This is a genomic window from Burkholderiaceae bacterium DAT-1, assembly GCA_019084025.1.
In the GTDB taxonomy this organism is placed as follows: Bacteria; Pseudomonadota; Gammaproteobacteria; order Burkholderiales; family Chitinimonadaceae; genus DAT-1.
Genome location: JAHRBI010000002.1, coordinates 1 through 115343, shown reverse-complemented (window position 1 = coordinate 115343; position 115343 = coordinate 1). Strand labels below are relative to the sequence as shown.

Below are 115343 nucleotides of genomic sequence, written 5' to 3'. Positions count from 1 at the left end.
GAGGCTTCCATCAAACGTCTGGGGCTGATCGAGGAAGAAATCGGCAAGCTGGAACGCGAATACGCCGATCTGGAAGAAATCTGGAAGTCGGAAAAGGCCGTGGTGTTAGGTTCGCAAGCCATCAAGGAAGAAATCGACAAGCTCAAAATCGCTATGGAAGACGCCCGTCGCAAGGGCGACTGGCAGCGCATGAGCGAGCTGCAATATGGCAAATTGCCGGAACTGGAATCCAAGCTGAAAGCAGCCGAATCCAAGGAGGGTACTGCCACGCAGAACAAGCTGGTGCGCACGCAGGTGGGTGCCGAAGAGATTGCCGAAGTAGTTTCACGCGCCACCGGCATTCCGGTGAGCAAGATGATGGAAGGCGAGCGCGACAAACTCCTGCACATGGAAGATGCGCTGCATCAGCGCGTCGTTGGCCAGCATGAAGCCGTACAACTGGTGTCCGATGCGATTCGCCGTTCACGCTCGGGTCTGGCTGATCCGAACAAGCCCTATGGCTCATTCCTGTTCCTCGGGCCGACGGGCGTGGGCAAAACAGAGCTGTGCAAGGCGCTGGCTGGATTCATGTTCGATGCCGAAGATCATCTGGTGCGCATCGACATGAGCGAGTTCATGGAGAAGCATTCTGTTTCACGTCTGATCGGTGCGCCTCCGGGCTATGTGGGCTACGAAGAAGGCGGCACGCTGACCGAAGCCGTGCGCCGCAAGCCGTATTCGGTGATTCTGCTGGATGAAGTTGAAAAAGCGCATCCGGATGTATTCAATGTGCTGCTACAGGTGCTGGACGATGGTCGCCTCACCGACGGACAGGGTCGTACGGTCGACTTCCGCAATACCGTGATCGTGATGACCTCGAATCTAGGCAGCCACCATATCCAGAATATGGTCGATCAGGAGTATCAGGTGGTGAAGCTGGCAGTAATGGCTGAAGTAAAAACCCACTTCCGTCCGGAATTCATCAACCGGATCGACGAAGTCGTGGTCTTCCATGCACTGGGCAATGAACAGATTACCGGCATCGCCAAGATTCAGCTGAGACGACTGGCAAGCCGTCTGGCGGCACTGAATATGGGCATGGATGTGACCGATGCGGCACTGGCGCAGATTGCCGAAGCGGGGTTTGACCCGATTTACGGCGCGCGTCCGCTGAAGCGGGCGATTCAGTCGGAGATTGAAAATCCGCTGTCAAAGGCCATTCTGGCCGGGCAGTTTGCAGCAGGAGATACCATCCGGGTGGATGCGGAAGGCATGAAGCTGACATTCGCCAAGGTCTGATCAGTCTGTGAATAGCAGCCGGACGACCAAAGGGTTGTCCGGCCCCCACTTCAATGTTTAACCGAGGTGAGCAACCGCCGCACCACATAGACCACACGCGCCTCTGCATCGTCCCTTAATACCAGATAGGCATCTTCGCCCTGCAGGCGGATCCGGATTTCGCTGCCCAGATTGGATTGTTCTCCCTGACAGCGCGCAATCGTCGACGCTTCATGGCCGATGAACTGTTCTTCTGGGATCAGACCACATTGGTCGAAATACACGAACCACGCGCCATCTCTGGCCAGCTTGTCCGGCAAAGTATGCAAGGTGTCGCCAATGCTCCAGGGCGCCTGTGTGCCGCCACGTTTGATCCACTTTCGCGCCCATTTGTCTGACTGCACCAGTGCAACAAAATCCTTACTCATCCAGCTCAGCAGATTTGGCCAAGGCTGATCGCCGCGCAACGCAGAAAAACTCGAGAGCGGCTGCAGCGCTTGGCGAATCTGATCGTAATCACCCTGCACATCAGCAATGCCTTCCTTCTTGAGCACCGCGATCAAATCCCGAGCAAGAATCCAATGGAAGGTATTGATCCCCGAGGTCATGTTAGCCAGTGTGGTGCGAACCCGGCCGATACCCGGCACGGTCTTAAGGTCTGAGGGGTAGGCTAACTGCAAGGTCTGCGAGAGACGATCCAGCTGGTCGCGCAGCCCCCGTGTGAGCAATTGATTGGTTTCATCCGGGCGGGGGCCGGAAACATAGAGTGCAACAATCTGATAAGCCTGTGCATCCGCATTCCACAGCAGCAAGGGGCCGCCCGAATTCCCGGCAAAAGCCGTACACACTTCATCCTCATCCCGACCGCTGACAAACTGGAAGCCCACCTCGGTTCGCACCATACTGTGGGTACCCGTTCGGCACCGATCAAGATCGGGTAGATCGATTGTCCCCGCAGTCGCCTGTTTGACCCCGTATAAATCGCCGGAATATCCGGCTGTCAGCAATTCGAGTCGAGGCATCGTCAGCCAGCTTCCGGGCGAAGCCAGCTGCAAGGGTGTGATTGACGCGTCCACCGGACGACCCAGCCACAAAATCGCCCAATCGCCTTCTTCGTGATCACTAAAACGCGAGCGTGCCACCGAAAACAGCTTCACCTCGCCCCGCTCACGAATAAATACCTCAATCTTGATTGCCTCATCATTGACCAGTGTCTCCCCTGCCTTACGCCGGATAAACTGGCGATCAATACAATGCCCGGCGGTCAGCACAATATCGCGGCGCAGCGCCAGCGCACCGCTGCAATATTGCATGACGTCCCACTTGCTCCCATGCAATAAACTCACTTCAATGCGAACAATATTGCTAAAAGGCGGTTGCTCAGGATGGACAGGCACAAATCGCGTCTCGCGCACCCCGAGTGACTGCCACACAGATGGCAATGGCACCAGCTCATCCGCGGCCAGCGGCAGGTTCGCCACGCCATCGCCAGGCATCACACTCGATGCAGGGATGTAACCCTCCATGGGCGTCTGCACTTTGCGTCCCCACTGACGCCTTGGCTTACCCCCATCCGGAATCTGACTCGCTTCTCCATCCTTCAATGTGACATCAGGTATCCGCTCATAGCGAGTTACGCTCGACAAACGCATCCATCCGGGACGACTACTGTCTCGAACGATTACCGAGGTACGAGGAAAGAGATCCGTCACAATCGGGGCATCGGCATCCGGACGTATCCTCACCGGCGTGCCATTCAACACGACCCCTGCACGTTCAGGCCCATTCTCCCGCAATCGCGTAGCGTCGATTGGCGCAGCGAGCGCAATATTCATGAACACGGCAAGCGTATACACCAGCCGCCCAAACCAACTCACTGTATGCACCACAATTCCTCTTGCTCCGCCGACTCATCACATTGTCATGCATCGTATGCACAGACAGTGCCGTAAGTCCTGCACTCGCGCTGCACGCCGGACTAAATGAGTGTTTTCTGCTACAATCCGCCGATTCAGGTGCCCGCGTCGCTATCAACTGCCACGCGGGATAATCGGGAAACAGGTGAAATACCTGTGCTGCCCCTGCAACGGTAAGCAAGTGAGGATGGGCCCATCACGCCACTGTGACGATCATCACGGGAAGGCGGTTCATCAAGTCTTGCCAGCCCGGAGACCGGCCTGAGCCCCGCCACATGTGGCGGGAGATTACGCGCGGCAGGGTGTTCGCGGCGGGTTGTCCGGCTGCGCACGCGCCGGCCTGTCTGCATCACCGTGCCGTCCCCACACGGCCTTCAGGGTTGAAGGCCTGCACCGGAGACAGCCCCTTGCAATTCGCCCCCTTATCCCTTTTCGTGTCGGCCGCCTTGTCGACGATTCCGTTTGCCGCCGCAGCGGATGCCAATACTGCCGGAACCATCGTCATTACCGGCGCACGCCTGCCGGTTGCCCTGTCGCAATCGGTCAACGACGTCACCGTACTGACCCGCACCGAGCTGGATGCCTATACCGGCCAGATGCTGACCGACGTGCTGTCGACGCAGCCCGACATCATCGTGAACAACAGTGGTGGGCCGGGTAAAGCTACTTCGGTTTATATTCGTGGCGCCACCGCCCAGCATACGCTGGTGCTGATCGATGGCATCCGCTATAGCTCGGCCACCCTGGGTTCGGCTTCGCTGCAGTTTCTGCCTGTCGACCAGATCGAACGTGTGGAAATCCTGCGCGGCCCGGGTGCCAGCCTGTATGGTGCCGATGCGATTGGCGGCGTGATCCAGATTTTCACCCGTCAGGGCAAAGCTTCTACCGTGACCGCCGGCCTTGGCAATGATGGTCAGCGCCAGATCAGCCTGTCGCATGGCGGACAATCTGGTGATACCCGCTACACACTGAGCTTGGCCAGCAGCCGCACCGATGGCGTCAGTGCCATTGCCAATCCCAAAAACAGCAACTACAACCCTGACAAAGACGGCTACCGGAATGACAGCCTCAGCGCTACCGTCGAGCAACGCGTCGATACCGACCTGGTCTTGGGTGCTCGCGCCCTCTATGCGCGCGAATACAATCAGTTTGACGGTTCGATTTCGGATGCCAACTGGAACCCGGTTGCCCAGTCCTTCAACTATCGCGACGAAGGCACTCAGGGCGGCGCACACGCCTGGGCACGCTACCAGTTCAACGAGGTATGGAAAACCAGCCTGAAGGCAGGAACCAGCATTGATCAGGGCATCACTTTCAGTCCAGTCTCACCAACCAATCTGAGCGACCACAAAGCGAGCATCAACACCCATCAGTACCAGACCACCTGGCAGAACGAGCTGAGCATGCTGGGCGGTACGGTGACCCTGGGCGCCGAGCGACTGAAGCAGGATGTAGATGGCTCCACGACCTACGAGGTATCCAGCCGTCGTATCAATAGTGAATTCCTGGGTTATCTGGCTACCTTTGGCAGCTTCAATGTGCAGGGCAATCTGCGTCACGATGACAACTCGCAGTTCGGCAGCTTTACCAGCCGCGCATTGGGCGTGAACTGGGCGGTGACGAATCAAGTCCGCATCGGCACCACGTATTCGACCGGCTTCCGTGCACCGACGTTTAATGAGCTGTACTACCCGGGATATGCCAACCCGACACTGAAACCGGAAATGGCCCGCAATCGCAGCCATTTCATCCGCTATGCCGAGGGCAATACCGAAGTCAGCCTGACGCGCTTCAGCAATGATCTGACCGATATGCTGCAATACAATCCAGCTGCCGGAACAACCGGAAATGTGGGGTTGGTAGATATTAGCGGCACCACGCTGACAGTGGCGCAAAAGTGCGGTGCACTGCAGCTGGGCGGACATCTGGACTGGCTTGACGCGCATGATTCGAAAACCGGTCGCCAGCTGGCCTGGCGTGCGCGTCGCAGCGGTGCACTGTTTGCAAGCTGGCATGAGGGTGACTGGGCTGCACGTGTGGAACTGCAGGGGCAGGGCAAACGATTCAACGATGACTTTATGACAGGTCGTACCGAGCTGAGCGGATACGCCCTCACCCACGCCAGGGTGGACTGGACGTTTGACAAGCAGTGGAAATTTGGCCTGCGCGTGAACAATGTGTTCGACCGTGGCTATACACTGGTAGGCGATTACGGCACGCTGGGCCGTACCTGGCTAGTCACCGCCACCTGGCAGGATCGCTGATCCCGCCAGTTTTCCGGGCGAATTAGCTGAATGAAGGTGCTTGATCGCCTACCCTGGCGGTCAGGTACCAGTCGTTCAACTGACGTGCGGCATCTGATTCTGAAGCCGGTGCCCACGATGCCACATCCTGCGGCGCCAGCGGCTGATAGGCGCCCTGCTTCACTTCAAAGATCACACCGCCCGCATCCAGCGAGCGCACGGCATGCCACTGGCCAGCCGGATTCTCGATGACCTGCGTACCTTCACCCAGCACAGTCCGTGCCGTCACCACACCGGCATCATCGAAATACAGCACAATGAAGCGGCCGCGCAGCGGGGTCAGCAGTTCGAAGGTGTGAGGATGGCGATGCGGAAACACCAGCGTATCCGGCTCCATGGCAATCGCCAGTCGCTGAACCGGATCGTCGAGATGCGGGTGCAGATTATGGTGCGCACGCAGGCGCGGAGAGGCTTTGGCAGACTCGACCATCTGATCCAGTCTGGCCGTATCGATCAATTTCATGGGGGCATCCTTTACGGTGATGCCCCCATTGTACTGCAGACCACTATCCGGTTACGCGAACCGGTTCGGGCAATGGCATGGTCAGTGGCTCTGGCGCCATACCCGGCTGTACATCCGGTTGCCAGGTGTCGCGCTCAAGCTTGTACATCGCTTCGTGGATCAGACTCATCAGTCGCTCGGCATCCGCCACCTGATTACGGTCGGCAAATACACTCATCTGCACTTGTCCCGCATAGGTAATCACCGCGAATCCCGTCCCCAGTGTCCCCGATTGCGGCACCCAGCAGATCACATCACTCATACGCGATCCAGCCAGATATCTGACTTTATCCGGACCTTCGACATTGGTGACCACTACCGATGCCTTCATCGTGAAAATCTTGAGCACCAGACTTTGCAGCATGCGCGGCAGACAGCCCATCAACGACAGGAAAAACATGGTCGCATGGGGCTGGTGCGATGCCTTGATCGCAGCCATACGCTGATTGACTTCACGCAGGCGCTGGCGCGGTGTCTGGCGGTTGGTGGGCAAATCCACGGCTACCAGCCCGAAGTGATTACCCAACAAAAAGGCGTCTGCTTTGTTGCGCAGATTGAAGGTGACTGCGCCACGCAGCGCCTTGCCATCCACCGGCATGCCTTGCTCGCTCATCCAGGTGCGCAGCGCACAGGTCACTGCAGCCACCCAGACATCATTAATGGTCACCCCCATGCGCCGGGAAATTGTTCGGACAAATTCGATATCCATTGGCGGTAGCCAGACCATGGCCTTGTCACCACTCAACGAACGTTTGAGCGGCGAAACCTTGTCCGGCAGCAGCGCTGTCAGCTTGCCCAGCTGCCCGAGAATGCGCGACCAGAACATAAAGGTACCGGCGGGCGTCGTCTTGCTCGGCTGGGTATACATCGGGTGCCACTCCAGCGAGGGCTCGTGGCCGTGATCCTGACGATCATCGGTGAGGTGCTTGAGCACATGCACCAGTCCGGCACCATCGGTAATGCAGTGATGCAGACGGAACACGATGGCGTAACCTTGCCCGGCACGCGGAAATACGCGCATATGCCAGAGCGGACGATCTGCGGGCAGCGCATCCATCGCCACCTGCTCCATCCAGGCCTCCAGACGACGGCGGTCGTGGTGGCTATCGTCGTCATGCATCACCACATGCTGATCGATATCGAACGACTCCGCTGCGACCCATTGCGGACGCCCCCAGCGAGTCTGAATACGCTGGATGAAGCGTGGATAGTTCGGCAGCCGCTTACGTATCGTGGCCTTCAGGCGTGCAAAATCCAGCTCGCCCTCAAACATCAGGATACTGTTGATCACCATCAGATTGCGCTGTTCATCCATACGGAACCAGGCAAAGTCACGGCGGGACATATTCGATTCGATGGTCATCCTGTTCACCTCAACACTCAGGACAAAAGTACTGTAAGGATTAGAACCGAGTACGTAGCAAGCGCTCAACAGTTAACTGTGGCGCAATGCAACAATCTGTGTGCACATAGACGGGATTGAGGCAGGACGGGGTGTGTAGCACCCCTTCCAGGTTGCTGGATTACAACAAAATTACTGAAATATCAGTCAGATATGCAACACTTACTGTCCGGCTACTGCCGCACGCATCAGTTCGCCCACCTTCTGATTGAATGCGTCCATCTTTGGCTGAATCACGGGCTTATCCACTTCGGCCAGCTTGGTACCAAGGGCGCGTTGCAGATCAGGCGCAATTGCTTCGAATTTCTTCTTGATCGGCGATTGCAGCAAGGCAATCACCTGCTTCAATTCTTCTTCGTTGAACTTCTCATTGAGGATGGGGGCGACAGTCGTAGCCATTAGCTTCTCGCTATCTGCGCGAACCCTGGGTGCATTTTCTTCAAGGAACTTGCGGGCTTCCTCATCAATCTGCTTCATAACCGCAATTTTTTTCTCTTCAGATACGCGCCCCTGCAACAAGCTATTAGACTGTCTACGGATTTCGCTCACCGGATCAATCAACATCTTCACCCCGATAAAATCCAGCGGCCATAGCTTCATGACCTGATCGATCAATGCCTTTTTGGCAGGTGGAATATCGGCAGCCTGAACCTGTGCGGCGACTAGCAGGCTGGCAATCAGAACAAAGAGACGTTTCATGGTGCGACCTCAGGGTAAAACCGGTTAAAGCGGCTTGGTGTATTTGATCCCCGCGTAACGGATGGCGATATCGCCCTTCACGTCCATGGCGGCATAAGGGTTGTAAATGACGTTGGTGAAGTGATCGCAATTCAGATTGCAGTCGGTACGTGCGGGCACGTTGTACTTGCCGTACATATAGCTGGCACCGAAGTCGATCTGACCGCCATTACTCAGTTTGTAAGTAAAACCGACACTTTTGAGCTTGGTATCCGGCAACGGAGCAAGCAACGAGAGTACATTCTGCGGCTCAGAGCTCTTGCGAGGCTCGTACCCGAAGCGCAGAGCGAACTTCTCGGTAATCTGCGATTTCACGCCAAAGCTATAGTTGACCACGTCCTTCATGCCCAGTGGCAGGGTCAGTTGGGTACTATTTGGCACGCCAAACAGATGCGCCATGTTCAGCAGTTTGATGTCCTGATCAAACTTCAGTGTCAGCGAATCCCATTTCGACCAATTGGCGTAGCTGATATCGGTATTAAACTGGAAGTAACGGGATGGCTTGAATTTGAAGCCAAACTGCACGTGATAAGGCATGGGAATGGTGGTGACCATATTGCCTTTTTGTACGGGCGGAATGTAGGGGGGCATGCCGGTAATAGCCGCCACAATCGGCCCCATCAGACTGCTATACATACCTTTCACGAAGGCGGGCAGCATCGGCTCGGCTTTAAATTCGTAGGTGCCATGCAAAATGGTCGCCGCACCGCTCTGGTACACGCCACCCAGTGCAAACCAGTCTTTGGGCTCCCACAGGAAACCGACATTCACGGTCGGATCCATCGGTGCCGTAATATCCATGCTGAAGCTGGCAGCTTTCTTGAATGGATTCAGCCAGCCTTCCTGACCTCCCGCGCACAGGCCTGCAGTCAGTTCGTCAATGACATTCGGGCCGTTGGCACACAGGCTTTTCTGGATGGTACCAATCTGCGCCAGGAAAGGATTAGGGAAGCGCATATCCGTGTTCATGGCCATTGCCACATAGGCAATCGGCACCGACATACCAATCTTCAGCTTGTCGGATACTTTGAAGGCCACGGCAGGCGATAGATACACCAGGCGCTGCAAGTCCACCATCTTGCCATCATATGCAGCCGGATCACCCGGATCGGTATGATCGACCGTATAGGCCATGGCCACGTAATTACTGGTACCAAACGTAAAGCGGGAGCCGGGCTCATGATAGGTAAAGCCAATGCCCGGCACAATGGCGGCGGGCAATTTCCATTTGGTCAGACCAATAATCGGCAGATACATCCGCTGTTTGACCGTACCGCTGGAGGTACCGTCCAGAGGATCTTTGGTCCAGCCGCCGATATCCATATCCTTGGCCGAATTGAAGCTTGTCCGCACCCGGATAGACGCCCCCATCAGAGCATCCATCTTCGAGGTTTCCATGCCAACCAATCCAGCCGGATTAAAGTGGATGGAATTAATCCCCGGCGGATCAGCAGTGACGGCGTTACCCATGGCCATGGCTTCCGGGTCCACGGCAATATTGTCGGTCAGCGAGGCCCAGGCAGAAGTAGACAATCCGAGCCCAATCGCCATCGGCAGTACGGAACGCCTGAACTGCCCACCCTTGCTGCCTGCATATCTGTCAGCTACACGCATGCCTGTAGCCTCACCACGAGAACGGGACAGATACGTCGATTGAAATATTCGGAGAGCTGGTGGTCAGGCCAATGCCAACAGACGTATTAACTGTGGTTTTGGACGAGACGCGATAGCCGATCCCCAGATTTAAAATGCCGGAGGTCTGATTGGCTGTCTTCACGCTCTTTTTGTCGGCAAATGTCAGCTTCGAGCCGTCCGCAATGCTTTCCTGGAACGATACGGATGTCGTAATCGTGTAGGACAGTGCGTACGCAAAACCGGCGCCGAACCCCAGTTGCGGCCCCGGCTCAACGCGGGTGATGGTGGTCTGGCTACCGCCGCCGGCATTCACGGTCTGACTCAGATGGTTTGCGGCACGGGACAAAGTCAGATTCAGCGAACCGAACAGCGCGACAGGATCCACAATGTGATTGAAGTTAATCCCGCCAGAGAAGGCAAAGACGCCATTCCCTGTCGCCAGACCACTGCCAGATACCACCTTGAACGGGCTGGTACCTGTTGGCAGCGTCAGGCCGCCCGTGAATGTGATGGCCGGCTCGCCGCGCACCACGCCAAATGGCTGGTATCGCGCGCTCAGACGAATATCGCCGATGGTATTGGACACGCCCGTCTGGGTCGCATTTTCGGTGTACTTGCTGACAATCGGCAGGGTCACGCTACCCGTCAGGTTGTTGCGCAGACCGTAATCCACTGCGACGGTATTGGTCACGGTGTGCGAGTTCTGATTTTCGATACTGAACAGGGTGGCCTGCCCCGAAGTCACATCCGTGACAATCTGCTGCTCGCCGATATAGCTATAGTTCAGATCGTAGGTCAGGTTGATTTTGCCCTTGGGCAGCAAGGAGTATTGCTTATCGACCGATGTCAGTGTTTCTTTCAGCAGCGTGGTGTTATCAACGTCCGTTTCTTTCTTTGCCAGCGCATCTTTCACCGCCTCGTTACCTTGAGCGGGTGTATCAGCGGCATATGCTGCAAGGGGCAGGCAGGCTGCCAGACTCATCATCCCCAGAAAGCGGTGCAGTTTCATTCTTGTTGATCCCTTGTCGTGACGGCAGTAGCGAGGCATTAATTCCGCAATATGTGGATATTGCCTACACCGTTGTACATTTTGCTGTTCACCACCGATCCGTCGATGGGGCGCAGCTCTCCTCGGTTCAGTACCAGATCCATGTCAATCACCCCCAGCTCGTACTCATTCAGCGCAAGCTGTTTGATCGCAGGGCGATCCTTGGCGGGGTAAACGATGAACAGGGTATTTTTATCCCACAGACCGGCAAATTGTTTTTCGGTAAACACGATGTTGCCGGCTGATGGATCGGCAATGTACACGAGTCCTTCGCGAATGCCACGGTACACCACGAAATGCTTTGAGCCGCCGAAATCAATTGGAATCACGGCGGGTTGATCTAGTTTGCGCAAATCATCTATCGTGGCGCGGAATCCTGCGCTATCAAAGCCTAGTGAGGCGACATACCGCTTCATATCGAGTAGCGAAAAGCCACGACGGGCGATGATTTTTTCCTTCTCGCCCTTATCCATCATGCCTTCCATCGCACCCTGCTCGCTCACTTCCACGCCCAGGTGAAACTTGAGGATGGTGGTCAGCGCAGCCGAGCCGCAGCTGTAGTCGAATGCCTGATGGACGATGTTCTTGAATTTGAGCTCTGATGCTGGCTTGATTGATACCGTATCCACGACTGGCCCGGCACCCACCATGCTTTCCTGAAGATCAAAACGCTGACCAGCCCGATCGGCTGGCGTGTGATGCGTAAACAAGGCACCACCGCCAATCAGGACGGCGATTAGAATAAAGAGATTTGCAATCACGTTTAAGCAGCCTGTGACAACTTGAGTTCTATATTGGCCGCTCAGAATCTTTGCTTCACGGCACAGCGAGGCATTCCGGTCAATGTGCCCAGAAACGAACCGCCCCCTGCATGGTGATGGTGCTATTGATGGTCACACTACCCAGATTGTTGGTCAGATTACCCGACGGTTCGTTGGAAATACCAAATCCGGTATACCCATAGTCAGTCATGCGCATAAATACCGGCAGACCAATTTCAACATATTGCTGCGATCCATCAGGCAGCATCTTCATATCAAAACTCAGCGTGGCAATATCCAGCGTGCCCGCATATCCCTGGGTAACGGCGTAGAAATTCTTTCCGCCAAAGAAATTACCCCAGACGATATTGGCACCCTGACCGTTGCCGACCGAGCCGCCCCCGATCACGATATGTCCGGCAAACGACAGTCCGCCTTGTCCCGTTACATCGGAAAGCGCTCCATCATCCAGCATCTGCAGGGCGCCTGCCACCGCAGCGGGTGTATCTTCTGCCTGTACGTGCACAAATGAGACAAGCATCCCAATTGCAAGGAAGAGGCGCGGCAGCGTGTGCGTGAGGTTCATGATTCGGGCGCCCATTATTGCTTGAATTTGATATCGAGCGACTGAATCTGGATCGACCCGATCCGGCTCGCCCCCAGATCGTGCAAGCTTGCAGGATTGGGATTGGCAAAACTCATATTGCCTACCGAAATCGTACCGGCCGCCGCTGTGCCGCTGACAGGTGCCTGAATCCCCAGATGCAGGCTGCCATCGCCGGCCACATAGAACTGTCCGGGCTGGGCGTCGACATCTGCGATTTGCCATGCCTGATTGATGGGATTGCCATACTGATCGACTGCACCGACATGAATATTGTGCAGCACCATCTGGTTGGTCACAGCCGGATCAGCGGGGTTGTTGATGTCGCCGCGGCCATTGGGTCGCAGCATGAGCGAGCCAATATCCAGGTTGATACCCAGCCCCCATGACAGTCCATTGCCATCGGCAGGGGTGGAAAACTGGAAGCCGCCACCATACATCGCCAGATCATGTACAACCAGCGCGCCATTATTGAAGGCACCTGCTCCGTCGACCGTGCGCCAATCGAATGCGATTTGCCACTTTTCCGCACCCAGCACATTCTTGGGGAAGTCGAGATAGGTGACATCCGCCAGACCATTGCCCCGCTTGACGGTGTAGAGCGCATACGGATCTGCAAACTGGTCGGGGTTATCGGAACGTGCCGCATACAGATCGCCCAGCACCAGCTGGGTACCTGTGGTGGTATTGGTGTAGGTATATGTGCCTTTGCTGTCGTACACAAAGCCCGACAGATCAAAGCTGATGCCATCGCGCCCGCTCACCTGCGACAGCGAGCGCTCGTCCAGTGCATCCATGGCGATCACGGAGGAGGACAGCAGCCACAGTAAACCGATCATTCCCAAACGCATGTCCATCATCCGTCTAGTGTTTGACGCCTGCCGGCGCAGTCGACAAGTTGGTCACAAGCGCAGATGAGGTCATGGCTGCAGCAGGCGATGCGCCGCCCGAAGCCGCCGGACTCACATAGGCGGTCAGACGTTCAGTCCAGTTCATCCATACACCGGATTGCGCAGCCACCGGGGTGCCCGCAAAACTGACAGACTGACTCAGGAATGAAACCCAGAAATCACGGCTATTATCTGCCCTGACACCAGTCAGGCGCGACATCGGCACGCAGCCCGTAGTGCCGGTCGGACAACTTCCGTCCCAGCGCACGCCGCCATTGGCATCAAACGCGGTACTGACTTTGCCTTCGGTACCCGCATCCGCCATAAAATTGCCGGACAAGGTTGTCATCTTCATCATCACATCGCCGGAAATCGACCCCGCACCAATGCGAAAGCCCACCACCTGGCGGCCGCTGGCTTCGTACACAGTTTCGATATAGGGATTGCTGATGGAAAGTTTGCCAGAGCCACCCAATGTGGCGTAGTCGATCACCAGATCGGCACCACCATTGCGCTGGCCAAAATTGAGCTGTTTCAGGACTGCATTGATGCTGACATCGGCATTGAGGGTAATACGGCTGAAGTCATACGCACCGTATGAGGTATTGCTCATGTCAATCATGCCTTGCGCATGCACATCGGACAGCTGCGTATCATCCAACTGCACAGGGTTCGCCGATGCGCCTATGCAAGTCAGTGCGAGTGCTGTCGCCGACATGATGCTAAAGCAGGATTGACCTGACCAATGCTTCACCGCCTACTCCTCCACTACAGATACCAGCTCGTACGGCTGGTCTTGTCGTGAAAACAGCTCATCGCTTGCGCGGCGAGCTGTTTTCTCACTCAGACAACTAGCCTGTTCAGGCCATCCGGATTAGTGAACCCAGATGTAAGCGGTGGTGCCGCCCAGTTGCAGGTTGTTCACAGCGATCGAACCCCAGTTGGTACCAGTGGTCATCTTGCCTGCGTCTGTTGTACCAGCTGCATTGATCAGGCCAGCTGCAGTGGTGTTGGTGCCGATGGAAGCCTTGTTAGCGGTGTACATGCTGTCCACGCTGATGTTCAGGCCTTGTGCAGTGATAGTCGGCAGAGCGATCTTCACCACGTCGCCAGTCGGTGCAAACGCAGCAGCGGACAGAGCAGTACCGACTGTTGCGGTATCGGCACTGTACGCAGCTGGCAGACCAGCAGCAGTTGCCAATGCATTCAGGGTTGTGACGTCAGCAGCTTGTGCAGCAGAAGCGCCACGCAGAGCGGTCACGCCCAGGGTCTTCATGATATTCAGCGAAGCTTCGGAAGTAGCGGTCAGCGTAGCTGGGCCAACTACTGCCATATTGTGCGACAGCATGTCGATGTTAGCTGCCAGTGCACCAGTCACCTTGATACCGTTGAAGCCAAAGGCCATGTCGCCGCTAGCATCTTGGTAAGCGAACGAGCCGATGGACACGTTCAGGTTTGCAGCGATGCTGACACCGTCTTGACCAGTGGTAGCGCTCAGGCCTGCGTCATCGATCAGGTCCATTGCGGAAGCGCCCATGGCGATGGCGGAAACGGCGGCAGCGATTGCGAGCTTTGCGAACTTCATATTGTCTACTCTCCAGTTGAACAGCAAAAAAGGGAAACGCGCGGTTAATTAAAATCCGGCAATACAGAAGGCAACAGGCCTGAGTCCGTAGACTCAATCTTGCGCTTGCTTGTTCTATCTTGCGCTAGCTAGACAGAACTGCAACCCGTCTCCTGGACGATGCAGTGCAAGCCGCTTTTTCCCACCGCCAGGTGGCTTGATACCTAGCGATGTCCTTTTACACAAACGGTCTCGGGCTTGATCCGGGTTGATTCGTTTGCGCAAAACTTGAAGCAGAGTGTATTGAAAAAAGTCCGACTACACCAATCACTTGCTTGAAAAAAATTCCGAGCGGTCGCTCACTTGAAGTTAAAAAATAACCAGTTATTCAGCAACTGCAAAAAATCATTCCTGATTACTAACCGGTAGTTTATTTATATAACTTTGTGCAATTGCACATTCTTCCAATCTCTTGTTGTACCTACATTTCCGCGTTTGAAACGCTTGCGCTACAAATGACAATTGGGTAAATAAGGAATTAAAATATCATTAAACACTAATAAAACAACATCGTTGTCAAATCACAACAAAATCTAAGCGAACGCGACAAAGTTGCATCAAATAAACAAAAAGGGCTGTTCCCGTCGTGGGTAACAGCCCTTTTTTGACTATACCGGCGCGCGTTAGCGCCCTGTAATGCGTCCGCAGTGACTACATCATCCTCGCTTGCTCGGCCCGATTGTGATCGTAGAGCCACCCATATTGATATTGCTGATGGCGATGCTGCCCCAGTTGGTTCCATTGGGATTGCCATTCAACTGAATATTATTGATGGCGATCTGGCCAATGGTACTCGGCAGGCTGATGGTGATGCTGCCATCCTTATTCACGACACCTTGCGCATTGGCCTGATCAAACTTCACGCCGGACATCACCGCCTGCCCACCTAAAAATGCCATGAGCGGGTTCAGCAAGGTCATCAAGCCGGTCATGGCCTGTAGTGAAGATGCAGCCTGACCGAATTGTTTGTTGTTCAGCTGATTCTGAATGCTGAACAAAGAGACATTCTGCTGGAATAGGTGCTGATTCTGCTCCGCCCACGCTTGCAAGGCCGCATTCAAGCCGCCCTGCCCGACAACATCACGCAATTCATCATCATCCAGCCTGTGCATACCCGACGTCGCACTCACGGCCATAGAGGCATGCGTCTGCGGGCCACTGCTGTTGTTCACCGGAGCCGGTGCTGCTGCAAAGGCCTGCATTGGCCCAAGCAGCACGGCCAGAACGGCAGCGACGCGTCTGGCTATCTTCTGCTTTCGGAGCAGCGCATTGATTTGCTTCTGGGTAACCAACCCGCGCGCAATCAGAATATCGCCCAGTCGCCCGCCAGTCAGTACCTGCTGACTAATCGCCTGTTCCAGTTGTTCATGAGAAATCAGACGCTTGCGAAGTAACAACTCACCGATTCTGGATTGTTCCTGATACCGCTTGAACCAGCTCATACCTATCCCCTTGTTCATTCGCCGGGCGAGGGACTCACGCACCCCACCATCAATCCATATTAGCGAATGCTTTTTTTGGACAAGGTACCAGCCGCCGAATGGTCAACCAGATTCAGATACAAAAAAGCCGCCCCGAAGGGCGGCGATCGTGAGGCTGGACGCGGGATCAGTCGAGTGTCAGCGCGGCAGTCAGGTCCCCCATCGGCACACCGCCATGTTGTACCAGTGCCGCATCGCGTTTGGCGACTCCCGGCAGCTCGGGCAGATCAAAGCGACGAGCAATCAGGCGCAGAATGGACGCGGTATCGTACTGGGTATGATCCACCAGACCTTTTTTCGCCAGCGGTGAAATAACGATGGCAGGAATGCGCGTACCCGGCCCGGCCAGATCACCTTTGGGCGGCGCCACATGATCCCATGCCCCGCCGTTCTCGTCATAGGTGACCACAATCACCATCTTTTTCCACTGCGGACTCTTTTGCAGACGCTTCACCAGTGCGGCAATGTGGCGATCCCCTTCCATCACATTTGCATAGCCCGGATGCTGGTTTTTAGGCCCCTCTGGCTTGTAGAAGGTCACGGCAGGCAGCTTCCCGGCGTCTACCGCCATCAACAGATCGTCATAATCCTTCAGATGTTGCTGACGCTCGTCGGCGTGCGTCTTCGGATCAAAAGCTGCGTAATAGTTGAAGGGCTGATGGTGCGCCTGGAAATCCGGCTTGGGGGTATAGATCACTTCACGCTTGGCGGCCGGATCGCGCATGCCATCCTTTAAGGCAGCATGCCACGCTCCGCCATACCAGGCCCAGCTGACCTTTCGCTCGCTCAGCTGATCACCAATGGTGGTTTGCGTTTGCGGTGGCAAGGTGGTCGGCTTGTCGGGGTTGGCGTACGCGAGGGCATCTGAATCAGTACTGGCGGGCTGATTGCCACTCGGCTGGTAGGCAGGCTGCATGGTATTGATGGCGCGGAAAGTATCGTCGCCGAAATAGCCCTTGGGGGTCAGATTGCTGCTGTGTTTGAACTTGACTGCGCCATCCAGTGCCGACTTCGGCGAAGTCTCGGCAAGGGTCAGCCTTGGCAGATATTTGCCTTGTTCATCGGTTTCCAAAGCAGTAATCAACCCTTTGGCTGGCGACTGATCTGCATTGGGATATTCCGGTACGCATGCACAGATCAGATATTGATGGTTACTGAACGACCCGCCAAAAATCCCCTGGAAGAAGTTGTCGGCCAGTACGTACTCCTTCGCCAGTTGCCACATTTCCATCTGGCTACCGTCAAAGTGACCCATCGTCAGGCCACCCGCATCGCTGTATGCGGCAAACTTGTCGTTCTTGCCGCCGTTAATCTGCATCTGGTTTTCAAAAAATCGATGATACAAGTCACGCGTAATGACTTCACCCGTGACCGCTTTGCCCTGTTCATCCTTGAATGCCAGATCAATTCGGAAAGGCGCATTCTGCAAGCCTGCGCTTTGCGCTTCGGTCACGACCGGCATCTGTCCTTTTGCGGTGACGCCTTTCCACGTGGCAGGTAGGGTGGGAAGAACGTCGCCTTCTGGCGTGCGGTCGGTCTGCGGGATATAGTGCTGGGCTGACGGAATGCCATTTGCGCCGGGGAATAAACCATAGAGCTTATCGAAGCCATTGTTCTCGGCGTAGATCACCACGATATTGCTGACTTTTTGCTTCAATGCGGCCGTCTTGCGTGCCTCGCTTTTGGTATCGGCGGCATACGCTGCCATGGTAAAGGCAAGGGTAGTCAAAACGGTAAGGAATCTGAGTTTCATCGTGGCATCCAGAACATCAATACAGGAAATATAGGCATCTTCCGAGTCTAACATTAAGCGCACATGATCGGTCGCTGGACGCAGGTCACGCCCGTAAGACTTTGTACACAATGAATCATCCACATTCCTTCAAGATGTTTGCTGCATTGCTGGCAGTAGCAGCCCTGCCCGTCCTGGCTGCCTTCTATCAGCAGCCAAGGTCTGGTGTGCCACAAGCAGCCATCACCCGCTTAGGCGAAGCGCTCTTTTTTGATCCCCGATTGTCGGCATCCGGCCAACAATCCTGTGCCAGCTGCCACGATCCAGCACATCATTTTGCGCCTGCGAATGCGCTGGCAATACAGCCGGGCGGTGCCGACGGTCTGCAACTCGGCAACCGCGCCGTTCCATCGCTCAAGTATCGCGCAGGTACACCGCCCTTTTCCGAGCATTTCTATGAAGGTGAAGGATCAGGCATCGATCAAGGGCCAACAGGAGGCCTAACCTGGGATGGTCGCGCGGATTCTCTGCACGAACAGGCGCGGCTGCCTTTGCTATCGCCCGTGGAAATGGCCAATAAAAGCGACGCCGACGTGGTGGAGAAAATCAGGCAAGCGGGATATTTGCCACGCTATCAAGCCATTTTCGGGGAAGCAATTGCCCACGACGACACGCGCATCATGAATGCCACACTGCAGGCACTGGAAGCATTTCAGCAATCGCCTGCGCTGTTCTATCCGTTTAGCAGCAAATACGACGCCTATTTGCGCGGACACACCGCGCTGAGCAAGCTGGAAGCCGAGGGCTTGCGTCTGTTCGACGATCCCCAGAAAGGTAATTGCGCCAGCTGTCATCCCAGCACCATCCGCGACGGTGGGTTTCCGGTTTTCAGTGACTGGGGGCATATTGCATTAGGGGTTCCCCGCAATGGCACCCTGAGGGTCAATCTCGATGCTGACTATTTTGATCTTGGCCTCTGTGGCCCGGCACGACGGGACCTCGCGACACGCAGCGACACTTGCGGGCTATTCAAAACGCCCAGCCTGCGCAATGTCGCCACGCGAAAAGTATTCTTCCACAATGGCGTCATGCACGATTTACACGATGCGGTTGCGTTTTATGCCACGCGAGACACCCATCCCCAGCGCTGGTATCCGGTCAATGCCAGTGGCGTTGTCCACCTGTATGACGACCTGCCCATTCAGTACCACGACAACCTGAATCGTGACGCGCCATTTGGCGGCAAACCGGGCGATGCGCCGGTATTGAACGATGCAGATATAGCGGCTATCGTCGCCTTTCTGGGCACCCTGACGGATGGCTATGCGCCACAAATAAGCGCGCATTGATCATCGGCTTCTGCACACTAAGGGTCGGATTTCATTGCGCTGCGTCGCGCCAAGCAGCAGTTTCATCGTTATAATCGCGGCCACGTATCCAAGGAAGGAAGACACCATGGGCTTTCTAGCCAACAAGAATATCCTGATCACCGGTCTGCTTTCCGACCGTTCGATCGCTTACGGCATTGCCGAAGCAGCCAAGCGTGAAGGCGCCAATCTGGCCTTCACTTATGTAAATGACAAGCTGAAGGACCGTGTGGTCGAGATGGCTCAGGGCTTTGGCTCCGACATCATCCTGCGCTGCGATGTGTCCAGCGATGAAGAAATCGCCCAGCTGTTCAAAGATCTCGGCGAAAAGTGGACCCACATCGACGGCATCGTACACTCTATCGGTTTTGCCCCGCGTGAAGCCCTGAATGGCGATTTCCTCGAATCCGTGAGCCGCGAAGCCTTCAATATCGCTCACGACATCAGTGCCTACAGCTTTGCTGCGCTGGCCAAGGCTGCCCGCCCGATGCTGTCGCCTACCGCCTCGCTGCTGACCCTGAGCTATCTGGGTGCAGAACGTGCCATCCCGAACTACAACGTGATGGGTCTGGCCAAGGCCAGTCTCGAAGCCAATGTGCGCTACATGGCATCGGCCCTCGGCCCGCAGGGCGTGCGCGTGAACGGTATCTCCGCCGGTCCGATCAAGACCCTGGCTGCAGCCGGTATCGCCGGTTTCAGCAAGATTCTCGGCCATGTGTCCGCCAATGCGCCGCTGCGCCGCAACGTGACCATCGAAGAAGTCGGCAACGTCGCTGCCTTCTATCTGTCCGATCTGTCGTCAGGTATCACCGGCGAAATCACCCACGTCGATGCTGGCTATAATTCGGTATCGGTTGGTCTGGGCTAAGGCATCCACCATATAGCAAAACGCCCGCGCTTTATCGCCGGGCGTTTTTTGATTTCAACACTTAATATGATCTAATTATAAAAGATTGGATCAACAGACGGATTTAGATATGTGCCAGCTCCTCGGCATGAACTGCAATGTCCCCACTGATATCTGCTTCTCCTTCGAGGGCTTTCATCGCCGTGGCGGACTTACCGATCATCATGCAGATGGCTGGGGCATCGGCTTTTTCGAGGATAAGGGTTGCAGGCTGTTTCTCGACTGGCAGGCCTCGGCAATCTCGCCCGTGGCAGCGCTGGTACGCAATTACCCGATCAAATCAACCAATGTCATCGCCCACATCCGCAAAGCCACCGTGGGACAGGTGTCACTCGCCAATACACATCCCTTCCAGCGCGAATGCTGGGGGCGATACTGGCTATTTGCTCATAATGGCGACTTGAAAGATCTGCCTGCACTCACTAGCAATCGCTTTACACCGGTCGGGTCAACAGACAGCGAACACGCCTTCTGCTGGCTGATGGAGCAGCTCACCGCTCGCTTCGATCGCGAACCCAGCGCCTGCGAACTCGCCCCTGTGCTACGCGAACTAGCCGCCACGCTACATACACACGGCATTGCCAATTTCATGCTGTCCAATGGCCAATGGCTCGCGGCCCATTGTTCCACGCGCCTGCACTACATCGTCCGCAAGGCACCATTCGGTCAGGCGCATTTGCTCGACAATGATGTCACCATCGATTTCAGCGAAGTCACCACACCCAACGACCGCGTGGCGGTGATCGCCACCTTGCCGCTTACCGACAACGAGCACTGGACACCACTCGAACCCGGTCAGTTTGTCCTGTTCGAGGATGGCGCCCCGCTCGCGATTTAATGTTTTACGTGGCACCGCGCCGAACAGCGCGGTAGGGGGTGGGCTAAATTGGACAATTGGCAGCCACACAGATAGGATCACCCCCACAAAAATCGTCACTGTGTCCATTCATGACCACACGCTATCAACGTCTTGCCAATGACCTGGCCACCCGCATCCGCGATGGCGTGTTCCAGCCGGGCACCCAGTTGCCATCGGTGCGCGAACTCTGTCATCTCAACGAGGCCAGTCCGGCCACGGTGACGCATGCACTGCATTTGCTGGAAGATGCGGGGCTGATCGAGGCGCGCCCCCGCATGGGCTTTTTTGTGCGGGTAGCCAGCCGGCCATTTCCGGCACCCGAGCAAACGGTGTCGACCGGCCTGCCGCAAGCCATAGAGCTGGATGAACATCGCCAGTTGATGCTGGAACTGCTGCGCGGCGGCACCCAGTCACCGCTGGGGCGCGCACTGATTGATCCGGCCTTTTATCCGCTGGAAGCCATGCAGCGTCACATGAGCCGGCTGGCTCGCCATGAGCCGGATTTACTGGCGTTTTCAGGCATGGATGCCGGTAATCAGGCGTTGCGGGAGCAACTGGCTCGCCGCTCGATTCGCATCGGCTGTGATTTCCGGCCGGAAGAAATCGTTATCACCCACGGCGACAAGGAAGCAGTCGCCATTTGTCTGCGCATGCTGACGCAACCCGGCGACACCGTGGCAGTGGGCTCGCCGGGCGACCCTTCTTTTATGGAAATACTCAAGTCGCTGAAAGTCCGGGTACTGGAAATTCCGGTCCATCCCGTGACCGGCATATCGTTATCGGCTCTGCGCGAAGCACTGGACACCCAGACGATTCACGCCTGCCTGTTCTGCGCCAACTTTCCGATTCCCACCTGCAGCATGATGTCGGATGAGCATAAAGCAGAACTGGTTAGCTTGCTGGCCGGAAAAGGCATCCCGCTCATCGAGGAAGACAGCTTTGGCGAATTGCACAACGGCGAACGCCGCCCGCTGCCACTGAAGGCCTTCGATCAAACGGGCAATGTACTGTACTGTGCGGATTTGAGTTTTAGCATCGCGCCGGGCTTGCCGTGCGGCTTTGCTGCGACCGGACGCTGGCGCCTGCAATTCGAGGGTGAGCGCAATTCCGGCTATGAGCCCGTTTCTTCGCTAATTCAATCGGCGTACGCTGGCTGGCTCAATGGCGGCCAGCACGAACCGGGTTTGCGACGGCTGCGTCAGCTACTTGCGCACAATGTTGCCACCTACCGCCGCTGCATTGGCGAGCACTTTCCGGCTGGCACCCGCATCGCGGATGTAACGGGGGGATCGCTGATCTGGGTCGAGCTGCCACACGACATTGATACCGTAGAATTGCTGAAAGCTGCCATTCAGCGGGGAGTGCGCTTTGCCCCCGGTCGCCTGTTCAGCCTGGGCAATGCCTGTGGCAATTGTCTGCGCATCAACGCTGGCATGAAATTCAACGCAGCCATCGCTCAGGAAATCGCCACCATTGGCGAGTTAATTTGCCGACAGGCGTTACATAACTGAAATAATAAAACCCTCCCCGCTCATTGTATGATGGCGGCCTTCTTTACATTTACTTACCAAGCACACTGGACATCATGGATTTCATTTACCTGTTGCAATCGTTTTTTCTCGGCATTGTCGAAGGCCTGACGGAATTTCTACCCATTTCCTCGACGGGTCATCTGATTCTGTTCGGTGACCTGCTGCACTTCTCCTCCGGTGACTCCAAAGTGTTTGAAGTGGTCATCCAGCTTGGCGCCATTCTGGCCGTCTGCGTGCTGTACCGTGAAAAGATTATTCAGCTGGTTAAAGGCATTCTGGGTCGTCAGGCGGAGGACATTAATTTCGCCATCGCTGTTCTGATCGCATTCTTCCCCGCCGTGGTGCTCGGCCTGACGGTCGTCGGTCCGATCAAGCATCTGCTGTTTACCCCGACCGTGGTGGCCATTGCGCTGATTGTGGGGGGCTTCATTATCCTGGCGGTTGAGCGCAAACATCTGGCCAGTGATACCGAAGAATTCACCCGCATCAGCTGGAAGCAGGCGCTGGGCGTAGGCCTGGCACAATGTGTGGCCATGATTCCGGGCACCTCGCGCTCTGCTGCCACCATCATCGGCGGGATGTTTGCCGGACTGTCACGCAAAGCCGCCACCGAGTTTTCCTTCTTTCTCGCCATTCCGACTATGCTGGGCGCCACCGCCTACGATCTGCTGAAACATCGCAACGATCTGTCTCTGGCACAAATCGATAGTATTGCTGTCGGATTTGTCGCCGCCTTCATTTCGGCGCTGTTCGTGATCAAGCCATTGGTGCGCTTTGTGGCCAGCCATTCGCTGAACGTATTTGCATGGTATCGCATCATTCTGGGTGCGGTGATTCTGGGCATTCTGCAGTTTGTGAAGTAAACGGCATCGCGTTCGCCGCGCACGCTGCCTATTCAGAACGAATCCCCGCAACATGTTGCGGGGCGACGTGACTCAACAAGCGCTCGATATCTTAATGATTTTGCGAGCGCTTTTTCACCTGCTGCGTATGCCGCTCGTGCATTTCCATCTTGATACGAGACGGGTCTTGATGCGAGAATATTGCCCCATTCAGGTACCCAATAGAATATAAAGGACAGTCATCATGGCGCTCATGATCACCGATGAATGCATCAACTGCGACGTCTGCGAGCCGGAGTGTCCCAATACTGCCATCTCGCAAGGCCCGGAAATCTATGAGATTGACCCGGACAAATGTACCGAATGTGTCGGCCACTATACCGAGCCGCAATGCCAGCAAGTGTGCCCGGTAGACTGCATTCCGCTTGATCCGGATCGCAAGGAATCTCAAGACCAGCTGATGGATAAATACCACAAGCTGATGGCGATCAGCTGATCCAGCCGTTTCACATTTAATGTGCTGCATGCCGCCTTCGGGCGGCATGTTCGTTTCTGCACAACAAAAAAGTTATCGCCCACCTCACCAGCGCATTACTGGCCCCATGTGTTCACAGATGTACTCCCTTATTTTATGTGCAAATGTCTCACTTATACGGGCATAGCCTCAAGAGAAGAACTTGCGGCTATTCGCCAGATTCTTGACGGGATGCCTGAAGATGAATGACGTACCGAAAGCTTGAATCGTGCTTAGCGGTGACAACCTCAAGCCACCGGCTCTGCCATCTTTTCCTGCAATTCAAGATACACTCTGACCACCTGAGATCGGTTCCTTGCCCCAACCTTCTTAAGCAGGTGATGTACCTGATTATTCACTGTAAAGACACTGGTACCGCGCCGATGCGCGATCTCCTTGTTGGTCAGCCCTTCGGCCAGACTGGACAGGATGTCATACTCGGATGAAGTTATATTATATTCCTCACCACCTCGAGTAACGACAGAGTGGAATTTGCTCACCATAGGCCACCCATATTTGTGTGTATATTTGTGTGCTCACTATAAAAAGGATGCGCACAAATGCAAAAGACCTGTGACGAAATGCGGTCACCTGTCTCTCTAAGGCAACAAAAAACGCCGTGTATCTTATTGATACTACGGCGTTTTGAATGGTGAGAACTGTCAGTTCTTACAGCATGGCGGCCAGACGGGCTTTCAGCGCATCACGCTTGTCTTTGAGTGTTGCAGGCAAGCGATCGGCCAGCTTGTCGAAGAACTCGGCGTGGTCGTGCAATTCCTTATCCCATACACCGGCATCAATCGATGTCAGACGATGGAACACTTCTTCTGTCACCGACTCCAGACCTTGCCACACCATGTCGGTGTAGGTCGGCATGAAGCCCAGTGCGGTATCACGCGCAGCGGCAGTACCCTGGCAACGACCCACGATCCACTCCAGCACGCGCATGTTTTCACCGTAGCCCGGCCAGATGAACTTGCCGTTGTCGTCGGTGCGGAACCAGTTCACGCAGAAGATCTTCGGCAGCTGACTTGCGCGGCCCGGCATATCCAGCCAGTGCTTGAAGTAGTCACCCATGTTGTAGCCGCAGAACGGCAGCATCGCGAACGGATCGCGGCGAACCACACCTTGCGCGCCAAAGGCAGCTGCAGTGGTTTCCGAGCCCATGGTCGCGGCCATGTACACACCGGCATCCCAATCGTGCGATTCGAATACCAGGGGCACAGCGTGGCTGCGGCGACCACCGAAGATGAAGGCAGAAATCGGTACACCTGCCGGATTGTCCCAGTCACCATCCAGCGACGGACATTGCGCTGCAGGCGCGGTAAAGCGGGCGTTAGCATGCGCAGCCTTGCGGCCGGTCTTACCGTCTTCCGGCGTCCAGTCCTTGCCTTGCCAGTCAACCAGGTGAGCCGGGGCTTCGCCCAGACCTTCCCACCACACATCGCCATCATCGGTCAGTGCGACGTTGGTGAAAATGCAGTTTTCATGCAGGGTAGCCAGCGCGTTCGGATTGGACTTGAGCGACGTACCCGGTGCCACACCGAAGTAGCCTGCTTCCGGATTGATCGCGTACAGGCGGCCATCGGCACCCGGCTTGATCCAGGCGATATCGTCACCAATGGTGGTGACCTTCCAGCCGTCGTGTGACTTCGGCGGGATCAGCATCGCAAAGTTGGTCTTGCCACAGGCGCTCGGGAAGGCAGCAGCGACGTAGCTCTTCTTGCCCTGCGGGGATTCCACACCCAGGATCAGCATATGTTCGGCCAGCCAGCCCTGATCACGGCCCATGGTGGACGCAATACGCAGCGCGAAGCACTTCTTGCCCAGCAGCGCATTGCCGCCGTAACCAGAACCGTAGGACCAGATTTCACGGGTTTCCGGATAGTGAACGATGTACTTGGTGGTCGGGTTACACGGCCAAGCGGAATCTTGCTGACCGACTTCCAGCGGTGCGCCCACGGTGTGTACGCACGGCACGTATTCGCCATCGGTCCCCAGCACGTCGAACACCTTGGCACCCATACGGGTCATGGTGCGCATGGACACAGCCACGTACGGGGAGTCGGTCAGTTCGATACCGATATGGGCAATCGGGCTACCCAGCGGCCCCATTGAGAACGGCACCACGTACAGGGTACGACCACGCATGGAACCCTTGAACAGACCGGCCAGATTGGCGCGCATTTCTGCAGGAGCCATCCAGTTGTTGGTGGGGCCTGCATCTTCTTTCTTTTCCGAGCAGATGAAGGTGCGGTCTTCCACACGCGCCACATCGGATGCATCGGAACGGGCCAGATAGCTGTTAGGGCGCTTGGCTTCGTTCAGCTTGATCAGGGTGCCCTGATCGACCATTTGTGCGCACAGACGGTTGTACTCATCTTCAGAACCATCGCACCAGTACACGCTTTGTGGTTCGCACAGTTCAGCAATCTGCTTGACCCACTCGATCAGACCTGCGTGCTTGACCCAGGATGGCGCATTGACGTTAACAGCCGTCGACATAGAAACTCTCCAGAAAAACAGGAAAAGCCGTCACCTCGCCTCCACCCTCGTGGGGCACGGTTGAACGGACAAATGTAGTCGGAAGCCAGCATCTTACACCAACTTGACCTGCCTTTGCTTGAGAAAATGGCAAACGGTAATTGTAGTAAAAGTACAATTACCCTTATCAATCATGACGTTAGCACATTAACATTATGTTTGATTCGCTAAGTCTATGAACTAGATGGACATGATCCAAATGTAGTATGTAGTTTTTAACTACACATCATGAAAATATTCATGTCGCCGGCTGGATCGCCAAGCGAATCGCATCAATACGCGCCAGTCTGACTTGCTCAGGAATCATCGATTTATCATCGCATTGACGTGCAATCGCCCCCGCATCCACACCCTGCACGGCTTTTAAGCACTGCGCCAGAAAGGCGGCCTGCGGATAGTCGCACGATGTCATGCCGGTTCGACCACGTGCGTCCGCCACGCAGGCATCCAGCAGCATGGCAAATCGCTCGGGGCGGCGAATCGCATCGCAACGCATCATCAGCTCCAGCATGGTAGCCGGGCGCAATTCATGCGCCTTGTGCACAACCCCATGTTCGCGACAGCATATCACCGCCAGATCCCGCACATCGGCAGGTACACGCAGGCGCTCGCAGCTCGCCTCCACCAGTGGCACGCCACGTGCCTCATGGGCGATATGGCGCGGCCATTCCTCTGCTGGTGTCATACCCTTGCCGAGATCGTGACACAGGGCGGCAAAGCGCACGGCCAGTGGTGCATGCGTGCTAGCTGCATAATCCAGCACTTGCATGACATGCTCACCGGTATCAATTTCCGGATGCCACTGCTCGGGTTGCGGGACACCCCACAGGCGATCCAGCTCAGGCCACAGGCGCGCCAGTGCACCGCATTCGCGCAGCACCGCGAACATACGCGATGGCTGGTCACACATCATGCCCTTGGCAAACTCCTGCCAGACGCGCTCCGCTACCAGATGATCGACTTCGCCCTGCGCTACCATGCGTTTGCATAACATCATGGTTTCGGTCGCGACAGAGAATCCAAATCGCGCGGCAAATCGGGCTAATCTGAGAATGCGAACAGGATCTTCGGCAAAGGCAGGTGACACATGGCGCAATACACCTGCCTTCAGGTCGCGTTGCCCATGGTAAGGATCATACAACCGTCCAGTTTCATCTTCGGCAATCGCGTTGATGGTGAGATCCCGGCGCGCAAGATCCTCCTCAAGCGATACATCGCGTTCTGCATAAAATACAAATCCGTGATACCCATGGCCACGCTTGCGCTCGGTTCTGGCAAGGGCATATTCCTCATGGGTACGGGGATGCAGAAACACCGGGAAGTCCTTTCCCACCGGCTTGAAGCCTTCGGCCAGCATCGTTTCGGCATCACTCCCAACCACCACCCAGTCACGATCCTTGACCGGTAAGCCTAGCAACCGATCACGCACTGCCCCACCGACAATAAATGTCTTCATATAAGCAAAATCCGCAAGCATCCAGAAATTCTGAATTTCCGGATATATCAATATGATCCTGTAATTGTAGCGCAGTCTGGGTAAAGGCTTAGAATGCTGGCTACTCAATCTCTCAAGGAGCGCTACATGCGCATCGCTTCCGATGTTTCCCGTCTGATCGGCAATACCCCGCTGGTACAACTGAATCGCGTGACAGAAGGCTTGGGCGCGCGCGTAGTGGCCAAGCTGGAGTTTTTTAATCCTTCGCACAGTGTGAAGGATCGCATTGCAGTTGCAATGATCGACGCGGCTGAAACAGCAGGCAAAATTGGCCCCGATACCGTCATCGTCGAACCCACATCCGGCAATACCGGCATTGGTCTGGCGATGGTCTGCGCCGCGCGTGGCTACAAGCTGATTCTCACCATGCCGGAAACCATGTCGCGTGAGCGCCGTGCCCTGCTGCGGGGTTACGGTGCAGAACTGGTACTAACACCCGGCCCGGACGGCATGGGCGGTGCAATTGCCAAGGCTAAAGCACTGGCCGAGGCCAACCCCAACTATTTCATTCCACAACAGTTTGAGAATCCGGCCAATCCGGCGATTCACCGGTCTACCACCGCCGAGGAAATCTGGAACGACACCGATGGACAGGTGGATATTCTGATTTCTGGCGTAGGAACCGGCGGCACGATCACCGGCATTTCGGAAGTACTCAAGGCACGCAAGCCTTCTTTCAAAGCCATTGCGGTAGAACCTGACGCCAGCCCGGTGCTGTCCGGAGGTCCAAAAGGTCCGCATCCGATTCAGGGTATTGGCGCCGGATTTGTGCCTGCTGTTCTCAATACCGGTATCTACGACGAAGTGATCCGCGTTAAAAACGAAGATGCGTTCAAAAATGCGCGCCGTGCCGCTCGCGAAGAAGGCCTGTTGGTAGGCATTTCCTCCGGCGCCGCCATCACGGCCGCACTTGAAGTCGCCGCTCGCCCGGAAAACGCCGGCAAACTGATCGTAGTGATTATCCCGTCATTTGGTGAACGCTATCTATCAACGGCACTTTTTGAAGGACTGACAGACTAAGCAGCAGTTTGCTTAGCCCCCATTCAAGCCGGCGATTGCCGGCTTTCTTTTTTCCATTCATGGTGGATTCAGCAACGCTGGGGTCAAATTCAAGCAACGCTCTCTGGGAGGAGACATGATGCGCAGCCTTTTACTCTTACTTGCCCTATTGCTTGCGGGATGTGCAAGCGTTCAACCACCTCCAGACCCACCGGGTAAAGACTGGCGAGCAACCATTGACATCAGTGGCGCAGGCAGCAAGCAGGTGATTATTCTGGAAGAACAGTATCGCGGCGAGTTTCTGGCTGATGACAACAATGCCATCAAGGCTGCAGCCGGCGAGCTGCTGGGCAACCTGCTGACGCATCTCATCATGCCGTGCGATAGGCATGCGTGGCTTTGCGAGAAAGGCGAATCCTTTTCCGTCTTTCCACGTGATGCCAAGGTCGCTGTAGCCAGCACCGAGGGCGATGTATCGGGACACTGTATACTCGCCCGTGGACAGTCGTTCGAGTGTGAACTCGGACAGGACAAGCTGTTCCTGAACTACGAATCAATGCATGCGATCGAGGGGCATTTCCTGGCAAACAATGCCCAGTGGCATGTGAGCGGCTTACGCATCGGCAAACAGAGCAACCAACCCGGATTTATCGACTGGCTCGTTTCACAGAATGGGTTACCTGTCGCGAGGATACGTGTCAAAGGTAGCACCCAGTTCTTTGGGCCGACCAAACCAGATGTGCGCGTCTGGGTAGCAGATGCTATTCCTGCCACCCAGTATCACGACATGGCCACCCTTCTGACTGTGTTATGCGCGAATACCGTGGTGAAAGGCTAAGCCCCCTCAAGACTGGCTGTCGAGCGGCAGCCAGTCACGTCCGTTAATAAAATCCTTGAGTAGATTGGCTTCTGGAGAACCGATCTCGGGGTGGTAGTCATAGCGCCAGTTCACAACTGGCGGCATCGACATCAGGATGGACTCGGTCCTTCCACCCGATTGCAGACCGAACAATGTGCCGCGATCCCACACCAGATTGAATTCCACATAGCGGCCGCGACGGTAAGCCTGCCAGTCGCGTTCGCGCTCACCGTAATCCATTGCCCGCCGACGCTCGACAATGGGTACGTACGCGCTCAGGAAGGTATTTCCCACGCTCTGCACCAGGGCAAAGCTGCTCTGATCACCGAGCTCGCTAAAATCATCAAAGAAAATGCCACCCACGCCGCGTGGCTCGCCGCGATGCTTGAGGTAGAAGTACTCATCGCACCAGTGCTTGAATCTCGGGTAATAGCCGTCGCCGAATGGGGACAGCGCATCACGGCAGGCCGTATGAAAATGAACCGCATCTTCTTCAAAACCGTAATAGGGCGTCAGATCCATGCCGCCACCAAACCAGATTACATCGGGTTCACCTGCCTTGAACGTCCGGAAACAGCGCACATTCATGTGAACTGTCGGTATGTAGGGGTTACGCGGATGCAGCACCAGCGAGACGCCCATGGCTTCCCAATTGCGACCGGATAGTTCAGGACGGTGCGCGGTGGCAGAAGCGGGCAATTTGTCGCCCATCACGTGTGAAAAGCCTACGCCACCGCGCTCGAATAGATTGCTGCCTTCGATAATGCAGCTGGTACCACCGCCGCCAGCCGCCCTCACCCACGAGTCGCGCAGAAAATGGCCTCCATCCAGGACTTCCAATCCGCTGACGATGGTGTTCTGCAGCTCGGTAAAATAGGCTTTGAGTTCAGTGGTGTTCATCCGTGATCCAGGTCGTACGTTGATTGCAATATTACTGTGACTATCGCTTGAATCCTACAGGGTGATACGCAATGAAACAAACATTCACCTGTTCCACGGCCGGCGCGCAGTGCTATTGACGTTCAGTGCGTGCCAAAGAACAACCAAGCGACCGCAATGGCCGCAATCGCGCCGGTCAAATCTGCAAGTAGTCCGTATCCAATCGCATATCGGCTCTTGCGTATGCCGACCGAGCCAAAATACAGGGCCACAATGTAGAACGTGGTGTCTGCCGATCCTTGAAAAATACAGGCCAGCCTGCCTACAAATGAATCCGGGCCATGCGCCTGCATGGTGTCAATCATCAGTGCCCGCGCGCCGCTACCACTTAGCGGCTTCATCAAGGCAGTGGGTACGGCAGCAGTAAAGTCGGTCGGCAGCGCCATCAGCCCTAGCAACCAGTTAAGTCCTTTGACCACCCCATCCAGTACACCGGCATTGCGCATCACGCCAATCGCCACCAGCATGCCCACCAGATAGGGAATGATGGTCAGCGCGGTTTGCATACCCTGTTTTGCGCCTTCAATAAAGGCCTCGTATACATTGAGGCGGCGCCAGAGCCCAACCAGCAGGAAGAGCGCGATAAAGCCAAGTAGCAATGCATTGGCAAACACTCGCGAGAATTGTTCAAGCTCAGGCCGGGTCAGGCATTGGCTGAGATACCAGACCAGTCCGGCAATCGCACCCGTCATCCCGCCAATCCAGCCCAGTAATACAGGATCAAGCAAACGAATGCGCTGCTTTATGGCCACTGCCAGCAGACCGGTCATGGTGGCAACATAGGTGGCAATCATGCAGGGAATGAAGATATCGGATGGATCGTGTGCACCCATCACCGCCCGTTGCGCCATGATGGCCACCGGCAGCAGGGTAAGTCCGGACGTATGCAGCACCAGGAACATGATCTGCGCGTTGCTGGCAGTATCTTTTTCCGGATTCAGCGATTGCAGGCTATCCATGGCTTTCAGACCAAAGGGGGTGGCCGCATTATCCAGCCCGAGCAGATTGGCCGAGAAATTCATCACCATGTGCGCATTAGCAGGATGATCACGTGGCACATCCGGAAAGATACGCGCAAAGAATGGGGCAATCAGCCGCGCCAGCACTTCGGTGATGCCTGCCTTTTCTGCGATATTCAACATGCCCAGCCAGAAGGTCATCACGCCCGCCAGCGGCAGAGCAATGTCCATCACCGACATCCGCGCCGAGCTGAACATGCCATCCACCACGCGCATGAATACATCCGCGTCGCCGGTCATCCATTGTATGCTGGCGGACAGAATGCCGATCAGGAAAAAACCGCTCCAGATATAGGTGAGCGCCATGACTCATGCCTGAGATGCAAAGGCTGGGTTGTAACACAAAGTGCATCGCTACCCCAGCAAAACAAAAAGCCACCCCGAATCGGGATGGCTTTGTTGCGACGCAAACAAGAATCAGGCTGCTTGAACCGGGGTCAGGCTGGTCAGCTCGACGGCTTCGTTCTTTTCATTCACAAACACCAGCTTGGGCTGATGATTGCTGAGTTCGGCATCTTCATAATTGGCGAAGCTGGCGATAATCAGGATATCGCCGACCTGCACACGGCGCGCAGCCGAACCATTCACCGAGATGATGCCCGATCCGCGCTCTGCACGTATGGCATAGGTGCTGAAACGCTCGCCATTGGTCACGTTCCAGATGTCGATGGCTTCGTATTCGCGCAAATCTGCTGCTTCCAGCAGATTTTCGTCGATGGCGCAGGAGCCGATGTAGTTCAGTTCTGCATGCGTAGTGGTGACACGATGCAGCTTGGATTTGAGCATATTGCGTTGCATGAAACTTCCTTTGCTACCTGATTGCAGTGCCGGGTACAGGCGACTGGATCAGCGCTTGAGCGTCAGCTCGAGATTATCGATCAAACGCGGCTTGCCAAGACGGGCCGCGGCCAGAATCACCAGATTCAGGTCGCCGGGACGTGCGTGTTCGAGACGATCGCTGGTGCGGATTTCAACATAGTCCACGCGCCAGCCGTGATTCTCCAGATCGGCGCGTGCCGTTTCGGTCAGCTTCACGAAATCGGTATCGCCGCCTTCAATGGCAGACTTGATCGCGTTGAGGTTGCGATACAGTCGCGGAGCCTCGGCACGTTCGGCGGGCGTAAGGTACCCGTTTCTGGAGGATAATGCCAATCCATCCGCTGCACGGCCAGTATCGACCGGCACGATTTCGATGGGCATGTCCAGATCAGCTACCATGCCTTCGATGACCTTGAGCTGCTGATAGTCCTTCTTGCCAAACATGGCACAGTCGGCCTGCACGATGTTGAAGAGTTTGGTGACCACCGTCGCCACGCCACGGAAATGCCCCGGACGCACCTTGCCGCACAGTTCATCCTGAATGGCAGGCGGCTCAACCTTGTATTGCTGCTCGGTACGCGGGTAGAGCTGCGTCACATCCGGATGGAACACCGCATCCACACCAGCCGCAGCGAGCTTGGCGCAATCTTCTTCAAAGGTGCGCGGATAGGTCAGGAAATCCTCACCCTGACCAAATTGCAGCGGATTCACGAAAATCGACACGACAACCTTGCCGCCACGCGCCTTTGCCTGAGCAACCAGAGCCAGATGGCCTTCATGGAGATTGCCCATGGTAGGGACAAAGGCGACAAAGCCGGCATGTTCACGCCAGGCGCGCAAATCAGCGATGGTAGAAAAAATCTGCATGTCTGTTATGACCGTTCCAATGACTCAGCCCTGTTCATCGACAAGGCCTTAAACTCAGTAAGAATGCTCTGGCGCAGGGAAGGTCTTGCCCTTCACAGCCTGCACATAACCTTCCAGTGCGCCCTGAATGCTGGTGACACCCTGCATGAAGTTGCGCACAAAGCGGGCTTTCTTGCCCGGATACACGCCCAGCATGTCGTAGACCACCAGCACCTGACCGTCGCAGTCTACACCAGCACCGATCCCGATAACAGGAATGGTCAAGGTAGCGGTCAGCTCGCGAGCCAATGCAGCAGGCACCATTTCCATCACAATCATGGATGCACCTGCAGCTTGCAGGGCCAGCGCATCCTGCTTGAGCGCATCGGCTGCAGGATCGGTTTTGCCTTGCACTTTGAAACCACCCAGGGTGTGGACGGATTGCGGGGTAAAGCCGATATGGCCGCACACCGGTATACCACGCTCGACCAGGAAGCGAACGGTATCGGCCATGAAAGCGCCGCCTTCCAGTTTCACCATCTCGGCACCAGCCGCCATTAAGCGAGCTGCGTTGGTAAAGGCTTGCTCCCGGCTACCCTGGTAGCTGCCAAATGACATATCTGCCAGCACGAGGGCATCCCCTGCGCCACGCGCTACGCAGCGAGTGTGATAAATCATGTCATCGATGCTAACCGGCAGCGTCGTACGCTCGCCTTGAATGACGTTACCCAACGAATCACCTACGAGAAGCACATCCACACCGGCATCTGCCATCAAAGTGGCAAAGCTGGCGTCATAACAGGTCAGCATGGTGATCTTCTGACCATCCTGCTTGTGCTTGTGCAGTGTCGCGGCTGTAATTTTCATGGCTCACCCAGTTAATTCAAGCGCTTGCTCAGATGCAAGTACAAAGTGGAATACTAACCTTTGAGCGCAAAAGCTGCCACCTCCGTCCATCTCTGGCGCAGGTGAGGCTCGTCGCTCATGCAGCAAAACGCGCTTAGGCGCCCTTGTTGAAGTATTCCCGGCCACCACGCATGGTTTCGATGCGGCGCAACAATAACCGGAAGTCGTCCTCGTTATCAACCAGATCAAGGTGACTGGTATTCACACTCAGGACAGGAGAGTCGGTGTAGTCGTAGAAAAAACGGCTGTAGCGTTCGTTCAAGTCTTTGAGGTAGTGATCAGAAATGCGGTACTCGTAATCCCGTGCACGTTGTCGTACACGACTGAGCAAAGTATCGACATCCGCTTGCAGGTAAATCACCAGATCGGGCACAGGCGCGGCCACACTGACGTGACGATAGATATCCGAATACAGGCGGAATTCTTCATCGGTCAGGGTCATTTCCGCAAAGAGGACATCTTTTGCAAACAGAAAGTCGCCTACGGTCTGCCCCTGAAACAGATCCATTTGTGCCAGTCCGGTGACCGCCTCTACACGCTGAAACAGAAAGGCCAGTTGTGTCGCCAGCGCATAACGTGACATGTCCTGATAAAACTTAGGCAGAAAGGACACGTTTTCGGGTTGTTCAAGCACTGTGCGTGCGCCCAGAAAATCAGCGAGTTTGCGTGCCAGAGCAGTTTTGCCGACACCAATCGGGCCTTCTACAACAATATAGCGAAACCGGTTCAGGGACATACACGCCTTGGACTGTTGCAATGACAAATGTGCAGCCATTGTATCGTCGTATTCGAAGACTGCGGGTGCCGGTTGCGGGCGCCACTGTGTTTTTTGCACAAGGCTTGCGCAGGCGCGGGAAAGGTGTTCAGGCCGGCGTCATCCCGCTGATATCAGTATGGATCCAGCAGACGACCAATCCCGAAGGACACACTGCGCTCGCCATCCTTGGCTTTCGCACCTTCGTAGCGGAATACGCCACCGGGAAACTGTACCCCTAGTGGCTTGCCGTTTTCATCTACCGCGATATAGATCGCACCTTTGCCAAGTCCGGATGTCCCCACAAACTTGGATCGGGTCTGGTCGTCGTAGTGCCGTGTCGTAGAACTATCAATCACGTTCACCATGTAGACAGACGATGTATTGGGCGGCAATTCCGCATCGTGAGATTCCAGACTCTCACGCAATGCCCGTTCGCGTGCCTCATCCAGCACCACAGGTGGCGCAGCAACAATCGCCACATGCCCGGTGTTATCCGAATGCGCTCCGCCTTCCTGACGAGTATCGCAATACTGATCGCTGCACCAGCTGAGGATGTCACCCGGTTGCGCGGCACGCAGATCGGCAATCCCGACCCAGAATAGATCACGCCCGCCACCCAGTCGGGTAAACAGATGCTGCCAGACATAGGCCTGCGGCCACTTGCGCTTGGCACCCAGCCTCAGCATTTCATTGCGCAGGGAAATCAGCGCTTCCGGTCGCTTCTGCTGCACCAGCCAGGTCACCCAGCCGGAGCAATCTGTGTGCACGCTATAGCGGCCATTCGGCATACGCTGTACATCGGGGCCGGCCGGATCGGCTGCGCCGGGCTTGTGCGTATACGCGGTGTCATTGAGGTGCGTGGCAACATCATCGGCGAGCCTGAGTACATCCTGCGCCACACCGGCATGCACACCCCACGACAGACAGAGTGTGCCAGCCCACAGGGCGGCACGCCTGATCGACCCATTCGGCAGTCTGGTCAGCAAGTCTCTGTTGTTCAATGACGTTCCTTCAATCCAATTGATGAGCCAATCTGCGGCCACCGCGACAATACCCAAAGCAGTCATCGCTGCCAAGCACACCACTTTATCTTGGTTGATCCTGCCACATCATGCAAAAAAAACGCCCCGAATCCGGGGCGCATCAAAAAGCCTGCTCAGGGCTCGGAGAGGTACAAAAGAAATCCTGCGTGCCAATCAAGCAATCGAAGCCAGATAACGTCGCTCCCACGGGGTAATTTCGTGATGGAACGAAGCCAGCTCGGTTTCCTTGACTGCTACATAGGCATCGACAAAAGCCGGATCAAAAAGTTCACGGGCAATGGTACTGGCGGCCATGCGATCCAGCGCGCCTTCGAGCGAGCGCGGCAATGCTGGACCGGTTTCTTCTTCGATATTAAAGACGGTACCGCTGATTTCAGCAGAAGGCGTGAGCCCCTTTTCGATGCCGTACAAGCCAGCCGCCAGCGAGGAGGCCAATACCAGATAAGGGTTGGTATCACAGCCGGGAATGCGGTTTTCGATACGGCGTGCGCCCGGACCGGAACGCGGGATACGGATCCCCACCGTGCGATTGTCATAACCCCAACTCAGATTCACCGGCGCCGCCATATGCTTGGCGAAACGGCGATAGGAATTCACGTGCGGGCATACAATCGGCATCAAATCAGGGAGGCAGGTTTGCAGACCGGCGATGTACTGATAGAAGACGGATGACGGTTCGCCATCTTCGCGACTGAAGATGTTCTGCCCGCTGGCATCGATCACGCTCTGGTGGATGTGCATGGAGCTGCCCGGCTTGCCCGCCAGCGGTTTGGCCATAAAGACGACCTGCAGATTGTGCTTGAAGCCAATTTCGCGCAGGGCGTATTTAAACAGGAAGGTCTGATCCGCCAGATCCAGCGCTTCGCCGTGCAGCAGATTGATTTCAAACTGCCCCGGTCCGAGTTCGTGCACAAAAGTATCGCCACGGATGCCCAGCGTCTCCAGCGCGGCATGCACCTCATCCCAGAAGGCCGACAGATCATTCAGCGTGCCGAAACCGAAGCCCTGCTGCCCTTCTTCACGACGGCCATTGCCGGTGTAATACGGCGCCATCGGCTGGTCAGGGTCACTATTGATCGCCAGCACATAGAATTCCAGTTCGGGCGCGACGATTGGCGTCCAGCCGCGATCTGCATATTTTTCCAGCACCGAGCGCAGCACATTGCGGCTGGCAATCGGCGTGGCCTGTCCATCCAGATCAATACAATCGTGAATCGCCAGTGCGCGGGTCGAGCGTGCCCACGGCACATGCTTCACCGTGCTCAGATCGGGCACAAGACGCATATCCGGGTCACCTTCGCCGGAAAAGCGGTAATCCGCCCAGTCGCCTGTCACCGTATGAATCGCCACCGCACGGCATAGCCGCAGTTCCCAGCCCGCCAGAAATGATTTCAATGGCAGCACCTTGCCGCGCGGATAGCCGTTTACATCCGGCACCAGGCATTCCACTTCGCGAACGCCGGAGCCCTGCAGCCACACGGGCATATGGGCGTGATTGTCGGCAGTCATGTTGTTCTCCTTGTCATCCTGCTTGTCAGGTTTTCCCTGCCCGAGCCAGTCTATCCGGCCCGTTTTTGATTCGTATCGATACGTGTCAGCGGCCGAGATAGGCGTCATCATGCTCGCCCAGCATTGGCGCGGCCTGCGTATAGGCCACCGGCGTGCGCGACAGGCGGATGGGGTTGGCCACCATTTTCACCGGCCCCAGTGGATGCGGCACGTCGACCACCATCTCGCGCGCCGCCACTTGCGGATCAGCCAGCGCCTCGGCCACCGAATTGATCGGCCCGCCCGGAATCCCCTGCGCGGCCATGCCATCAATCCAGTAATGGCGCGGCTGCTTGGCCATCGCCTCAATGATCAGCGGCACCAGTGTCTCGCGGTTCACCACACGGGCACGATTGGTGGCGAAGCGCTCATCCAACGCCCATTCACTGTGTCCGCACAGCTCGGCAAAGCGGGCAAACTGGGTATCATTGCCCACCGCCACGATCACATGTCCATCCGCAGCTGCAAAGGCCTGATAGGGGACGATATTGGCGTGTGCATTGCCATAACGCGGCGGCACCTTGCCACCGACCAGATAATTCGAGGCGACATTGGCCAGCATGGCCAGCTGGCAATCGAACAATGCCACGTCGATATGCTGACCCTCGCCGGTACGATCGCGATGCGCCAGTGCCGCGAGAATGCCAACCGTGGCATGCATGCCGGTAAACAGATCCGTCACCGCCACGCCCACTTTCATGGGTTCACCCGCCGGCTCGCCGGTAATGGACATCAGCCCGCCCAAGCCCTGAATCATGAAATCGTAGCCCGCCTGCTCCGCGCGCGGCCCCGCCTGACCAAAGCCGGTAATCGAGCAGTACACCAGATCCGGCTTGATGGCGGACAGGCTCTCGTAGTCCAGCCGGTATTTCTTCAGGCCGCCCACCTTGAAGTTTTCCACCACCACATCGCAGGATTTCACCAGCGCATGCAGGGTGGCCTGACCATCAGGCGTCGTCATGTCGATACACACGGATTTTTTGCCGCGATTGGCGCAGAGGTAATAGGCAGATTCGCGTGTAGGCTTGCCGTCTGCATCCGTCAGAAAGGGCGGACCCCAGCCACGGGTATCGTCGCCGCCATCGGGCTTTTCGATCTTGATGACTTCGGCGCCGAGGTCGGCCAGTTGTTGCGTCGCCCACGGCCCGGCCAGTACACGGGATAAATCCAGTACGCGGAGATGAGACAAGGCTCCGGTCATGTGCATGCTCCATCTTTGCCGTCCGGCAGATCAGGGCTGCAGCAGACGGCGATTCAGGGTGAAGGCACCAGCGCCAGCTCGCGCCAGAGTGCTTCAACCAATTGTTTGTGTTGCTGGTAGAACGTCCGGCTCACCAGCAGATACAAATGCGTTTCTTCAAACGGTTGCGGCAGGGCTTTCAGCACCCCGGCGTATTTGCCTTCCAGCAACGGTGCGGCCTCGGTTTCCATCGCCAGCGCCGCATCCAGCCTGCCGAGCATCAACTTGCCAAGATTCTGTTCGGTTGTGCGCGCCCCATCATCGACACGCGCACCTGTAGCGCGCATGCGATCAATATGGGTAAACCCTGCCTGTACGCCCACAACTGGATTGGGCGGAAAACTAAATTGTTCACCCTCCCAGCTTAAGGTGCTGTCTCGCCGTACATACAGCCGGAACATCACGCGGACCAGCGCACGCGAAGGATCAGCAAGGCCGCCTCGCGAGGGATAAACCGCAAACGTCAGTCGATCCTCCGTGTATGCCCCGATCAGGGCATCAACGGCCGTCGAACGCAATTGCTCGACACACCGGGCACGCGGCGCATAGACATTGTGAACTTGCAGCCCCAGCTTCGCGGCGACCCGCCTGATCTTCCGCTGCAGGACCCCATTACCGTCCGCACGCGTGTACGGCTCGAACGACTTGTCGAGCGTACACAAGCGCATGCGCGGCGCGTCGGCGGCCAGCGCAGACACACAGCAGACCAGCAGGAGCAGAAAGCGCATACACGCCTCCCGAAATAATGACTCTCCTGCATTCTAGTCAGCGCCTGCCCGCGCAACCGGAAATTCACATCCTCAGGAGAATGCGGCCAGTCCGGTTTGTGCGCGGCCCAGAATCAGCGCATGCACATCATGAGTACCTTCGTAGGTATTCACGGCCTCTAGATTCATTACATGGCGGATAACATGGAATTCGTCACTGATACCGTTGCCGCCGTGCATATCGCGGCTAATCCGGGCGATATCCAGTGCCTTGCCACAGTTGTTACGTTTGATCAGCGAAATCATTTCCGGCGCGGCGCGGCCTTCGTCCATCAGGCGGCCAACACGCAATGCAGCTTGCAGGCCCAGTGAGATTTCAGTCTGGAAGTTGGCCAGTTTCAGCTGGATCAGCTGATTGGCAGCCAGCGGACGACCAAACTGCTGACGATCCAGCGTGTACTGGCGCGCCGCATGCCAGCAGAACTCCGCCGCACCCATCGCGCCCCAGGCGATGCCGTAGCGTGCCTTGTTCAGACAGCCGAACGGCCCCTTCAGGCCGCGAATGTCAGGGAAAGCGTTTTCTTCCGGCACGAACACATTGTCCATGACAATTTCGCCGGTGATGGATGCACGCAGGGAGAACTTGCCTTCGATCTTCGGTGCAGACAGCCCCTTCATGCCCTTTTCCAGCACGAAGCCGCGAATCTCGCCGGCATCATCCTTGGCCCAGACCACAAACACATCAGCGATCGGCGAATTGGTGATCCACATTTTGGCGCCGGACAGGCTGTAGCCGCCGTCGACCTTCTTGGCACGGGTAATCATCGAACCCGGATCAGAACCATGGTTCGGTTCGGTCAGCCCGAAACAGCCCACCCATTCGCCCGTTGCCAGCTTCGGCAGATACTTCTGCTTCTGCGCTTCGCTACCGTAGGCATAAATCGGGTACATCACCAACGAGCTTTGCACACTCATGGCCGAACGATAGCCGGAATCCACGCGCTCCACTTCGCGCGCTACCAGACCATATGCCACATGGCTCACGCCTGCGCAGCCATAGCCTTCGATGGTGGAACCCAGAAAGCCCAGCTCGCCCAGCTCGTTCATGATCTCGCGGTCGAAGTGCTCGTGGCGGTTGGCCTGCAGCACGCGCGTCATCAGTTTGCCCTGACAGTAGTCATGCGCTGCGTCGCGGATCATGCGTTCTTCATCGGTCAGCTGCTCGTTCAAGAGCAATGCGTCATCCCATTGAAAGCTCGGGCGTGCCATATGTGTTCTCCTGTGCCGGATTCCAAGTAATGGATTCGTTTATAATTCCGCGTTGCGGAACAATGTTTCATCATGCAGAATAGTATGACTGTAAATGTGTCCAAAAGGCAAACCCGCATGTCCACCCAGCCACACGCTGCGCCCGAAGATGACCTGAGCAACGATCGCCTGTTTGTCACGGCGCTTGCACGCGGGCTGGACATTCTGCAAGCCTTTGGCATGCAGGATAGACAACTGGGGAATCAGGAGCTGGCGCAGCGCACCGGCCTGCCAAAATCAACGGTATCGCGACTGACTTACACGCTGACCAAGCTGGGATATCTGCAACAGGATCCGGTTAGCAGCAAATATCTACCCGGATTGAAAGTGCTGACGCTGGGTTTTGCCGCACTGGCGCAAGTGGATGTGCGCGAGCGTGCGCGGCCACTGATGCGGGCGCTGTCGCAGGAAACCGGACTGTCAGTGACGCTGGGCTGCTTGATGGGGACGCGGGTGGTATATGTCGAGGCCTGTCGCGCGACGACGCGAGTGGGTATCAAGCTGGATGTGGGTGCCAGCGTGCCATTGGTCAGCACGGCGATTGGCCGGGCGATCTACGCCAGCCTTGACGCAAGCCAGCGCAGCCAGACCACCGATGCACTGGCGCTTGAATACGGCGGCAGCTGGCCGGATTGGCAGGAAAGATTGCATACTGGCGCAGCAGAAATCAGCCAGGACGGCTTCTGTCGCTCATTTGGCGAATTCGAGCCCGACATCTTCGCCGTCGCTGTTCCCCTGCGCGGACAGGAGTCACCCATGGCCATTAACTGCAGCGGCCCTGCCTACCGGCTGACGCCTGAGCAATGGGCGGGGGAGATTGCACCGAAGTTGCGGGAATTGGCAGGGCGGCTGGGTGGAGCGTAACAACGCTGCGACTCATATTTCTGTCAGACTGAATCGCACTTTTCGGGGTGTCAAATCAACCAGCGCTTCAAGCACTTTGGATGCTAATACCTGCGGCCTGAACTGTGATAGTCCGGCCACACTTTCACACCATGATGTTTGATATCCGAGATCATCTGCAACACTATCAACATTATATTCAAGCTGCCAAATTAACTGTGTCATCTCGTCATCATCTCCACACCCGGAAATGAACTGGCGCGTCAAATTCAAATAGAAACATGCCTCATAATACCCTTCCAGCGCTTCCTGATAACCCCACTCAAACAATAATGCATCAGGCCATGCACCATTTACTGAGTGAACTGCATCAACGCGCTTTTGCTCGTAAAAATCTAACCACGCTTCAACTGCGGCCTTGAGGTCATTTGGCAAAAAAACATCTAATTTTTTCTCATTAACGAATGATTCAAATGCCTTATCTACTTCTGAGATTTTCATAAACTTCCTAATTGAAAATGAGGATACGATCTAAAACTTGCATGCAAAATGCTATCACAGGAAGTGCAATTGCTATTACCCTGCTTATCGTGAAGCCCCCAATCACATCAGGGTTGACACCCACCCCACCCACACTGCACGCTCATCCCATTTTCCCACTCAGGAGACATCCATGCTTCGTGCAACCCTGATTGCTGCTGCGCTGCTGGTGAGCCCGCTGGCGCATTCCGCCTGTTCATCCCTACTCAACCATCAGTTCAAGACCCTGCAAGGCGAGCCTTTCGACATGTGCAAGGCGGAAGGCAAGGCGATTCTGGTCGTCAATACGGCCAGCAAATGCGGCTTTACCAAGCAGTTCTCCAAGCTGGAAGAAATGTACAAGACTTACAAGGACAAGGGACTAGTGGTGCTCGGTTTTCCGTCCAATGACTTCAAGCAGGAACTGGATAGCAGCAAGGAAATCGCCGAGTTCTGCAAGCTGACCTACTTCATCGAATTCCCGATGATGGAAGCCAGCCACGTGCGCGGCGATGATGCCAATCCGCTGTTCAAGCAACTGGCTCAAATCTCTGGCGAAGCGCCGCGCTGGAATTTTAAGAAATACCTGATCGCGCCGGATGGCAAGACTGTCTATCCATTCTCGACCCCGACCGAGCCGGATAGCGAAGAAGTGATGAGCAAGCTGAAGCCGATGCTGCAGAAGTGACACTGATTCAATCCACTCCTCCCGCCCCCGCGGGGGAGCCTTGCTTGCGCAAGTAAGCGGATGATGTGTGCAGACGGGCTACACGCTGACGCCACCCAGTGTCAGTGTCTCCACCGGACCGGGGCGGCCGAACAGGTAGCCCTGGAACACAAAGCAGCCGCTTTCCTGCAGCAGCGCCTTCTGTGCCGGGGTTTCCACCCCTTCGGCGATCACCGCCAAACCCAGAATCTGCCCCAGCGTCACAATCGCCTTCACAATCGCCAGATCGCTGGCATCTTCCATGATGTCGCGCACAAACGTCTGGTCGATTTTCAGCTGCTCCAGCGGTAGTCGTTTGAGGTAGGACAGCGATGAATAGCCTGTCCCGAAGTCATCTAGCGAGAAGCGCACGCCCAGCGGAATCAGCGTATTCATCTTGTCGATGATGGCATCGACATCCTTGAACAGCAGGCTTTCGGTGAGCTCCAGTTTCAGTCGCGAGGCCACCGTCGGATAGCGCTTCAGTACACCCAGCACATCCTGAATAAAGCGCTCGTGGTGGAATTGCACCGCACTGATGTTCACAGCGAGCGTGAGGTGAGCGGCATCCGGTTGCTGCTCCCACTGCTGCAATTGCTGGCACGCGGTTTCCAGCACCCATAGCCCCAGCGGCAGAATCAGAGCCGTCTCCTCTGCCAGGGGAATAAATTGCGCCGGTGATACCATGCCACGCTGCGGATGTTTCCAGCGCACCAATGCTTCTGCACCCTGCACGCGGCCCTGCGAATCCACCTGAATCTGGTAATGCAGCACAAACTGCTGCAGTGCCAGCCCCTCGCGCATATCCTCTTCCAGCGCAGCATGTGCCGACACCGCAGCCTGCATGGCCGGATCAAAGAAGCGGATTGCATTGCGGCCAGATCCCTTGGCCTGATACATGGCGAGATCCGCCTGCTTGAGCAGTTCGTCTACCGTTTCATCCTTGCCGGTAAACAGGCAGATGCCGATGCTGGGCGTACTGCGATGCTCGATATTGTCGAGCAGATAGGGAGTGTTGAGTGTTTCATGGATTTTCTGTGCAACCACTTCGACCTTTTCTGCGGCGTCGACATCTTGATGGGGTAAGCCTTCGAGCAACACAACAAACTCGTCGCCGCCCAGCCGGGCAACGGTATCACCTGCCCGCACACATCCAACCAATCGTTTCGCCACCTTGGACAGCAGCATGTCCCCCACACCGTGGCCGCGCGTGTCATTCAGGCGCTTGAAGTTATCCAGATCAATAAAGAGCAAGGCACCGCACTGATCACTTCGGGCACTGCGCGCCAGTGCCAGACGCAGCCTATCCATCAGCAGGCGACGATTCGGCAGATTGGTCAGCGGATCAAAAAAGGCCAGATTGCGAATCTCATCTTCGGCGCGTTTGCGTTCGGTAATGTCTACGAGGGCGAACACGATATGCGTCAACACATTGAGTTCATTGCGCACAGCCGTCACAGACAACCATAAAGGAATATCCGTCTGGTCGACCCTTTGCGCCCAAATTTCACCTTGCCAGCTTCCATGCAAACGCACAGCCCCAATCAGCGCGTCGAAATCTCCGTCTCCATGTCTCGCCGATTGCAAGATGGATGGGGAATGTCCGAGCACCGCATCCGCCGGATACCCTGTAATGCGAGTGAAGGCCGTATTTACCCGCAAGACCACCAGATCCGCACTTGCAATCATCAAGCCTTCTTGCGACTCAAATGCGGTCGCCACCACCTTCAATTCCTGCTCCTGTGCGGCTAAGGCCTCACGTGCTACTTCTACTTCGCGATAGACAAATGCATTATCGAGCGCAATCGCGGCATACGCGCACAATGTCCGGAAAATGGAGCATTCGCGGTCGCCATAGGCATTTTCACGTGTCGATTGGATACTGATCACGCCGATCAGTCGTCGTCCCACCTCCAGCGGCTCGAAGATCATGCTCTGCGGCATCAGTGTGCCCGCGCGGACGGGAAACTCCAGCGGCCCCTTTGTAGCGCCCACGACAATTTCTTTTCGTTCCCGCACGCATTTCGCAGCCAGCGAAACAGGATCATCGAGCTTTACATCGATATCTGGCGGGATATCCTTCCCCTCCAGGGCAAATGCCATACGCAACAATCCACGCGGCTCATCCACCAGAAAGAGCAGCAGGCTGGTGGCGTCCAGAAAGGTTCTGGCGTGGTCGGATAGTGCCCACATGATGTCGTCAGTGAGCAAATTGGCGGTAATTTCGCGTCCAATCCGGCCGAGTGCCTCCAGCGTCGCATTGGTTTCCTGAAGGGCACTGGCTAAACGCTTGTGGTGCTCCGCATCTGCGCGAACCTGATCCACCTCATGGCGGAGTTGCATGGCAACCGCACGCTTTTGCGCTTCCTCGACCCGAGATTGATTCCGTGCGCCAGCGGCCTCCACCATACTCTGGTATGCACGCTGATAGTCGCCACACCCAGCCCACGCATCTGCCAGCTGATTGTACAGTTCTGTCGGTACGCGATAGCCGCCAATGCTCCGGGCAATCGTCAGGGCTTCACCCAGGTAATGCAGCGCAGGCGTGGGCGCTTCCAGATTATCCGGCCCCGCCAGTTGATATTCCTGATGCAACTCGGCAAAGACACGCAATGCCTTCACCTGTTCGTCCGAGTTACCTTTGCTTCTGGCGAGTCCCAGCGCGCCTGCGACCTTGGCGAGTGCATCGGCAGGCCTGCCTAAATGAACCAGTGCGGTTGCCTGCCCACGCCACGACTTGATGAGCAGATCGGATTCGCCGTGCGAACTGAGTGAACTTTCCAGCTGCACAAACCAGTCAAGCGCCTCGGAATAGCGCTTGCCATCCAAAGCCAGCTGCCCCAGATGTTCCAGCAACAACTCGTAAGTACGTGACCCTGTCATGGGGTCAAGCATCGCCAGCGCTTCATTGAGCAGATGCTGCGCATCCCCTTCACGCCCCAGCAGGCGCAAAATATCGCCCGCCTGCACCAGACACAGGCCGATGCTACCGGGCCAGCCGGACTCTCTTGCCTGTCTTAATGCACGTTCAGCCCAATCCAGTGCACCATGCAGATCGCCCAGGGTGGCAAACCCTTCTGCAATATTGACGGCACACACTAGCGCCTGCGCAATTTGTCCGGTGACATTGGCCGCGTTGTATGCGTTCAGATCAAACTTGATGGCCTCACCAGGATCATCCGTTAGCGCAGCGACATTCGCCTGCGCAATACTGATCCAGACATTTACCCCATCGGCATGCTGCGACTGCGCAGGAAAACTCTCTGCCAAGCCGTGCGCCGCACCCTCCGCATCCACAAAGGCAATGCGTGACAGAATACGTGCCATGGCTGCATCAATACGATTCTGGTCGGTCGTCAGCCGATAATCGCGCAGCGCCCCATTCAGACTTTGATTGACTTGCTGTCGCTTACCCAAATCCGACCAGATAGACGCTAGCAACCAGCGCCCATCGCCCGCACCTGCTGCGTCACTGATTTGCTCGAACGTCGCAATCGCGGATTCAGCTAATTCCATCGCGCTTGTTTGATGACCGGCCAGGCTCTCAAACTCCGCTCGAATGAGGCGAATCCGTGCCTCGATTCGCATTCGATCGACAACTGGCAAATGAACCGGGCGAAGCCGGATTTCGATTTCTTCCAGTAGGAGCTGCGTACGGTGACTATCACGTTGACGCTTGTGCCAGGCAAGTTCCAGCAAAGCTTCCAGACGTGCGCGCCCATCCAGTTCACCCAGCCTGGATTCCAGTAAGCGTACGACTTCATCTGGCGCAAACAACTCCATATACAGCATCCTGTGAGCGACTTGGTGACACGCCTCCTCAGCCTAATGTAGTTCAGATTGCGGCAATTTGCCCTAGCGACGTTGTATGAAAGACGCGCCATCCGATGCGCTACTTGTTGCCTTGACGCGCTTGCGGAGAGAATTTATATATTCTCATGCTCAAAGTCCGCTTATGTCCCCTCTTCCGCCCCTGCGACGCTTACTGCCGGCTTCCGCGCTACTTGCCAGCTCTCTTTATGCCTTGTGTTTTACATCGGATGCCGCTCGGCAAGATGCGCATGTCGCCAACGTGACGATTACGCGGGATCAATGGGGGATTCCCCACGTCAGTGGTAAACGTAACGCAGATGCGGTATTTGGCTTGATTTATGCCCAAGCAGAAGACGACTTTCAGCGCATTGAACTGAATTACATCAATGCGATGGGCAGGCTGGCTGAAGTGGCAGGTGAAACCGCGCTGGCGCAGGATTTGCGCATGAAATTGTTTATCGACCCGCTTGCTTTAAAACAGGCATACGAGCGCAGTCCGGCCTGGATGCAGCGGTTGATGCAAGCCTGGGCAGATGGCCTGAATTACTTTTTACACACGCACCCCGACATCAAGCCGCGTCTGATCACGCATTTCGAACCGTGGATGGCACTCAGCTTTACCGAAGGTAGTATCGGCGGAGATATCGAATCCGTCGATACGAATGCGCTCAGGGACTGCTATCTGCCGGCTGACGTCAAAGTGGCCTATGCCGTGCCGCTCGCGGAACCCGAGCCCCAGGGCTCGAATGGATTTGCCATTTCGCCAAAGATCACCCAGTCCGGCCATGCGCTGCTGATGATCAATCCGCACACATCCTTCTATTTCCGTCCGGAAGTCCACGCCCGCAGCGAAGAAGGCCTGAATGCATATGGCGCTGTCACCTGGGGGCAATTCTTTGTTTATCAGGGATTTAATGAGCATCTCGGCTGGATGCATACCTCGGGTGGGGGCAATGTCATCAGCGAGTACGTCGAAACCATCGAGATGCGCGATGGCCGCCCCTATTACCGGCATGGCAACCGGTGGCGTCCGGTTACCACACGGATAATCACCCTGCCCTATCGCGATGGCGATGCGCTGAAGTCGCACACCGTCACTGCATGGTTTACCCATCATGGCCCGGTCGTGCGTAAAGCTGGTGACAAATGGGTATCAGTCAGTCTGATGAACTCGCCGCGCAAAGCCTTGATGCAATCCTGGTTACGCACCACAGCCAAGGATTATGCCGCCTTCCGCAAGGTGCTCGACTTACGCACCAACTCGTCGAACAATACGGTTTACGCTGATGATAAAGGCAATATTGCCTATTTCCACGGCAACTTCATGCCACGCCGCGATCCTTCGTTCGACTGGCGCCGCCCGGTAGATGGCAGCAATCCGCGCACTGACTGGCGAGGTTTGCATCCGGTCACGGATATCATCCAGATCCTCAATCCGGCCAGTGGCTGGATTCAGAACACCAATAACTGGCCCTTCAGTGCGGCAGGTACACATAGCCCCAAGCGCGAACATTATCCCGACTATATGTGGGTGTACCCGGAAAACGCACGCGGCCTGCATGCACTCAGGGTACTGGAAGGCAAAGCGGGCTGGACACTGGAGAAACTAATTGGCGCTGCCTACGACTCCTATCTCACCGGCTTCGACCGCCTGATTCCTGCCCTGCTGCAAGCGTGGAACGCTTTGCCGGTCGAGGCCCCGCAGCGCCAGCAATTGCATGAGCAGGTCGCGTCCCTGCGCAAATGGGATCGCCGCTATGCACTGAATTCCACCGCCACATCACTGGCGATATTCTGGGGGCAAGCCCTGCTTGATCAGCATAGCCCCGCGGCCAAGGCCAACCTGATGCCGGGATTGGATTATGTGGAACAGCATGCAACTGCAGCCGATTTACTGAACGCGCTTGTGAGCGCCAGCAACAAACTGCAACAGGACTTCGGCAACTGGCAAACCCCGTGGGGTGAAATCAATCGTTTCCAGCGTCTGGACAACCAGCTCATTGGCCATTTTGACGATACGCAACCCAGCCTGCCAATTCCTTACGCGTCCGGCATCTGGGGCTCGCTGGCGGCATTTGGTACCACCCACAAGCAAGGCACCAAGCGCATCTATGGCGAGCGGGGTAATAGTTTTGTTGCCGCAGTTGAATTTGGCCCTAAAGTGCGTGCACTGAGTATTCTGGCGGGTGGCGAGAGCGGCCATCCAGATTCCCCCCACTTCAAGGATCAGGCTGATATGTACAGCCGGGGGGAATTCAAGCAGGTACTGTTCTATCCGGAAGACATTGCCGCCCATGCTACATGCCGGTACCGGCCGGGCGAATCGTCGAGCTGCGCCCTCGCGGTACATTAGTGCTTGATGAGCGCTTAGGCGGGCGTTGCGGTTGTATCCGTTTGATCGGTTGACGCCTGCCGGGCCAGCATCACGCGATTGCGTCCTGCTGCTTTGGCGCGATAGAGGGCGCGATCTGCAGCTTCCAGCGCGGGTTCGATTTCAACACTTTTCGGATCGTACTGCGCGACACCAATGCTGACTGTCATCTGGACAACGTCGCCCTCGGGCACATCAAACCGCAGGGCAGCAACGGCCTGCCGGATACGCTCGGCCGCCTCAAGCGCCTGTGTCAGCGACGCCTCGGGCAGCATGGCCGCAAACTCCTCGCCGCCCAGACGACCACATACGTCAGGCTGACGCAAACTCGACTGAATGGTCTGAGCAACGAGATGCAGGACCTTGTCTCCCATTGCATGTCCATAACGATCGTTGATGCGTTTGAAATGATCCAGATCGATCATCAGTACACTCAGTGGCCGTGCGTACCGCCGTGCCATTTCACACGCTGCCAGCGAGCGATTCATGAAATAGCGCCGATTCGGTAGACCTGTCAGCATATCGGTCATGGCTTCATTAGCCAGACGCATTTCGTGCGCCTTGCGTTCGCTAATATCGGCGATACCAATCAGCATGGCATCGAATTCCGCGCCCATGGGCACATGGCGCGCAGACAGCATGCCCCATCGTTCGTCGTCTGCGCCTGCTAGACGAAATTCGAGGTTATCCAGTGCGAGCGCATTACCCATTTCATGGCGAATCGCCTGCCAATCCTGACGGGTAATCAGCGGGCCTAGTAGGGTATCGCCCTTCACGGCAGGCGGCGCTGTCATTTCCCCGAGTAGCGCGCGCATGCGGTCATTGGCGTAGTGAACCTCCCCCGTTTCGGTGTCGGCCATGGCCAGCGCGACAGGCGATTTGTCGAGTACACCGCGCAATTGCCGTTCGTTTTCCTGAATCTGATGCGCCCATTCGCGGGTGCGCCGCGCATCGCGCCCCAGCAACCAGATGATGCCGCACAAACCGGCGCCCAATAGCACAATCGTGGCGCCCATCATCCAGGCATTACGCGCTTGTGCATCCAGGCTGCCTTCCCACACCTGAGTAGGTTCCGCCAGTTCAAGCATGCGTCCACCTGCAAGTGGACGTCGCAATAGCAGCCAGGGTTGCCCCGCTGCATTTTCGGCTACCAGCAATGCATGGTGATCAGACGATTGTGGCTCGAATAATTCTGGAAATGCCTGGCTCCGTCCAAGCGGCGCCTCAACCTTGCCATTCAACAGACGTCCACTGACCGACACCGGCAATCCAATAGGCGGCACATCACTTGATTCAGCGCGCCCACTCTCGCGACGCTGTCGCGAGGCTACGTGACCAGCTTGATTCACCTCGGCACGTTCGATCTGCATCTGAAGCAGATCGGCCAGCCCTGACAGGGAGCGTGCCGCCATTTGCTCGGCTGACACACGTGCATCGCGATGCACTACGGCCAGCATGGACAGCAAGAGTGCAACACAGGCGCCGATCACCGCGATGGTAAGTCGCCAGGTGGGAAGGGATAGGCGAGGCTGGGGTACCGGGGTCATCAATCATCCAGCCAGGACAGGGTTGCCGCCACATCGCGCTGGATATGGGCGCGCAGGATGCGGCCAAATACTTCCGGGTCTTTTTTCCAGGTCAACTCGCCGCTAGCCGGACGATACCAGTCGAGCAGGCGCGACACATAGAAGCGAATCGCCGCAGAGCGCAGCACCAGCGGCCATGCCTGTCGTTCATCTGCATTGAGCGGACGTACGGATTGGTACCCTGCACACAATGCTTTGGCGCGCACCGGATCAATTTCGCCATCTGGCAGGGCGCACCAGTCATTCACGGTAATCGCCAGATCGAAACTCAGCAGATCATTGCAGGCATAGTAGAAGTCGATAAAGCCGCCGATTCGTTCGCCATCCATGAGTACATTGTCACGGAACAGATCGGCATGGATGACACCTGTGGGCAGATGCGCATAGCGATGGCGGGCCTGTTCGTGCAATTCGTGACGCAACAGCTCGCGCGTCTCCTCGGGCAGATCACTGTACAAATGCTCTGCCGTCATGCGCCACCACTTGGGGCCGCGCGGATTGTGCATACGGGCAGGATAAGTTTCACCGGCGCGATGCATCTGCGCCAGCATTGCCCCCAATGCATGACACTGCACCTCATCGGGATGTTCGACCGGCTTGCCATTCAGCCAGTTGACCACAATGGAAGGACGACCGCACAGGGTATCGATGTATTCGTCGCGCAGATTGGCAATGGGCGCGGCACTAGCAATGCCGTGGCGCGCCAGATGCACCATCAGGTTGACGTAGTAAGGCAAATCTTCCGCCGTCAGGGTTTCGAACAGGGTCAGCACATAACGCCCCTGCGTCGTCACCAGCTGGTAGTTGGTGTTTGTTACGCCTTCGGCAATGCCCTTCAGTTCGACCAGTTCACCGATTGAATAGCCGCGCAGCCAGCTCGACAACGCTTCCGGGGTGACAGTGGTAAACACAGACATGCAAGGCTCCTGACGGGCAAGAAAGATTGAAAAATCGAATTAGAAGGTAAACAGCACCCAGCGCGGCGGCGACAGATGCTGGCCGTTATCCGGCGCGGTCACCGGACGTAAACCCGACCCGTTTTCATCGTACAGATAATAGGCAGGACCCACTTTGGGCTCGACCTTGATCATGTACAGGCGACCCGCCACGCGGTATTCGGTGAACTTAGTGTTTTCGCGCTCGACAATGGTGGTGACCGGCTTATCAGCAGCAACTTTGTCCGCATCCGGCACCGCGGCTTGTGCGGGTTCCTTTGGCATCGGGGGCGGCGGCGGTACGGTCGTCTTTTTAGGATCGACCCGGTCTGCCTGACCAACCGGCACATCCGCTGCACTCACATGCGCTGCCAGCATGGCAGTCAATACAGCCATCCAGATCTTCATCACCATCTCCTACAGACTCAGCTGCATTTCGCGTTCGGCCACACTCAGGGCAAATCCGCGGCTTTCATAGAAGTTGAAAATAGCATCCACCACTTGCGCCGGATCGTCGATGATCTGAATCAAATCAGGATCTTCCGCATTGATCATCTTTTCGTCGACGAGGGTGGAACGTATCCACGCCATCAGTCCACTCCAGAACGCGCTGCCCACCAGAATAATGGGAATCTTGCGCGACTTACGGGTCTGGATGAGGGTCAGTGCTTCGGTCAGTTCGTCCAGCGTACCGTATCCGCCCGGCATCACCACATAGGCTGTGGCATTTTTCACAAACATCACTTTGCGCGCAAAAAAGTGGCGGAAAGTCTGGCTCACATCCTGATAGGCATTGCCGCTTTGTTCGTGCGGCAGCAGGATATTCAACCCAACCGAGGGCGATTTTCCGTAAAATGCGCCTTTATTCGCCGCCTCCATGATCCCCGGCCCGCCACCCGAAATCACCGAGAAGCCTGCATCGGACAGGCGCCGGGCGATTTCTTCGGTGAGTGCGTAGTAGGGATGATCGCGCGGCGTACGGGCTGAACCGAAAATACTCACGGCCGGCTGGATCGCCTGCAGGCGCTCGGTGGCCTCGACGAACTCGGACATGATTTCAAAGACGCGCCAGGCCTCGCGCGCGCGATAGGCCTGAGTGGCAGCCGTCGCTGCCGGGTCCGATTCACTGGGTATTTTGTCGTGCAAGCTCATTAATCATCAACTTTCTGTCCGGCAACCCTGCCGAACGCTTTCCATCCAGTCTGGCGGCGGGTAAGGTAACCCACCTCCGCCCGTCCCTGATAGCCACACTACCACCGGAACCGACATGACCGCTACGACCCTGTTACTGATCGACGGCTCTTCCTACCTCTATCGCGCATTCCATGCACTGCCGGATCTGCGCAACAGCGCGGGGACACCGACCGGGGCACTGTACGGCATGATTTCCATGCTCAAGCGCCTCCAGAAGGAAATACCCGCCGATTTCGTCGCCTGCGTATTCGACGCGAAAGGCAAAACCTTCCGCGACGACCTGTATCCTGACTATAAAGCGCATCGTCCGCCCATGCCGGATGATCTGCGCGCCCAGATCGAGCCGATCCATCAGGCCGTAGCCGCACTGGGGCTGCCGATTCTGATGGTCGACGGCGTCGAAGCCGACGATGTGATCGGCACACTGGCCCGCCAGGGCGATGCAAGTGGCATGCAGGTCATCATTTCCACGGGCGACAAGGACATGGCCCAATTGGTCACGCCCGGTGTCCGCCTTGTTAACACCATGAGCAACGAAGTCCTGGATGAAGCCGGCGTGGAAGCCAAATTCGGCGTGCGCCCGGATCGCATCATCGACTATCTCGCGCTCATCGGCGACACCGTGGACAATGTGCCCGGCGTACCGAAATGCGGCCCGAAAACAGCGGTCAAATGGCTGGGAGAGTACGGTTCGCTCGATGGCGTCATGGCTGCAGCGGCCACCATCAAGGGCGTGGTGGGCCAGAACCTGCGCGATACACTGGACTGGTTGCCGATGGGGCGCCAACTGGTGACGATCGCCTGCGATGTCGACCTCTCCGCACACATGCCCGCTGGCATGGAGACATTGCGCCTGCGTGCTGCTGATCCTGCAACACTAGGCCAACTGTACCAGAATTATGGCTTCCGTAGCTGGCTGGCCGAACTGAAAGGCGAATCAACTGGCAGCGACAGCAAAAAAGGCGACACTGCCAAGGCAACGCCGGCCGCCTTCCAACCCGCCCCGCAGTTGGAACTGCGCGAACTTGAGCGCAACTATCCCTGCATTCTCGATGTAGACACACTCAAGGTATGGATTGACAAGCTCACCGCCGCGCCAATTGCAGCGGTCGATACCGAAACAGACAGCCTTGACCCGATGGTGGCCCGCATTGTGGGTATCAGCTTCGCCGTAGCAGAAGGGGATGCTGCCTACCTGCCGCTGGCGCACCGCTACCCGGATGCGCCGGAGCAAATCCCCTTCGATCAGGCTATCGACACACTGCGTCCTTGGCTGGAAAGCGATCAGTTCGCCAAGGTTGGCCAGAATCTGAAATATGACCAGCATGTGTTCGCCAATCACGGCATTCAGCTGCGCGGCATTCAGGACGATACGCTACTGCAGAGTTATGTGCTCGACTCCACTGAACGCCACAATATGGACGATCTGGCTGCACGGCATCTGGGCCTGAAAACCATGCTGTACGAAGAAGTGTGCGGCAAAGGTGCCAAGCAGATCCTGTTCGACGCCGTTGATATCAGTATCGCCACACAGTATTCGGCAGAGGATGCCGATGTCACCCTGCGTCTTTATCACACCTTCGCGCCACGTCTGGCCGCAGAAACCGGCCTCAATCGTGTCTACCGCGAGCTGGAAATGCCCGTTCGCGAGGTACTGTTCACTATGGAACGCCACGGCGTTCTCGTAGATGGCGCAGAGCTGAATCGCCAGAGCCATTCGCTGGGTCAGGGTATGCTGAAACTGGAGCAGGAAGCCTACGAATTGGCCGGGCAGCCATTCAATCTGGCCTCCCCCAAGCAGATCGGCGAGATTCTGTTCGACAAGCTGCAACTGCCCGTTATCAAAAAGACGCCCAAGGGCGCGCCGTCGACCGATGAAGAAGTACTGGAAGAGCTGGCGCAGAACTACCCGCTGCCCGCCCGCCTCCTGCAGCACCGCTCGCTGGCCAAACTGAAGTCCACCTACACCGACAAGCTGCCGTTAATGGTGAATCAGCGTACCGGCCGCGTGCATACCAACTATGCGCAGGCAGTCGCCGTGACCGGCCGACTCGCTTCCAACGACCCGAATCTGCAGAACATCCCGGTGCGGACGGCAGAAGGTCGCCGTGTGCGCGAAGCCTTTATCGCCCCGCCCGGCCATGTGATTGTGTCTGCAGATTATTCGCAGATCGAACTGCGCATCATGGCGCATCTGTCGGGGGATGATGGTCTGATCAGCGCGTTTGCACGCGGAGAAGACATCCACCGTGCCACCGCAGCTGAGGTGTTCGGGCTGGAGGTGTCCGCAGTCACCGCCGAACAGCGCCGCTACGCCAAGGCGATCAATTTCGGCCTGATCTACGGCATGAGCGCCTTTGGCCTGGCAGCGCAACTGGGCATCGAGCGCAGCGCCGCCCAGCAATTTGTAGATCGCTATTTCCAGCGCTATCCCGGTGTAGCTGATTATATGCAGCGTACCCGCGAACTGGCGCGCTCGCAGGGCTATGTGGAAACCTGGTTTGGCCGGCGCCTGTGGCTGCCGGAAATCAAATCGTCGAACGCCGCCCGCCGTGCCGGAGCCGAACGTGCGGCCATCAATGCGCCGATGCAGGGCACCGCTGCCGATTTAGTGAAACTGGCAATGCTGGCGGTGCAGAAGTGGATTGAAGATGAACAGATCGAGAGTCGTCTGGTGATGCAGGTACACGATGAACTGGTACTGGAAGTCCCCGAAGCCGAGCTCGACCGCGTGAAGACGCGCCTGCCCGAGCTGATGGCAGAAGTCGCGGCGCTCAGAGTGCCCTTACTGGCGGAAGTTGGTGTCGGCCCAAGCTGGGAAGCTGCACACTAATTAAGCGGCAAAGAATAAATCAGGTGCAAACACAATCGGGTGGCCCTCATGCCGCCCGATGTTGTTTTGGCAGCTGGTACCCAAAAAAAGCAGCTCCGTCAGGACTCAGATTGCCATCAAGTGACAGATTGGGGAATTTTTCCTGCGCCATATTCACCAGCAAGGTTGCAATTCCCTTGCGTCGCAACTCTGGAATCACATAGATCACATCCACAACAGGAGGTGACTTGCGCTTAGTCGCCTTGCGAACCTGCAAGACTGCAGGCGCCATACGCCCGGCTACATGCCCCGATTGCACAATATATGGATCGACGAAATACAAGAAACGGACAAAGTGGGCAGTCTCGGCAAAGAGGATATGCGCATCAAGCCATTGAAAATGCTCTTGCGCCGGATCACCCCGATAAAACATCCCGCCTGGCAACGACATCACCGGAAAGATTTTATCAGGGCAATCATGCACACCATTCTGGCTTAAATAGCCAACAACAGGCAGTCGTGCATGTCTCGCGGTGCATACTTTCATCGCAGTTCCCTGCCTCCAATGTCCTCAGTGCTTCTCGTTCACATCGTATGCAACCAATGTATCAAGCATCCCCAAGCAACTTCAAGTCACATCAAGTTTCAAATCATTTCAATGATTAAGATTACCAATACCTGTCATTTATTTACATTTTAACAAATGCTTTAACAACAGCATCCGCATCATATATTCATAGCACACACCCGTTGCTTCACCTGACCCTCGTGTAAAATAGGCTGATTCCACACACACTGGCACTTCCGTGAACACACGCGATCTCTACCTGCGCATCCTCGGCTATTTCCGTCCCTACGCAGGTATTGCCACAGGCACCACACTCGCTGTCGCCATCGCATCTGCTACCGATGTATTACTGGTGAAACAGTTAGGCACGGTCATCGATGCATTCGATAGCTCTCGGCTCATGCCGAATGCAGTCAGTACAGCATCCTCTCTGGATTGGCTGTCACACTGGCTGGTACTCGACCCGCGCCAGGCTGCGCTGTGGAGCATACCTGCCGTCATCTTTTTTCTGACGTGTATACGCATGCTGGCCAGCTTTAGCGGCGAATACGGCAGCGCCTGGCTGCAAAGCCGCGTGCAACATGATTTGCGCGATCAATTATTTCGCCACGTCCTCACGCTGCCTAACCGCTATTTTGACAACACATCGACCGGTCTGACCCTGTCAAAAATTGCATTTGACGTCAACCAGATGTCTCAGGCGGGCTTAAACGTCCTCAATACGGTTATCAAGGATGGTGTGGCGGTAATTGGCTATCTGGCCGTCATGCTGAACAAAGACTGGCAATTGATGATGCTGGTACTGATTCTGGCACCCTGTGTGGGTTTGATCGTCAATGTCGCAGGCAAGCGTCTGCGCAAGCTTGGACATGATGCGCAATCGAGCTTTGGCGAGATGACCCGCGTGCTCGACGAAATTATTGGCGGACAGCGCGTGGTCAAGATTTTTGGCGGGCAGCGCTACGAAGCGGATCGCTTCAACACGGTTGCCAACCGCGTGCGTAGCCTGACGGTGAAGCAAGCATCTACGGCTGCTATTAACTCCGGCCTGATCATGCTGCTGATTGGTGCGGTGCTGTCGATCATCATTTACTTTGCGCTGAGCCGTGCGCGTCAGGGCCATTTGTCACCCGGCGATTTTGTGGCATTTATGGGCGCCTTGCTGGCAATTCAGGGGCCCGTCAAAAGTCTGACCAAACTGAACGAGCCGCTGCAAAAAGGCCTTGCCGCAGCTGAGTCCGCCTTCGATCTGCTCAAAGTCTCCGGCGAAGTCGACACAGGCAAGACTACGATCCTGCGTACGCGTGGCGAGCTGCTCTTTGATGCCATCGCGTTCCATTACACGCCAGATATCGAGGATAGCCGTCCGGCACTCAAGCAAGTATCCCTCGCTATCCCTGCGGGTGAGACGGTCGCTTTGGTGGGAGCATCGGGCAGCGGCAAAACCACGATTGCCAATCTGCTGCCGCGCTTCTACGATCCGTCAGCAGGCCGCATCCTTCTGGATGGTATCGATATTCGCGACATGCCCCTGTCCGATTTGCGCCGCCAGATTGCGCTGGTGTCACAGGATGTCGTGCTGTTTAACGATACGATCGCCGCCAATATTGCCTATGGCGATCCCGCGCCGGATCTGGATAAGGTGATCACTGCAGGCAAAGCGGCTTTTGCACACGAATTCATCGAACGCATGCCGGATGGCTACCATACGCTCATCGGTGAAAATGGCACACGTCTATCCGGCGGTCAGCGCCAGCGTCTCGCGATTGCCCGTGCCATTTACAAAGATGCGCCACTCCTGATTCTGGATGAGGCCACCTCTGCACTGGACACAGAATCGGAGCGGCAAGTTCAGGCAGCGCTGGATATTCTGATGAAGGGTCGGACAACACTGGTGATCGCGCACCGGCTCAGTACCATCGAGCAAGCCGACCGCATCGTCGTGATGCAATCTGGCGAGATCATTGAAAGTGGCAATCATGCCAGCCTGCTTCAAACCGGCGGTGCCTATGCCGACTTGTACAACCTGCAGTTCCGGAGCAAGGACGCAGGCTGACGGTTACACTCTGTCACGACTCTAAACTGGCACGGATACCGCCAAGCAAGGTATAGTTCCGCGCCGACAGGCGGAATATGCGCAAACCAACACAGGGACAGCGCCGGACGGTGAGCATACCAACGGCAGATGACAGGAACGGATCGTCAGCACTTGAATATTCTGCACACTGAATCTTCGACAGGCTGGGGCGGTCAGGAAATTCGTATCCTGACTGAAATGCGCGGCATGATGGCACGCGGCCATCAAGTGATGCTACTCGCCCCCGAACAAGCCCCGATTCTGCCGGAAGCCCACAAACGCGGTATTCCGGCCACTGGTTTGCCCATTGCCAAGAAGCGCATTCCAGCCTTACGCGCCTTGCGCCGCTGGCTCGCCAAGCATGGGCATGAGTTTGACATCATTAATACGCATAGTTCCACTGATGCGTGGCTAACCGCGCTCGCATGCCGCTCTCTGCCCGCGATGCCGCCTATGGTGCGCACCCGCCATGTATCTACCCAGATTAGCAATCGCCCGAGCACCCGCTGGCTGTACAAAGTCGCCACCTCGCATATCGTGACGACAGGCGAAGTGTTACGCCAGCGCTTGCATCAATATAACGGATTCGATCTTGCCCGGATGACATCCGTGCGGACCGGCATTGATCTCAGTTATTTCCAGCCAATTCAGCAAAGCGAGGCCCGCAAGCGGCTCGGGCTCGGCGAACAACCGCTGCTTGGCGTCCTGTCTGCGCTCATCGACCGTAAAGGACATGATGCCCTGCTCGATGCATGGCAAGTGGTGAGCCAGCAATTCCCCGAATGGAAGCTGATCATTATCGGTGACGGCCCGCGCCGATCACATCTGGAAAACCGCATTCAGACTCAGCGACTGGAATCCTCAGTACAACTCGTTGGCCGCCAGGCGGATGTCACCCTCTGGCTCAGTGCACTTGACCTCTTCACTCTGCCCACATGGGGCGATGAGGGCGTACCGCAATCCGTGATGCAGGCCGTCGCCTGTGGCCTGCCCGTCGTCACCACCAGTGTGGGTGCGATGGCTGAAGCCGTACTGAACGAGCAAACCGGCCTGATTGTACCGCCACGGGTCAAAGCATCGCTGGTGCAGGCATTGAGCCGTCTGATGGCCGACCGAGAACTGCGCCGTAAAATGGGCCATGCCGGACTTGAGTATGCACGCACACACTTTGGCATCGAACAGATGCTGGACAAAATGGAACACGTATTCCGCCAGGTGATACAGGAAACGGAGCTGCGCTGATGTGCGGAATTGCAGGATTCTTCGGCCAGCGCCCGATTGCGCCGGTCACCCGACAGGCCATGCTGCGGGCGCTCCGTCAACGTGGCCCGGATGCGCAGCACGAACATTGCTGGAATACGGCCGGTGACATCATATCCGCAGATCAGTCTGCGACAGCAGGTATGCTGCATGCGCGCCTCTCGATCCGCGACCCACGCCCGATTGCCGATCAGCCGATGCACAGCGCCGACGGCCAGATCTCCATCTGCTACAACGGCGAAATCTATGGCTGGGAAGATCAGCGCGAGTCACTCGAGGCCTGCGGGGCGGTTTTCCATACAAGCTCTGATACCGAATTCATCCTGCGCGCCTATGAAGCGTGGGGGCTAGATGCGCTGATTCCGCGCCTGCGCGGCATGTTTGCCATTGCGATTCTCGACCGGCGCATCGGCAAACTTTTCCTGCTGCGTGACCGCATGGGTCTCAAGCCGATGGTATATAGCCACGGGCCGGATGGCATTGCCTTTGGTTCAACCGTCCGCAGCGTACTACCGTGGCTGCCGCAGGATCAGCGAGCCTTTTCACAGACATCCATCGATGCCTATCTGGCGCATCGCTACATTCCGGCACCTGCTACCATTTTCCAGCACATTCAGCGCCTGCCAAACGGGCATGTGCTGACTTACTCGCTGAATAATGGCTCGGTCGACATTCGCCGTTACTGGGCGCCTGTTGCAGATGGTTCAGGCTGCGTGGAAACTGCACTGGCGACACTGGACGAGGCCGTTTCCCTGCGCACGGTCGCAGATCGACCACTGGGCGTATTTCTCTCCGGCGGGATTGATTCAAGCTGTGTCGCCAGCCGACTGGCTGCGCAACAACGCACCGAACTGTGTTCGTTCACTGCCAGTTTTCCCGGCACCAAGTTTGATGAAAGCAGCGATGCCGCCGAGATTGCGCAGACACTCGGGCTCAACAACCTGGCGCTGCCCATCCCTACGCAGCTGGGCGATGATTTCGAGCGGATTGTGGCCGACCTGGACGAGCCCTTTGCCGACCCATCCAGTTTTCCGACCTGGTATCTCTCGCGCGAAACCGTCAAGCATGTCACGGTCATTCTGGGCGGGGATGGTGGCGACGAGGTCTTTGCGGGCTACAAGCGCCATCCCAAGCATATGAAGCAGGCGTGGCGCGGCAGCTTTACCCTGCCGCTCCCGTCAATCAGCAGCCCAGCAGCAAAAGGCCTGGGCAAGCTAGTGGATGAACTGCGCCTGAGCTGGCAAGATGCCTATACGCTGCGTTTTTCCGGTTTTACGCCTGCACAGCGCAGATGGCTTTCCGGTGACAGAGTCTTGCCGAAAACCATGTACTGGCGCACACCAGACGTTCAGGAATCCGCGCCGGTCAAGCAATTGCTGGCACTGGATTTTGCCAATACGCTGCCGGAATACATTCTGCGTAAGGCCGATCTGTGCACCATGGCACATGGTCTGGAAATGCGCGCGCCACTGCTAGATCATGTGTGGCTGGGTGAACTGTTTGCCCTGCAGGATCAGATCCGCTTTACCCAGCCAGCCAAGTACCTGCTGGCGCAGGCCATGCCGCAACTGGCGCCGCTCGACCTGTTCAACCGCAAAAAACGTGGCTTTAATCCACCACTGACCGGCTGGCTCCGCAACGATCTGAATGGCCGCTTCGCGGGGCTTGGCGAGCGATTAGAGCAGCTCACCGATGGCTGGCTGGATGCTGCACGCATTGATCAGTTTAGCGCCAGCTATCTAAATGGACAGGAAGCACTGGCGGAAACTATCTTGCAGCTGCTGATTCTGGATGAGAGTCTGGCGCAACTCGACGTATTGCGGAGCAACCCATGAGCCGCAGCACCGGTCGCTTAATCAGCATCGGACTCGCGCTGCTGCGCACACCGTTTTCATGGCCACGGCGCAAACCTTCCTCCCCCAAGCGCATTCTGGTACTGCATCACCTGCTGCTAGGCGATTCGATTATGCTGACTGGCTTACTCGCCAGCCTGCGTGCCCGTTTTCCGGATGCCGAACTCGCAATGGCCATGCCAGCAGGCTTGGTGCCACTCTACCAGCATCGCCCATATGGCGTGGAACCGCTGCCATTTAACCCGCGAGATGCAGCTACCATCCGCGCGCTGATTACGCGCCCTTCACCGGACTGGGTGCTGATTCCCGCCGAAAACCGCTACTCATGGCTGGCTCGCGCCATGGGGGCGCGCTGGATTACTGCATTTGCTGGCGACCAACCGGCATGGAAAAACTGGATGGTGGATGAATGTCTGCCCTGTCCGGATACGCCAATGGCCTGGGGAGACTGGGCCGCGACCATGGCAGATCATGATGCACGACCTGTATTTCATCCGGATCACTGGCCAGCCCCCACGGCAGCGCCATTCAAGCAACCTGTTGCTCCGTATGTCGTGATTCACATCGGCTCCAGCTCGCCCTTGCGGCGGTGGGAACCGGAAAAGTGGCGCACGCTGGCCGCGCATTGCGAATCCTTGGGATTAGAGATTGCCCTGAGCTGTGGCCCGAATGAGCGTGAGCTGGCTGCTGCTGTCGACCCTGAAGGACGGATGCATCATTTCGCGGGCAATCTATCGCTCGCCCAACTGTGGCAGCTACTCGCGCAAGCCCGGATCGTGATCAGTCTGGATACCGGCGTCGCGCATCTGGTGCACCTGACCGGTACGCCTTCGGTCATCATTTACGGCCCCGGTTCACCCGTGCTGTTCAGTGGTGGCGAGTTCTGGCGCGATCACCCCGAAATCAAAGTCGCCCTGCCCGATTACGCCTGCCGAGACGAAAACATCATTTTCATGCGACATATTCCGTGGGCAGGCCATTGCGGCAGAACGCTCAAAGCCTGCCAGTCGCCTCGCTGCATGATTGATCTGCCCGTTCAATCAGCAATAGATGCAGTGCATACCCTACTGAGTCAAACGTCAACCTGACCCGCATTCGTCCGGCTCACCAAGGTCGCCAGATCTGCAATGATTCGCGCAACCGGAATATCAGCGACAGAGCGAGTATCCGAAATAATTTGTGTTGCATGCGGATTATTCGGCCCCCAGGCTGCTGCGTTGCTGTAGATGCCCGTTGCGGGATCATCTATTTGGTACAGCGTCACAATTGGCCGCTGATAGGCAGAGGCGGCATGTACGATAGAGGTATCGGGTGAAATCAGCACATCGGCGTGCTTCACCAGTGCGAGTGCAGACAAATAATCAGCAAAGGGCGACTTCAAGACGCCATTCAGATTGATGTCTGCAATATCGGCCGGCTTACCAGTCAGAATCAGATTGAAGCCCGGTGCATGGCACTGCATCCATTCAACGATGGACGCGAGCTGGCCTGAAGTCAGACTGCGATATGGGCTATCACCCTTTACATTGATCACCAGATTCGCTGCAGCAGGCAGGCTGGCTAGCCAAGCTTGCACCTGTTGCTCTGCTGTCTCGCCCATGGGAGCATCATACGTGAGATCTACCTGTTCAACGGGCAAATCAAGGGCCTGTAAAATATCCAGATTGCGCATCACTGCGTGGCGTTTGAGACTGAAATTTTCGTCAATATTGCAGTCATAGATCGGGTATGCCGCCTTATTGAATCCCAGAATGTGTTTTGCCCCCAGCAATCTGAGCAGGAGGAGATCTTTGTAGGTCGGCTTTTCATTCCGCTGGTCAATCAGCAAATCGTAGCCCGCGCCACGCAACGAGCGCGCCAGCTTTGCCACCGTGCCAATAGAGTCGCCATGCTGGTAGATTCGGTCCACATATGGATTACATGCGAGCAAACCAGCCACCGCCTCGCGAGTGATGATATCCACCTGCATGCCTGCCCGCTTCAACTCCCGGATGGCTACCGTCGAGACAATTAAATCACCCAACTTATTGTTATCACGCAGGAAAACAACTTTGCGCACCTTGCTCGGATCAAATCTGCCAGGATGCGGGCGTGTCAATATCCTGGCTGCGAGTTGATCCAGCAGCGCTCTGCGCTTGGCGTGCAGCGGGCCCATCTTAAATGCCATACCCATTTTCCGGTGAGAGTTAATCAGCGCGCCAGCCCCCGACCCCTTCACACGGTGATTTATGCGATCATGCTGCATACATGATGTGCTGAAGGTACGTGTGCGCCTTTGCAAGCGTCCGCAGCAGGCGGGCAAGGAATGCGCGACAGTAAAGCGTTCAACCCCCTAAATCAAGACGCCCTTCTGCAAAAATTTTGATGCCATTGACAAACGCTGAAATGAATCCACCTGCTCCATCTGATATAAACGCGTTGACTCGGGATACATTCAGCCGAGTATCCGGCAGGATGCTCATTGCGCTCCTTGCGCTGATTCCCTTGCTATCCGCTCTGTCATCAAGGGGCGGCAGTTACGGCGGGCTTTTACTGATTGCGATTGCGCTATTCAATTTCCGGGACGCACTGCGCAAGGTTCCACTCACCCGCATGGATACCGTGGCAGGCTGGGTGCTACTTGCCCTGCTAACGCTCAATGCCGCCCATGCGATCGCGAGAGGCTTACCTCTCTCGGTGCTTCAGGCACCGCTTATCTGCGCCATGGCCTTTCCGCTGATGATCGTATTACGCGGACAACGCAGCATCACTCAGGCAATCATGATGGGATGCCTGGCCGGCGCCATGGCGAGCGGCGCGCTGGGGCTGTGGCAGCACGAGATACAGGGCATTGCACGTGCAGGCGGTTTTCATCACTACATCGCATTCGCCAATATGGCGGTACTCTTTGCCTTGATCACCAGCCTGACCCGCCCATCCGGGCGCATGGGGTTGATTGTGTCGTCACTGGCATGGATAGGGGCCATCGGTGCAATCATCGCCTCGCAAACCCGATCGTCCCTCATCGCTGCAGTTGCCGCGTGCTTCTACTACATCCTGCAAAAGGGCAATCCACGCTATACACGCGCGGCTCTTGTTGCCATGGCATCCGGCCTGATACTAGTCATGGCCATGCCTGGCCGCATGAATGATCTGATCAGTGAAATCGGTCATTACCGCCAACAGCAGATAACAGGCAACTCAATGGGACAACGTCTCAGCATCTGGGACATGGGGATACGCGCCTGGCGCCAGCAGCCACTCACCGGTATTGGGCCGGGAAATAGCAAGGCGCTGATCACAGCGCAGGCACACGATCATCTCGCAAGCCTGCAAGGGCTCTCCCATATGCATAATGACCTTCTGGAGACCCTGGTCACGCTCGGTTTACCGGGTGCCGCATTATGGCTGGCTTGGTATATTGTCATTTGGCGTCGATTTAATGCCAGCACACATATTCAAACTAAAACAGCAGGTCACACCTATTTAATTGCGCTGCTGATAATGTGCATGACAGAGACACTGGCAGGCCAGAGTATCATGATCACAATCTCCACGCTCTTGCTGGCCGCGCTATGGTCGCAATGTGAAAATACAAGTAGACTTCAGGGTTAGTCCGCACTGGATCTTTATGCATGGCATGCGTGTAAACAGGACGCATCCTTCAATCATCCCAGTCGGACAATTAGCCGTCCCCGACCCTTAAAGTTGATCGCCCAATATGTTATCTAGTGATTCCGTTGGTCTGGTACGCGCCCAGCGCGCCGACTTTACCGAGCCGCTCCCGCTGCAAGGCGGAGCCTCGCTGTCCGAATGGACACTGGTCTATGAGACCTACGGCACACTGAATGCCGACCACTCCAATGCCATCCTGATCTGCCATGCCTTATCCGGCAATCATCATGTAGCAGGGTGTTATACCCCGGAAGACAAATACCCCGGCTGGTGGGATAGCATGGTCGGCCCCGGCAAACCGATTGATACCAATCGCTTCTATGTAGTGGGCGTCAACAATATCGGCGGCTGCCACGGCAGTACCGGCCCATCCAGCATCAATCCGGCAACCGGCAAACCCTGGGGTTCACAGTTTCCGGTCGTCGTGGTGAATGACTGGGTACATGCGCAGGCCAGACTGGCCGATTTGCTCGGTATTCAGACATGGGCTGCCGTCATTGGCGGCAGTCTGGGTGGCATGCAGGCACTGCGCTGGACAGTTACGTTTCCCAAGCGCGTCCGCCATTGCCTGACCATCGCCTCTGCGCCAAAGCTCACCGCACAGAATATCGCCTTCAACGACGTTGCTCGCAACGCCATCCTCACTGATCCGGATTTCCACGGCGGCGATTACTATGCGCACGGCGTGGTGCCACGTCGCGGGTTGCGGCTGGCCCGCATGCTCGGACACATCACCTATCTATCGGATGAAGGCATGGGCGGTAAATTCGGCCGCCAATTGAAAGCAGGCGAATACGGTTTCAGCTACGACACCGAATTCGAAATCGAATCGTATCTGCGCTACCAAGGCGATCGGTTTGCCGACGTATTCGATGCAAATACCTACCTGCTGATGACCAAGGCGCTGGATTACTTCGATCCCTCGCGTCACTTCAACGGCAGCCTGCCTGCTGCATTGCAGGCTACGGATGCAAAGTTTCTGGTCATCAGTTTTGATAGTGACTGGCGCTTCTCGCCGGAACGCTCCAAAGAGACCGTCAAGGCGCTACTGGATGCCCGCAAACATGTGGTCTACGCCGAAATCGAATCCATCCACGGCCACGATGCCTTTTTGATGACGGATGATCCCTATATGCGCCTGATGCACACCTATCTTGATCGTGTTGCCAAGGAGGTTGGCGTATGAGTCAGCTCCGTCCCGATTTAGCGCGCATCGCCGCCTGGATTGCCCCCAATACCCGTGTGCTCGACTTGGGCTGCGGTGATGGCGAACTGCTGGCGTGGCTACGCGACAACAAGCAAGTCTCCGGCTACGGCGTTGAAATTGATGTAAATGGCGTCATCGGTGCAGCCGCCCGTGGCGTGAATGTGATTCAGCGCGATCTGGAATCCGGGCTGGCCGGTTTCGAGTCGGCATCATTCGATTACGTGGTGCTGTCACTGACCATTCAGTCGATGAAGCATATCGAAACCATCCTCGACGAGATGCTGCGCGTCGGACATATCGGCATCATCACCTTCCCGAATTTCGGCTACTGGGAAAACCGCTGGCAACTGCTGCGCGGCCGCATGCCTGTCTCAGAAACCATTCCCTACCAGTGGTACAACACGCCCAACATCCACCTGTGTACGATCAACGATTTCGCTGATCTGATCACCCAGCGTGGTGGACGGATCCAGAGCCAGCAGGTGCTGCATCAGGGCGAACGCGTCAATGTGCTGCCCAATCTGCGTGGAAGTCTAGCGCTGGTGAAATTTGAACGCGCGCTGTGATGACACTTGAAGCATTCCAGGCCCGAATAGAAGCCGCCATGGATACACTCGCGGAACAGGGCTGGGTGATTCTGGATGACTTTCTGACGCCGGAAGAATCCGCAGCGCTAAAGGCATCCGGGCAATCCCGGGAAGATGCAGGGCAGCTATACCGAGCGGGCACGGGTCGCCAGCAAGGTCTGGCCGTGCGTGATGATATTCGCGGAGATTCGGTTTACTGGCTGGACACAGAGGATACTACCCCTGCTGAAGCGGTGTTCCTGCACAAACTCGACACCCTGCGTCAGACCCTGAATCAGGCGCTGTACACCGGGCTAGCCGACGGCGAATTTCATCTGGCGCACTACCCACCCGGAACAGGCTACGCGCGCCACCTCGACCGCTTTCGCGACAATGATCTGCGCACCATTACGCTGGTGTGCTACCTGAATGAAGCGTGGCAACCCGAACATGGCGGCTGCTTGCGCGTCTGGCAGGATGAAGCCGGAGAAACCGACTGGTTCGATGTCGAGCCACTCGCCGGCCGTGCGATCCTATTCCGGTCCGAACGCTTCTGGCATCAGGTGCAATCTGCCTTTGCAGATCGCTGGAGTGCGACGGGGTGGTTTAGGCGGCGGTGATTATTTTTCATAATTACAAGCCACCATCTTGACCTAAAGCATTCAACATTTATTGTTCAAATCTTTCAGCCGAGACGAATTGTTTCTACCTACATCTTCAAAACCAATCTATTACGTACTCCCTTCAACGCACAACTTGAAAACAAAATTCTCGCCATCATTAGTAGCTTGAACAAAACCCATTTTAGTATACAGTGACTGTGCAGGAAGATTATTCACAGCCACCTGCAGTTCAATCCGCCGAACACTTTCTTTTTTCAGGGCCGCGATACAATCGCCAAGCAAAATTTTTGCAATCCCCAAGCCACGAAAATCCGGTAACACGCTCACGCTGGTAATAAAGGCAAGATGATTCACTGTATCATTGCAATAAACAGCAACTACGCCCACAAGTTGATCATCACTCCAAGCCTCGAATCGATGCGCGAACTGAACAATTTTCGCCGCATATGCATGAATATCGACTCGCTGACTTAATGGCGGAATGAAAGTTGCGTCACATGCCAGCAGATGTGACGCCAACATATCCGTCTGAGCGACATTAAAATGTCGAACCATATTCAAATTGCAAGCTCCGCCAAGCCGAATCCTTGCCGGCCAAATTGGTTACCGTTATAAAGCAAATAAACCTTTCCGTCGCATTCAAACACATTGGGGTAGCACTGCATATCACTATCCCATTCACCTGCATCGCCCTCAAGTAGGGGGTGCTGATCGTCTCTCGTCCAGTGAGCGAGATCATCGGAATATGCATGTCCAATACGATATCCGCGACCTTTTGTTTTCCTGAAATCAAAAGTTTCGCGATAACAGAAGAACATATGGAAACGCTGCCCGATCTGAACTACGGTCGGCAATGCCTGACATTCATCCTGACCAAGCACATCCGGAATGATATTCACCCCTTCACGCTTACTCCATTCAATACCATCTGCCGATGTGGCATATCCGATTTTATAGGTTCTATCAGGTGGGCTAGCCGCATCTCCTTGCTTCCAGCCCGTCCCAAAAATGTACCACATATAATAAACGCCATTGATGCGCTTAACAAAACCATCGCCAACCAAACATGGCTCTTTAGGTGAGGAAGAAAGCACAGGGCCATCGCCAATGCGCTGAAAAGTACGCCCTTGATCTTTACTTTCTACCCACCCAATTCCTGTTTCAACGGAAACCGCAACACGCCGACTCCAGCCAGTGGTATACGCGCAAACCCGATCCCCATCACGCATCACGCTAAACGGAAAAATCCCGTGTTCATCAAACGAACCAAGAGCACCCAGCGGGATGACTGTATCAGTAGCAACCTGAATAATTTTGCGGAAATCTTTAGCAAAATCCACGAACGAAACGTGACTTAGAAACTTGCCATTGACGTCTACCGCTCGGGTTGAAAAATAAACTCGAACAAAATCATCAAATACCAATGCCTGAGGCGATTGAGCAAACTCGACGCAACCATTTGCAAGCATATGTTCTTTAGGATCAAAGATCTTGCCATGCTTAATCCATTTCATATCCTACTCCAATCGACCATCGAGTTCTGCCAGTCCAAATCCAAATCGACCGACCTGATTTCCGAGATATGCCATGTATGTTTTTCCATCCAATTCAAATACATGTGGATAGCTCACCATCTCGGCATCCCACCCTTCATCGGATACGGTGATACCGGCCTTTTCATCGTCTCTAACCCAATTTAACAGATCTGTGCTATGCGCATATCCGATACGGTAACCATTTTCTTTACCCCGATAATGCTCACTATATCGATAGCAGAAGAACATGTGATATTTCCCATTGGCAAATATCACATCCGGACTAGCCTGAGCCTCATCAACCTCAATGCGACTCTCAATCAAATCCCGGTTGACTTTATGCCAATTCAGCCCATCATCCGACACAGCCATACGAATCTTATACACCGGCTCCGGTCGACCCGACACGACTTTCCATTTGGTGCCGGCAATATAAAACAAATGGAATTTCCCGTTAAATTTACGGATTTTCGGGCCACTTAATACAAAAGGCTCATGCAATGAATAACTCAATACAGGCCCTCTACCAATTTTTGTGAAGCTCTTACCCTCATCAAAACTTTCGGCAGCACCAATCGCCACATTAAAAGGAACCGATTCGCATCTTGTCCAACCAGCATAGTAGCCCAATAGGCGATTTTGTTCGCGAATCACAGAAACTGGGTAGGTACCAAATTCATCGAAATCCCCGATATTACCCAATGGCAAAATTGGTTCATCCGCCACTGCACGCACACTCATCAGATTGCGACGATCAAGGTCCACATAGGCCGATCGGCTTACATATTGTCCATTTTCATCAGGGCCTGGCCGACAGGAGAAGTAGACTCTAACAAAATCATCAAAAATGAGTGTGGCAGGAGCCTGAGCAAATTCCTTCAGCCAGGCTCGATCACTCACATCTTGAGGAGAAAATACTTTCCCCAGCTTTTTCCACTGAAACATACTCATTTCCTTTTCCTCTGCAGCCTATTCACCTTGAAGACGGCCGTACAACGCACTCGCAAACTCTAGGGCAAAATCAGTGAGCCTGTCCGGCTTTCAAGATATCAAAGTCGCCCTGGATAATTTCCATGCATCGTTCAACCGAGTTAAACATCATGACATCCAGAATAGACAACCAAGGTACAAATGAATTATCAAACTGGACATAAGGTGTCCCCTTTGATTTTATAAACGAGAGCGCAAGTCCACCTGCAGCAAACTCTTCACTCTGATACAGATCTACGCCACCTATCGGATTAAGATATTCAGTTGCATTTAATGCATGGCATATCGACATCACTCGATGTTTTCCAGCAAGTTGATGATCCGCAGGAATTTCCGAAGATATCAATATTGGCGTATCAATGTTCAGATAGTGGCACACTTCCCTAATTGAGTGATGAATAAACTTGAAGAGATTATTACTCTCACACGCCAGGATTCTATCAAGCAACGCATTTACACTTGCAAAGTAAGGCGCCTTTCTATATGCACCTTCCAACTTTCTCTTGAATGCATTTCGATCAAAATCCACAGAAATTTGCCGTTGCACTACATCAAGCGAATCTGAGTCTTTCTTTAACTGCAAAGAAAAAATCGCATCCGAACCATTCTGCAGGAAACGATTCCGTGAAATCCATCCACTTTTCGTATACTTAATATTGTCATATACCACGAATACATCAGCAGCATGAATCAGCTGAAAGTAGCCAATGTATGGCAAGAAATAAGGCTGCATAATCGCAACTCTCATTCGCTCCTCCTATTGATCACCCAATCCAGCAACTCAGCCACCACACATCAAGCGAACAATCTTATCAACAACCTCATGCCCCAGATCAGGATATATCGGCAAACACAACACGCTATCCGCTACATTTTTCGAGACATCTAGCGCATGAGCATCATTCATCACCGAATTTCGATAAATTGAGAAATCAGAAATGAGCGGGTAAAAATATCGTCGCGCATAGATTCCGTGCTTGCGCAACAATGCATACACTTCATCACGAGATTGTGGAAAGCCATCTTCGATCAAGACCGGAAAATATGAATAATTCCGTGAGTACTGACTTCCAGTGTCTGGAATTTTTATTCCCTGCACAGACGAGAGCAGATCAACATACCGCTCAGCCACCAACTTTCGCCGTGCAATTGCAGCATCTACACACTGCAACTGCAACAATCCAAGCGCAGCATTAAATTCACTCATCTTCCCATTAATGCCGGGTGCAACCACTGTCGTCTCATCTAAGATGCCGAAGTTTTTCAAATTATCAATTCGACGCTTTGTTTTTGCGTCTTTACAAATAATCGCACCACCTTCAAATGTATTAAACACTTTTGTGGCATGAAAACTCAGCACCGACATATCACCATGATTCAGCACACTTCCACGCTCATCCTTTACGCCGAACGCATGTGCCGCATCGTATATTACCTTCAGATCATATGCATCTGCGATCTTCTGAATAGCATCTACATCGCAAGGTGTACCATAACAATGTACGGCCATAATTGCAGTCGTTTCCGGCGTGATCGCGGCCTCAATTTTGGACGGATCAATATTAAAACTAACCGGATCCACATCGACAAATACAGGCTTCAGGCCATTCCAGACCAATGAATGAGATGTCGCAACAAAGGAATACGGCGTAGTAATGACCTCTCCAGTCACACGTAATGCCTGAAGGGCTGTTACCAGTGCAATGGTCGCATTACAGAACAGGCTGATATATTCGACACCCAGATATTCGCACAGTGCCGCCTCTAACTTTTGATGATATGGGCCGCAATTTGTTAACACCTTACTGTCCCAGATATCCTTCAATAGCGGAAGAAAATCTTCAAATGGTGGCAGATCCGGCTTTGTTACGTAAATAATTTCTTTCTCATTCATGCTCATTCTATTCCAACCCTACCTGCACCCACGATTGATCCGTTCTTTGTACGAATTCAACACCACACCCTTGCTGCCATTTGCAGCAAAACGCTTGTAATGTAACAGATTTTGCGCATACCGGCTGCCATAAACATGGCGGAGGCGTACCCAACCACACCATGCTGTATTAAGCATTCATGCGGGAAACTATATTCCTTAACACCCGCTTCACCCGCGGAAACCGGTTCACCCACAAACGCGCCAATAAATACCCTCTGGCAAACAGGCCGGGCTTTGCTCGCTCGGCCAGATAGCGCATGCGTGAGAGTTCAGCCTCCACTTCACACACAGTCGCATCGGCCCGAATACTCAGCGAGGCGAATCTGCGCAGTGATGCATAGTCTGCATCGGCAGGCGGTATGAATGGCCACAACTTCGCACTGCCATCGGCATCTTCGATCGCACATCGCAAGGCCTGCCCCCAGGCTTTTCCGAAACGCTGGCTTGGCTCCAGAACACAGCCTTCGCCCCACTCATTCCACGCATTTACGAAGAGCAATTTTGCGGGCAAGTACTCATCCACCATGGTTTTCTGCATCATGCGCGCAAGCCAGGCCCGGAATATCAATGGCGAAGAACCCGCGTAAATATGGCCACTTAGCGGTCTGCGTGCCGTGTTGTCCCACGAGGGCATCACGCCACGAAAACGCGGATAATCCACAACTGGCTTGCTGACACAATACTCGGCTACGTCGCGGTAGGAAAAAATCTTACCGGTAAAGCCATCCACTTGTTCAGACACCTCATCCGACATAGTGCGGGCAACCACGCCATGAGGCGGGAATTCCACGGCGGCATCAAATCCATAGGGGCGCGGGTCGGTAATGCCAAAGCTCTGCACTGCACAAAACAGAGGCAACGGCACACCTGCCGCAGCACATTCCTCTTTCCAGCGCATAACCGTGGCCTGAGCATCGGGGAATAGCTCGATGCGGTATACCAACAATACGGGTCTGCCATCGACCCGCAGGTAGCGAGAATCTTTGAAGTAACGAATCAGGTCGCGCATGACGGCACGATCATCAGCGTCCGAATGCTGCTGCGCCATCAGCACATCTTGCTCCGCGCCATTCCAGCGGCGCGTCCAGTTTTCATTGGCCCAGCACAGACAAAATGGCAAATCAGCCGAGCGATCGTTCAGCCAGTCTTCGAGCGGCGTTTCCAGCAGGCGTTTGCCACCAAACCAGTAGTAATAAAAGCAAAATGCATCTACGCCAAATTCACGCGCCAGCTTAATCTGCTCGTGACGCACAGTGGGCAGGCGCAGATCATAGAAACCTAAATCGGCAGGCAAAATCGGTTGCTCATGCCCATCGAATACCGGTCGCCCCCGAACCACATTGGTCCACTCAGTGAATCCCTTGCCCCACCATGCGTCGTTTTCAGGAATAGGATGGTATTGCGGCAAATAAAATGCGACGACAGTAGGCTTGGACGACATAGCACTCAATGGATTCACCGGGCGATAAGTTTGAACGGGGTAATTGCGAGCTTCAGCATGACTCGAGCAATAAGACGCCCCGCCCTACCCAATCGGGGCGTACCCGCAATTTTCAGAATCATATATTCGTGAAAAGATCGCACGATCTCTTTTGCCGGTCGCTCCCCAGCCGAAATACGCACTGACTGATAACATTGCTCACTGGGGATGCCCACTGAAGAGCGCCTGGGTGGAAACTGACCCGTAGGGAAACGTCGCGGCTGCACAATCTGATGATATTGCACAACCATTTCCTCAACGGTCGTCATAATCTGAGTGCTTAAACAGGCTCGAACCTGACTCAATAACTCACGATTGTTCGTCAGGTGCTCGACCGCATCGACTAGTGCGACAGCATCCGGCTCGATCAGGAAACCTGTTTGACCATCCACAATCCGATCTACAAATCCCCCCAGCCGGGTGGCGACTACTGGAATACGGAATGCATTCATCTCGCTCAGGGTATAGCTGAATGTCTCGGGCACAATACTCAGCAATAAAGCCAGATCAGGCTGAATATCCGTCAGAATCGACACCAGCTGCGACCGTTCATATGCATGGATGAGATGCACATGTTTCATGGAGGCAAATGCATTGCCACCGTCACCACAGCCTACCAAATACACGTCTGCCCACGCCGTGATCCGTTTGATTGCAGCAGCCAGCAACGGCTTGCCCTTGCCTTCGGTCATGCGACCAGGCACCACGATTCGGAGTCTCGCACCACCAGATGCGGGAATCGCATGCGGCGCCAGATGCATGCCATGGCCAACGATATGCCAATCCGCCGACGCTAGCTCCGGCGCCAGTTGGATAAAGTTTCGCCGAACCGATTCAGTTGGCGCAATGATAGGAGGGTGTGTGCGCTCAATGGCGGAGAGCCAGGCACGACGAATCGGCATCCACTCCGCTGCAGACATATGTGCAAAGAGCTGACGCAGCGGATTTTTCTTTGCGCAGGCATCGTGCTCACGCTCGCCACACTGCTTGCATGTCGCATTGAAGTAAACATTCAGTGCCGGGCAGAACGGATAATAATCGTGTGCCACAACGACCACTGGCAGTCTTAGATCAAATACATCCAGCGAATGGCCAATCAGCGAAGAGATATACAGCTGATCTACCCCAAACTCGGCCACAATCCGCTCGATCGCTTTTCGCCAGGCAAGGTGGCGAATAGCAGTCGCGCGTATGGCTACCGCAAACTCCCATACCGCCAATGGCTCACTTAACTCTGTACTGTCATATAACTCAATGCGCTGACCGTATCGCCCCCAGCTTCCGACCGACTTCAAGATCAGATTTCTGCACCTGACATCACCGGAACAGAAATCTTTCACCCACGTTTCAAGACCTCCCCCCCAGCCATGCATGATATGCAATTGAACCGGGCGGCGATCATGCAAGTCATAGGAGTGAACAGGCTTAGCTGCCAGCGTCTCGAAATAATGCCGTATTCCCGTTAACGGATGTGCCCCGATATAGTCTTGTAACAGGATATGCTGCACATCCTTGCCTTGGAGATGATCAGGCTGAGGTGCAGCACGCACCAATACGGCACTATTCAGTACATGGGGGAAGCCCGCACTGCTGATTGCCCATGCAGACTCGAGATCATCTTTAGGGCGGCCGATTTTCAGCTGAAGTAGCCTTGGATCCCGCAGCACGTCAGAGGAGATCCAGACAGCATCACTCGCAAATACCGGTTGTTCGACCAGTCCGGCTGCATCTAAAGACAGCAGGCATGCGTTTAGCTCAGTCAGACTCAAGCCTGAGTCGATCGCAACCGGATCCTGCAGCGGACGATTCAACGCCGCCGGCGAAAATGTCCCGATCGGGAAGCTTATCTGTGCCGCATAGTGCGTTGCCATTCGAAGCGCAAAGAATGGTGGCAGGGTCACTGTCGACCGGATAAACCAACATCCGTGATCTGCAGCATGCAGCGCAAGGTCACCAAGCCCGATTGCGAGTCCTTCAACGCACACTGCCCTGATGTTGTCGTGTTGTCCGGCCAATGCCTGACAGTGTGCCATCCATTCCAAACCGGCTAGCAACACGAACGGCACGTTGGTGCCCGATGCATCCGTCTGCCACTGCTGTATAAGCGCTGCCGGATCAGACACGACCTGAATGATGACTACATCCTGACGCATATGACGGCTCAGACGAGTTTCAGCTTACGTGCCAGATTTGAAATCGCCTTGGCCAAACGCCATGAGCGGGACTGGTAAATATCTGACAGTTCTTTCCGCAACTGAGCGACATCCTGACCCTGAGCATCCAGCGCCGCCCCATTGCTGCCATACTCTTGTGCAAACCAGTGGAAATACGAGGCATTCACATTAGATGCGTCCATAGGAGAGGCGAAATAGGCAATCAAGTCCGGACGCGAACGGTAGGTAAAACGATGTGCCGCACTCACTTTCTCACCATTACTGAACACGCCGTATTTGCATGGCAACTTCCCTAGTGCGGCCTGGCCATAGCCATCGCATTCTGCGATATACCAATTACGCAGCGCATGGAGGGCAGGATTGCCTTTACCGTACACATTCAGCATGACTTCCTGCGCACCACTGTCAAATCCGGAAAAGTGATACACAACCAGCGGAGCCTCATTGACCGTGAACCCATACTGGAAATCACCCTTCACTTGTCGATGCGACAAATTCCAGGTGGCGACATTGTAGCCAGGATGACGCAGCACATGTAGATCAGCAAAAAAACAGGGCGCCAGATCAACCCATCGCTGATCGGTAAACAGGCCACCGGGAATATCGGCATAGCAGAATTGCTGCAAACGATCAGACCACCACTTGGCAAAACGTAAACCCTCGTCAGAGCGGCGCACTGCCAGGAAACCCAGATTGAATACGCCGTGTTTCAGGCTACAGATTTCGTTATCGCGAATTGCAGCAATGTCTTCTTCGGGCACAGTCTGATGCGGCGTCAGCACAATACTATGCTGGTCCAATTTCGCCTCAACCTCCGTCAGTGGCGAAAATACCGCCATATCCGGATCCAGATAGACCACTTTCTCAGCGCGTTGCAGCAGTTGTTCCAGCGCCGGACCTTTGACGGCCGTACACAGCTCAACCACGGAATGCTTGAATACCCACGACTCGAAATTGGGCAGGCCCAGCGATTCGGCGTACAGGACTTCGTCAAATGGCTCATCGGCAAGCACAAAATTTGCTGGCAAATCATCACTCAGCAGCAGCACAAATTCTGAGTCTGGGTGATGTTTCTTCACCGAATGAGCCAACACTCGTGCCTTGGGAAGATAATTGGCGGTGATACTGGTATAAAACAGCATGGTTAATTCCTGATAATCTTTAGAAGTCGCCCTAAGCGATACCAACGTGATTGTTTAATGACCTGCATCTCCGAAATCGTTGCATCTAGTTCTACCAACTTATTCGAAAATTCTAATTGCAATTCCTTAAATGCCGAATCGAGTGTCTGCCATTCATTTCGCGTTTCCTTCACCATACGCTCGGCATTTGCCAAGGCTAGGGAAAGCGTATTTGACTCCTGACGGCTCGCAAGCAGCAGCCCCTCGGCATGCTTAACTGCTGACGTTAGTTGAACAATCGATGCATCTCGCTCGACTAATGAAGCCTCAAGGTAAGCAAGCTGTGCTTTTTCTCTCGGCAACGCTGAGGCGGCATCTAATAACTGATCCAGCTGCTGAATCGAACCACTGAACACCTCTTCAGGAATGCCTAGATGGCTCGCCACCAGTGCAGCTCGCTGACCAAAATCATGTTTGATCACACTCAAGACACCCAGCATATCCTCTGACGCTGGCCATCCCATGTCGATCTCAAGCCTTGCGCCAGAGAGGTCTAGATGAGTCAGACCACAGATCAGGAAGGGGTCGGTTCCTGTAACCAATATGCGGTTTGCACTCAGCCATTGAATATCATTTTCACCACGGAAGGCTTCCTGCGTCCCATTCCAGTGCCAGATCGTCTCTCCGGCACAGGTAAGTGAAATCGACCATAGATCCAAAATGCATGGCCGATCACACACATCCAGCCGCAAGGAGGCAGGAGACTGAATGCCATCTGGCAAGTGAATCGAAATGCGCTGCTTTTCCCGCCCCACTTCACCAAAGGAAACAACTGAGTTCGACTCTGAAAAGTCACTTCCCCAAAACACCTGCACAGGGAAGACATGCTTCATCTCATGCTGTTCGACCAACACAGCGGACTCTGCCTCCGGAGAGGCCTCCAGCACAAACTGATACACATCCGCACCAGGCCGGGCAAAGGTCGCAGCCTTAATTGCACCGGACAGCATCTGTGAATATTCATCAGAAAATTCAGTCTGATGCAGTGGCAAGCAGAAATGATCTTGCCAGCTCACACCTAAACCACAGCTTCTCAAAAGATTCGAGAGCGTTTGATGAGTGAAAAAGCGCAAATGCGTACGATCCAGCAGACCTTCATGTGTATACACAAATTGGCCGTCTAGTAATTCACACACCACACCTGCATATGCCACATTAGGAAGGGAAATCAGCACCTTACCCTGATCCGCCAGCAATCCAACCAGAATTCGGAGCACATGCTCGGGATTGTAAAGATGCTCGAGTACATCTGCGCAAACAATGTAGTCGTAGCGCTGGGAAGCTAATTCAGCAGGCAGGTGTTCGCGATCCAGATCCGCGAGAAACATGGCACGATAGTGAGGCGCCGCCAACTGCAGCTCATCCGGATTATGGGTTAAACCATCAATCGTACAGTTGAGTTCCTGCTGGGCAAGCCAAATGGCTAAACCGCCGGAGCCGGTTCCCACATCGAGCACGCGTGCTCCAGGCGTGATTCTCCCCGCGAGACGCGTCAACGAATTCTCCTCATCCGAATCCACCTGACGCGTATAGACGTGTTGATATGTGTTTTCCATCATACCTGCCGTTCATCCTGCAATACTGCCAGCTCACAAGCAGTAGGCACCGAGAGTAAGCCATGAAGTACCTGCGAGATAGAGTGAAACCCGCATGCTTCATGCAACCAGTCATGAATGACATGCTCGAGCTGATTGCCGCTCCCCACTGCCGCCGTGATCACATAAGGCCCTGCCGCCAGATAAGGCAACCGAAATCGGAACCGCGCCCGGAAGAACCGTCCAGCCGGCACACTGCCTTGCAGCCGAACCGAGGTTGAGTTGTCACCCAATACCATTTGACCCAGCCTATCCTTAATATAAAAGCCAAACAATGGCTCGGATATGGGTCGATTGGCGCGCGCGGTCAACACCAATGAAACCCATTCGCCACCAGTGGATTGACTCAACACTTCTCCCGTATCATCTAGCAATCTTGCATCGAACATGGTGGATGCAGTGGTAGCCGGGTCGCCGTGATCTTGCTCATGTAAAAATGTATCCGCCAATGCAGCGGATATCGTGCCTACATGTCCGCCATCAGGCATATCGCCATCATCCGTGGCTTTCACCTCCACTTGAACCATGGCTTCAGCAGGTACTTCATCATCCACAGGCGAATTGTCGTAACACGCCTTCTGATAGGCCGATACCACCGTGAGGGCATCGCCCTCGGCGATTATCCTCCCGCCATCCAGCCAGATGACCCGATCACACAGATTGGTGACCGCACCTAGATCATGGCTGACAAACAGGACAGTACCATGCGATTGAAACTTGCGAAGAAATCGCATGCATTTCTGAGTGAAATAGATGTCACCAACTGATAATGCCTCGTCGACAATCAGCACATCTGCATCAATATGCGCAATGACAGAAAATGCCAGTCGAACGAACATGCCGCTGGAGTAGGTTTTTACAGGTTGATGCACAAAATCGCCAATGCCGGAGAATTCGACAATCTCATCAATACGTGCTGCGATCTGGGCACGACTCAACCCATAAATCATGCCGCTGATATAGATATTCTCAATACCGGTAAATTCAGGATTAAAGCCAGCACCCAATTCCAACAGTGCTGCAATTCGTCCATGCACGGCAACCGTACCGGCACTTGGCATCAAGGTACCGCACACTAATTGCAGCAGTGTCGATTTACCTGATCCATTTTTCCCGATAATGCCAACAGTTTCGCCCCGCCCCATTTTAATGGACACATCATTCAATGCAACAAATGGGTCGGGCGCAAACCTGGCCATGCCAGTTAACGCATGCAGGAAGCGTTGCGTGGGGCGTGCGTGACGACTAAATACTTTTTTGACAGAACAAATATCAATAACAGCATTAGATGGCATCTGCAAAACCACCTTTCAGACGCATAAAAAATGCTCTGCCCAGATAGGCAAATAATATGGTGAGCAAAACATATGCCACCAGCGGCATCGTATTGACCGCTTCACCATGAATCAGACAACTCCGGATGCCTTCAATCGGAAAAGTGATGGGCGACAACTGCATGAGCCAGCGGAATGACTCAGGTACAGCGCTGACCGGATAGAATACTGGCGACATAAATTGCATAAATGCGCAGAGAAATGTCACGACATGCTTGGTGTCTGGCACATATACGGCAATGGCTGCCACACAGTATGCAGTTCCAATCAGAAAAAACAGATAGCCAATCCAGTAAAATACGGCCAATAGCGCCGACCAGTGCAAGCCCAAAGTAATTGCCACGACCACCAGAAGCAATGCAAATGCTATGAATGCATGAATCACCCCCGACAACACTAGCGAAACCGGCAAAATATCGAGCGGGAAAACAACTTTCTTTACATAATTGACATTTTCGGCCATTACTTGAACAGAGCGATGCAATACCTCTGCAAATAAATTAAAGATCAATAACCCACTGAATATCATGGCGACAAATTCGGGCGAGTTACCACTACCCGCCCCCGTCCAACGCACTTTGAACACCATGCCAAATACGAAGGCATACGCACCCAGCATTGCCAGTGGATTAATAAAACTCCAGAAGAACCCTAGAAATGACCCGCGATAACGCGCATCAACATCGCGACGAGCGAGGTTGAGCAGCAGATCCAGCTTCCAGGATAGGCCGACAGATGACGATGACACGTGCTTATTTCTTGCCAAAAGGAAGCAATGATAACAGCTTGCGCCATCCCCGTGGACGCTCGCCTCTATAACCATAGATACGCGCGGGATTGCCAATCACTATCGCCATGTCCGGCACATCCCGCGTCACTACGGCCCCTGCACCGACAACGGCGCCCTTACCGATAGTTACACCCTGCAAAACAGTTGCTCCAGCCCCAATCCAGGCACCATCCTTTATGGAAATCGCCCCATAGGTCAATGGGTTATGCGCAACAATGGGTGAACCTTGATGAATTTCATGGCCTGCAGACAGGATACGTACATGCGGCGCAATCAGCACATCATCACCGATACACAACCCACCTTCACCGGACAGGTATGCACCTGCATTGATGGCAACACGGTGCCCGATGTGGATGTCTGCAAGGATGTTTTCTGAAAACGACCCGGTGACAAAGCGCACAAAGGGGAAAATCTTAACCTGATCGCCCATCCGGATGCCGCGCGCATCAATGGACGGGCCGCGCATGACGGTAAAGGTGCTGCTGATGCAGCAACCTTCACCCAGCGCGTCGAGTTGGTCGTGAGATTCTGTGAGGGGGGGGATTCCGAATTGATCCTGATACATCAGAAACCCTTGTTTAAGTTATGCGAACCTTTATCGAACCCCGACATCTGAGGTTTCTGCTTCAACATAGCGCTCCCACATTGCACGAAGTGCCTCTTCAAATTCTCGAGCTGCTGCCTCTCCATCAAATAAACGGGATTGGCGTACAGACTCTCTAAAGTTTCGTCGGAACTCGCCCATCTGCTCTGGATTTGCCGCAACTTCGCGCACTTTTGTCAATGCTTCGTCAACCGTTTGAAATGCCCAGCCATCCAATCCTGCTGCCTTCATCATGGTCAATGATGCTCTTGATTGTGTGATATCACTATATATCGACAACACCGGGACACCCATCGACATTGCTGTCGCAGTAGTTGTAGATCCAGAATAGGGGAAGGTATCTAGATGAATATCAATTGTATTTAGCTGCTCCATATAATTAACTCTAGACATCAAGCCAATTACATCCAGTCGAGAAATATCAACCCCTAGTCTTACAAAAGAAGCTAGAACCTCGTCCCTCTTCTTACCCTCTGGTAAAATAATTCTCAGCCGGGAGTTAGGCAATGACAAAAGTACGCGCGCCCAGAACTCAATGGTCGATTCATTTACTTTAGCACTTCTATTGAACGATCCGAATGTAATAAAGCCGTTCTTCTCTGCAGGCGCATCTTGCACCGGCACATTTTCATACATTTTCCTCTCTAACACGCCAACAATGGATTTTGTTCTCCAAATCTTTTCAGTACTAAATTGATCTGTCATTCCTTCAGGATCAACAACCTCATCAGTCAACCTATAATCAATGCGCGTTAGCCCTGTGGTATTGGGTGAACCAAATGCACTTACTTGAATCCGCGCAGGTCTCATCGCGAATACTGGAAGGCGGTTATTACCCGTATGAACAGAGCAATCAATTAAGATATCAATTTCATCATCCAATATCTTTTGAGCCAACATCTGGTCACTCCACCGATCAACCAGACGCCAATTACTGGTTACCGCAAAATATCGGCGTGTATAGTCATCAACTGCATCATTATTACTATAAAAATATAGGGAATATTTTTGCAGATCGAAATTTTCAACAATTCCAATCAGCCAATGCGATACTGGATGATCACATAAGTCACCGGACACAAATCCAATGCGCAAAGGGCGATCCTTATCCAGTTTTCGATCCGAAATTTCTACCGTCTGCACATTATTCTCAAGCGCCTTACCATACTCACAATACATTTCATATTGACGTTGCTTTGGAATCCCATCCATATAACCCAAAAAGAAACATCGGATACTGAGCGCACGTAAATTGCATGGTTCTAACTCTAGTGCACGTGCTAGCGATTCAAAGCCCTGCTCATATAAGCCAGCACTACCCTGTGCCTCACTTAAGCGCACGTAATTTTCGGCACTTTTCTCAATATCTAATAATTTATTTGAGGCCTGCATCGCCAACTCATACCTGTGCTTCAGCATGCAGATTTGATGCATAAGCTGAAGTGTACCAACCGATCGCGGATCCAGACTGAGCGCCACATTGATTGCATCCAAAGCAGCATTCGTCATATTGCATTTAGCAAGCATCAATGCATACGCGGTATGCCATGCGGACTTAGTTCTATCTCCCTCAATCATATCGGAGAGAATCTTTTTTACCTTACTTACATTACCATCCAATGCATACAAGGTCGCTAGCGCCTGAACTACGTTGTACTGTTTTTTATATGAAGGATACGCCTTGAGTAAGCAACGTCTTGCTAAATCGTACTCCTTTAAATACATATAGGTCAGTCCCAACTCTGATTGCAATGAGACATCCGATGTATATTGGACTGCAAACTCGTATGCACGTCGCGCATCGATAAAATTGCCAGAAGCAACCTGTAATCTTGCCCACTCCAACTGTACTGCAGGATTATCAGAATAATTCTCCATTAGCGGTTGCAGGTACTGATTAGCAACAGCATTTTTCCTCAGCATGCGAGAAATAACCGCCATGGCCAATTGGCCCTCCCACCCGCTGGTATCTCGCATATGAGCCAATTGCGCAAATTCCACCGCAGCATCTATTTGCCCATTATTTTGTAACTCATAGAGCTTATTTAAGACCTGACTCACGCTTTGCTTCCTTAAAATTCTCAATATCTAGTCTAATTGTAACATGCTGCACTTTATGCGAATTGGCGCAATCAATTGCAAATCTGTGCCAAAAATAAAAGGCGGGGTTTCCCCCGCCTTTCAAACAAACCAATACCAAGCTAGAGCTTAGTGGTTGTCCGGTGTCACGTTGTTCAGTGTACCGTTCGGGCTGTACAGGAAGTTTTGCAGAGAACCGCTGCTGAACTGACCGCTGAACGATGCACGAGCCTTGGATGTTGCCGGAATGGTCAGACCAGTTGCAGCTTCCAGATCAGCACCAGACAGCATAACCGAGGAGTTAGCCTTCACTGCTGCGGACAGCGGACCAGTCTTGCTGGTGCCATCATCCAGAGTCAGGGTCACGTTCACGATACCATCAACAGAAGAGGTGTTGGTCAGGCGAACATAGCTAGCAAAACCATCTTGCTTTGCACCAGCAGCACCAGTCAGGAACGGAACAGTGGAAGTCCAGCCGTCACGAGCAATGCCCATACCCGAACCAGACTTGCTAACTGCACTGTAAGAACCGTTGGTCAGCTTTGCAGTGATAGTCGGTGTGGTTTCCGGAATTGCTGTCTTGCCATCAACCTTCATACACACGTAACGTGTGGTACCAGCAGCGTAGCCAGTGATGGTCGGGAAGGTAACAGCGGTAGCGCCAACTGTTGTTGCTGCTGTATCAGTAGTGGAATCGTACACACATGTGCTCGATGCCGACAGGAAGACCGAAGCAGTAGTAGCAGTTGCAGCATCGAACTTACCAGCCAAGGACACGTCCAGCGATGCGGACGGAGCTGTCAGAGCGGTAGTGCCGTCAGTCAGCTTAACAGATGCCGCCGGGTTGGCGAAAACAACCGAACCAAAGTTCACCAAAATGTTGGCGTTAGTAGCAGCGGACGAAGTCTTGAACTTGGTCGCACTGGTTGCCACGCTGATTACGTTGGACTTGGACGAAGTTGATTGGTCAGCAGTTGTCGCGGTGATGGTACCAGCGACACCAGCAACGGACGATGCCAGAGTCGTTGTCTTGGTACCGGAGGTATCAAACGCGCCGTACAGATCCTTCAGGGATGCAGTAGCTTCAACCTTTGTACCGATAGTAGCCAGAGCAGAAACGCTCTTCAGCTGCGGCAGGGTCCAAGTCAGTGTATCGTTAGCAGCGCAGTTGCCGGTTGGAGTGACATCGAATGTAACGCTGGTATCACCCACTGCACCACCCGAGCGGACGGCAACAGTTGCAGCACATGTCGAGCTACCACCAGGAGCGCCAGTACCGACGTAAGTGGCAACCAGATCACCACCAGCAACAGCAGCATTGAATGCCGAATTGGTCACGGAGAAGGTGATTTGGAACAGACCAGCGGATGTAGTACGGCCGCCAGCGAATGTATATACAGCGGTACCCGGGGAAGCCAGGGTAGTCGAAGTACCGAAAATTTCAGCACCGTACGTCTTAGCAGCACCAGCGGTCAGATCGCCAGCAGCAGCAAACGCGGAAGAACCAGCAGCAGCCAGCGCCAGTGCAACAGCACTCTTCAAAATCTTATTGCTTTGCATCTTTAGATTTCCTTCTTCAAAGAAGTTAACGTGCATAGGGGCTCACGAGTGAGCCTCGTCTTTCGAAAGACGCGCTGAGTATAGCAAAGGAACATTATCTGTCAAAAGCAATTACTCAATCGCGGTACCGCTAGTAAAATACCCAGTGGCATCCACGTTCAGACCGTACAATTGCCAATCTTTAAACCGACTGCCTTCTTGCTCGTTAAGTATTTGTTCTGACAGAAAATCGGAACCACCTGCCATGGTACAGCACTTTTACGATTATGGTCTGCCACGCGGCGTTTTACAAAATTATTTTTCCACTCCTCTAGGTTCTACTTTATCGCTTGTTGCAGATGCGTCAATTTTTTTGCCCGCTGGTGTAGCCATAACGTTACCTGCCTCTCCCGCCCAACCACCCAACCTTGCCCGGAAGGCCTGAGTGATTTGCAAGGCCTCATCATCATCGTTGATGACATACGGCGTAATGAGCACTAGCAATTCTGTTCTTTGCTTGGCTTTCTTGTCCAGCTTAAACAAGTTGCCAAGCAATGGCACATCTTTCAGCCACGGTACACCGGCATCACTCTCATTGTCATTGCTCGAGATCAAACCACCCAGCAGTACAGTATTACTATCCCTGACGGAAAGCTTGGTCTCAATCTTCTTGGTTTGGAAGGTGGGCGCACCACCTACCCCGACACTGGTGGTATTCGCTGCGCTTACTTCCTGCGATACATCAAGATCTACCCGGTCACCGGCATGCACTATCGGTTTGACCTTAAAAATCACACCGGTACTACGGTATTGATAGGTATTGGTGACGGTAGCGCCGGCAATGCCACCTGCCGACAACGATGCAACCGGCACTGCGATTTCCTGACCTACCTGAAACGTCGCATTTTCTCCATTGCGGGTGACGATACGCGGGTTGGACAAAACCCGGCTCCCCTCACTACCTGCCAGCGCGCCAATCGTCATTCGGGCTTCGCCATTTTTCAGATAATTGACGATCATCCCTTGCGCACCGCCGCCGGTCACGGCCGTTGCTGCCCCCGCCAGACCCTTTGCAACTGCGGTACCATTTTGCCCGTAAGCCGTCCAGTCCACGCCCAGATTTCGAGCCAGGCTTTCCGTAACTTCAGCCACGATCACTTCGATCATTACCGTTTTCGACGGACGATCCAGCTCTTTCATGAGCATTTTCCACCGGGTAAAATCCTCAGATCCGCCAGGAAATATAAGCGTATTGGTGGGTGCATTGACAACAACCTTCGTCGGGCCCTTTTGTCCTGGAGTCGGCGCAGCTTCCTGAAGCGCCTGAATCGTTTTGGCTAACTCTGCCGCATCAGCATACTTGGCGGTATATGCCATATAGCCACTGCCACTTCCACCCTGCCGATCCAGCTCGACAGCCCATTGCTGGGCGCGTTTCAGGACTACGTCATCGGTTGCAAAAATGAACAATGAATTTACCTGTGGCACAGGAAGTACCAATATGGGGAACGGGGACCCCTGGGACACCTGACTGGCTACGTTGTAGCCCTCTGCCGCCAACATATCCGAGAGCTTTTTGGCAAGATCCTCTACGCCCCAGTTTTGCGGCGAAATGCGAACACTTTTCTGACTGCGCATATTCGGCTGATCCAGCACTTCGATCGCTTCCAGGGCTGCCGTGATTTCGGAAGACTGCCCACTCAGCAACAGCGCATTACGCTCGGGATCATCGACAATTTGCAGCCTGTTTCCAAACATTTGCCTGAGAATGCCGCTCACTGACGCCGTTCTCAAACTGCCCAGTTCAGCCAAATAAAATACAGGCCGCAATGGAAGCGGTGTTTCCGGCAGGGCTCGCCCACGCATGATTTCCGGATTAAACCCGCTGGTTACATTTTCAGGCGTCACCCGCACCAGACCTGCCACGACGTTGACATGCAACCCATAACTGCGCAGAACCTCTTTCACAGCTCTTGCAAATTGGGTCGGGGTCTGATCCTTACCTGTTGTAAATGAAACCAGATCATTCCGGGCTGCCACCTGCGGATCAATGCTGACATTCATTTTCAGAATGGTGCCGTAGGCCGTTTGAATAAACTCAGGCAGGCGAGCGCCTACCATATTCACCGAAATATCTGCCTTTTCATTTGGATCAATGGCAGGCTGAGCATCGACGGGTGCTTTTGTTGAGGCCTTTTTGATTTCGAGCGGAGGAATTGCTTGGGTGACCGGCGTCTCTTTATAAGCATCCTTGGCAATTGCTTGTTCGCTCACGGATGCGCTTGCATGTGTAATTTGCAACGGTGCGGGGATCAGCGGGTTGGATGCACACCCGGCAATCATTGCTAAAACCGCGCCACTTCCCCAAACCGCAGTGGTTTTCATCTTTCCCTGATACTTATTCATTCTCTGTGCAATCCAATTTGACTGATTCTGCCGTTTAGTTTGATTTGAACAGCGGCATCCGTTACCTGCGCAATCACAGCCCCACCCGGCAAGGTATCGCCCGGGAAAAGCGTCTGCAGAGGTTTACCCTGAACAGCAAGCAACACGCCTTTTCGTTCTCCCGCACGGTAAACCCCTGTCAACTGCCAGTCTGATGGCGTAAGCGGAGCTAGATCTTTTTCCTCTGGACGAACGACCGGCCAGAGCCCCTGTTTAGCGAGTTGCTTGTAGGGCGTATCAGCGTCGCGCTCTAGCGCTTCCGGTTTCACCCAGCTTTGATTACCCGATATTACTTTGCCGGAATAGTGGTGTCCCCGCTGCGACAGCACATATCCCGCAACCGCAGCCGCCACCGTGGATAGCAATACGACTATCCAACGCAAAGACAGTGCCGACTTCACGATTTTTTCTCCAGGTAATATGCAGTCACCAACATCTCTACTTTTTCTTTGCCCGAGTGGTCAATATCCAACGCATCTACTCTCAAATAAGGCTTCATGCCTTCGATATCGTGCAACAGCTCGCGTAACTTATCTGGATCGAAATCGATTGATACGCTGTATTTCACAACATTACACGTGTTCAGTTTGCAATGATCAGACCGTTCATTGCTAGTTGCCTTATCAACTTTCCGGTCGACCTCCTCCTCTTTAAGGGTGATGCGTGGTCTTACTGCTTTAATTCGGTCAAGCTCAGTCCGCAGTAGATCATACAGCCGTGCTTGCGCAACACCGGCGGTAGGAAAATGCCATACATTGCTTTCCTCCTCTCGTAATGCCAGTGTTGCCTCGGTTGATCTAGTTACCCAGGGGGCAGAGGATGCCTGCTGATAGCGAATCAAACTACTTTTGAGCTGATCTCTCGCCAACTCTGCCTCACGGTTGTGCGCTTCCATATCGTGCCAAGCAACCCAGCTCAATATAAGAAGAATCGTGAGAATCCCGCCCCTTAGCACGATGCTATTCTGTAATTGCTCGAGCAATGCCTTCACGAACGTACCTCCGGCTGATTTTCTGCTCCATTCGTCCCCAGATCGGCAAATACGCCCAATTGACGTGTGTCTTCGTAGCTCACAACTTTCACATTCTTGATGCCGGGCATAGCGTTGAACCAGTCGATAACTTTTGCAGATGTCACCCCTTCGGACGGAGCTAGCACGATTTTCAATTTATCCTGATCGATCTGGATAATTTTGACTTGGGCACTGCCTAAGGGAATGACTTTTGCTACGTCTGCCAATATCGCGACCTTCAGGGGCTGCCGATACAACTCCCTTAGCTGCGTAAGCTGCGCATTTGCTGCTACCGCCGCCTCCTGTGATTTAACTAAGCTACGTACACTAGCAGAGGCCTGATCTACCTGCTCTTCGAGCGCGGCAACCTCTTTATCAAGTACCCACTTGCGATTCAGGCTAAAGGCCAGTGCCGCTACCATGCACGCATATGCCAGAACATAAATTGCAAATTCAAATGTAGATACCACACGAATGGCGTCTCCCAACCGTATGAGCTTGAATCCTGTATGGAATTGCTCCTCCGATGCCTGAACTTTGCTTGGTACACGAAGAATGTCTGCGGGTATCCCACTCACCCCCCGCAGGAAGCGCGTAACATCCTGTGCATCTGGCTCAACAGACCACCACCGGCTATATTTAAGTACACCTTCATGCCATATCTGGGCTTCGAATCCGGAACGACAGGCCAGCAGATATGTGCCATCCTGCCTATGCTCATGCAGCAGGCACTCTGGAACAACGGTTGCCTCAGCCAGTGCAGATGCCGTTAGATCACCCACAGGCTTGTCCCAGCACCACACCATGACCCATCCATTGCGAATCGCGTAGATTGCGTCGCTTTGCGGGGACGGAGCCCATGCACCAATCCTTAATCGAATTGCGCTTGCGAGCAGTTTGGCAGGTACACCGCGCATATCGAACGAACTGAAATGCAGCAAATTACGCCCAAGGATTACATCCCGGGCACCAAGTATCGCCTCACCGCTCAGGTCCGTAACGAGTCGTCGTTTATTCTGGTAACCGAACCGAGTCAGTAACTGTCGGAATGGGGATTTCATGTTCCGTTTCGCCATGCGAGTAATATTTTTTGTCATGCGGGGAAAGCACCCTTACCCCTCTAATTGCAATCGGCCTCTCACGGCCATCACCTGGTGCAATTTCCAGGTAGTAACGCTTGCCCCAGCGTACCTCTTTGGGCCAAATATCCAGCCTGACACGAGCAGAGACCTGAAATCCGTAGGAAAGCCAGATTGATTCGAGTGGCTTGGCCACCAAAGGCACCATATCGGCAGCACCGGTAATGGCCTCGACCTGCCTTCGATCGATGATTCGCTTCGCCAACTCGGGAGGAATCGCATCATACGCGGCCAATACCTCCAATGGGGCAGTGTTTGGGTTTAATGCTCGCTTTGCGGATGTCAAAAGCCAGTCTGGCGGAGGCATCGTGTCGCTTGTACGCAATGAACGCCAGCCCAGCACTCGATAAATTTCTTCAGAAAATGAAAGCAACTGATGCGCTGGCAATAACTCGCCAGCTGCAATATAGCCCTCCGATGCCGCACCATTAAGACGCTTCAAATCAGTCGGGTCACGATAATCCAGCAAGGAGTCTGCCAGATGATCGGCCACATCCCCACTGCGACCAAACAGTATCAGCAAATCGTGTATTTTGCTGCTATCCATGCCATTAACAGAAAGCAGTCCAGCTTCATCCTGAATACGCAACTCGGCACCACTTTGTGCCAAGTACGGGCGACTGTCCGCATAGATGGCTGCATCCGCCTTCCCATACGATGCGAAATTCGGACTATTTACGGTCAATCGATACTGCATCTCGGCCAGTGAATTTTGCTCACTGATTTCGCCAGCAATTCGGCCTCGCCCAAGCTCTACGGCCTGCATGGCATGGCGCGCCTGCAGGGCGATATGCCCAGCGACAAGCATGGCAACAGCGAGAACCACAAGCACAAGCGGTAATACAAACCCGGCCTGCGCGCCCAAGGATAGTCGGTAGGGATATTTCATCTGAACATGGGCTTGGCAGATTTCTCTGGATCAAGCACACCCATTACCTTGACTAATCGGATGGCGGAGCTTGCTCCGTCTTTGTACTCCACACCAATATACGTAGGTAGCACCGCAAGTTCTTGCGCCCCCAATCCCGGCACCCAAGTATCGCGGGATTGATGCACTTCATCCATAAATACAAAACGGGCAGCCCCCGAAAATGCCATGACCATCATATTCTTCTGTTTTCCGACGTCCATGATAAGTTGCGTTCCACCGCCTCCATTTCCCTGAAGCACAATTTTGATAGGTACCGGCCCCTCATTTGCATCAAACGGATTGCCAACCGTCATACCCATCATGGTGCTCGGTTGCCCAATGAACATTGGCTCTTTGGGCTGATATGCAATCGGCACCATCCCGCCAAGAGCAGTCTGAATCCATCCCCACTTTGTTTCACGCGCTAGCCGCTGCGATATATTCTGCTCGACTTTTTCAGCGGACAGATTCAACTGCCCCAAGATTGGATACAGAATGCTCATGATCAGACCAACGAGCACAAGCACGACTAGTATTTCCATGAGCGTAAAAGCACATTGCCGCCGGGGTACAGAGGCATTGCTATGCATTGTGTATGATGAAGTCAAAGGATGTTGACCTCACGAAACTTCTTAAATCCGAACTGTTTGATATCTATTTGCTCTTGTAGTCCATTATTCCGGTCGTGAACAGTTACATTAAGCTTGTATAAAGCAACCAAATAGACAACTTTCTTGTCTATATGACGGGATTGCTGAACCAGCGGGGTAATGGCCTGGCTCTCCCACGTAAATTCAACATTGCCGACGACATCCCGCCCTGATGGCTGCTCTGCGGGATTAATGCCTTTGGCAAACTGCAACCCATTTTCCTGAAGTATTTGACGATCAAGTGCTTTTGACACTCGGGAAACAATCGACAAACTATTGCTCGACCACTCAAGCAATGCCCCTCCCAGCAGCGATATAAGCAACATCGCTACCAGCACCTCAAGTAAAGTCATTCCACGCTGACTGAAATCAGACCAACTTTGGCTCACATGCGCCTTTCAATATGCGAATGGTCATGATTTCCCCATCACTGCGTTTCAACTTCAAGTCTCCCCCCATACAGAACCCTGACGGACTCACGCCTTTTCCCTTTGCATCAAGCAACTGCCATCCCTCAGGCAAGTCAATCAGCGGCGAGCCATCTACATAGGCAAGGGTCAAAGCGGACACATTCCAATCAACATACTGAGCTGATTGCTGAACCCGATAGGGCATTCTTTTGCAGGCTTGTATAATCTGCTGCAATTCAAGCCTCGCGTTTGCACCATCTAGCATTCGATTAATCGCAGGCGCAACTACTCCCGCCATCATCCCCATGATCAGAAGTACAACCAGTACTTCGATCAGAGTGAAGCCAGAATAACGAACCGAACGGGGCCAATTAGCCCGGCGGAAGAATGCCAACGTCTGCATTGTTGCCTTCACCACCCTTTTGACCATCCGCACCGAAGGAATAGAGCGCAAACGGCATACCTTTCGCGCCAGGCACGGAGTACTGATACGCATGTTCCCATGGATCCATAGGCACCTGGGCATTATTGATATAGGGACCTTTCCATCGTTGTTTGTCACCATCTTTCGGGGGGGTCACTAACACAGATAAGCCTTCTTCCGTGGTAGGGTAGCGATTCATATCCAATTGAAACGCATCCAGTGCACCTTGGAGCAACCTCACTTGTGTCTGAGCAGTTTTGACTTTTGCATCATCTCCCTTGCCAATGACACGCGACCCAACCAGACCGACAATCAAACCAATAATGGTCAGCACCACTAACACTTCCAGCAGTGTAAATCCCTTTGCTGCCGCATACCTTGTGCGCTGCGAACCTTGATGTTTCATTTGCTCAGCAATCCTTGCTTTTCAACATTTAAACGAAATCGGACATACTTGTAATGGCCATCATGACCGCTACCAGCACAAGCCCGATTGCTCCCCCAACCAACAAAATCGCGATCGGTTCAATCAGTGAAACCATTCGCTTCATTCTTTCCCGTACTTTTTCGAGGTACATCTCAGACAAAGACCCCAGAACACTGGGCAGTCGACCGGATTTTTCCCCAACTGCAATCAGGTTGACACCGATTGCATCAATTGCATTGTGCATTTTTAGCGACTCTGCGACCTTCTTGCCTGCACGTATATCTTTGGTAACCAGTTCAAACTTAGATTTCATGGAGGGTAACGTCACAGCGCCCACAGCCAATTCCAGCGCCTGAACAATCGAAACTCGATTACCTAGAAGCAGACTCATCATGCCAGACCAGTTGGCAATCTGAGCCTCATGAATCCATGCCCCCAGAAGCGGCAATGTGGCCATCTGATTGAACAGTGCTGCACGTACCTGTTTCAGTGCAAGCAGCGCGCCAGTTAAGCCTAATAGCGCAGCCAAGCCCAGAAGCAATTCAGGCTGGTGTGCCTTAGTAAATGCACCAGCCTGTAGCACCCATACCGAAATGGCAGGCAGTCCTCCCTTCGCAGACTTGAGCAAGCCGCTAAATTTGGGAACCACATAGGTGAAAATGAAAAATGTTGCGCCAAATCCAAATGTCACCAGAATACTCGGATATATAAGGGCACTGATAGTTTCCTGCCGAAGCCTTTCGGTGCGCTCCATATTTGCCACTGCAGAACTTAGTGCTTCGGAGACTGTACCGGTCATCTCACCCGCCCGAATCAGATTGTTGACGTATTCGGGGAATGGGAGCTTGCCCTTGGGCAAAGCAAGCGACAGCGGCTCACCCGCCCTGAGTGCATCACGAATCCGTAGGAAAAAATCCTGAAACGCTGTTCCTTCATTTGCCTCACACAGAGACTCAATCGATTCCAGCATGGATACGCCAGCAGAAAGTAGCGTGGCCAATTGTTTGAGAGCTGTAATGCGCTCGGATACTTTGGGCACTCGCCCCGCCTGCAAACGCTTCCAGACAGACTGTTTTACAACGGCCTTTGAGATCTCGAGCGGAGTGAGATGCTGCTGTTCTAGAAACTTGAATACATCAGCACTTGAATTTGCATTGAGCTCACCTTTGACAAGGTCCGCCGACGCCGTCATGGCTTGGTAACGAAATTTCATGCCTCTTCACCGAGCGTTTCAAGTCCAGTGACGCGCAATACCTCGTCCAGTGAAGTTAACCCGCGACTAGCTTTAAGTAGCCCATCATCAAACAGGCTGCGATTTCCCTCTGCACGCGCAATTGACAGCACTTCGCCAGAAGACTGTCTGAGCATGATTGCCTCCTGAAGCCTTGGTGTCACTTCAACAAACTCGTAAATACCCAGTCGTCCCTTATAGCCGGTGTGATTGCACTCCGCGCAACCGTGCGCCTTGAGAAAACGTGGTGCATCTATCGATACATCAACCACAACTTGCTCAAGGGATTGATATCGAGCCAGGATTGAATCCGGAATGACGACAGGTTCTGCGCAATGCTGACAAATGCGCCTGACCAAACGCTGGGCCTGGACTGCCCGTACGGATGAGGCAACCAGAAAGGGTTCAACGCCCATATCCATCAGTCGCGTAAATGCAGACACCGCATCATTGGTATGCAGTGTTGAAAACACCATGTGCCCCGTCAGAGCTGATTGCACGGCAATTTCGGCTGTTTCAAGATCACGGATCTCACCGATCATGATGATGTCCGGGTCATGGCGCAAAATCGCCCGTAATGCTCGTGAAAAGTCATAGCCGATTTCGGCGTGTGTCTGAATCTGGGTAATGCCATGCATCTTGAATTCGACAGGATCCTCAACGGTAATGATCTTGTGTGATCTGTCATTGGCTGCAGCCAGTGCCGTATAAAGTGTCGTGGATTTACCGGAACCTGTCGGGCCAGTTACAAGAACAATCCCGTGAGGCTCTTTGATGTATCGCTCAAATGCTTCGAGGTGATCGCGTTCCATTCCAAGCCGCTTCAGACTGAAATCTTTTCGCTCCTTGGGAAGTAAACGCATCACAATCGACTCCCCGTATACACCGGGAATCACCGAGACACGAACATCCATATCCATACCTGAGGTTCGCAGCGAAATCCGTCCATCCTGAGGCAATCTACGTTCCGCAATATCCAGCCCAGAAATCAACTTGATTCTTGACGTTACCGCATCGGTTCGTTCCTTTGGGAATCGCCCGCGACTTTGCAATACACCATCAATTCGATAGCGAACCTCAAAATCTCCTTCATTCGGTTCAACGTGAATATCCGATGCACCTTCATCAGTTGCCATGGCGAAGATATTGTTGACCAGTTCAATGACAGGCGCTTCTTCGGCTAGTTCTTTGAGATGTGCTTCATCATTACTGGCGGAATGCGAATCTCCGGCGGTCATGTCGGAAATAAGGCGCGAAATATCGCGGGTTCGCACAAAAAACCATTGGTAGCTTTTTTGGTTGAGTGCGCGCTCTATCACCTCTTGCACGTACACATCCAGAGGGTGCCGACTGCCTACACCCAAACCGCCATCACGACGACGCCACAATAGCACCCCGAATTCACTCAACCATGACTGTGCAATCTTGTGTTCGATGGCAAGAATGGCAATTTCCGAGCCACTGACAGGTAATTCATGCTCGTCAGCCAGCATCAATCCTGTCTGATCCGCAAGTACGGGCAAAAGATTGTCTTCCGAAATTGCCCCCAACCTGACCAGCACTGCTCCCAGCCTGGCTTTCAAGGTTGGCTGAGCCGCAATGGCACGCTCCAGATCATTCTCTGTGACGAGGCCTCGCTCAAGCAATAATGCACCCAACAACTGTGTGGAAAGCGGCATGTTTAACGTCATATTTTTTCCTGCCAGATACCCTAGATAGCCTCACGAGGGGCTATACATCAACCTTACGTTCTACACGACCCTTTTTACCCGATGAATCCAGCCATTCTGCAACGAGTACATTTCCCTTCACCACATTGCGCATTTTGACAGAAACTCGCGGATGATCAGGCAAATTCGCTCCGAGATTAAAGTCGGCCACAGGCCGATCGTCTACCTTCAGTACAATTTGCTGTACAAAGTTTTCGGGCACAAACTTGCCCGACTTGCTATCGCGCCGCTGCCCATCCTCCGTCGCATGTACAATTTTGACGGAGATTTCCAGCATTTCACCTTTTCTGGTGATCATGATCGAAGACATAGATCTAACTCGTCTATTTAATGGGTTTAGCCAGTTTGATTTCCCGGGTGACCTTATAGAATTTCCCGCCCGCTTTCACCAAAGCATGAACCTTTGTTGTACCTGGAATTTTGATATCTACACTTATATCCGGGTCGATTTCGGGCGTCAGGAGAAACTGCGCTGCAACTGGGAATGCATTTCTGTCCACAACGATGGTAATTGATTCCGTCGAGGGCACCTCGCTCATGACGCGCACAGGAACGCGCTCTGGCGTATCGGTAATATCAGGTACATCTAGTAAGATTCTTCGGCCATACTCAACAGCACCAGCAACCCGATTTAGCGCTTCATCTGTATTCTGGGTTTTAAAAAGACTTGAAGGCCACTCTGCAGCCAAAACGGTAAAACCCGGCATTTTGCTTGCAATCGCTCCCGCCACAGACAATATCGTCGCTTTCAAAAAGCGGCGACGAATGCTGGTTTCGGATTGCGAATTCAAATCATGTTTCAACATCTTGTCCTGTTTTCCGCCCGTGCAAGCTGCCATATCCCTCAATGCCCCGCCTTCGCCGCAATCAGCTTATCTGTCCATGCCATCACCACTGCAGAAACCAGGAAGGTGAAGTGGATAATCACCTGCCACATGACACCTTCGTAGCTGCCATTGAAGGCTGGATCACCTACGCTGATGAACACTTTCAACAAATGCACGGATGAGATACTGATTAAGGCCAGTGACAGCTTGGTTTTCAGCACCCCTGCATCGACGTGCGCCAGCCATTCGGGACGGTCTTCGTGTTCTTCAACGGCGTTAATGCGGGACACAAAGGTTTCGTATCCACCAATCACCACCATCACCAGCAGGTTAGCAATCATCACCACATCGATCAGGCCCAGCACAATGAGCATGATTTCCGATTCGGTCATGGTGGTAGCAGCCATCACCAGATGGGTGAGCTCGCGCATGAATTTATATACATACACGCCCTGCGCCACAACGAGGCCAATATAGAGCGGTGCCTGCATCCAGCGGCTCCAGAACAGGAAGCCTTCCATGCGATCTATGGCACGTAATACTGCATCTTTCTTTTCAGTCATCTTGCATCCTGCTTAGCGATGGGTAGCCACCCAGCGCTCAATTTTCTCACGAATTTGCGGTAATGCGGCTTGTGTGGCTTTTTCGCCCTCCAAAATTGCCACATTGCGCAGATCAAAATCTGCCGCCCCGATTTTGCCCACACGCGGCTGGATCACAACATCTGCGCGAGCCAGCTCCAGCTCACCCAGCTTCTGCCCCATGATGGTGACCGCCTGATTGGCAATACCAGCAATACCTTGTGCCGGCGCACCGTGCTTTGCCTTTGCTGAAATATCTACCGCAATGACGATATCCGCACCCATTTCTCTGGCAGCATCGACAGGAACCGGACTAACCACGCCACCATCCACATAACGTCGACCAGATATCACGACAGGCTGGAATACACCTGGAATACTGCTGGATGCGCGCACGGCCTGCCCTGTATTGCCTTGCCGGAACACAATCCGATTACCGGAGTCCAGGTCGGTGGCGACTGCTGCGAAGGGTTTATTCAGCTTTTCGATCGGCTTGCTGCCAATCATCTGATTGACGAAGTCCTGCAGTTTCTCGCCTTTAACCAGGCCGCCCCCGCCAATGGTCAGATCGCGGATCTGGGTCTCATCGAGGCCAAATGCCTTTTCTTGCAACTGAAAGCCGTTGAGGCCACTGGCATACAGTGCGCCCACCACAGATCCTGCGCTGGTTCCGCTAACCGCCTCAATCTGATAGCCCTGCGCCTCCAGCGCTTTGATTACGCCAATATGCGCAAACCCCTTTGCGGCGCCCCCTCCGAGCGCCAGCCCGAGTTTAGGCTTGGGCAGCAGCTTCACGGGCGGCTGTGGCACGCTCGCAGCAGCGGGTAATGTCGTGGCAGGCTGGACAGGCGCTTGCTGACTTGCGCAGCCTGCCATGATTGCCAGTGCGCCCACCAGCAGGGCGCGATGCACATACTTCATGTTCTGTTTACTCTCAAATACACGGGCAAGCAGCCCGCATCAAAAATCATCGGATGGCACAACGCGCATCACTTCTTCCAGCGTGGTTAATCCCGCTGCAATTTTCTGTGCCCCCGCCAGACGCAATGGTTTCAAGCCATCTTTGACGGCTTGCTCAAACAATGCGGGTGGCGATGCTGCGTCACTGATCTGCCGACGCAGTTCTCTAGAGATGGTCAGCATTTCATATAAGCCAACACGTCCCTTGAACCCCGTCTGCCTGCATTCCTGGCAGCCGGCCGGATGATAAACCGTTTTGGGCGTGGGTGCCTTCCAGGGACTCAACAATCCGCGCCACTCATCTTCCGGGATTGGCTGGGGCTGTTTACAGCTCGGACACAACGTCCGCACCAGCCGCTGCGCCATGATACCCACGAGTGTTGCACTCACCAGATAAGGCGGCACACCCAGTTCTAGCAGACGCGTAATCGCCGAGGTCGCATCATTGGTATGCAGAGTAGATAACACCAGATGCCCGGTTAGCGCCGCCTGAATCGCCATGTCGGCCGTTTCTCGATCCCGGATTTCACCCACCATGATGATGTCGGGATCCTGCCGTAACAGCGTCCGCACACCCTCCGCAAAAGTCAGATCAATTTGAGGCTGCACCTGCATCTGGTTGAAGCTTGGCTCAACCATTTCAATCGGATCTTCAACCGTACAGACATTGACCGATTCGGTGGCCAATTGTTTCAGCGTCGAATAAAGCGTCGTTGTTTTACCCGAACCAGTGGGCCCCGTCACCAATACAATGCCGTGCGGCTGCGCGACCCAGTGACTCCAGCGCTTTTCGTCATCCGGTCCGAATCCCAGTGCGGCAAAGTCGCGCACCAGAATGTCCGGATCAAAAATCCGCATCACCAGCTTTTCACCAAAGGCGATTGGCATCGTTGAAAGGCGCAGCTCGATTTCCCGACCTTCCGGTGATTTGGTTTTCAGCCGGCCATCCTGCGGGCGGCGCTTTTCAGCCAGATCCATTCGCCCCAGCACCTTGATACGCGACACGATGGCCGTCATCACCGGCGGAGGTACCTGATACACCGAATGCAGCACGCCATCAATGCGCAATCGGACATGTCCGGAATCACGGCGTGGCTCCAGATGAATATCGGATGCACGCTGCGCAAAGGCGTAAGAGAACAACCAGTCGACTAGCGCAACGATATGATGATCGTTGGCATCGACATTGCCAGTACGTCCTAGTTGAACCAGCTGTTCAAAATTAACTGTCTGCTGGCCGGGATGTGCCTGTGATACCGCCTTTTTTACAAAGCGGGACAGGTTGTAAAACTCGGGGAGATATCGGGCAATTTCTTCCGGGCTGGCAATCACCCGTTTGATCTGTCTCCCCAGAATCTTGGCCAGCTCCTCTTCCCAATCGCGAAAGAAGGGTTCCGCCGTGGCAATTGTGACCGATCGACCATCCACCGCCACGGGCAAAATCGAGTAACGGGATGCGTAGGCGTGACTGACGACGCCCGCCACCGATGCCACGTCAATCTTGAGTGGATCAATATGCATCCACTCCAGCCCCGCATGGTGCGCAAGCCATTTGCCCAGCCAGTCCATATCCAGTTTGAGATCTGGTTGCTGCCTGCTCATCCAGTTCTGCCCGGCAATGGACACAAAGGGATGCGTTTTGCCGTGCGCCGACGTACGTGCAGGAATGAGAAAAGCTTCTGCGGTTTCCTGATCGATATGCCCCTCTGATACAAGCGTATCGACAATCAGCCGGATTGAAAGGCGATTGTCTCCATGACCACGAACAGGGTGAAAGGTGGAAGATTTCATGGGGCGATTGTAGCGTTTTACCGAGAATACGCGCGTATTTTGTTAAAATACCTTCATGTCACATGATCTTATCCGTGCAGACGCACTCATCGCCCAACGTCAGCTGGCGCCCTCTCGCACTGCCGCGCAATCGCTCATCGAGCAGGGACGCGCATTCTGCGTAGAGGCAGGCAGGCATATTCCGATCGCCAAGGTCAGTCAGAAGTTGCTTGCTGACTGCGAATTATTTATCCAGCCCGATCCCGCCGACCGCTATGTCTCAAGAGGCGGTTTAAAACTGGCAGGTGCCTTGGCAACAACCGGGCTCACGGTAAACGGGTTGGTGTGTCTCGATGCAGGTATCTCTACAGGCGGATTTACAGACTGCCTCTTGCAAGCGGGAGCTCAGAGCGTGGTTGGCGTGGATGTCGGACACGGTCAGCTTCATCCCAGACTACACACCGATTCGCGCGTACGCCTGATCGAGGGCGTAAACGCCCGGGATATCACCGCCGATGCCATTCAAGCACCCAACGGTGGATTTGATCTGGCAGTCGCTGATCTATCTTTTATTTCACTCACGCTTGTTCTGCCTGCGCTTGCCCCACTGATCCGCGAGGGCGGCTATCTGCTTACCTTGGTTAAACCTCAGTTCGAGGTAGGCCGTGAAGGGATTGGACGAGGCGGCATCGTACGCGATGAAAGTCTCTATGCCGGTGTCAGACAAAAAGTGGAAAGTGCTGCAAGTGATAGTGGACTGACGCCCATGCAATGGCTGGATAGTCCAATTACCGGCGGCGATGGCAACCGTGAATTCTTTATGCTGTGTCGCCGCGGATAATCGTCAGAGGGTGCGGATAGGTTATCGGGATTTCACCACCTGCCCGTCCGCATCCACCACTTCTACGGCCACATCGATCCCGCCACGCACACTTTGCGTAACCACACAGAAATCCTCAAATTGCGCGAGGATGCGTTCCAGTTGCTCGACCTCTGCCGCCTTTTGCCCGATCCGGATCGATACGCCGATATGGGAAATACGCAGGCGTCCGGCCTCATTCCGGCCGATCTCCAGATCGACTTTTGCCGTGATCGGCTCGGGTTGATTCTTGAATTTGCGCATCGCGAACAGCAAGCTCGCCGCCAGACAATTCGCCACGCCCACCGCAATCATGCGCGACGGATTGGGGCCTGCACCCTGCCCCAGCGGTGCGGGTTCGTCGGTCAACAGCTGTGGGATGCCATCGCCAAAATCGACATCGAATTGGTAATCCGCACGCTGCGTCAGCGTCAGACTGAATCCGCTTTCACTCATCATTCACTCCAGACCGGACGACTCGCAAGCCGTCCGGATGTGCAGGACTTATTTACTGTCAGATGCATCCTGACGAACGCCACAGGTATTCATGCCAAATGGCAGATAGGCCGGGCAGAAACGGAAGGTGCCGGTGAGAATCGGCACAATGCCGATCCAGCCCCATGCACCCACCATGCCGGTTGCCGCCAGTACCACCAGCGCCACGCCCACCACAATCCGCAGCATTCGATCTACACCGCCCACATTGACTTGCATGATGCACTCCCGTTTTTAACGATTCATTCGTCCGATCAATTGAATGATCAGCGCCCCATAAAAGTTGCCTTGTCGCTGGCATGAATATCCGGCGCATCCAGTGAGTCGACGTGGATCACCAGCTTGTTTGCGCCCTTTTGCACGTTCGCAGGATCGGCCTGCAAGCGCAAGCCCACCATCTGAGTGTTGTTGCCCGGAATCACAATCTCATTCGGCGCATCACTCAGCATATTGATGCCGGTAATCCCTTCCACGCGAATCACGTAACGATGCGCCTTTTCATCCACATTCTGGATCTGCACGCGATAGGTGTTTTCCAGTAAACCGCTGTCGGTTTCGCGCACCAGTGCGCCGCGATCGCGCGAGATGTTTACGGAGAGCGGAATCCGCTTGTAGAGCGACACACCTGCCGCAGTCATCACGGCAATCAGCACCGTCGAATACAGCAACACACGCGGCCGGAACACATGCTTCAGGATGTCTTTTTCGTCGTACTTGCCATTCAGGGCGTTTTCAGTGGTGTAACGCACTAGGCCGCGCGGATACTCGAGTTTATCCATAATGCTGTCGCAGGCATCGATACAGGCACCGCAGGCAATACACTCATACTGCAGGCCATTGCGGATATCGATTCCAACCGGGCACACCTGCACGCAGAGGGTACAGTCGACGCACGCGCCCTTGCCTGCAGCCTGCCAATCTTCGCCTTTGCGACGCGAGCCACGCGGTTCGCCTCGCTTGGTGTCGTAGCTAATGATCAGGGTATCCGGGTCAAACATTGCGCTCTGGAAGCGGGCGTAGGGGCACATGTATTTGCACACCTGTTCGCGCATAAAGCCGGCATTGCCCCAGGTAGCGAAAGCGTAGAACAGAATCCAGAATGTTTCCCAGGGACCAAGACTGGATGAGAACACTTCCCCAGCCAGTTCGCGAATCGGCGTGAAGTACCCTACGAAGGTGAAACCCGTCCACAGCGCCAGCACCAGCCACAAGGCGTGCTTGGTGGCCTTGATGCGGAATTTGCGCGCCGACATGGCTTCCTTGTCGAGCTTGATTCGCGCAGGGCGATCCCCCTCAACCCATTTCTCTATCCACAGAAAGACTTCTGTGTAGACCGACTGCGGACAGGCATAGCCGCACCACAGTCGTCCACCTACCGAGGTCCACACGAACAGGCCAAACGCACTGGATAAAAGAAGTGAGGTGAGATAGATAAAATCACCCGGCAGAAAGACCATGCCGAAAATGAAAAAACGCCGATGGACCAGATCGAACAACAGCATCTGGCGATCATGCAGCATCAGCCAGGGCATACCGTAGAAAAAGACTTGTGTGGCAATCACCCAGAACCAGCGCCAGCGGGTAAAGATGCCATTGGTCCAGCGCGGATAGACCTTTTTGTGCGCCTCATAGAGGATGATGTCCTCCATTTCGGGCGTGCCTTGATCAGGCGGAATGACCTTGATCGGAATGTCCTTCAGGGACTTGCTCATGATGTTCTCCTGATACCCGATCTGCGGACCGCTTACCGAGTGATACCGAAGCATGCCAGTGTTGGACATGAAGCGTATTGACCTGAGTCAATACTTTACTTTCAGATATAGTATCAGGAGATAGAACAATCAAGCGATAACTGTACTGCGTCGCTCCATCAGCACCACATTGCGCCACACACCTGCCAGCTGCCCCATCTTTTCGCGCACCCCCACCTCACGAAATCCAAACTGGCGATGCAGGCTGCGGCTGGCACTGTTCTCAGACAGAATCCCTGCCTGCAGCGTCCAGAAGCCCGCCGCCTCCGATGCGGGCACCAGCGCCGCCATCAATGTCCGGCCCACTCCCCGGCCACGGGCAGACTCAGCCACGTACACACTGACTTCCGCCACGCCGCGATACACCGGTCGACTCGAAATCGCGCCCAGCGTGGCCCAGCCCAGTACCCCCGACTCATCTTCGGCAACAAACCGGCATACCTTCAGGTGATTGGCATCGAAGTAGTCCCATTCCGGTGCCTCGGTCTGAAAAGTCGCGTTACCGGTAGCAATGCCCTCCAAATAAATACGGCGAACCGCCACCCAGTCGGTGGCATGCATGGGGCGAATATGTATAACAGGCAGCATCTTGATTACAACCCCATCGCCGATAGCATCAGAAAGGTGAGGAACAGCACGAAATGCGTCATCCCTTCGATAGCGTTGGTTTCACCATCATTCAGGTTGATCGAGGCGGCGAACAGGGTCAGTACGCACATCGCGGTCTGCACGGGTGACAGGGCCATATTGATGGCTTTGCCCGACATCAGCGCCAATCCAAGAATCACCGGAATCGTCAGGATGACTGTCGACAGCGATGCGCCCAGTGCGATATTCACCACTGGCTGCATGCGATTGGCCATCGCCGCCCGCATGGCCGTGACGATTTCCGGGCTGGCAGAAATCCCCGCCACCAGCAGCGAAGCGACAATCGGCGGCACGCCCGTGCCCGCCAGACCCGCATCCAGCGTGCGAGCCATGACTTCAGAGAGCAGCCCGATCACCAGCACGCCCACAACCAATAGGATGACGGAACTACGCGCGCTGCCTGCGTGGATGCGCTCGTGCTGGCCGCTTTCGCCATAGCTGTAGCTGAAAAAATAGCTGTGGCGTGTAGTTTGCAGGCGCAGAAACAGTGCATACAGCACCGCCATAATGACGATGGTAAACACAGAATAGACGGATGACTGTGCTTGCGGCACGAAGGCTGGCACCACCATCGACACCCCCAGCGCCGTCATGATCATGACGTTGTAGGTGTTACCCGAGTCCACATTGTATTTCTGCTCGCCATAACGCAAGCCGCCTAAAAGCGCCGCCAGCCCCAGAATCCCGTTCACATCCAGCATCACGGCGGAATAGATCGTATCGCGCACCAGCGTGGCCGACGCTGTGTGGCTCATCATGATGCCGAGAATCACCACTTCAACCGTGACTGCGGCCAGCGTCAGGATCATCGTGCCATACGGCTCGCCTACTCGATCCGCCAACATCTCGGCGTGATGTGCCACGCGAAGCGCCGCCAGCATGATGGCGCCAATCAGGACCATAGCCACAATCAGCGAGACCAGTTGGCCAGCTGCCAGCACCGAGTGCTCCATTGGCAGCGCAATGACTGCCATTACAGCAGCGATCAGTAGATGCAATTCTTGCTTGATCAGATTCATGCAGGGGGACAACGTGAGATAAAACCAGCATCCTAGCGGGTTTGCGCCCGCCACGGAAATAGTGTGACAGGTTTGTCGCCTCGACATGACATTTCCCGGCCATTACCCTTACAATTCGATAAATATAAAAATGATTTGCATTATTTCGACATTTCCATTAAGGTAGAAATATGGATAACAAAGCTGCTGTCTCGCTACTGGCTGCATTGGCTCAGGAATCGCGCCTCACGGTATTCCGCCTGCTGGTGCTGCATGGCCCAGCCGGTTTGCCTGCAGGCAAGATTGGCGAACAACTGGGCATCCCACCCGCCACGCTTTCTTTTCATTTGAAAGAGTTAAGCCATGCGGGACTGGTGCAGTCGCGTCAGGAAGGGCGCTTTGTGATCTATTCGGTCAACTTTGCGTCGATTGGCGCCTTACTGAGTTTCCTGACCGAAAACTGCTGCGCAGGCACCCCCTGCGAGGCGACGCCAGCCACCTGTGGTCCGGGCTGTTTACCTGATTGAGGAGTTCACCATGAAACGCTTGCATGTCCATGTATCGGTTAGCAATCTGAACGACAGCATCCGCTTTTACAGCGGCCTGTTCTCCGCTGAACCCACCGTCCTCAAGGACGATTACGCCAAGTGGATGCTGGACGATCCTCGCGTGAATTTCGCCATTTCCACGCGCTCGGAAACAGTCGGCCTCAATCATCTGGGTATTCAGGTGGATAGCGACGAAGAACTGAACGAACTGGCAGGACGTGCCGTGGCCGCTGGCCTCGTCACCCTGCCGGAGGAAGGCGCAGCCTGCTGCTACGCCGAATCCAACAAGCAATGGCTGGCCGATCCGCAGGGCATCATCTGGGAAGCCTTCCACACCATGAACGACATCCCGGTGTATGGCAAATCGCCCGAGGAAACCAAAGCCGCCTGCTGCGCACCGCCGGCGAAAAAGCTGATCAAGCTAACGCCTGATGCAGGTAGCTGTGCACCCGGCTCCGGTTGCTGCTAATCCCACCACCAAAATAATTGACGAGACTTCACCATGTCCGCAACACCACTTAATGTCCTGTTTCTGTGCACCCACAATTCGGCCCGCAGCATTTTGTCCGAGGGCCTGATGAATCACCTGGGCGGCGACCGCATACGTGCCTACAGCGCGGGTAGCCAGCCGTCCGGCCGGGTGAACCCATTTGCGATCAAGGCACTGGACACATTGGGCTGTGATACATCCAGCTTGAGCAGCAAGAGCTGGGATGTGTTTGCTACGCCGGATGCCCCGAAGATGGACGTGGTGTTTACCGTGTGCGATAACGCAGCGGGCGAAACCTGTCCGATCTGGCCGGGTGTGCCGCTGCGCGTGCACTGGGGCTATGCTGATCCGTCCGCCACGCAGGGTGACGACGATGTTCGCCTCGCAGCCTTTCTGCACACAGCAGGCCTGATCCGTACGCGTCTGGAAGCCTTCCTCGCCCTGCCGCTGGAAACGCTGGACCGCGAGATCCTGCGCGCCGAACTGGTCAAGCTGGGAGCCGGTGCATGATCGCGCTGCGTACCCGGCTGCTGGCCGAGGCTATCGGTACGGCTGGCCTGCTGGCGATTGTGGTGGGCTCGGGCATCATGGCGGAAAAGCTGGCGGGCGGAAATGTCGCGGTCGCTTTGCTGGCCAATACGATTGCCACGGGTGCAGGCCTCATCGCGCTCATCCATAGCTGTGCGGATATTTCCGGCGCGCATTTCAATCCGGTAGTCACGCTGATCATGGCGATGCGTCGCGAACTATCGGTTCGGGATGCGGCTGCGTATATCGTCGTGCAAGGTGTCGCTGCCATCGCCGGGGTCATGCTGGCGCACGGTATGTTCGAGGTGAGTACGGTCGCATCCATGCATGTTCGGACTGGCGCTTCGCAATGGCTGAGCGAAGGTGTGGCCACATTCGGGCTGATCGCCACAATCCTGTCTACCAGCCGTAGCCGCCCGCATGTCACGCCTTTTGCTGTGGCGGCATGGATTATCAGTGCCTACTGGTTTACGGCGTCCACATCATTTGCCAATCCCGCCGTCACATTGGCGCGTTCATTCACCGATACCTTTGCCGGGATTCGGCCGGTGGATGTGCCGGGGTTTGTGCTGGCGCAGATTGCAGGCGCACTACTCGCATCACTGCTATTCCGCCCGCAGGCTGAATCCAGCCGTTAATGTCCCACGCTGCCAGGCTGGAATAACCTGCCTGGCAGAAATGTTAATCATCTCCTAATATTCTGCACATCACCCGTTGTGCAAAGGATATGCACATGGAGATTCCGCATTCTGCCTTTTTCTGGACAATGGCAGCAGTCTGGCTGGCTGTCATTGGCTTTATCATTCACACTCGGTTTGCCCGCATCAAGCTTCCCAGCTCGGGTCAGGCACTGCTACTCATTGTGGCGCTCAACGCGGTATGCGGTCTAACCGAGTCGCTCTACCCACTACACAGCGAATTCACTGACGCATCTGGCGCGGCGCTGCTGTCTCCTCGTGTGATGAATCTCGTTTCGGCCATTCTCATGTTCAGTCTGCTGGTGTTTTACTGGCGGCCGAAAGCCATTGCTGAGCGCGCGCAACAGGTGACACAGAGTGGTCGGGACATCGGCACAGGGCTATTCAATCTGCAGCGCTTTGGCGAGATTGGCGAATACGAAGTCGAACGATCCAATCGCTACAACCGACCTTTGTCTCTAGTTATCCTGGACGTAGACCACGCAGGCCAATTGAATGATGCACATGGCCGGGCTGCGACCGATCGTATCATTAGCCAGATTGGCAAGTTGTGTCTGGCAACCTGTCGGGACACAGATATTCCCGCACGTCTCAATAGCAAATCATTTGCTCTGCTCCTGCCGGAATCATCCCTGGAAAATGCCATTGCATGTGCGGAGCGACTTCGCAAAGAGATTATCCAATCCCCATTCTCTACCAGCGAAGGGGACGTATTAGCCACCATCAGTGCAGGGGTTTGCCAGCGACAAACCGGAGAGACACTGGCGCCGATGCTCGCCAGAGCTGAATCTGCGCTCACAGCAGCCAAACAGAATGGCCGTAATCGTGTACATGCAACCTGACATTCCACCAGCATATTTCTTGGAATATCTGTACAATGCGCCCCCCTCGTTCTACACGCGGCTTGCGAAGCATCAAGCAGAACCTATACTCAAGTTTCAGGTATTGGGCATGTGCTTGGGTACATGATTCGCGTGCTCCCATTATTCCTGTTATTTCCGGAGGGTAACGTGCGAAGAATTTTGCTCGCCTTATTAATGTCTTGTGGCCTGTGCGCCGCAGCGGATGATCTTGCACAGATCAAACAATCCGGTTTGATCAATGTCGGGATCAAGGATAACTCCCCGCCTTTTTCGCAAATCGACCCTGCCAGCAAAACCGTGACAGGATTCGATATTGACATGGCGGTTGCCGTCGCGAAACTGCTTGGCGTCAAACCCGTCATGAAAACGATGGACTCGGAGCGGCGGATCGAATTTCTGAAGAATAAGACCGTCGATATCGTGGTCGCCGATCTTGCCATCACCAATGATCGCTTAAAAGAAATCGACTTCTCGATCGGTTATATCGTGGTCGAGGAACGGGTATACGGCAAGGTCAATCGCTTTAAAAAGCTGGATGATCTGAAGACGGCCACCATCGGGATTAATGCTGGCACCAGTCTGTCCAAGGATTTCAAGCGCGAATTTCCAACGGCCAAGATCGTACTGGTACCGGACAAGCCTGACCTGGCTAAGCAACTGAACGCTGATCTGGTCGATGGGATTGCAGCCTCGATGCCCATTCTGATGAGCTTGCAGTCGAAGATTACCAATCGCAAAGCGTTCGAATTTTCGCCGTTTACGCTTGCCCTGCATGTGTATGCGGTAGGTGTACGCAAGAACGAGAAACGCCTGACCACTGCGATTAACGACGCTTTACTCGCCTTGGAAAAATCCGGAGAAGCAGCCAAGATTTACGAGCGCTGGTTTGGTCCCAATAGTACGACGCCAATTCAACGGACGTTTGTCATTTCCCCGTAAAAGCCGCAGGATCTGACCTCAGATCAGCTAACCCAGGCTGGTAGGCCGAGGGCCACCAGCCTGAATTCCATATTTCGAGCTGATTGACCTACGGCATCTCACCGGCAGCCATACGAGCCTCAATTGCCATTAACACCTCAGGCAATTCAGCAATGGTATCAATGACATAGTGGGCACCACCGGTAATCAGCTTATCCACGGCGCGATCGCGCAAGGTGGTCTGCTCCGCCACGCTGGCGTCGTTCCACTCAATCAGAGACAGGCCCGTTTCATTTCCGGAAACGGACAGCCCCACCGTCCACATCCCGGCAGTTCTCCCTTCGCGTATGCCGGGAACCGTGTCATCTACTTTCACACAGGCACGCACATCGCGAATAGCCAGCTCAACCACGTTGGCCAGCGCCATCCATGGCCCGGGACGCCCCCCAGCATGCAAATCGTCCGCAGCAAAGGCGTGATCCACCACAATGCCGTGCTCTTCAGCGTAGGGCAGCAGTACGTTCATGACCTCGCGCGGATACCCGCTGCTTGATCCAATCTTGATTTTACGCTGTCGAAGCTGTGTCAGGACATCGACTGCACCCGGAATCGGCTTGGAATAACGGGTGATGCGCTCAAGCTGCATCGGCATAAAGGCTGCATACACATTATCGACATCTGCATCGGACATAGGCTTGCCATGTACCGCAATCCAACGAGCTTCAACCCTGGATAAGCGACCAATCGCTTTAATGTGATCCCACCGTGACAACCCCATGGGTAATCGTGCTTCATTTAGCGTCACCTCGACACCAAATTGATCAAACGCATCCACCAACACTTGAACAGGTGCAAATGCACCAAAATCCACCAGCGTGCCCGCCCAATCAAAAATCACAGCTTCAAGGCTATGCCTTTCAGTCTGAGGCATACCAGCATTGCTGATGATCATATGTCTCTCCCTATTATTTATCTGGTCAGCAGGTAATCATTGCTGCAGGGCATTGTGAATGTACTCAATAGCATGGTTACTGATTACATGGAATGTGCAGCCACCCTGTCATTTAATGCAATTGACATCGCAATAATTAAAAAAATCAGACACTTCCTAGACTGTCAGCTTTTTCAGGCATGGCAGATTTATACAGGAAGTGTAAGACGTTCAGATGTCGGAAAAATTGCGATGATATCCAATATTTGATTCAGGGCAATACAGAGTAGGTCATGAACATGGCAAGGTAAGCACCTTCCTCGCCAATCCGCTCATGACCTCATGTATACAAATATTGTTCTTGCCTTTGATGGCAGTCACGAAGGCCGCCACGCCCTGAACGAAGGCGCTGCACTGTGCAAGCAGATGAATGCACATGTGCATCTAGTGCTCGTACGCGTCCCAAGCACCAGTGTCGCACTCGCAGAAGGCGCTTATCCAACCGAAGACCTGGAAGTCCACGAACAGGCACTGGCACAGAAAAGTCTCAACGAAGGCATTATCAGCCTGAGCGAAATGGGCATTGCCGCTCGCCCCCATTTACTGCAGGGTCAGCCCGCAGCCGAAATCGTCCGAATAGCTAAAGAAGTGGGGGCTGACCTGATTGTACTGGGTCATCGCGAACAAACCCGCCTGTCGCGCTGGTGGAATGGTTCTGTGGGTCAATCACTGCTCAGTCTGGCACCGTGCAGTGTACTGATCTGTGTGGGCTAGACCTGCTGCATACTGCATGTATACAGACTTCAAAATCGGAACGGGGATTGGTTATAATGCCCCTCCGTTCTGATTGATTCTGCTTCATTACCATGATCACTTCCCGCTTTATCAAACACTTCGCTGTGCTTTCCGTTCTGGCGTCGCTGTGCGCCTGCGCCCCCGTGGTCATCAAAGATCCGGAAGTCGCGAAACGAAACGCTCAAATGGTGCAGGCACCTGCCATTGCAGATGAAAACAACTGTGATGCACTGTTTGAAAAAGCCGGTTTTCCGAAAACGCCTAAAGAAATAGAAAACGGCGATGTCAAAGGCTGGGCCGCCATCGGCTTTGATATTGATGCATCAGGCAAACCGTTAAGCGTGCGCAACGCCGGTTCGAGTGGCAGCACTATTCTGGAGAGCTACGCAAAACAAGCCATTGAAGAATCGACCTTCAAAACAAACTCGGCTCGCAAAGCCTGTATTGCGATGATCACCATCAACCAGCAATAATCACCCATCCCAAATGGGGCTGACTTCAGCCCCTCATCCACTCGGCCAGCCCAGCCAGCCCGCGTTCATGCGCGTCTGTCCACGGGAATCCATAATTGAGACGCAGGCAGTTGCGATACTGCCTGCTCGGCGAAAACATCGGGCCGGGTGCAATACTGATACCGGATGCAACCGCAGCATGATGCAGTGCCAGCGGATCGAACTCGCGTTCAAACTGTACCCACACAAAATACCCGCCTTGCGGCCTTGAGATAGAGATCGCCTCGGGGAAATGGCGCGCCAGCGTCGCATTCATGCCTGTTAACTGACTTTCAAGTGCGTGCCGCAATTTGCGCAGATGCTTATCGTAGGCACCTGTATGCAGATAATCGGCAATCGCAACTTGCGCCGGGACGCTCGCCGACAGTGTCGTCATCAGCTTCAGCCGCTCGATGGTTTTGCCAAAGCGCCCGGGCGACACCCAGCCAATGCGGTATCCGGGTGCCAGCGTTTTGGAAAACGAGCTGCAATGCATGACCAGTCCCTTGCGATCAAAGGCCTTGGCGGGCACGGGCGGCTGCTTGCCGAAATACAACTCGCCATACACATCATCTTCAATCAACGGCACCTCATGGCGCGCCAGCAGCTCGACCAGTTCGCGCTTGGCCTCGATTTCCATGCTGGTACCCATGGGATTCTGGAAGCTGGTCATAAACCAGCACGCCCGCACCGGATGATGCACCAGCGCATCGGCCAGCGCAGCCAGATCTAGCCCGGTTCGCGGATGCACCGGAATTTCGATGGCTTTCATACCCAATCGTTCCAGCGCCTGAGCTGCCGCGTAAAAACCGGGGGACTCGATCGCGACCAGATCACCGGGCCGCGCCACCGCAGAGAGACACAGATTCAATGCTTCGAGTGCGCCATTGGTGATAATCAATTCGTCAGCAGAGGGTTGCAAGCCCATCCCCAGATAGCGCATGGCGATCTGCAAACGCAGTCCCTTGTGCCCGGGCGGCAGGCTGGCAACGGTCTCTTCCGGACGAATAAACCGGCTACTACTAGCGAGCGACCGCGCCAGCCGCTGCAAGGGAAATAACTCGGGCGACGGAAACGCCGATCCCAGTGGCGCAAGCTGCTGGTCGCGGGCAGCTTCCAGCACGGTAAACACCAGCTCACTGACATCCACCACGGTCGACACCGCGGGACGCAGTAAGGGGCTGGGCTCTGGCGCCCCGACCTGTGCCCCACCTGCGACAAAGTAGCCGCTGCGCTCCCGGGCTCGTACCAAGCCTCGCTCTTCCAGCCGGTAATATGCTTTGAAAGCGGTCGCCGGACTGATGCCATGCCGCGCCATCAGGGTGCGCGCACTGGGAAGCCGACTACCCGGCGGCAACAGGCCGCTGCGAATATCTGCGGCAATCAGTTCGGCGATTTCTTCGTATCGTTTCATCAGCTACATTTCTCAGCGCATGACTGTCTGTGCATAGGAGTCTCAACGCCCGAAAAAGCGGGTCTGCTCTTGAATATGCAGGCCAGACGCATCCTGTGCCTGCAAATGCAGCACCACCGGATGACTACCCGACCTGGCATGCGCGGGGTCGGTTACCAGCCTTAGCGGCCAGTCCACTACTGACTCTGCGGGCACATCCAGCATCTGTCCGTACTCGCTTTTCACCTGCAGGTTGGTCAGCCCGGTGGCGGTCACCACAAAGCGATGCCCCACATGATCGGCATTTTCGATGCGCAGACGGTAGCTGTTTTCGAGCTGACCATCCACCGTTTCCCGCACCAGTGCTGCACGCTCGCGAGCGAGATCAACCTTCACCGGCGTGCGCCACCACAACGCAGCCCCTGTTGCAACCACTACCGCAAGCCATACTGAACCATAGAGCACCACACGCGGCCGCCAGAGTCGCTTGGCAATATGGGTATCCGGATAGAGGCCAGCCAGCGCATTTTCAGTCGTGAAACGGATCAATCCGCGCGGGCTGCCGATCTTGTCCATCACCTGATTGCAGGCATCGATACACACGCCGCAGCCGATGCATTCGTATTGCAATCCGTCGCGAATATCAATACCCGCGGGGCAGACCTGTACACATAGTGTGCAATCCACGCAGTCTCCTTGCGCCACCTTCACTTGATCCTTGCGACGACTCCCACGCGGCTCGCCCCGCGCAGCATCGTAGGACACCAGAAGCGTATCCGGATCAAACATGGCGCCCTGAAAGCGCGCATACGGGCACATATACTTGCACACCTGCTCGCGAAGCCAACCAGCATTGCCATAGGTGGCCAGCGCGTAGAACAATGCCCAGAAAATCGTGTAGCCGCCCAGCGAGCCCACTAGCAGATCACGCCAAATGCTCTGAATCGGTACGAAATACCCCACAAAGGTAAATCCCGTCCACAGCGCCACAGCCAGCCATGCCCCCTGTTTGGCAGACTTCAGCATCAGCCAGCGGAGCGTGCGCGGCCCCGCATCCAGCTTCAGCCGTGCCATGCGATCCCCTTCGATGATCTTTTCTATCCAGACAAAAAGTTCGGTGTAGACGGTCTGCGGACAGGAAAATCCACACCACAGCCGCCCGCCAATCGACGTCCAGACAAACAGGCCGAACGCACTCAGTAGCAGCAGCGACGTCAGGTAGATCAGATCCTGTGGTAGAAAAATCGTGCCGAACAGATAAAAGCGACGTTCAGCCAGATCAAACAACAGTGCCTGATGCCCCCGAATCGTGAGCCAGGGCACGCCATAGAAAAATAGCTGGGTGAGCCACACGAATACCCAGCGCAGACGGGTATAGCGCCCCGAGGTGGTTCGCGGCTGCACCTTGCGCTCGCTCTGATAAAAACTAACTTGATCAAATTCGGTTACGGCTTTTGCTGCGACCGGCTGGATCGGGATAATCCGCTGCTTACCTGACATGATGCTCACACCTTCCTGTGCTGCGATGGGTGACAGTGTGGCGGGTAGCAGAGATGAGTAACAGGATCAGATTGAAATTCAAAACAGGTAGCAGTTTTGTGCCACTTCGAGAAGCTCAGACGACAAAGCAGGTGTATAAGGTCTAAGTGTTCTGTGCAATATGCCTGCCCTTTGTAGAGCAAGGCACACGCAGTGCTTGTGGAAACTTTTGCTCATGAAGATGCAATGATAGAGATGACCCATGGGCCTACGATCTTATGATGTCTTACTGCATACGCCACAAATCACACTCCGCCGCCTCCATCCTGACGATTTGGCAGCCTTTCAGATCTATCGACATGATCAGGCGTTAGCGCGCTATCAGGGCTGGACGGTACAAGCGGATGAGGCCGCTCTGGACTTTCTAGTCGCCATGGCGGAGGCGCCACTTTTCCGGCCGGGACACTGGATTCAGCTGGGGATGGCGGACCCGCTATCCAATCTATTGATAGGCGATCTTGGCGTATTTCTATCAGATGATCAGACTTACTGTACGATTGGCTTTACCTTGAGTCGGCCTTGGCAGCGCCGCGGCATAGCAAGCGAAGCATTGAATATTCTCTCCACCATCCTGTTTACCCAGACCCCCATCCAGAGAATCGAAGCAAGTGCAGATATGCGCAATACTCCATCGTGGCGATTATTAGAACGATGCGGGTTTCGGCGAATCGATGCGCGCGATGCCTTCTTTAAAGGTGAGTGGTGTACTGAATACCTATACACCTATGCGCGACTCGACTATGAGGCCAGCACGATCCATACACTTGTATCAGAATAGTATGCAAATACAGACGACTGCCACTAAGCTGCATCATATGCATGCTCGCTGTACGGCTGTGAACCAATGATGCAGATTCCCAAACCCGATGCGGTCAACGAAACAGATTACCGCATGTACACGGTGATCGCCGTTGTAGGCGGTCTGGGAACGCTCGTACATATTCTACTGATCCCGTTCTTCTTCTGGATTGGTGCATATGGCTTGTCAGCATTTAACGTGTTTAGTGCAACCATCTGGGGATGGAGTGTTTATGTCAGCCGCCGAGGCAAACATCACTGGGCACTCTCTGCGCTGACACTTGAAGCATATGTCCATGCAGTTCTGGCCGTGTCCATTCTTGGCCTCAAACCCGGCTTTCAGAACTACCTGTGGGGTGGTGCAGCCTTCGTACTCTTCAATGATCGGTGGGGAATGAAGATGCTCATTACAACCACCTGCATCTATGCCATCACGTACGCGAGCTTCAACATATTGGCACCGGACATCCCCTATCGCTACAACTACCCAGACATGATCAATAGCCTGCATTTTGCCAATGCGCTGATTGCCTTTATCGGTCTGGCATTAAGCTGCTTTTATTTTCGCAGCACCACACTCCGCATGGAAAAGCGCATGGCACGCCTGGCGCAAACAGATCCCCTTACCGGACTGTCGAATAGGCGGCATATGCTAACGAGCCTCGAACGTGAACGAGGGTCTGCGCAACGTGCAGAATATGGCATTACATTGCTTCTGGGGGATGTTGACCACTTTAAGCGAATCAATGACCAATTTGGTCATGACGTCGGTGATATGGTACTCAGGGAGCTGGCAGATCGACTCTCCAGCCGCTTACGGAAAAATGACCTCCTAGCACGCTGGGGTGGAGAGGAATTTTTGATTGCCCTCACGCTTGGAACCGAGGGAAACCGCGAGCAGACAGCGGAAGCACTGCGTCAGCTTATCGCCGATACGCCCTTCCATTGCAATGACCACTTGATTCCCGTCACGATATCTTTTGGTTTGGTACATCTCAACCCTACTGAGACGCTTGAGGCTGCGATCAAACGTGCAGACATTGCCATGTACAAAGCAAAAGCTACAGGCCGGAATAGGGTATGGGTGTCACTTGAAAATGCACACGAAGAATCATCTTGATTCGAGCCAAACGCAAAAACCCCGACCAGTTTCCTGATCGGGGTTTGCATACATCTAACGATGTTGTGGAGCCTGGCGGTGACCTACGTTCACACGGGAACCCGCACTATCATCGGCGCAGCTTCGTTTCACGGTCCTGTTCGAAATGGGAAGGCGTGGGACCAAAGCGCTATTGCCGCCAGGCATAACTGGTT

At 54.6% G+C, this 115343-nt stretch carries 106 protein-coding genes, 1 rRNA gene and 1 riboswitch (1 of these 108 running past the window's edge); of the genes, 33 read left to right on the top strand and 74 right to left on the bottom strand.

Features of this window, described 5'->3' with window-relative positions; genetic code table 11:
- Positions 1-1278 carry the 3' portion of an ATP-dependent chaperone ClpB gene (gene clpB / locus KSF73_03650; protein MBV1774807.1) on the top strand. The gene continues 1302 nt to the left of window position 1, outside the view, so only the last 1278 of its 2580 coding nucleotides appear in the window; the start codon falls outside the window, past its left edge; it ends in the stop codon at positions 1276-1278.
- Positions 1279-1328: 50 nt separating this feature from the next.
- On the opposite strand, the gene KSF73_03645 is transcribed toward clpB, so the two are convergent.
- Positions 1329-3143, bottom strand: a complete 1815-nt coding sequence (locus KSF73_03645; GenBank protein ID MBV1774806.1) for a S1 family peptidase — start codon at positions 3141-3143, stop codon at positions 1329-1331.
- A 110-nt stretch (positions 3144-3253) separates the two neighbouring features.
- Positions 3254-3453: riboswitch (cobalamin riboswitch) on the top strand.
- 127 nt (positions 3454-3580) lie between these two features.
- Here KSF73_03645 and KSF73_03640 point away from each other — a divergent pair.
- Complete coding sequence (locus KSF73_03640) at positions 3581-5437, top strand: TonB-dependent receptor (protein ID MBV1774805.1); 1857 nt, start codon at positions 3581-3583, stop codon at positions 5435-5437.
- Between the two features lie 22 nt (positions 5438-5459).
- Here KSF73_03640 and KSF73_03635 read toward each other — a convergent pair whose 3' ends face one another.
- From KSF73_03635 to acpA, 12 genes are all read right to left on the bottom strand, one after another.
- Entirely contained in the window at positions 5460-5939 is a 480-nt protein-coding gene (locus KSF73_03635) for a WbuC family cupin fold metalloprotein (protein ID MBV1774804.1), read from the bottom strand.
- A gap of 43 nt (positions 5940-5982) precedes the next feature.
- Positions 5983-7341 (bottom strand): DUF1298 domain-containing protein, encoded by a 1359-nt coding sequence (locus KSF73_03630; GenBank protein MBV1774803.1) that lies wholly within the window; start codon positions 7339-7341, stop codon positions 5983-5985.
- Positions 7342-7542: 201 nt separating this feature from the next.
- Positions 7543-8079, bottom strand: coding sequence for a DUF2059 domain-containing protein (locus KSF73_03625; GenBank protein MBV1774802.1), 537 nt, complete (start codon positions 8077-8079; stop codon positions 7543-7545).
- A 24-nt stretch (positions 8080-8103) separates the two neighbouring features.
- Positions 8104-9669, bottom strand: a complete 1566-nt coding sequence (locus tag KSF73_03620) for an outer membrane protein transport protein (GenBank protein ID MBV1774801.1) — start codon at positions 9667-9669, stop codon at positions 8104-8106.
- Positions 9670-9742: 73 nt separating this feature from the next.
- On the bottom strand, positions 9743-10762 hold the full coding sequence (locus KSF73_03615) for a transporter (GenBank protein ID MBV1774800.1): 1020 nt from the start codon (positions 10760-10762) through the stop codon (positions 9743-9745).
- Positions 10763-10800: 38 nt separating this feature from the next.
- A complete protein-coding gene (locus KSF73_03610) occupies positions 10801-11451 on the bottom strand; it encodes a C39 family peptidase (protein MBV1774799.1) in 651 nt (216 codons plus the stop codon).
- Positions 11452-11641: 190 nt separating this feature from the next.
- Positions 11642-12148: a hypothetical protein gene (locus KSF73_03605; GenBank protein ID MBV1774798.1), complete on the bottom strand. Its 507-nt coding sequence runs from the start codon at positions 12146-12148 to the stop codon at positions 11642-11644.
- Positions 12149-12162: 14 nt separating this feature from the next.
- On the bottom strand, positions 12163-13017 hold the full coding sequence (locus tag KSF73_03600; protein MBV1774797.1) for a hypothetical protein: 855 nt from the start codon (positions 13015-13017) through the stop codon (positions 12163-12165).
- A gap of 13 nt (positions 13018-13030) precedes the next feature.
- Positions 13031-13810: a hypothetical protein gene (locus KSF73_03595; GenBank protein ID MBV1774796.1), complete on the bottom strand. Its 780-nt coding sequence runs from the start codon at positions 13808-13810 to the stop codon at positions 13031-13033.
- 120 nt (positions 13811-13930) lie between these two features.
- Entirely contained in the window at positions 13931-14641 is a 711-nt protein-coding gene (locus tag KSF73_03590) for a hypothetical protein (GenBank protein MBV1774795.1), read from the bottom strand.
- Between the two features lie 695 nt (positions 14642-15336).
- Positions 15337-16122 carry a hypothetical protein gene (locus KSF73_03585; GenBank protein MBV1774794.1) on the bottom strand — a complete coding sequence of 262 codons (786 nt, stop codon included), beginning with the start codon at positions 16120-16122 and terminating at the stop codon, positions 15337-15339.
- A 166-nt stretch (positions 16123-16288) separates the two neighbouring features.
- Positions 16289-17914 (bottom strand): acid phosphatase, encoded by a 1626-nt coding sequence (acpA, locus tag KSF73_03580; GenBank protein ID MBV1774793.1) that lies wholly within the window; start codon positions 17912-17914, stop codon positions 16289-16291.
- A gap of 110 nt (positions 17915-18024) precedes the next feature.
- Here acpA and KSF73_03575 point away from each other — a divergent pair, with 110 nt between their 5' ends.
- From KSF73_03575 to KSF73_03550, 6 genes are all read left to right on the top strand, one after another.
- A complete protein-coding gene (locus tag KSF73_03575) occupies positions 18025-19242 on the top strand; it encodes a cytochrome-c peroxidase (protein MBV1774792.1) in 1218 nt (405 codons plus the stop codon).
- 106 nt (positions 19243-19348) lie between these two features.
- Positions 19349-20128, top strand: a complete 780-nt coding sequence (gene fabI / locus KSF73_03570; GenBank protein ID MBV1774791.1) for an enoyl-ACP reductase FabI — start codon at positions 19349-19351, stop codon at positions 20126-20128.
- 109 nt (positions 20129-20237) lie between these two features.
- Positions 20238-21005: a class II glutamine amidotransferase gene (locus KSF73_03565; protein ID MBV1774790.1), complete on the top strand. Its 768-nt coding sequence runs from the start codon at positions 20238-20240 to the stop codon at positions 21003-21005.
- A 110-nt stretch (positions 21006-21115) separates the two neighbouring features.
- Positions 21116-22537 (top strand): PLP-dependent aminotransferase family protein, encoded by a 1422-nt coding sequence (locus tag KSF73_03560; GenBank protein MBV1774789.1) that lies wholly within the window; start codon positions 21116-21118, stop codon positions 22535-22537.
- Positions 22538-22611: 74 nt separating this feature from the next.
- Positions 22612-23421, top strand: a complete 810-nt coding sequence (locus KSF73_03555) for an undecaprenyl-diphosphate phosphatase (GenBank protein ID MBV1774788.1) — start codon at positions 22612-22614, stop codon at positions 23419-23421.
- Positions 23422-23644: 223 nt separating this feature from the next.
- Complete coding sequence (locus KSF73_03550) at positions 23645-23896, top strand: YfhL family 4Fe-4S dicluster ferredoxin (protein MBV1774787.1); 252 nt, start codon at positions 23645-23647, stop codon at positions 23894-23896.
- Between the two features lie 266 nt (positions 23897-24162).
- On the opposite strand, the gene KSF73_03545 is transcribed toward KSF73_03550, so the two are convergent.
- The 3 genes from KSF73_03545 to KSF73_03535 all read right to left on the bottom strand — a co-directional run bounded on the left by KSF73_03545 (position 24163) and on the right by KSF73_03535 (position 27914).
- Positions 24163-24417: a LuxR C-terminal-related transcriptional regulator gene (locus tag KSF73_03545; protein ID MBV1774786.1), complete on the bottom strand. Its 255-nt coding sequence runs from the start codon at positions 24415-24417 to the stop codon at positions 24163-24165.
- Between the two features lie 166 nt (positions 24418-24583).
- Positions 24584-26419 (bottom strand): phosphoenolpyruvate carboxykinase (GTP), encoded by a 1836-nt coding sequence (locus KSF73_03540; protein MBV1774785.1) that lies wholly within the window; start codon positions 26417-26419, stop codon positions 24584-24586.
- A 277-nt stretch (positions 26420-26696) separates the two neighbouring features.
- Complete coding sequence (locus KSF73_03535) at positions 26697-27914, bottom strand: multifunctional CCA addition/repair protein (protein MBV1774784.1); 1218 nt, start codon at positions 27912-27914, stop codon at positions 26697-26699.
- Positions 27915-28040: 126 nt separating this feature from the next.
- Here KSF73_03535 and cysK point away from each other — a divergent pair, with 126 nt between their 5' ends.
- Together cysK and KSF73_03525 are read left to right on the top strand one after the other, a co-directional pair.
- Positions 28041-28973, top strand: a complete 933-nt coding sequence (cysK, locus tag KSF73_03530; protein ID MBV1774783.1) for a cysteine synthase A — start codon at positions 28041-28043, stop codon at positions 28971-28973.
- Positions 28974-29091: 118 nt separating this feature from the next.
- Positions 29092-29790 carry a hypothetical protein gene (locus KSF73_03525; protein MBV1774782.1) on the top strand — a complete coding sequence of 233 codons (699 nt, stop codon included), beginning with the start codon at positions 29092-29094 and terminating at the stop codon, positions 29788-29790.
- A gap of 6 nt (positions 29791-29796) precedes the next feature.
- On the opposite strand, the gene hemF is transcribed toward KSF73_03525, so the two are convergent.
- The 11 genes from hemF to KSF73_03470 form a co-directional block, all read right to left on the bottom strand.
- Positions 29797-30711: an oxygen-dependent coproporphyrinogen oxidase gene (gene hemF / locus KSF73_03520; GenBank protein MBV1774781.1), complete on the bottom strand. Its 915-nt coding sequence runs from the start codon at positions 30709-30711 to the stop codon at positions 29797-29799.
- Between the two features lie 122 nt (positions 30712-30833).
- Complete coding sequence (locus tag KSF73_03515) at positions 30834-32075, bottom strand: hypothetical protein (GenBank protein MBV1774780.1); 1242 nt, start codon at positions 32073-32075, stop codon at positions 30834-30836.
- Positions 32076-32186: 111 nt separating this feature from the next.
- Positions 32187-32567: an aspartate 1-decarboxylase gene (locus KSF73_03510; protein MBV1774779.1), complete on the bottom strand. Its 381-nt coding sequence runs from the start codon at positions 32565-32567 to the stop codon at positions 32187-32189.
- 48 nt (positions 32568-32615) lie between these two features.
- Entirely contained in the window at positions 32616-33455 is an 840-nt protein-coding gene (gene panC / locus KSF73_03505; GenBank protein ID MBV1774778.1) for a pantoate--beta-alanine ligase, read from the bottom strand.
- A 54-nt stretch (positions 33456-33509) separates the two neighbouring features.
- Complete coding sequence (gene panB / locus KSF73_03500) at positions 33510-34301, bottom strand: 3-methyl-2-oxobutanoate hydroxymethyltransferase (GenBank protein MBV1774777.1); 792 nt, start codon at positions 34299-34301, stop codon at positions 33510-33512.
- A gap of 133 nt (positions 34302-34434) precedes the next feature.
- Positions 34435-35076 (bottom strand): deoxynucleoside kinase, encoded by a 642-nt coding sequence (locus tag KSF73_03495; GenBank protein ID MBV1774776.1) that lies wholly within the window; start codon positions 35074-35076, stop codon positions 34435-34437.
- Between the two features lie 152 nt (positions 35077-35228).
- Entirely contained in the window at positions 35229-36098 is an 870-nt protein-coding gene (locus KSF73_03490) for a hypothetical protein (protein ID MBV1774775.1), read from the bottom strand.
- A 195-nt stretch (positions 36099-36293) separates the two neighbouring features.
- Entirely contained in the window at positions 36294-37649 is a 1356-nt protein-coding gene (locus tag KSF73_03485) for a glutamine synthetase family protein (protein ID MBV1774774.1), read from the bottom strand.
- A gap of 85 nt (positions 37650-37734) precedes the next feature.
- On the bottom strand, positions 37735-38889 hold the full coding sequence (locus KSF73_03480; GenBank protein MBV1774773.1) for a CoA transferase: 1155 nt from the start codon (positions 38887-38889) through the stop codon (positions 37735-37737).
- A 53-nt stretch (positions 38890-38942) separates the two neighbouring features.
- Complete coding sequence (locus tag KSF73_03475) at positions 38943-39656, bottom strand: transporter substrate-binding domain-containing protein (GenBank protein MBV1774772.1); 714 nt, start codon at positions 39654-39656, stop codon at positions 38943-38945.
- Between the two features lie 72 nt (positions 39657-39728).
- Positions 39729-40904, bottom strand: coding sequence for an acyl-CoA dehydrogenase (locus KSF73_03470; protein ID MBV1774771.1), 1176 nt, complete (start codon positions 40902-40904; stop codon positions 39729-39731).
- Between the two features lie 117 nt (positions 40905-41021).
- Here KSF73_03470 and KSF73_03465 point away from each other — a divergent pair, with 117 nt between their 5' ends.
- A complete protein-coding gene (locus tag KSF73_03465; GenBank protein MBV1774770.1) occupies positions 41022-41807 on the top strand; it encodes an IclR family transcriptional regulator in 786 nt (261 codons plus the stop codon).
- 12 nt (positions 41808-41819) lie between these two features.
- On the opposite strand, the gene KSF73_03460 is transcribed toward KSF73_03465, so the two are convergent.
- A complete protein-coding gene (locus KSF73_03460; GenBank protein ID MBV1774769.1) occupies positions 41820-42287 on the bottom strand; it encodes a hypothetical protein in 468 nt (155 codons plus the stop codon).
- 217 nt (positions 42288-42504) lie between these two features.
- Between KSF73_03460 and KSF73_03455 the strand changes: the two genes are divergently transcribed.
- Positions 42505-42993: a glutathione peroxidase gene (locus KSF73_03455; protein ID MBV1774768.1), complete on the top strand. Its 489-nt coding sequence runs from the start codon at positions 42505-42507 to the stop codon at positions 42991-42993.
- Positions 42994-43071: 78 nt separating this feature from the next.
- Here the strand turns inward: KSF73_03455 and KSF73_03450 are convergent, their stop codons facing one another.
- A complete protein-coding gene (locus KSF73_03450) occupies positions 43072-46794 on the bottom strand; it encodes an EAL domain-containing protein (protein ID MBV1774767.1) in 3723 nt (1240 codons plus the stop codon).
- Between the two features lie 172 nt (positions 46795-46966).
- On the opposite strand from KSF73_03450, the gene KSF73_03445 reads away from it, so the two are divergent.
- Positions 46967-49177 carry a penicillin acylase family protein gene (locus KSF73_03445; GenBank protein MBV1774766.1) on the top strand — a complete coding sequence of 737 codons (2211 nt, stop codon included), beginning with the start codon at positions 46967-46969 and terminating at the stop codon, positions 49175-49177.
- 14 nt (positions 49178-49191) lie between these two features.
- Here the strand turns inward: KSF73_03445 and KSF73_03440 are convergent, their stop codons facing one another.
- The 4 genes from KSF73_03440 to KSF73_03425 are packed head-to-tail and all read right to left on the bottom strand — an operon-like array spanning position 49192 to position 52868.
- Positions 49192-50742, bottom strand: coding sequence for a GGDEF domain-containing protein (locus tag KSF73_03440; protein ID MBV1774765.1), 1551 nt, complete (start codon positions 50740-50742; stop codon positions 49192-49194).
- Complete coding sequence (locus tag KSF73_03435; protein MBV1774764.1) at positions 50742-51698, bottom strand: homoserine kinase; 957 nt, start codon at positions 51696-51698, stop codon at positions 50742-50744. Before KSF73_03435 ends, KSF73_03440 begins: the two co-directional genes overlap by 1 nt.
- A gap of 39 nt (positions 51699-51737) precedes the next feature.
- Positions 51738-52124: a DUF2782 domain-containing protein gene (locus KSF73_03430; GenBank protein MBV1774763.1), complete on the bottom strand. Its 387-nt coding sequence runs from the start codon at positions 52122-52124 to the stop codon at positions 51738-51740.
- Positions 52125-52133: 9 nt separating this feature from the next.
- Complete coding sequence (locus KSF73_03425; protein ID MBV1774762.1) at positions 52134-52868, bottom strand: TIGR00730 family Rossman fold protein; 735 nt, start codon at positions 52866-52868, stop codon at positions 52134-52136.
- Positions 52869-52983: 115 nt separating this feature from the next.
- Between KSF73_03425 and polA the strand changes: the two genes are divergently transcribed.
- A complete protein-coding gene (gene polA / locus KSF73_03420) occupies positions 52984-55743 on the top strand; it encodes a DNA polymerase I (GenBank protein MBV1774761.1) in 2760 nt (919 codons plus the stop codon).
- A 46-nt stretch (positions 55744-55789) separates the two neighbouring features.
- On the opposite strand, the gene KSF73_03415 is transcribed toward polA, so the two are convergent.
- Complete coding sequence (locus tag KSF73_03415; GenBank protein ID MBV1774760.1) at positions 55790-56269, bottom strand: GNAT family N-acetyltransferase; 480 nt, start codon at positions 56267-56269, stop codon at positions 55790-55792.
- A gap of 259 nt (positions 56270-56528) precedes the next feature.
- On the opposite strand from KSF73_03415, the gene msbA reads away from it, so the two are divergent.
- The 4 genes from msbA (at position 56529) to KSF73_03395 (ending at position 62568) form a co-directional block, all read left to right on the top strand.
- Positions 56529-58346: a lipid A export permease/ATP-binding protein MsbA gene (msbA, locus tag KSF73_03410; GenBank protein ID MBV1774759.1), complete on the top strand. Its 1818-nt coding sequence runs from the start codon at positions 56529-56531 to the stop codon at positions 58344-58346.
- Between the two features lie 153 nt (positions 58347-58499).
- On the top strand, positions 58500-59609 hold the full coding sequence (locus tag KSF73_03405) for a glycosyltransferase family 4 protein (GenBank protein MBV1774758.1): 1110 nt from the start codon (positions 58500-58502) through the stop codon (positions 59607-59609).
- Complete coding sequence (gene asnB / locus KSF73_03400) at positions 59609-61462, top strand: asparagine synthase (glutamine-hydrolyzing) (protein ID MBV1774757.1); 1854 nt, start codon at positions 59609-59611, stop codon at positions 61460-61462. Before KSF73_03405 ends, asnB begins: the two co-directional genes overlap by 1 nt.
- Positions 61459-62568, top strand: coding sequence for a glycosyltransferase family 9 protein (locus KSF73_03395; GenBank protein ID MBV1774756.1), 1110 nt, complete (start codon positions 61459-61461; stop codon positions 62566-62568). The genes asnB and KSF73_03395 overlap by 4 nt, the downstream gene beginning before the upstream one ends.
- Here the strand turns inward: KSF73_03395 and KSF73_03390 are convergent.
- Complete coding sequence (locus KSF73_03390) at positions 62553-63647, bottom strand: hypothetical protein (GenBank protein MBV1774755.1); 1095 nt, start codon at positions 63645-63647, stop codon at positions 62553-62555. The genes KSF73_03395 and KSF73_03390 overlap by 16 nt on opposite strands.
- 287 nt (positions 63648-63934) lie before the next feature.
- Here KSF73_03390 and KSF73_03385 point away from each other — a divergent pair, with 287 nt between their 5' ends.
- The 4 genes from KSF73_03385 to KSF73_03370 all read left to right on the top strand — a co-directional run bounded on the left by KSF73_03385 (position 63935) and on the right by KSF73_03370 (position 67527).
- Complete coding sequence (locus tag KSF73_03385; protein ID MBV1774754.1) at positions 63935-65074, top strand: O-antigen ligase family protein; 1140 nt, start codon at positions 63935-63937, stop codon at positions 65072-65074.
- Positions 65075-65180: 106 nt separating this feature from the next.
- A complete protein-coding gene (locus KSF73_03380) occupies positions 65181-66320 on the top strand; it encodes a homoserine O-acetyltransferase (protein MBV1774753.1) in 1140 nt (379 codons plus the stop codon).
- The gene (gene metW / locus KSF73_03375) at positions 66317-66907 is read left to right on the top strand and encodes a methionine biosynthesis protein MetW (protein MBV1774752.1); all 591 of its coding nucleotides are present in this window, start codon (positions 66317-66319) and stop codon (positions 66905-66907) included. Before KSF73_03380 ends, metW begins: the two co-directional genes overlap by 4 nt.
- Before the next feature lie 38 nt (positions 66908-66945).
- Positions 66946-67527 carry a 2OG-Fe(II) oxygenase gene (locus tag KSF73_03370; protein ID MBV1774751.1) on the top strand — a complete coding sequence of 194 codons (582 nt, stop codon included), beginning with the start codon at positions 66946-66948 and terminating at the stop codon, positions 67525-67527.
- 111 nt (positions 67528-67638) lie between these two features.
- Here the strand turns inward: KSF73_03370 and KSF73_03365 are convergent, their stop codons facing one another.
- The 30 genes from KSF73_03365 to tadA (KSF73_03220) form a co-directional block, all read right to left on the bottom strand.
- On the bottom strand, positions 67639-68091 hold the full coding sequence (locus KSF73_03365; GenBank protein ID MBV1774750.1) for a GNAT family N-acetyltransferase: 453 nt from the start codon (positions 68089-68091) through the stop codon (positions 67639-67641).
- On the bottom strand, positions 68088-69044 hold the full coding sequence (locus KSF73_03360; GenBank protein ID MBV1774749.1) for a hypothetical protein: 957 nt from the start codon (positions 69042-69044) through the stop codon (positions 68088-68090). The genes KSF73_03365 and KSF73_03360 overlap by 4 nt, the downstream gene beginning before the upstream one ends.
- Positions 69045-69047: 3 nt before the next feature.
- Positions 69048-70016: a hypothetical protein gene (locus KSF73_03355; GenBank protein ID MBV1774748.1), complete on the bottom strand. Its 969-nt coding sequence runs from the start codon at positions 70014-70016 to the stop codon at positions 69048-69050.
- Positions 70017-70086: 70 nt separating this feature from the next.
- The gene (locus tag KSF73_03350; GenBank protein MBV1774747.1) at positions 70087-70803 is read right to left on the bottom strand and encodes a WbqC family protein; all 717 of its coding nucleotides are present in this window, start codon (positions 70801-70803) and stop codon (positions 70087-70089) included.
- A 33-nt stretch (positions 70804-70836) separates the two neighbouring features.
- Positions 70837-71949, bottom strand: coding sequence for a DegT/DnrJ/EryC1/StrS family aminotransferase (locus KSF73_03345; protein MBV1774746.1), 1113 nt, complete (start codon positions 71947-71949; stop codon positions 70837-70839).
- Between the two features lie 169 nt (positions 71950-72118).
- Complete coding sequence (locus KSF73_03340) at positions 72119-73432, bottom strand: glycoside hydrolase family 99-like domain-containing protein (GenBank protein ID MBV1774745.1); 1314 nt, start codon at positions 73430-73432, stop codon at positions 72119-72121.
- 14 nt (positions 73433-73446) lie between these two features.
- Positions 73447-75624, bottom strand: coding sequence for a glycosyltransferase (locus KSF73_03335; GenBank protein ID MBV1774744.1), 2178 nt, complete (start codon positions 75622-75624; stop codon positions 73447-73449).
- Between the two features lie 8 nt (positions 75625-75632).
- Positions 75633-76787 (bottom strand): hypothetical protein, encoded by a 1155-nt coding sequence (locus KSF73_03330; protein MBV1774743.1) that lies wholly within the window; start codon positions 76785-76787, stop codon positions 75633-75635.
- 2 nt (positions 76788-76789) lie between these two features.
- A complete protein-coding gene (locus tag KSF73_03325; GenBank protein MBV1774742.1) occupies positions 76790-78385 on the bottom strand; it encodes a class I SAM-dependent methyltransferase in 1596 nt (531 codons plus the stop codon).
- Positions 78382-79620 (bottom strand): ABC transporter ATP-binding protein, encoded by a 1239-nt coding sequence (locus KSF73_03320; GenBank protein MBV1774741.1) that lies wholly within the window; start codon positions 79618-79620, stop codon positions 78382-78384. Before KSF73_03320 ends, KSF73_03325 begins: the two co-directional genes overlap by 4 nt.
- A gap of 85 nt (positions 79621-79705) precedes the next feature.
- Entirely contained in the window at positions 79706-80599 is an 894-nt protein-coding gene (locus tag KSF73_03315; GenBank protein MBV1774740.1) for an ABC transporter permease, read from the bottom strand.
- Positions 80508-81014, bottom strand: a complete 507-nt coding sequence (locus KSF73_03310) for an acyltransferase (protein MBV1774739.1) — start codon at positions 81012-81014, stop codon at positions 80508-80510. Before KSF73_03310 ends, KSF73_03315 begins: the two co-directional genes overlap by 92 nt.
- Positions 81015-81143: 129 nt before the next feature.
- A complete protein-coding gene (locus KSF73_03305) occupies positions 81144-83213 on the bottom strand; it encodes a hypothetical protein (protein ID MBV1774738.1) in 2070 nt (689 codons plus the stop codon).
- Positions 83214-83360: 147 nt separating this feature from the next.
- A complete protein-coding gene (locus KSF73_03300) occupies positions 83361-84791 on the bottom strand; it encodes a hypothetical protein (protein MBV1774737.1) in 1431 nt (476 codons plus the stop codon).
- Between the two features lie 294 nt (positions 84792-85085).
- Entirely contained in the window at positions 85086-87155 is a 2070-nt protein-coding gene (locus tag KSF73_03295; protein ID MBV1774736.1) for a hypothetical protein, read from the bottom strand.
- 17 nt (positions 87156-87172) lie between these two features.
- The gene (locus tag KSF73_03290; GenBank protein MBV1774735.1) at positions 87173-87616 is read right to left on the bottom strand and encodes a hypothetical protein; all 444 of its coding nucleotides are present in this window, start codon (positions 87614-87616) and stop codon (positions 87173-87175) included.
- Positions 87613-88206 (bottom strand): hypothetical protein, encoded by a 594-nt coding sequence (locus KSF73_03285; GenBank protein MBV1774734.1) that lies wholly within the window; start codon positions 88204-88206, stop codon positions 87613-87615. Before KSF73_03285 ends, KSF73_03290 begins: the two co-directional genes overlap by 4 nt.
- Positions 88203-89288: a hypothetical protein gene (locus tag KSF73_03280; protein ID MBV1774733.1), complete on the bottom strand. Its 1086-nt coding sequence runs from the start codon at positions 89286-89288 to the stop codon at positions 88203-88205. Before KSF73_03280 ends, KSF73_03285 begins: the two co-directional genes overlap by 4 nt.
- Positions 89239-90063, bottom strand: coding sequence for a general secretion pathway protein GspK (locus KSF73_03275; GenBank protein MBV1774732.1), 825 nt, complete (start codon positions 90061-90063; stop codon positions 89239-89241). Before KSF73_03275 ends, KSF73_03280 begins: the two co-directional genes overlap by 50 nt.
- Before the next feature lie 188 nt (positions 90064-90251).
- Positions 90252-90818, bottom strand: a complete 567-nt coding sequence (locus KSF73_03270; protein ID MBV1774731.1) for a hypothetical protein — start codon at positions 90816-90818, stop codon at positions 90252-90254.
- Positions 90819-90880: 62 nt separating this feature from the next.
- A complete protein-coding gene (locus KSF73_03265) occupies positions 90881-91315 on the bottom strand; it encodes a type II secretion system GspH family protein (GenBank protein MBV1774730.1) in 435 nt (144 codons plus the stop codon).
- The gene (locus tag KSF73_03260; GenBank protein ID MBV1774729.1) at positions 91296-91730 is read right to left on the bottom strand and encodes a type II secretion system GspH family protein; all 435 of its coding nucleotides are present in this window, start codon (positions 91728-91730) and stop codon (positions 91296-91298) included. Before KSF73_03260 ends, KSF73_03265 begins: the two co-directional genes overlap by 20 nt.
- Positions 91708-92166, bottom strand: a complete 459-nt coding sequence (gspG, locus tag KSF73_03255; protein ID MBV1774728.1) for a type II secretion system major pseudopilin GspG — start codon at positions 92164-92166, stop codon at positions 91708-91710. The genes KSF73_03260 and gspG overlap by 23 nt, the downstream gene beginning before the upstream one ends.
- 28 nt (positions 92167-92194) lie before the next feature.
- On the bottom strand, positions 92195-93400 hold the full coding sequence (locus tag KSF73_03250) for a type II secretion system F family protein (protein ID MBV1774727.1): 1206 nt from the start codon (positions 93398-93400) through the stop codon (positions 92195-92197).
- Positions 93397-95109 (bottom strand): Flp pilus assembly complex ATPase component TadA, encoded by a 1713-nt coding sequence (tadA, locus tag KSF73_03245; GenBank protein MBV1774726.1) that lies wholly within the window; start codon positions 95107-95109, stop codon positions 93397-93399. The genes KSF73_03250 and tadA (KSF73_03245) overlap by 4 nt, the downstream gene beginning before the upstream one ends.
- A gap of 40 nt (positions 95110-95149) precedes the next feature.
- Complete coding sequence (locus KSF73_03240) at positions 95150-95458, bottom strand: thiosulfate oxidation carrier complex protein SoxZ (GenBank protein MBV1774725.1); 309 nt, start codon at positions 95456-95458, stop codon at positions 95150-95152.
- Between the two features lie 13 nt (positions 95459-95471).
- The gene (locus KSF73_03235) at positions 95472-95954 is read right to left on the bottom strand and encodes a hypothetical protein (GenBank protein ID MBV1774724.1); all 483 of its coding nucleotides are present in this window, start codon (positions 95952-95954) and stop codon (positions 95472-95474) included.
- A gap of 38 nt (positions 95955-95992) precedes the next feature.
- The gene (locus KSF73_03230; protein MBV1774723.1) at positions 95993-96538 is read right to left on the bottom strand and encodes a TIGR00645 family protein; all 546 of its coding nucleotides are present in this window, start codon (positions 96536-96538) and stop codon (positions 95993-95995) included.
- A 12-nt stretch (positions 96539-96550) separates the two neighbouring features.
- Complete coding sequence (locus KSF73_03225) at positions 96551-97477, bottom strand: patatin-like phospholipase family protein (protein MBV1774722.1); 927 nt, start codon at positions 97475-97477, stop codon at positions 96551-96553.
- A gap of 39 nt (positions 97478-97516) precedes the next feature.
- Complete coding sequence (tadA, locus tag KSF73_03220) at positions 97517-99307, bottom strand: Flp pilus assembly complex ATPase component TadA (protein ID MBV1774721.1); 1791 nt, start codon at positions 99305-99307, stop codon at positions 97517-97519.
- 70 nt (positions 99308-99377) lie between these two features.
- Between tadA (KSF73_03220) and KSF73_03215 the strand changes: the two genes are divergently transcribed.
- Complete coding sequence (locus KSF73_03215) at positions 99378-100127, top strand: TlyA family RNA methyltransferase (GenBank protein MBV1774720.1); 750 nt, start codon at positions 99378-99380, stop codon at positions 100125-100127.
- Between the two features lie 21 nt (positions 100128-100148).
- On the opposite strand, the gene KSF73_03210 is transcribed toward KSF73_03215, so the two are convergent.
- The 5 genes from KSF73_03210 to KSF73_03190 all read right to left on the bottom strand — a co-directional run bounded on the left by KSF73_03210 (position 100149) and on the right by KSF73_03190 (position 104058).
- Positions 100149-100601, bottom strand: coding sequence for an OsmC family protein (locus tag KSF73_03210; GenBank protein ID MBV1774719.1), 453 nt, complete (start codon positions 100599-100601; stop codon positions 100149-100151).
- Positions 100602-100649: 48 nt separating this feature from the next.
- Positions 100650-100859 (bottom strand): DUF2892 domain-containing protein, encoded by a 210-nt coding sequence (locus KSF73_03205; GenBank protein ID MBV1774718.1) that lies wholly within the window; start codon positions 100857-100859, stop codon positions 100650-100652.
- Positions 100860-100906: 47 nt separating this feature from the next.
- On the bottom strand, positions 100907-102352 hold the full coding sequence (ccoG, locus tag KSF73_03200) for a cytochrome c oxidase accessory protein CcoG (GenBank protein ID MBV1774717.1): 1446 nt from the start codon (positions 102350-102352) through the stop codon (positions 100907-100909).
- 129 nt (positions 102353-102481) lie between these two features.
- The gene (locus KSF73_03195) at positions 102482-102976 is read right to left on the bottom strand and encodes a GNAT family N-acetyltransferase (protein ID MBV1774716.1); all 495 of its coding nucleotides are present in this window, start codon (positions 102974-102976) and stop codon (positions 102482-102484) included.
- 8 nt (positions 102977-102984) lie between these two features.
- Complete coding sequence (locus KSF73_03190) at positions 102985-104058, bottom strand: calcium:proton antiporter (protein MBV1774715.1); 1074 nt, start codon at positions 104056-104058, stop codon at positions 102985-102987.
- 170 nt (positions 104059-104228) lie between these two features.
- Here KSF73_03190 and KSF73_03185 point away from each other — a divergent pair, with 170 nt between their 5' ends.
- The 6 genes from KSF73_03185 (at position 104229) to KSF73_03160 (ending at position 108103) form a co-directional block, all read left to right on the top strand.
- A complete protein-coding gene (locus tag KSF73_03185) occupies positions 104229-104564 on the top strand; it encodes a metalloregulator ArsR/SmtB family transcription factor (protein MBV1774714.1) in 336 nt (111 codons plus the stop codon).
- Positions 104565-104574: 10 nt separating this feature from the next.
- Entirely contained in the window at positions 104575-105054 is a 480-nt protein-coding gene (locus KSF73_03180; protein MBV1774713.1) for a glyoxalase/bleomycin resistance/dioxygenase family protein, read from the top strand.
- Between the two features lie 33 nt (positions 105055-105087).
- Positions 105088-105585: an arsenate reductase ArsC gene (locus KSF73_03175; protein ID MBV1774712.1), complete on the top strand. Its 498-nt coding sequence runs from the start codon at positions 105088-105090 to the stop codon at positions 105583-105585.
- Positions 105585-106241 (top strand): aquaporin family protein, encoded by a 657-nt coding sequence (locus KSF73_03170; GenBank protein MBV1774711.1) that lies wholly within the window; start codon positions 105585-105587, stop codon positions 106239-106241. Before KSF73_03175 ends, KSF73_03170 begins: the two co-directional genes overlap by 1 nt.
- A 95-nt stretch (positions 106242-106336) precedes the next feature.
- Positions 106337-107143, top strand: coding sequence for a GGDEF domain-containing protein (locus tag KSF73_03165; protein MBV1774710.1), 807 nt, complete (start codon positions 106337-106339; stop codon positions 107141-107143).
- Between the two features lie 168 nt (positions 107144-107311).
- Positions 107312-108103 carry a transporter substrate-binding domain-containing protein gene (locus KSF73_03160; protein ID MBV1774709.1) on the top strand — a complete coding sequence of 264 codons (792 nt, stop codon included), beginning with the start codon at positions 107312-107314 and terminating at the stop codon, positions 108101-108103.
- An 88-nt stretch (positions 108104-108191) separates the two neighbouring features.
- Here the strand turns inward: KSF73_03160 and KSF73_03155 are convergent, their stop codons facing one another.
- On the bottom strand, positions 108192-109013 hold the full coding sequence (locus KSF73_03155; protein MBV1774708.1) for a phosphonoacetaldehyde hydrolase: 822 nt from the start codon (positions 109011-109013) through the stop codon (positions 108192-108194).
- A 342-nt stretch (positions 109014-109355) separates the two neighbouring features.
- Between KSF73_03155 and KSF73_03150 the strand changes: the two genes are divergently transcribed.
- Positions 109356-109787, top strand: a complete 432-nt coding sequence (locus KSF73_03150; GenBank protein MBV1774707.1) for a universal stress protein — start codon at positions 109356-109358, stop codon at positions 109785-109787.
- Positions 109788-109879: 92 nt separating this feature from the next.
- On the top strand, positions 109880-110281 hold the full coding sequence (locus KSF73_03145; protein MBV1774706.1) for a hypothetical protein: 402 nt from the start codon (positions 109880-109882) through the stop codon (positions 110279-110281).
- A gap of 25 nt (positions 110282-110306) precedes the next feature.
- Here the strand turns inward: KSF73_03145 and KSF73_03140 are convergent, their stop codons facing one another.
- Positions 110307-111713, bottom strand: coding sequence for a PLP-dependent aminotransferase family protein (locus tag KSF73_03140; protein ID MBV1774705.1), 1407 nt, complete (start codon positions 111711-111713; stop codon positions 110307-110309).
- Positions 111714-111755: 42 nt separating this feature from the next.
- A complete protein-coding gene (ccoG, locus tag KSF73_03135; protein ID MBV1774704.1) occupies positions 111756-113192 on the bottom strand; it encodes a cytochrome c oxidase accessory protein CcoG in 1437 nt (478 codons plus the stop codon).
- Between the two features lie 241 nt (positions 113193-113433).
- On the opposite strand from ccoG (KSF73_03135), the gene KSF73_03130 reads away from it, so the two are divergent.
- Together KSF73_03130 and KSF73_03125 are read left to right on the top strand one after the other, a co-directional pair.
- Positions 113434-114009 (top strand): GNAT family N-acetyltransferase, encoded by a 576-nt coding sequence (locus KSF73_03130; protein ID MBV1774703.1) that lies wholly within the window; start codon positions 113434-113436, stop codon positions 114007-114009.
- A gap of 69 nt (positions 114010-114078) precedes the next feature.
- Entirely contained in the window at positions 114079-115149 is a 1071-nt protein-coding gene (locus KSF73_03125) for a GGDEF domain-containing protein (protein MBV1774702.1), read from the top strand.
- Positions 115150-115219: 70 nt separating this feature from the next.
- On the opposite strand, the gene rrf is transcribed toward KSF73_03125, so the two are convergent.
- Positions 115220-115332 (bottom strand): 5S ribosomal RNA (gene rrf, locus KSF73_03120).
- Between the last annotated feature and the right edge of the window lie 11 nt (positions 115333-115343).

Excerpts from the sequence above, each read along its gene's own strand:
- KSF73_03320 (MBV1774741.1), bottom strand. The coding sequence starts at position 79,620 with ATGGCCAGGTTTGCGCCCGACCCATTTGTTGCATTGAATGATGTGTCC.
- KSF73_03510 (MBV1774779.1), bottom strand. The coding sequence starts at position 32,567 with ATGCAACGCAATATGCTCAAATCCAAGCTGCATCGTGTCACCACTACG.
- KSF73_03540 (MBV1774785.1), bottom strand. The coding sequence starts at position 26,419 with ATGTCGACGGCTGTTAACGTCAATGCGCCATCCTGGGTCAAGCACGCA.
- asnB (MBV1774757.1), top strand. The coding sequence starts at position 59,609 with ATGTGCGGAATTGCAGGATTCTTCGGCCAGCGCCCGATTGCGCCGGTC.
- KSF73_03470 (MBV1774771.1), bottom strand. The coding sequence starts at position 40,904 with ATGGCACGCCCGAGCTTTCAATGGGATGACGCATTGCTCTTGAACGAG.
- KSF73_03610 (MBV1774799.1), bottom strand. The coding sequence starts at position 11,451 with ATGGTGGGTGCCGGGCCAGTCGTGGATACGGTATCAATCAAGCCAGCA.
- KSF73_03565 (MBV1774790.1), top strand. The coding sequence starts at position 20,238 with ATGTGCCAGCTCCTCGGCATGAACTGCAATGTCCCCACTGATATCTGC.
- KSF73_03525 (MBV1774782.1), top strand. The coding sequence starts at position 29,092 with ATGCGCAGCCTTTTACTCTTACTTGCCCTATTGCTTGCGGGATGTGCA.
- KSF73_03620 (MBV1774801.1), bottom strand. The coding sequence starts at position 9,669 with ATGGCGATTGGGCTCGGATTGTCTACTTCTGCCTGGGCCTCGCTGACC.
- KSF73_03415 (MBV1774760.1), bottom strand. The coding sequence starts at position 56,269 with ATGAAAGTATGCACCGCGAGACATGCACGACTGCCTGTTGTTGGCTAT.
- KSF73_03535 (MBV1774784.1), bottom strand. The coding sequence starts at position 27,914 with ATGAAGACATTTATTGTCGGTGGGGCAGTGCGTGATCGGTTGCTAGGC.
- KSF73_03155 (MBV1774708.1), bottom strand. The coding sequence starts at position 109,013 with ATGCCTCAGACTGAAAGGCATAGCCTTGAAGCTGTGATTTTTGATTGG.
- KSF73_03300 (MBV1774737.1), bottom strand. The coding sequence starts at position 84,791 with ATGCAAAGCAATAAGATTTTGAAGAGTGCTGTTGCACTGGCGCTGGCT.
- KSF73_03575 (MBV1774792.1), top strand. The coding sequence starts at position 18,025 with ATGAATCATCCACATTCCTTCAAGATGTTTGCTGCATTGCTGGCAGTA.
- KSF73_03435 (MBV1774764.1), bottom strand. The coding sequence starts at position 51,698 with ATGTCTGTGTTTACCACTGTCACCCCGGAAGCGTTGTCGAGCTGGCTG.
- KSF73_03625 (MBV1774802.1), bottom strand. The coding sequence starts at position 8,079 with ATGAAACGTCTCTTTGTTCTGATTGCCAGCCTGCTAGTCGCCGCACAG.
- ccoG (MBV1774704.1), bottom strand. The coding sequence starts at position 113,192 with ATGTCAGGTAAGCAGCGGATTATCCCGATCCAGCCGGTCGCAGCAAAA.
- KSF73_03635 (MBV1774804.1), bottom strand. The coding sequence starts at position 5,939 with ATGAAATTGATCGATACGGCCAGACTGGATCAGATGGTCGAGTCTGCC.
- KSF73_03185 (MBV1774714.1), top strand. The coding sequence starts at position 104,229 with ATGGATAACAAAGCTGCTGTCTCGCTACTGGCTGCATTGGCTCAGGAA.
- panC (MBV1774778.1), bottom strand. The coding sequence starts at position 33,455 with ATGCAGATTTTTTCTACCATCGCTGATTTGCGCGCCTGGCGTGAACAT.
- KSF73_03480 (MBV1774773.1), bottom strand. The coding sequence starts at position 38,889 with ATGACCGGAGCCTTGTCTCATCTCCGCGTACTGGATTTATCCCGTGTA.
- KSF73_03495 (MBV1774776.1), bottom strand. The coding sequence starts at position 35,076 with ATGTCCCTGAACCGGTTTCGCTATATTGTTGTAGAAGGCCCGATTGGT.
- KSF73_03445 (MBV1774766.1), top strand. The coding sequence starts at position 46,967 with ATGTCCCCTCTTCCGCCCCTGCGACGCTTACTGCCGGCTTCCGCGCTA.
- KSF73_03630 (MBV1774803.1), bottom strand. The coding sequence starts at position 7,341 with ATGACCATCGAATCGAATATGTCCCGCCGTGACTTTGCCTGGTTCCGT.
- KSF73_03360 (MBV1774749.1), bottom strand. The coding sequence starts at position 69,044 with ATGAAATGGATTAAGCATGGCAAGATCTTTGATCCTAAAGAACATATG.
- KSF73_03430 (MBV1774763.1), bottom strand. The coding sequence starts at position 52,124 with ATGAAGATCTGGATGGCTGTATTGACTGCCATGCTGGCAGCGCATGTG.
- KSF73_03355 (MBV1774748.1), bottom strand. The coding sequence starts at position 70,016 with ATGAGTATGTTTCAGTGGAAAAAGCTGGGGAAAGTATTTTCTCCTCAA.
- KSF73_03295 (MBV1774736.1), bottom strand. The coding sequence starts at position 87,155 with ATGAAAACCACTGCGGTTTGGGGAAGTGGCGCGGTTTTAGCAATGATT.
- acpA (MBV1774793.1), bottom strand. The coding sequence starts at position 17,914 with ATGAAACTCAGATTCCTTACCGTTTTGACTACCCTTGCCTTTACCATG.
- KSF73_03165 (MBV1774710.1), top strand. The coding sequence starts at position 106,337 with ATGGAGATTCCGCATTCTGCCTTTTTCTGGACAATGGCAGCAGTCTGG.
- metW (MBV1774752.1), top strand. The coding sequence starts at position 66,317 with ATGAGTCAGCTCCGTCCCGATTTAGCGCGCATCGCCGCCTGGATTGCC.
- KSF73_03590 (MBV1774795.1), bottom strand. The coding sequence starts at position 14,641 with ATGAAGTTCGCAAAGCTCGCAATCGCTGCCGCCGTTTCCGCCATCGCC.
- KSF73_03275 (MBV1774732.1), bottom strand. The coding sequence starts at position 90,063 with ATGCAGTATCGATTGACCGTAAATAGTCCGAATTTCGCATCGTATGGG.
- KSF73_03140 (MBV1774705.1), bottom strand. The coding sequence starts at position 111,713 with ATGAAACGATACGAAGAAATCGCCGAACTGATTGCCGCAGATATTCGC.
- KSF73_03370 (MBV1774751.1), top strand. The coding sequence starts at position 66,946 with ATGGATACACTCGCGGAACAGGGCTGGGTGATTCTGGATGACTTTCTG.
- KSF73_03350 (MBV1774747.1), bottom strand. The coding sequence starts at position 70,803 with ATGAGAGTTGCGATTATGCAGCCTTATTTCTTGCCATACATTGGCTAC.
- KSF73_03465 (MBV1774770.1), top strand. The coding sequence starts at position 41,022 with ATGTCCACCCAGCCACACGCTGCGCCCGAAGATGACCTGAGCAACGAT.
- KSF73_03145 (MBV1774706.1), top strand. The coding sequence starts at position 109,880 with ATGATCACTTCCCGCTTTATCAAACACTTCGCTGTGCTTTCCGTTCTG.
- KSF73_03550 (MBV1774787.1), top strand. The coding sequence starts at position 23,645 with ATGGCGCTCATGATCACCGATGAATGCATCAACTGCGACGTCTGCGAG.
- KSF73_03130 (MBV1774703.1), top strand. The coding sequence starts at position 113,434 with ATGGGCCTACGATCTTATGATGTCTTACTGCATACGCCACAAATCACA.
- cysK (MBV1774783.1), top strand. The coding sequence starts at position 28,041 with ATGCGCATCGCTTCCGATGTTTCCCGTCTGATCGGCAATACCCCGCTG.
- KSF73_03395 (MBV1774756.1), top strand. The coding sequence starts at position 61,459 with ATGAGCCGCAGCACCGGTCGCTTAATCAGCATCGGACTCGCGCTGCTG.
- KSF73_03325 (MBV1774742.1), bottom strand. The coding sequence starts at position 78,385 with ATGATGGAAAACACATATCAACACGTCTATACGCGTCAGGTGGATTCG.
- KSF73_03125 (MBV1774702.1), top strand. The coding sequence starts at position 114,079 with ATGCAGATTCCCAAACCCGATGCGGTCAACGAAACAGATTACCGCATG.
- polA (MBV1774761.1), top strand. The coding sequence starts at position 52,984 with ATGACCGCTACGACCCTGTTACTGATCGACGGCTCTTCCTACCTCTAT.
- KSF73_03210 (MBV1774719.1), bottom strand. The coding sequence starts at position 100,601 with ATGAGTGAAAGCGGATTCAGTCTGACGCTGACGCAGCGTGCGGATTAC.
- panB (MBV1774777.1), bottom strand. The coding sequence starts at position 34,301 with ATGAAAATTACAGCCGCGACACTGCACAAGCACAAGCAGGATGGTCAG.
- KSF73_03585 (MBV1774794.1), bottom strand. The coding sequence starts at position 16,122 with ATGAGCTGGTTCAAGCGGTATCAGGAACAATCCAGAATCGGTGAGTTG.
- gspG (MBV1774728.1), bottom strand. The coding sequence starts at position 92,166 with ATGAAACATCAAGGTTCGCAGCGCACAAGGTATGCGGCAGCAAAGGGA.
- KSF73_03250 (MBV1774727.1), bottom strand. The coding sequence starts at position 93,400 with ATGAAATTTCGTTACCAAGCCATGACGGCGTCGGCGGACCTTGTCAAA.
- KSF73_03280 (MBV1774733.1), bottom strand. The coding sequence starts at position 89,288 with ATGAAATCCCCATTCCGACAGTTACTGACTCGGTTCGGTTACCAGAAT.
- KSF73_03425 (MBV1774762.1), bottom strand. The coding sequence starts at position 52,868 with ATGAGCTTGCACGACAAAATACCCAGTGAATCGGACCCGGCAGCGACG.
- KSF73_03225 (MBV1774722.1), bottom strand. The coding sequence starts at position 97,477 with ATGAAGTATGTGCATCGCGCCCTGCTGGTGGGCGCACTGGCAATCATG.
- KSF73_03330 (MBV1774743.1), bottom strand. The coding sequence starts at position 76,787 with ATGCTGTTTTATACCAGTATCACCGCCAATTATCTTCCCAAGGCACGA.
- KSF73_03440 (MBV1774765.1), bottom strand. The coding sequence starts at position 50,742 with ATGACCCCGGTACCCCAGCCTCGCCTATCCCTTCCCACCTGGCGACTT.
- KSF73_03180 (MBV1774713.1), top strand. The coding sequence starts at position 104,575 with ATGAAACGCTTGCATGTCCATGTATCGGTTAGCAATCTGAACGACAGC.
- KSF73_03345 (MBV1774746.1), bottom strand. The coding sequence starts at position 71,949 with ATGAATGAGAAAGAAATTATTTACGTAACAAAGCCGGATCTGCCACCA.
- KSF73_03205 (MBV1774718.1), bottom strand. The coding sequence starts at position 100,859 with ATGCAAGTCAATGTGGGCGGTGTAGATCGAATGCTGCGGATTGTGGTG.
- KSF73_03310 (MBV1774739.1), bottom strand. The coding sequence starts at position 81,014 with ATGCGCGGCCCGTCCATTGATGCGCGCGGCATCCGGATGGGCGATCAG.
- tadA (MBV1774726.1), bottom strand. The coding sequence starts at position 95,109 with ATGACGTTAAACATGCCGCTTTCCACACAGTTGTTGGGTGCATTATTG.
- KSF73_03230 (MBV1774723.1), bottom strand. The coding sequence starts at position 96,538 with ATGACTGAAAAGAAAGATGCAGTATTACGTGCCATAGATCGCATGGAA.
- fabI (MBV1774791.1), top strand. The coding sequence starts at position 19,349 with ATGGGCTTTCTAGCCAACAAGAATATCCTGATCACCGGTCTGCTTTCC.
- KSF73_03240 (MBV1774725.1), bottom strand. The coding sequence starts at position 95,458 with ATGTCTTCGATCATGATCACCAGAAAAGGTGAAATGCTGGAAATCTCC.
- tadA (MBV1774721.1), bottom strand. The coding sequence starts at position 99,307 with ATGAAATCTTCCACCTTTCACCCTGTTCGTGGTCATGGAGACAATCGC.
- KSF73_03390 (MBV1774755.1), bottom strand. The coding sequence starts at position 63,647 with ATGGCATTTAAGATGGGCCCGCTGCACGCCAAGCGCAGAGCGCTGCTG.
- KSF73_03270 (MBV1774731.1), bottom strand. The coding sequence starts at position 90,818 with ATGGAAATACTAGTCGTGCTTGTGCTCGTTGGTCTGATCATGAGCATT.
- KSF73_03150 (MBV1774707.1), top strand. The coding sequence starts at position 109,356 with ATGTATACAAATATTGTTCTTGCCTTTGATGGCAGTCACGAAGGCCGC.
- hemF (MBV1774781.1), bottom strand. The coding sequence starts at position 30,711 with ATGAACACCACTGAACTCAAAGCCTATTTTACCGAGCTGCAGAACACC.
- KSF73_03385 (MBV1774754.1), top strand. The coding sequence starts at position 63,935 with ATGCTCATTGCGCTCCTTGCGCTGATTCCCTTGCTATCCGCTCTGTCA.
- ccoG (MBV1774717.1), bottom strand. The coding sequence starts at position 102,352 with ATGAGCAAGTCCCTGAAGGACATTCCGATCAAGGTCATTCCGCCTGAT.
- KSF73_03450 (MBV1774767.1), bottom strand. The coding sequence starts at position 46,794 with ATGGAGTTGTTTGCGCCAGATGAAGTCGTACGCTTACTGGAATCCAGG.
- KSF73_03600 (MBV1774797.1), bottom strand. The coding sequence starts at position 13,017 with ATGCGTTTGGGAATGATCGGTTTACTGTGGCTGCTGTCCTCCTCCGTG.
- KSF73_03560 (MBV1774789.1), top strand. The coding sequence starts at position 21,116 with ATGACCACACGCTATCAACGTCTTGCCAATGACCTGGCCACCCGCATC.
- KSF73_03555 (MBV1774788.1), top strand. The coding sequence starts at position 22,612 with ATGGATTTCATTTACCTGTTGCAATCGTTTTTTCTCGGCATTGTCGAA.
- KSF73_03335 (MBV1774744.1), bottom strand. The coding sequence starts at position 75,624 with ATGCGTCAGGATGTAGTCATCATTCAGGTCGTGTCTGATCCGGCAGCG.
- KSF73_03485 (MBV1774774.1), bottom strand. The coding sequence starts at position 37,649 with ATGACTGCCGACAATCACGCCCATATGCCCGTGTGGCTGCAGGGCTCC.
- KSF73_03475 (MBV1774772.1), bottom strand. The coding sequence starts at position 39,656 with ATGCGCTTTCTGCTCCTGCTGGTCTGCTGTGTGTCTGCGCTGGCCGCC.
- KSF73_03175 (MBV1774712.1), top strand. The coding sequence starts at position 105,088 with ATGTCCGCAACACCACTTAATGTCCTGTTTCTGTGCACCCACAATTCG.
- KSF73_03190 (MBV1774715.1), bottom strand. The coding sequence starts at position 104,058 with ATGAATCTGATCAAGCAAGAATTGCATCTACTGATCGCTGCTGTAATG.
- KSF73_03460 (MBV1774769.1), bottom strand. The coding sequence starts at position 42,287 with ATGAAAATCTCAGAAGTAGATAAGGCATTTGAATCATTCGTTAATGAG.
- KSF73_03605 (MBV1774798.1), bottom strand. The coding sequence starts at position 12,148 with ATGAACCTCACGCACACGCTGCCGCGCCTCTTCCTTGCAATTGGGATG.
- KSF73_03615 (MBV1774800.1), bottom strand. The coding sequence starts at position 10,762 with ATGAAACTGCACCGCTTTCTGGGGATGATGAGTCTGGCAGCCTGCCTG.
- KSF73_03545 (MBV1774786.1), bottom strand. The coding sequence starts at position 24,417 with ATGGTGAGCAAATTCCACTCTGTCGTTACTCGAGGTGGTGAGGAATAT.
- KSF73_03380 (MBV1774753.1), top strand. The coding sequence starts at position 65,181 with ATGTTATCTAGTGATTCCGTTGGTCTGGTACGCGCCCAGCGCGCCGAC.
- KSF73_03515 (MBV1774780.1), bottom strand. The coding sequence starts at position 32,075 with ATGGCGCTCACCTATATCTGGAGCGGTTTTTTCCTGATCGGCATTCTG.
- KSF73_03235 (MBV1774724.1), bottom strand. The coding sequence starts at position 95,954 with ATGTTGAAACATGATTTGAATTCGCAATCCGAAACCAGCATTCGTCGC.
- KSF73_03340 (MBV1774745.1), bottom strand. The coding sequence starts at position 73,432 with ATGTCGTCCAAGCCTACTGTCGTCGCATTTTATTTGCCGCAATACCAT.